Source organism: Flavobacterium sp. U410 (assembly GCF_053570605.1).
The window spans coordinates 1-115,343 of record NZ_JBSEFI010000011.1 but is presented as its reverse complement, the minus strand read 5'-3'; the positions used below and the strand labels follow the sequence as shown (position 1 = coordinate 115,343).

Sequence of the window (115,343 nt, the reverse complement as noted above, 5' to 3'; positions counted from 1 at the left end):
ATAATCCTATTGGGTTAGTTTATAACGGATATCCTAGGTATTGTCAATATAATGGGAATAATTATCTAACATCACCTAATGGAATTGTTGATACATACACATATAATGAATCTGTTGATATTTTAGCCCCTGCAAATAAGGTTTATAATCATGCAAAATTTGCGGAAGAAGGTGTAGTAGATTATCATCAATATGGAGGAACTTCAAGTTCAGCGCCTTATGTTTCAGGTACAGCAGCATTAATGATTGGTGTTTATGATTGTATTACTCCACAGGAAGTTGAGAATATATTAAAATTGACAGCAAAAGATGTAGTAAATATGACTATAAATCAGGAATATAAAAACTATATAGGTACAGGGAAATTAGAAACAGGGGATGCTGTTGAGTTTGTTAATGAAATGAAGAAGAGTAATGGGGATGCATATGTAAAAGATCATATTTTCAACCGTTTTACATTTAATCTTGAAAAGATAAATAACAATCTTACAATTGAAAATGTTACTTTCAAAGATGATTGTGTAGTTGATTTTACCGCTAGAAATGAAATACAATTATTGCCAAATACTCATTTATTGCCTAATATTAATGGACACACTCATTTGAGCATAAATCAAGATATAGATATAACTTGTCAATCGTTTCAAAAAAGTATTTTCAAAAAAGAAATAAGAGAGAAGAAAAAAGAAGAATTATTAGTATATCCAAACCCAGTTTCTTCAGGGATGATTTTAAATATTATTTCGTCTAATAATAGTGAGAAAAAAATTCAAATTTTTGATTTATTAGGAAAGCAAGTATTAAATGCTAATATTGTAAATGAGTTAAAAATGAATATACCCCAAGGAATTTATATTATAAAAATAGTAGAAGCAGGTTTAATTATCACAAAAAAATTAGTGGTAAAATAAATTTCATAAAGGATTTAAATAAATTCTAAGTTAAATTACTTGTATTATTTTATGTATTTTTACACAAAATAAATTGATGTATGAGTTCAGATAAAGAAGCCAAATTAAAAGCCCTTCAATTAACGTTAGACAAACTTGACAAAGCTTATGGTAAAGGAACCGTAATGAAAATGGGAGATTCTGCTGTTGAAGAAGTAGAAGCAATATCTTCAGGATCATTAGGACTTGACTTAGCTTTAGGAGTAAATGGTTACCCAAGAGGAAGAATAATAGAAATCTATGGGCCTGAATCTTCTGGGAAAACAACGTTAACATTACACGCCATTGCAGAAGCTCAAAAAGCAGGAGGAATTGCTGCATTTATTGATGCAGAACATGCATTTGATCGTTTTTATGCCGAGAAATTAGGTATAGATATCGATAATTTAATTATTTCTCAGCCTGATAATGGGGAACAAGCTTTGGAAATTGCAGAAAGTTTGATTCGTTCAGGAGCAGTTGATATTGTAGTAATTGACTCGGTTGCTGCCTTAACGCCTAAAAGCGAAATTGAAGGTGATATGGGGGATAGTAAAATGGGGTTGCATGCTCGTTTAATGTCACAAGCATTGCGTAAATTAACAGGAACAATTCACAAAACAAATTGTACCGTTTTCTTCATTAATCAGTTGCGTGATAAAATTGGCGTAATGTTCGGAAATCCGGAAACTACAACGGGAGGTAATGCCTTAAAATTTTATGCATCGGTTCGTGTAGATATTCGTAAATCATCTCAAATTAAAGATGGTGAAAATGTAATTGGTAACCGTGCTAAAGTAAAAATCGTAAAAAACAAAGTAGCGCCACCTTTTAGAACAGCTGAGTTTGATATTATGTACGGAGAAGGTGTTTCTAAAGTTGGAGAAATTTTAGATTTAGCAGTAGATTTTGAAATTGTTAAGAAAAGCGGTTCGTGGTTTAGCTATGGAGATACCAAGTTGGGTCAAGGACGAGATGCGGTAAAATCAATTATAAAAGACAATCCGGAGCTGATGGAAGAACTGGAAGTTAAAATAAAAGAAACGATTAAAAATCAACACTAATATAAATCCCGAATTTTTTCGGGATTTTTTTTTAACTTCATCAACGCAACCTTTTTATAATAAATACATCTATATAAATATAAATTGTTTAGAAGTGAAAAAAATATTTTTATTACTAAGCCTAGTTTTTACAATTGTATCATGTAGTGTAAATGAAGATGAAACTAATTTTCATTATGAGTTATTGCCTATACAAGAAGTAGAAATACCATCAGAATTTGTGATGGGGCAAACGTATCAGATAAAAATGTGGTACTATAGACCGTCTACTTGCCATAGTTTTGGAGGTTTTTATTATGATAAAATTTTGAATGAGAGAACAATTGCTATTCAGAATATTGTACAGGAAGAAAGTACTTGTTCAACTCTTACAGATGAACTGGTTTATGCAACTCTTGATTTTTATGTAACCAATAATGGAAGTTACGTTTTTAAATTCTGGCAAGGAGTTGATGATAATTTAGAAGATATTTTTTATGAAATAGAAGTACCAGTAGTAGATTAATTTAATAATCGAATATTTGATAGTAGAGCAACTCATACATGACTGTAAAAAAGGAAATACTAAAGCACAAGAGCAAATATACAGACTTTTAAGTCCTAAAATGTTTGCCGTTTGTCTTAAGTATTCGAGAAACTATGAAGAAGCTCAAGATAATTTACAGGAAGGATTTTTACTTCTTTTTGAAAAAATAAGTCAGTATCAGTTTAAAGGTTCCTTTGAAGGATGGGCAAAACGAGTAGTTATCAATTATGTTTTGCAACAGTATAGAACAAAAGGGGTTTTTGAAATTATAAATGAGAATATACCCGAACAGGAAGAAATAGAGATTGAAGAGGAACAAATTTCTTTGGATTTTTTGACTCAGATAATTCAAGAGCTTCCGGATAGATATCGTTTAGTGTTTAACTTATACGTTATTGATGGATATTCTCACAAAGAAATTGCTGAAATGCTCGAAATTAATATAGGGACTTCTAAGTCTAATTTAGCAAGAGCTAAAGCAATATTAAAAGAGCGAATTGAAAAACAGAATCAGGCTGTATGGCCCAATGTTAAGTAATGTTTTACAGCAATTGTTAAAACAAATCTAAATGAAAGAAAATAAAAACATAGAACGTTTATTTCAAGAAAAGTTCAAAGATTTTGAGGTTCAACCACCTCAGGATGCTTGGGCAACTATTGAAAAACGACTCAATGAAAAGAAAAAGAAAAGACGTGTTATCCCTATTTGGTTTAAAGTATCAGGAATAGCAGCTTCTTTAGTTTTAGGTTTCTTTCTGTATAATTTTGTTCAAAATTCTTTCTCGCCAGGTGTTGACGTAAACGGGAATGATAATCATTTTGATACTCCGGGCTGGGTGAACGGAAATACTAATGGAGAGAAAAGCAATTCAGTTCAATCTGATGAAAAATCAAATTTAGAACAAGAATATCAAGAAGGAAAAGGGACATTTATTCAGCCAGGTCAAGTGGTAACGGATGCCGGTTCTAGTTCTGTTTCGGGTCAAAATCTTGAAGGAAATCAAAAGAAAGAGAATGTGAGTAATGAAGATGTTAAAGATAATTCTCAAGGAGCAAAAGAAAAACAGAAGGAAAGAATATTTAAAAAAATAAAGTCTAAAGAAGTTTTGGTTCAGACTCCAAATAAGAGTTCAGATTCCAAAAAGGAAGACCCAAGAATTTCAAAATGGGTTGACATAGAATCACAAGAAAATGTAGCTTCTGTAAATCAGCAAAAAACAAAAAACAAAGGCTTAACAGATGTTGATGCTCAAACAGATTTAACAAAACAATTGAATCAGAAACAAGCAGATGAAAAATTGGTAAGCCAGAATCAAAAAGAAGAAAAGGGAAAAATTGCTGTAGAAAAAGAAAAAAATGGTTTAAACCAAACCAATGCTCAGTTGTCTAATTCCAGTAAAGGGTTAGATTCCGAAAGCGAATCAGAGAAGCTGTTCACGCAACAATCTTCTTTGATTCCTAAAGGAGCAGTTGACTTTAATGCTGCAAATAATATAACTCAAATTAATACAAAAGCTTCTGATAGTCTTTTGATAGCATCAGAAAAAGGAATTTTAGCTGAAATCGAAAAAAATAAAGATAGTTCTCAAGTTGCAGAAGTACTTCAGGAAGAAAATGCACTTGAAAAATTGCTCAAAGAAAAAGAAGAGGGAAAAAATGCTGATGAAAAAGAAAAAGAAGAGAAAAGAAATAAATGGGCTGTCAGCACAAATGCGGCGCCTGTTTATTTCAATTCATTAACCGAAGGTTCTCCTTTAGATGATCAGTTTGCTTCAAATGCAAAAACATATCAAACATCTTTGAGTTATGGAGCCGGTGTACAATATCAAGTAACATCAAAATTAGCACTTAGAGCAGGAGTAAACAGTTTAGCATTTAGTTATGATACGCAAAACGTATATTATTCAACCACTCTACAAGCAAGATTATCACCACAGCAGAATCTACAAAATGATTTACATGTAAATAAGGAAGGATCGGCTCAGAATGTGATTTTATACAATAAAAAAGTTGATGCCTATGGTGATGTGGAAAATTTTTCACAGGAAGAAAAAGGAAGTTTAAATCAACAAATAGGTTATATAGAAATCCCTTTAGAAATGTCATATAAGCTTTTAAATAAGAAATTTGGGATCGAGATAATAGGAGGGATGAGTACACTATTTCTACAGCAAAATGAAGTAAAACTTCAGACTGAAGGAATGGAAATGAACATAGGAAAAGCAAATAATTTAAACAATATACATTTTAGTAGTAATGTCGGTTTGGGTTTTAAATATGATTTTCTGAAAGCTTTCCAAGCAAATTTTCAGCCCATGTTTAAATACCAGGTCAATACGTTTAGTGAAAATTCCGGAAGTTTTAAACCTTATGTCATAGGTTTATACACCGGTATAAGTTACCATTTTTAATAAGCTTTTTTTAAAGCTTAAAAATTTTAGTTAGTATTTCATTTGATAAAAAGTGAAACGTAGAAGCCCTATTTACATAGGGCTTTTTCGTTGGTTTTAAAAAAGATTCTTAAAAATTAAAGTACATTTGCAAGCATGGCCGGGATCTATATTCATATTCCTTTTTGTAAACAGGCATGTCATTACTGCGATTTCCATTTTTCTACAAGTCTTAAGAAAAAAGGCGAAATGATTTTGGCTTTAGTGAAAGAAATTAAGCTACGAAAAGAAGAGTTCTTAAACGAAAAAGTAGAAACTATTTATTTTGGAGGAGGAACTCCAAGTCTTTTGTCTGTTGAAGATATTATGTTTCTTCTTGATGAGGTGTATAGAAGCTTTGAGGTTGTAGATCAGCCGGAAATCACTTTAGAAGCTAACCCTGATGATTTATCAAATGACCGAATCATAAAACTATCAAAAACACCAATAAATAGACTTTCTATTGGAATTCAATCGTTTTTTGAAGAAGATTTAAAAATGATGAATCGGGCACATAATGCAGAAGAAGCGGCAAAGTGTTTAGAAATTGCTACACAGTATTTCAATAATATTACTATTGATCTGATCTACGGAATTCCGGGGATGACCAATGAACGCTGGCTGCAAAATGTTGATAAGGCACTATCTTTTAGAATTCCTCACATATCCAGCTATGCTTTGACTGTTGAAACCAAAACAGCTTTAGATAGTCTTGTCAGAAAAGGAGTGATTCAAAAGCCAAATGATGGAGTTGCTAATGAACATTTTCATCTTTTGGTAGAACGTTTGCAGGAAAACGGATTTATACATTATGAATTGTCAAATTTTGGAAAGCCGGACTATTTTTCAAAAAATAATTCGGCATATTGGTTAGGTAAAAAGTATATGGGAATTGGTCCGTCAGCGCATAGTTTTAATGGAACTCAGCGAAGTTGGAACATGGCAAATAATACTTTATATATCAAATCCATCCAAGAAAACAAGTTGCCTTCTGATATTGAAAACTTAACAATAGAAGATCGTTATAATGAATATATAATGACAGGATTGCGAACTATTTGGGGAATCTCTTTAAAAAAGATCGAGCAGGAATTTGGAATTAAATATCTAGATTATTTCAACAAACAGAGTGAAAAATTTATAAACGAAGGTCTTTTAGAAATCACTTCCGATGAATTTGAAAAAATTTTAAAGACAACCACCAAAGGTAAGTTCTTGAGTGATGGAATAGCTTCTGATTTATTTTATGTGGATTAGTTCGAAACTCAAACGAATGTTTATTTCTTTTTGAAGAAAAAGTATGCCTTTTAGACTTAAAAGTGTCCATAGTATATTTTGAGGAAACCAAACAAAATAATATTTGTCTTTTTTTATCTAAAAAATAATTTGGAATTAGAGTTGTTGCTTATGCAGAATCTTTTTAAGAAAAAAGATGCGAAAAATATAACATAAAGTTTTCAGAAAACAAAAAAGCCCTTCCGTAAACGGAACAGCTTTTCATTGGTCTAACTACTAAACCTTTGGCACTTTCGTGCCTAAACAACACAACTATCTTTGTAACTATTAGAGGGCGAAAAAAGCTCCGTTGTTCACGGAGCTTATCTTCTTCTCTTTTACTGGCGGTCTGGACGGGACTCGAACCCGCGACCCCATGCGTGACAGGCATGTATTCTAACCAACTGAACTACCAAACCAGTGCTTCATCATTGCGAGTGCAAATATACAACGGTTTTTGAATCCTGCAAATGTTTTTGAAAAAAAAATTAAAGTTTTTTTTGGTATTTTAAACAAACTTCTGTTTTTCAATCAAATAAGAGATTAATATTTTTTCAAAATTTTCACCTATTGCGGCAGGGATGTACTGAATTTTATATTGTAGGCATGCTTCTTTTATTTTTTTAAAATAGTCTTCCACTGATTTTTGATAGATTTCTTTAACATTTTCCGCAAATAATTGAATCGTTTCTCCTGTTTCTACATCAATAAATTTCTTTGGAGCCTCAGAAAAGTTAAATAAAAACTCTTTTGATTTATCAAAAACATGAAAAACTACAATTTTATGCTTGTTGTGTTTTAAATGTTGAAGCGCTTTGAATATTTTTTCTTCGTCTTCATTTTGGAACATATCCGTAAATAGAATAATCATAGAACGACGATGAATCTTTTCGGCAATTTGGTGTAAGAAAGAAACTGTATCCGTTTTTTTCTCTTTAGGAGGTTTTACTAAAAGCTGTTCTAATTGATGCAACAACATGCGATGATGACGCTCGCTTCCCTTTTCCGGAGCATAATATTCATATTCGTCAGCATAGACGCTTAAACCAACGGCATCACGTTGTTTTTTAAGCAAATTCATCAAACTCGCTGCAGCAAGAACAGAAAAACCTATTTTGCTTTGATAAAACGGCTGTGAGCGCTCTAAAGCCGGATAATGCATGGAAGAGGAATTGTCGATGATAATATGGCATCGCAAGTTTGTTTCTTCTTCAAATCGCTTGGTAAATAGTTTATCGGTTTTGGCAAACAATTTCCAATCGATAAATTTTGTGCTTTCTCCCGGATTGTAAATCTTATGTTCGGCAAATTCAGCAGAAAATCCATGAAAAGGCGATTTATGCATTCCGGAGATAAAACCTTCGACCACTTGATTGGCTAAAAGTTCCAGATTTTGTACCGAAGCAATTTTTTCTAATTCTGATTCTATCTTCATATTCTCAAAGATACTGTTTTCTCCTTTATATTTTTGAAGTTCCTCTAAATCCTGAAAAGCAAAAAAGGCAAACATTACGTTTGCCTTTTTATTTCTTTTTCATATTATATTTTTACAATAATGCATCAATTGCATCTGTATATGTTTTTTTAGGCGCAACACCTACTTGGCGACCTACTACTTCTCCGTTTTGGAAAACTAAAACCGTTGGAATATTACGAACTCCATATTTTGCAGCGAATTCTTGGTTTGCATCCACATCAACTTTACCTACAACAGCTTTTCCGTCATATTCTGTTGAGATTTCGTCAATAACCGGACCAACCATTCTACAAGGACCACACCATGCTGCCCAAAAATCTACCACAACTGGTTTTTCTGATTTTAATACTACTTCCTCAAAAGTAGCATCAGTTATTGCTAATGCCATATTTTTAATTTTTTAGTTTTACTTTATGTTACAAATGTAGTAAATATTTTTTTTAGCCTTGTGTAACCAAAATTACTTTTAGCTATCTACGGATAGTTTTTATTGATACAGACTAGTTTAGTTTAAAATTGATCTGATATTCTTCTAGCTCTCTCAAAAGTTCTGTAGAAATTTTCACTTTCATTTTTCGACTAGGCATACTCAATTTTGTTACTACTCTAATCTCTTCTAATTCTGTTTGCGCCGGTTCTAAAGTTGCCTCAAAATCTTCTGTGTCTAAATTATCATCCATTGTTTCATCTGCTTCAGGAAGTGCTGCAGTCGTAACTTGCGAAATGACCTGTCTTGTAACCTTTTCTAGTTCCATGACTTCTATAGTGACTTGATGATCTCCTTTTTCTCTTTGGAACAAAGCATGCAGTGCCTGAATCAAATTTTCGCTTAATTCTGTAATGTTGAACTGTAAGATCAGTTTTTTAGCAAATGTTGTCAATACATCTTGTAAATATTGAACCGCTAAAAACTGAATTTTAGGATCACTCTTTCTTCCGTCGGCATTTACCCAACCATCCTTCACTAGGAATCGCATAAATGTGAAGTTATTTTGAATAAGGAAATGACGGAATTTTAGATATTCTTCGCCAAAAATCTTAAACTCATAATTTTCTTCATAGCCTTCCAGAACAAAAGAAGCCCAACCTTTTCCGTTTTTAGATACCCGGTGCTCCACACTTGTAATAATTCCACCCACGGAGATGTTTTTACCCACATGATTTTGCAATTCTCTCAATTCTTCCAATTTAGAATTACAGAAATATCGCATTTCGTATTTAAAATCATCCAAAGGATGTCCGGAAATAAAGATTCCGACTACTTCTTTTTCTTTGGCCAATTTTTCCATAGTACTCCACTCTTCACAAGGTGGAACTACCGGCTCTGGAATTTGCACCTCTGAAGCATCACCAAACAAACTCACTTGCGCCGAATTTTCATTTTCCTGGAATTTTGCGCCATACTTCATAGCTTTTTCTAAAAAAGAAATTCCGTCGCCTTCACTATGGAAATATTGTGCTCGATGTGTGTCTCCAAAACCATCAAAACCTCCGGCTAACGCCAAGTTTTCAAACGCCTTTTTATTGGCTGCACGCAAATCAATTCGCTTAGCCAAGTCGAAAATAGATTTGTATTTTCCGTCTTTTCTGTTTTCGACAATGGTATTTACAGCACCTTCACCCACACCTTTAATTGCTCCCATACCAAAACGAACTGCATTTTGTTCGTTTACCGTAAACTTATAATACGATTCATTTACATCTGGACCTAAAACCTCTAAGCCCATTCGCTTACTTTCTTCCATAAAGAACGAAACTTGTTTGATATCGTTCATGTTATTTGAAAGTACCGCCGCCATATATTCTGCCGGATAATGTGCTTTTAAATAAGCCGTTTGATACGCCACCCAAGCATAACAAGTTGAGTGCGATTTATTGAAGGCATATTGCGCAAAAGCAGTCCAGTCTTTCCAAATTTTCTCTAATTTATCTTCGGCATGTCCGTTTTTAACTGCTCCTTCAATGAATTTGGATTTCATCTTTTCCAGAACGTCAATCAACTTTTTACCCATCGCTTTACGCAACACGTCGGCATCACCTTTAGAGAAACCGGCTAATTTTTGCGAAAGCAACATTACCTGCTCTTGATATACGGTAATTCCATAGGTTTCAGCCAAATATTCTTCACAAGCATCTAAATCGTAAACAATAGGTTCTTCCCCATTTTTTCTACGAATGAAAGAAGGAATATATTCCAACGGCCCAGGACGATATAAAGCATTCATCGCAATTAAATCGGCAAAAACCGTAGGTTTCAGTTCTTTCATGTATTTCTGCATTCCGGCAGACTCGTATTGGAAAATACCGACCGTTTCACCTCGTTGGAACAACTCATACGTCTTTTGATCGTCAATTGGAAACTGTTCCGGATCCAATTCTATTCCGTGACGGTATTTCACTAATTTGACGGTGTCTTTAATTAGAGTTAAAGTTTTCAACCCCAAGAAGTCCATTTTTAACAATCCGGCCGATTCTGCTACCGAGTTATCGAACTGCGTTACATACAAATCGGAATCTTTAGCCGTTGCCACCGGGACGAAATTCGTAATATCATCTGGCGTAATAATCACCCCACAGGCATGAATTCCGGTGTTACGCATAGAACCTTCAATAACTTTGGCTTGCTGAATGGTTTCTGCTTGTAAATCGGTTTCTTGAGCAATGGCAATTAATTCTTTCACCCGCTCAAATTCGTCTGCCGATTTTAGTGCTTTCTTTACATCATCTTCATTTTCGGAAAGAAATCGCGCCAAATTCCATTTGCTTGGCATCATTCCCGGAATCAGTTTTGCAATTCTATCGGCTTCATATAACGGCAAATCCAAAACACGAGCGGTATCACGAATAGCCGATTTAGTTGCCATTTTACCATAGGTGATAATTTGGGCTACCTGATTGGCTCCGTATTTTTGAATTACATAATCCATCACGCGGCTTCGTCCTTCGTCATCAAAATCGATATCAATATCGGGCATCGACACACGATCCGGATTTAGGAAACGCTCAAAAAGCAAATCGTACTTAATAGGATCAATATTGGTAATTCCCAAACAGTAAGCCACCGCTGATCCCGCTGCTGATCCACGTCCCGGACCTACCGAAACACCCATGTTTCTTGCTGCGGCGATGAAATCTTGAACAATTAAGAAATAACCGGGATATCCCGTTTTCTCAATAGTAGCCAATTCGAAGTCTAAACGTTCTGTAATTTCATCATCAATTACTTTGTAACGTTTTTTAGCTCCTTCGTATGTCAGATGTTTTAAATATTTATTTTCGCCTCGTTTTCCACCGTCTTCATCATCTTCAGCTACTTGAAATTCTTCAGGAATATCAAATTTGGGAAGCAATACATCGCGGTACAACGAATATTCTTCGACTTTACCAATTATTTCTTCAATATTGATGATAGCTTCAGGTAGATCTTTGAAGAGTGTTTTCATCTCCTCAACCGATTTGAAATAATATTCCTGATTAGGTAACCCAAAACGATACCCACGACCACGACCAATAGGCGTCGATTGCTTTTCGCCATCTTTTACACATAATAAAATATCGTGCGCATTAGCATCTTCTTTTTTAACGTAATAGGTATTGTTGGTTGCTACCAATTTGACATCATGCTTTTTGGCTAATGCAATCAAAGTTTCGTTTACACGATTTTCATCTTCTTGATTGTGTCGCATGACTTCTACGTAGAAATCTTCACCAAATTGTTCTTTCCACCAAATCAAAGCTTCTTCTGCCTGATTTTCCCCAATATTTAAAATTTTATTCGGAATTTCCCCATTTAGGTTTCCGGATAAAACAATGATGTCGTCTTTGTATTTTTTTACAATTTCTTTGTCGATCCTTGGTACATAATAAAAACCGTCAATATGCGCAATGGAAGACATTTTGGCTAAATTGTGGTAGCCTTTTTTATTTTTCGCCAAAAAAACGACTTGGTAACCCAAATCTTTTTTGGTTTTATCTAAATGATTTTCACAGATATTGAATTCACAACCTACAATTGGTTTTACCGGAATCTCAGAGCATTCTTCTCCTTTTTCTTCAGCCTCTTTTATTTTAGCCAAAACGCCTTTATTGTAATTCAACACAGCACTTACAAATTGAAAAGCGCCCATCATGTTTCCGTGATCGGTCATGGCAACGGCCGGCATGTTGAATTTAGAAGCAGCTTTTACCAAATCTTGAATCCCGATAGTGGATTGTAAAACCGAAAACTGCGAATGGTTGTGTAAATGCGCAAATTGAGCTTGTTCAAATTGCTCTTTAACTTCGTCTGAAATAGTTACCTTACCGGCATCGCCTTGCAATTTTTGCAAACGAGCTCTTACTTCATCTGATGCTTTTTTTAAGTTGATGTGTTTTAAACCAATCAACTGAATTTGCATCGGATTTTGTTCACGGAATCGGGTGTAATAATCTGCCGGAACGTCTAATTCTTCCTTTGGAAAAATTTCTCTTTTTAACAATTCCAAGAAACAACGGGTTGTTGCTTCCACATCGGCAGTAGCGTTGTGCGCTTCCGCAAAAGGTTCACCAAACAAATATTGGTGTAACTCCGTTAAAGTTGGCAACTTAAATCGACCACCTCTACCTCCGGGTAGTCTCAATAATTCAGCTGTCGTTTCGGTACACGTGTCTAAAACCGGTAATTCGGCTAGATCAGTTCCAACCCCCATTCTATGGAATTCACATCCCATGACATTAACGTCGAAACCCACGTTTTGTCCCACAACATATTTAGCTTTCGACAGCGCAATATTGAACTTCTCCAAAGCTTCTGCTAAAGAAATTCCTTGTTCTTGCGCTAATTCGGTAGAAATACCGTGAATCCTTTCGGCATCATACGGAATGTTGAAGCCATCAGGTCGAACCAAGTAGTCCTGATGTTCTATCAAACGTCCCATTTCGTCGTGTAACTGCCAAGCGATTTGAATACATCGAGGCCAGTTATCCGTATCGGTAATAGGAGCCGTATAGCTTTTAGGTAATCCGGTAGTTTCGGTATCGAAAATTAAATACATAATTGAGAATGAATATTTTAATCTTTACAAATTGGAATAAAATGCAATTCTCAAAAGTACTATTTTTTTAGCAGAACTTGAATTTAAGTTGTTAACAACCTAACTTCCCCAAACTCTGTTTTTGAAAATATCGAACGTCTGTTTTAAGTGTTTATTGAATAATAGAAGAATTGCTAAAAACAATAAAATATAGCCCAAAGTGGTAAAAATTTCCATGTTGCCTAGCAACACCGATTGTTTAGAAAGCGAACCTAAAACTTGTTTAACAGCTAATTTTCCGGCATCGTCTATTGCATAACCTTTAGCCATAAAACTATTGGTATATTGTGAAATTCGCTCTTGTGTTTCAGGGCTTTCCCAGAGAACACTTTGTCTTAGTTTTGTATAGTGTTTGTTTTGCAGAAACACCTGTGCATTTTGCATGATACAGAATCCAATTGTACTTCCCCAAAATCTTCCGGTTACCCCAACAGTTCCAGAAAAAGGTGCATATTCTATTGGAACGGAAGAAACAGTAAATAGCACAAGTGGCACAAAAAGTACTCCAACTGCAATTCCTTGTATGATATAAGGCAAAGCAATATCACTCAGTGCAGCATCAGGGACAAACAAGAAGGTAAACCACAAATGGTACACAGCCAAAAGGAAAAAACCGAGAATAAAAGCATATCGTGATGCTAGACCTTTTGCTAAAATAAATCCGGCAGTTATTAATCCTATTAAATTTCCTATTACATTCAAATATTGTACGTGTGCGACTCTTGTGGGTTCCCAATTCCATACCGAAAACATCGTACTATGACAAATATTAAGCGTTGCTCTTGAAATATAAAAGATAAGGAATAGTAAAAATCCAACTCTAAGATTATAAAACTGAAAGACACCCATATCGAAACACGGTCTTTTGATAACCATTTGTCGGATTACAAACAAACCTCCGGTAATAAAAGCTATAACAATTGCCATTTTAATAGATATGGAGTCGAACCAATACAATTTTTCGCCATAAATAAAAACGAAGGCGCCTGAGAGAATAGCTGTTAAAACCAAAATATAGCTAGACCAATCGACCTGATATAGCGGCATTTTTTTATGAAAACGATTTTCGTTAAATGTCAACATTACTAAACCCACACAGATGATTTGAAACATTGCCGAACCATACGCCATGTATTTCCAATCGTAATTTTCCAATAGCCAAACCGCAATATTCATAATAAAGGGCGAAGCCAAAAGCAATGTTCCGTAGTTAAAGGTAAATCCAAGAATAACCGCATTTTTGGATTGAAAACGTGTGATTAGCAATTGGCGTAACGGAATCCAAGGCAACGCCATAAGTACTCCTTCTGCCATTCGCAGCACAATGAACAAAGAAAAATTATCGGTGTAAGCCGATAAGATAAAAGTAATAGCTGCTAATCCATAAATGGTAACAAAATACTTTTTGGTGGGGAAGAATTTAAACAATCGGCTTTCGATAAGAATGGTTGCCAAAAAAGTTCCGTAGGTTACACAAAGTGAAAACTGTAAATCTTCTACTTCCACATCTAAAAAACTAGCAGAATAGGTAATATTTGAGGTGTACACTCCCAATAAAACCATGGAATGCAACATACAAAATATTAAAACCAAGATGATAAGCCAATTGGGAACCCAAGACTTAAATACGCTTCCTTGTATCATTTTTAGTTGTGCTTAGCCACTACAATGACATTCATACCTGCTTTGAGCAGTTTCGATTTCGGATCGGTCTCATCAATTTGAATTCGCACCGGAATACGTTGTTCAATTTTCACAAAGTTTCCTGTAGCATTATCCGGCGGAAGCAACGAAAAACGAGCACCACTAGCCGGCGAAAGCGATTCTACGGTTCCTTTAAATTTATGACTGCTGATTGCATCGGCCTCTAAAGTTACTTTTTGACCAATCGCTAAATATTCGATTTGAGTTTCTTTGAAATTTGCAGTTACCCATTTTTCCTGACTCACCATAGAAACTAAAGCTTGTCCTTCTTTTACCAATTGTCCGGGTTGCAGCAATTTTCGTCCGACCCAACCGTCATAAGGAGCCGTAATTACTGTATAAGATAAAATAAGATTAGCATTATCTGCAACTGCTTTTTTAGCTTTAATCACGGCTTCGGCAGTTGGAATTTTAGCTTTAGCTTCGCCCGTATTAGAGTGTGCTACGCTAATACTGCTTAAAATTTCGTTGTAATGCGATTTGGCTGCATCATAGTCGGTTTTCACTTTTTCTACTTGTTGCATAGTTGCAGCTTCTTCCTTGTATAATTCAGAATAACGATCGTATTCTTGTTTGGTTTTCCACATTTCGGCTTTAGCCGCATCTAATTGTGATTTTCGTACCGAAACATTATTAGAGGTCATTTCGACTGTTTTTTGCAGCACATCGATATTTTTTTCGGCATTTTCAATTTCGGCTTGTGCCAAATCTACTTTCGCTTTAAATTCTCTATCATCGATAATGATAAGTGTGTCACCTTTATGAACAAATTGATTCTCTTCGTATCGAATATTTTCAATATAACCCGTAACGCGCGCAATAATTGGCGTAACATATTGTTCGACTTGAGCATCATTGGTTTCTTCATGATTCTTATAAAAAATGTAAAACCAAATAGCCAATAGTACTCCGCTCGCCACCAATAAAGAAGCAGAAATAGTTACTAACAAATGGAACGCACGATGCGAAAACAAAAATCTTGTAATTTTCATTTGGAAAAAAATTAGGAAATGAGCAATTATTTTGTGAGTTGACCTGCTGTGTGTAAGATTTCGTAATGTTTCATTACAGCGTCAATTCGTGTAGCAATTTGATTGAACTTGGCTTGTATTAAAGAATTATCGGCGTCAACCATTTCGGTAACCAGCGCTAATTGGTTCAAATATTTCAATTTGACAATTCGGTAGTTTTCCGTTGCCAAAAGCACCGCTTTATCAGTCACTTTGAACTTGTCGGTAATTTCTTTGTACTCGGTATATTGCTTAAAGACTTTGTCTGACATTTCGTCTTTAACCATGTTTCGTTCGTTTTCCTGTGCTTCCATTTTGGCTTTAGCCAATTGTACTCGAGATTTATTTTTGTACAAACCCGAAATGTTAAAAGTCGCTTCAACTCCCACTTGACCTAAACTATACAAATACGGATCGGGCGGAAAAAACATATAATTGGGATATCTTAAGTTGTAATTGCCAAAGAAACTGATATTGGGGTAAAATCCGGATTTGGCTAATTGTACTTCGGTCTTTTTAATTTCAACTTCTTGATCGGCAATTCGAACCTCTTCGTTTTTCAAAGCCAATTTATGATAGTATTCCAAATCTAAAAAAGCTTCTTGTTCTAACAAATCCGTTGTGTCAATGGAAAATTCGGTTGTTTCCGGAAGTTGTAAAATCGTTTTTAAATCATGCAATACAATATCAATATTCTTCTCATTGTTCATGGAATCCAATTGACGTTCGGAAAGTTGTAATTCGGCACGCAATACTTCGTCTTTGGTTACTGTTCCGTGTTTTTTAAAGGAAGAAACTTCTTTTAAACGTTCGCGTTCTTCTTCAATACTTTCGTTGATGATTTTTTGAAGTTCCATCATTTTGTAGATTCCTAAATAAGAAGCCACTACTTGTAACTGCACATCATTTTCAGCTTTTTCCAAAAAGATGTTACTGATTTCGTTTTCTTGTTCCGCTTTTTTAATCAGGTTATTGATTTTATTCCCTGAGTAAACCGGCATTCTAAAAGAACTACTGATGTCATAAATTTCAGGAATAGTTCGTGTAACAGCTTTGTCTTTTAAAAAACCTCCTTTAAATTCGGTTAAATTGGTAATTCTGGAATACAGCGAATGAAAATCTATTTCCGGAAGCCTTAACTCTTCCTTTTCGATAATTTCTTCCTCGGTTACAGCTTGCAACAATTTCCCTTTTTTAATAAGGAGGTTGTTTTCTTTTGCAATTTCCAAAGCATTATGAAGTGAAATTTTTTGCTTTTCTTGTGCGCTTAAAGCGCTGTCTACAAATACAATAAAAAATATAGACGTTAAAGTGTTTAATGAAAAACTTTTAATAGAGTGTGAATACTCTTGCCTCTCTGACCACATTTGGATGTTACTAAATTCTGGACAAAGTTCTATGTTTTTTCAATCCGATATAAAGTAAAAAAAGTCAAAATTTTATTCAATTCAGACAAAATATTACAATAAAAAAGCCGTTATAAAAACGGCTCTTGATATGATTTAATTTTAATGAACTATTGAATAGGAATTTGATAGAAGTTACCTTCAGAAAAAGTTATCATTTCTCCATTTTCATCAGCTGCATTCAATTTAAAAGAACCCGTTACCTTATTGTTTTCTATCGATTCAATAACAATTTCTCCATTGCTTTGTTGTACATTTAAAATTTGAATACGTGCATTATTACTACCTCCTATAAGTGTTACTTGATCTCCGGCTTTATACCCATCTCCTCTGGAAACTATAGTTGCACTAGTAACTCCTCCTGAAGCATTAGTTTCTATCGAAACTTTTAAACCGGAACCAGTAGTTGATCCGTAGGGTTCTGTTAAAACATTGGTTGAGTTACTATAATCAGAACCGGCACTTACAATTGCAGCAATTTTATAAGCTGGTCCAAAATAGATATCTGTATCATAAAATAATTCTACTCCTTCATTTGCATAATAATATGAAGCATAATTATTTTGATTTGTTGTTCCTAGAACATAAGTTCCCGGATTTGCTGATGAAGTTTCTAATACTAACTCTTCATAAGCTGTATAAGCGGAAATAACAAGTCCTTCACTCTCACTTCTTGTAATGTTTGCATCTACTGCTCTCCAGTTTACATCGTTCAATTTGGCTTGAAAAGCAGGGTCATTTTCTTTGATGTCTTGGTTACATGAAGCAAGTACTGCTGCAAATAACGCTAAAGATAAAATTCTTTTCATTATCAATCTTTTGTATAAGTTTATGGTAGTAATAGTTAGCTATAGGAATAGATTCCATTCCGACAAAAGTAATTTTTTTTCGTTAACTTTACAATTAATCAAAAAAATATTTATGCAGCTTTATTTTGTTGTAAAACAAAGTTTTGTATATTTGCGCCCTCAATAACCGAGGTCGGGAACCTCACAATTAATCAAAAGATTATGCCTGTAAAAATTAGATTACAAAGACACGGTAAAAAAGGAAAACCTTTTTTCTGGATTGTAGCTGCGGATTCACGCGCTAAAAGAGATGGTAAATTCCTAGAAAAATTAGGAACTTATAACCCAAACACTAACCCTGCAACTATCGATTTAAATTTAGATGGAGCTGTGCAATGGTTACACAATGGGGCTCAGCCAACGGATACTGCAAGAGCTATTTTGTCTTACAAAGGAGCTTTATTGAAACATCACTTAGACGGAGGTGTTCGTAAAGGAGCTTTAACTCAAGAACAAGCTGACGCTAAATTAGCTGCTTGGTTAGAAGAAAAAGCTGGTAAAGTAGGAGCAAAACAAGATGGTTTAGCAAAAGCTAAAGATGATGCAAAAGCAAAAGCTTTACAAGCTGAAAAAGAAGTAAATGAAAAACGTGTTGCTGCTAGAGTAGAAGCTGAAAAAGCTGCTGAAGTAGAAGCTGCTGCAACTGAAGAGGCTGTTGAAGAAGCACCTGCAGTTGAAGAGAACAACGAAGAAACAGAAGCTTAATTTAAAACCGTAACTGATGCGTAAAAAAGATTGCTTCTATTTAGGCAAAGTTGCGAAAAAATTTAGTTTCAAAGGGGAAGTTCTGATCTATTTAGATACAGACGAACCCGAAAATTATGAAAATATGGAATCAGTTTTTGTTGAACTAAACAAAAGTCTGGTTCCATTTTTTATTGAAAGAAGTCAAATTCATAAAGGAGATTTCTTACGCGTCAAATTTGAAGATATTGACGCTGAAGAAGATACTGATGAAATTCTTGGATGTGAAGTTTATCTTCCACTTTCGATGTTGCCTAAACTTGAAGGTAATAAATTCTACTACCACGAAATTGAAGGATTTACTGTAGAAGATGTTCGTTTAGGAAATATAGGATCTCTTATTCGTGTTAACGATAGTAATGCACAAGCATTATTTGAAATAGACAACAATGGAATCACTATTTTAGTTCCATTGATTGACGATTTTATTGTTGAAGTAAACCGAAAAGAAAAGAAACTTGTGCTAAATACTCCTAAAGGACTTGTTGATTTATATTTAGGATAAGTTCAATACTCCTATCTAATAGATTATTTCCTCAATGTTAAATAGGATTAAAAAATATTTTCACTTTATAATCTAACAAAACAAATTATATTTTTTTAATATGTAAAACTTTATATATTTTCGCAAAAGATAATATATATTTTTATGAAAAAAATCAAGAATTTGTTTTATGTTTTACCTTTTGTAGTATTGTCATGTTCTTCTGATGATGGAGGTAGTACTTCGGATCCCCAACCTCAATATGCTATGACTGCTAAATTGAACGGGGTAACTTTTGAAGCTAATAATCCTTTTGGTAACAATATGGTTTCTTCTACAAACATTTGGGATTATTTTCCACAAGAAGACTTTATTATGCTACAGGGTAGACAAGGGGGACTTTTGGGGAATCCAGAAATCAATCTTTGGTTAAAAAAAACAGACATGGTTGTAGGAACTTATACTGTTGGTACAGAAACCTTTAGCACACCTCCTTCGCACTTTATTGATTTAATAGATAATAGTAATGATGAATCAGAAAGCACAGTTGCAGGAACGATTATTATTACAGAAGTGAATACTACTACAAAAGTTGTAAAAGGGACTTTTCAATTTACAACTTCTGACAACGTACAAGAATCAAATCCTGTAATCAATTATAATGTTACTGAAGGAACATTTTATTATCAGTACGAAGAATAATAGATAAGTAACTCTCATTTATTCTTTTAAAAAATGTAAATAAAAATTAAAAGCCATCTAATATTAGACGGCTTTTAATTTTTCTAAGATACCCTATCTTCATTCTGTTTTACAAAAGCGTCCCAACCCGAATAGCTTTTTCCAATCTCCACTTTTCCGGAATTAAAAAAATGACAAACTGCAGCTGCCAATCCATCGGTTGAATCGAGGTTTTTGGGTAAGGTTTTTAATCCTAATAATTGTTGGAGCATTTTAGCAACTTGCTCTTTACTGGCGTTTCCGTTACCTGTAATCGCCATTTTTATTTTCTTAGGTTCGTATTCGGTAATCGGAATTTGGCGCGATAAACCTGCCGCCATAGCAACGCCTTGGGCTCTTCCTAACTTTAACATGGATTGCACATTTTTACCAAAAAAAGGAGCTTCAATCGCAATTTCATCAGGATGATAGGTTTCAATTAGTTCAATAGTGCGTTCAAAAATACGTTTTAACTTTACATAATGATCGTCTAGTTTACCCAATTGCAATTCGTTCAACTGAATAAACTCCATTTTTTTATTCACCACCTTAATCAATCCAAATCCCATGATGGTGGTTCCCGGGTCAATTCCTAATATAATGCGTTCGTTTGCCAAATTTTCTTTTCTTTGTAGTAATGATTGCAATTCCTCACAAAGCTAAACAATTCTTATTAGTTCTCGTCAAAGTTTTGATTGTGAGCTTGGCTTTTTTTTACATTTATAACCGACTACAAGCCGAAAAGGAAATCACCATAAAACAATTAGTTCATTTTTTAAATGTTCCTGTAATTGCTATACTTTTTCTTTTTTCATTGACCAATTGGCTTTTGGAAATTTTAAAATGGAAAACTGTAGTAGGTAGTTTCCAAACGATTTCTTTTAGAGAATCGGCACACCAAAGTTTAGGTTCGCTCACGGCTTCAATTTTTACTCCCAACAGAATTGGCGAATATGGAGCTAAAATGTTTTATTTTAAAAAAGAAAATGCAAAGCGAATTGTATTACTGAATTTTATTCATAACAGCAGTCAAATGTTGGTTACAATATTATTTGGCATTGTCGGATTTTCACTTCTGACTTTTTCTTCAATAGAAACTATGTCGATCAGATTTAAAGCCGATTTTATTTCAATCTTATTAATTTTAATTGGCTTTGCTATCATTATTTTAATTGCTATTTTCTTTAGAAAGATTGAAATTTATGGTTTTTCCTTTCAAAAAATAATTACCAAAATACGCCAACTCAACCGAAAAATAGTTTCGAAAGTATTTGTATTATCTACGCTTCGTTATCTTATTTTTTCTACCCAATTTTTATTTCTGTTATTCACTTTTGATCCTAACATTAATCTTGTAGTAGCGCTGGAAACTATATTTTTAATGTATTTCCTATCTTCGGTCATTCCGAGTATTCATTTGATGGATGTTGCGGTGAAAAGTAGCGTTGCTATTTATCTTTTTCAGACAATAAATATAGAAAGTGAGAAAATTATTTCCGTAACTTTGTTGATGTGGATTTTTAATTTAGTTTTTCCTGTTATTATAGGAAGCTATTTTGTTTTACGGTACAAACCGAAACCGATATGATGATATTGTTTATCGTTTTAGGCATTTATGTAGTAAGTATAGGTGTCTTAATTTTAGGTTTTACAAAGATGAAACCTATTCATTTTCACAACGCTATTCCTCAAACTCGTTTTAGCATTGTGGTTCCTTTCAGAAATGAAGCTCAAAATTTACCTCGTCTTTTAGCGTCGCTTGAAGCTTTAGATTATCCCAAAAACCAATTTGAAGTTATTTTAGTGGACGATGCTTCGGAAGATGATTTTGTGTTGCCCAAAACAAAAAGTAACATGCGAATTATTGTAAGTCAACGAAAAACCAATTCGCCCAAAAAAGACGCCATCAATACAGCTATTACACTTGCTAAATATGAATGGATTATTACCACGGATGCCGATTGTGTGGTGCATTTCAATTGGTTAAAAGTGTATGACAATTACATTCAGCAAACCGATAGAAAAATGGTCGCTGCCGGGGTGTGTTATGCGCCTAAAAAAGGCTTTTTACACGCGTTTCAAAATCTGGATTTGTTGAGTTTACAAGGTGCAACTATCGGAAGTTTTGGTGTTTTTGGTCAGTTCATGTGTAATGGTGCCAATTTTGCGTACCAAAAAGAGTTTTTCTTTGCGTTAAATGGTTTTGAAGGCAACGAAAATATAGCCAGTGGTGACGATGTTTTTTTACTCCAAAAAGCCGTTAAAAAAGACAAAAAGAAAGTTGGTTTTTGTATGCACGAAAATAGCATTGTAGTAACTCAGAGTCTCGATTCTTGGAAAGATTTATTCTTCCAAAGAGTGCGTTGGGCTGCAAAAAGTCCGGGATATTCTTCAAGATTTGGAAAGTTTTTAGCTTTAGTTGTTTTTGGAACCAATGTAGCTTTGCTCGCGGCTTTACTTCTTTGGCTTTTTAAACGATTAGATGCTAATTATTTTATGCTCTTTTTTGGCATTAAATTCTTTGTCGATTTTGTGTTGATTTCACTTTCGGCACGTCATTTTCATGCGAGATTAAATGGTTTGCTAGCTGCTTCACTACTTCATCCGTTTTTTAATTTTACTGTTGGTCTTTACAGTTTATTGGGTTCATACCAATGGAAAGGTAGAACGTTCCGGAAATAGCCCAGATGGAAGTGGCATCTTTTTTGCCTCTCGACTCCGCTCGAGGTGACAAAAAATATAGCGGACAGTTGGAAAAAGCTCCTAAAAATTAATCGGTAACTTTTAAAATTACAGGTAAAACGAATTGTGATTTTACTTTTATGCCTTGTTTGATTGCGGGTTCAACGGCCGGAAAATCGGAAAGGCGGTTTTGTAAAATGCTGTCGATAACCTTGATGTCGTAAGTGATAGAATCTTTCGGGATTTCGGTTTGGAACTGCAAACTTGCATCGGGATTGATAGTTACTTTAACCGAAATGGTGTCTAATTCCGGATACAAAATGTGAATAGTATCGATTCCGATTCGGCTTTGAATAGTGGCGATTAAGAAATCGAACAAACACTGTTTTTGCTCGGCCTTATTCAAAATAGTGTCGCACGAAGCTACTGATGGATATTGATCGACTTGGTTCCAATTGATCTTTTGTAATTCTTGTTGCAATAGTTCTTTTTCATCCGGAACTTTTTTATCGAAAAGTTGGCAGGATGTGAAACACAACATCATTAGTGATATTCTCCAAAAGTTTTTCAAAAGCGTAGAATTTAACGCAAAAATAAAAGGTTTTTTTATTCCATGTGCTGTTTTTGCTTTAATTGTTTGATTCTGTTCTCAATTGAAGCCTTTCTTTTGACGGAAACCGCTGGAAAATTTATCAAAAAAGTTTCGTATTCCTGAATGGTTTTTGCGAAAGATTGTCCTTGATAATCTTTTATAGCAATGATTTGATAAGCAGATTCTTGATGGTTTTTATTTTCTTTTTGTGCTTTTTGATAATAGTGCAATGCCTTTTTTAAATTGTTTTCTTTTTGATAGAAATAGCCCAAGTAGAAATTTTCATTTTCAAAAGTGAATGTTCGTAGAGCCATTGATTTTTGAATATCCGTTTCGGCTTCGGTATTGTTTCCTAAAAATCCTTGACATTTACCGCGATTGTAATAATACTCCGGATTTTCATCGTTGATCGTTTCAATTAACGTATCATACAACGTACGTGCTTTGGTATATTCTTCGTTTGCCAAATAAGACAGCGCTAATTTTTCATAAATAAATGTGTCTATTTGCTCTAAGTGTAACAGTTGCTCAAAATCGGTTATTGCTTTATCATAATGCTGTGACGAAAAATGTACTTGACCTCTCAATTTTAGCATTTGAATATCTTCGGCATCTTTTTCCAAAAACCGATTGCAAATTTCAAAGGCTTTGCTGTATTCTTTAGCATTGGCATAGAAAACGGCGATTTTATAATTGCTTTTGTAAAAATCGGGTTCTAATTGTATCGACTTATTGTAACTAGCTAAGGCTTTTAAGGATTCTTCTTGTTTTTCGAAAATTTCGCCCAAATAATACCAATGTACTGCACTGGGTTTTTCTTTATTGAGTTTTGTAAATACTTTTTCGGCAGGTTTCCATTGCGTTGTTTCGATAAGCAATAATCCGTAATTGTAATTTACTCGGGTATTTGTTGAATCGATTTGAATGTATTTTTCATACTTTTCTAATGCTACACTTTTATTTCCTGAGGCTTCATACACTTTAGCCATTTGGAAATATTTTTCCGGAATTTTTCCTTGCTCTTCATACCACTGAACGGCTTTTGAGTATTGACCGACAGCTACCAAACTATCGGCAATTGCTGTGTTTTGAGCCTGAGCAACAACCGTTAATAGCATAAGTAAAAACAAAACACTTTTTTTCATTTACTGTAATTCAAAAGTAATGGGTAATCCATATTTTATTTTTACTGATTTTCCGCCAAGTCGGGCAGGTTTAAATTGTGGTAAAAGTGAGATAATTCTAACGGCTTCATTTTCTAATGATTCGTTGTTATTTCTACTTTTTGCTTCAATATCGGATACATTCCCATTTTCGTCAATGACAAACTGAATGCTTACTCGATCTTCTATATTATTTGCCAAGGCTTCTTCCGGATATACAAAATGAGTTTTAATGTGTTGATTCATTTGCTGGTTAAAACATTGCATAGCCTCTTCTCTACTAGCCAATTCACAATCTTTGAATTTAGGTATTTCATCTACAATTGCAATGGGTTTGATATCATCGGTACTTTTGGTTGTATTTTTTTGCTGTTCTTTCGCATTAATAGCATCTTGATTTTGACTTGTTTCGTTAGAACAATTAGCAAAGAGTAAAACACTTGCTATAACCATTGGAACAGTTACTCCGTATTTCAGTAAATTCCATTTTCTAGATTTTGTTTTTTGTAACATAACGATTCGTTTTTTGATTAATGATTGATTGAAAAAATTACTCACTAAAGCCAAATCTTCAACTTGAAAAACTTGGTTTATTATTTGTTTAAAATAGGAAATTCGATTGTTTTGTATAGCAATTGCGTCAGCTTCAAATTCGTGATTTTCTACTATCTTTTTTTGGAAATAATATAATACCGGATTGAACCAAAAGATGATTTTTACGCTCTCTAAAAGCAAAATATCTACCGAATGCAATTTCTTTTGATGTGTTTTTTCATGTGCTAACAAAACCTGAATGTCTTGTTGTTTGTCGCCAATGAAAATATAGTTTAAAAAGGAAAAAGCATCGTTAGAATCGGATAACCTGTAAATTGTAGTTCCTTGGTGACTTTCGGTTTTTGCCAAAGAAATTGTTCTATAAATAGCTCGTGTTTTTTTTATAAAGAGGACCAAAGAGAAAAGCACTCCCAAAAAATATGTACTTTTGAGAATAACAAGAATTTCTGTTAGCGAATAATGACTTTCTGTACTTTGGATTGATTCCTGACTCGTATTTAAAATCGATATATTGTTTAACTGCACCCATTGAGTTGTTTGTATTTCGCTAGAACTAATTGTTAACAACGGAATGATTAAAGACAATAGCAGACTTCCTAACAAATACAGCCGATTGATCGTAAAAAAGGTTTCTTTACTCAAGAAAAATCGATATGCGGTCAAAAATAAAGCTTGTATCGCAATGGTTTTTATACTGTAAAACAAAAAATCGGTCATTTTTTATCTTTTTTAAGTTCGTTTAAAAGAGCTTCTACATCATTTACATCGACATCATTTTGTTTCACAAAAAAGGAAACCAAATTGTGAAATGAACCTTGAAAATAATTTTCCATCAATCGGTTTAATGAAGTGTTGCTGTAATCTGCTTTTTTTATTACCGGAAAATAGACATAGCCTTTGCCTTCTTGTCTGTGATTTACAAAATCTTTTGTTTCTAAAATTCGAATAATCGTTGAAACCGTGTTATACGCGGGTTTAGGTTCTGAAAACTCCGAAACTATCTCTTTCACATTGGCTTCTTTTAATTGCCAAAGAATTTGCATGATTTCTTCTTCCGCTTTGGTTAATTGTTTCATTGTGTCTTTCAACTAAAAAGTTAGTTTGACAAATGTACAAACTAAATCTTTAGTTTGAACTAATTTTTTAGTTTATTTTATTATCACTTCTATTTTTAGTACTTTTAACAAAAGTTTTTAACCATGGAATATGTTCTCCTAATTATCGGATTTTGTTGCATGTTACTAGGAATTGCGGGTAGTTTATTACCTGCTTTACCCGGTCCGCCTATTAGTTGGATTGGAATTTTAGTATTGTATTTGAGCTCCAAAATAGCAACTAACTATTGGATGTTAGGTATTACTTTTTTAGTAGCGCTGTTGATTCTTGTTCTTGATTATGTGATTCCTGCTCAAGGTACCAAACGATTTGGCGGAAGCAAATACGGTATTTGGGGAACCAATATCGGTTTGATATTAGGGCTGATTTTACCCATTCCGTTTGGATTTATTATTGGTCCTTTTGTAGGAGCTTTGGTTGGTGAATTATTGTTTGACAAACAAAATGTAAATCGTGCTTTTAAAGCCGCCACAGGTTCGTTTTTAGGTTTCTTAGCCGGAACTTTTATGAAATTTGTGGTCAGTATTATTTATTTTGGAATTTTCATCGCTTTGGTCTGGAATAACAGAAATGTTTGGTTTTAATCGTTTGATACAACTCTATGGAAGCAGTAATTGATAAAAAGTATATAATTGATCTATCAAAACCTCTTGATATTTCTATTCCGTTAACGAATAATAGTCAAAATCCCATTGCGTGGTATCAGGATGCACCTAAAATGGAACCGGTAACGATGGGCGATTGGATTGGAAAAGTTTCTGAAGGGAAATCATCAACCAATTTCAATAATATCTTTTTTAATCCGCATGCGCACGGCACACACACCGAATGTTTGGGTCATATTACCAAAGATTTTTATAGTGTGAATCAGCATTTGAAAACATTTTTCTTTTTGGCAGAGCTAATTTCAGTTGAACCGATTGCTGTCGGAGATGATCTCATTATTACCAAAGAACAAATAGAATCTTCTCTTATCACTTCGAGATTATCACTTCGAGAGGAGTCGAGAAGTGAGAAGTCACACAATCAGATTGAGGCTTTAATCATCAGAACGTTACCTAACTTAGAAGAGAAAAAACATAAAAACTACTCTCATTCAAACCCTCCTTATTTATCAGATAAATCCGCGACTTACATTAGAGAAATAGGAATTAAACATTTGTTGATTGATTTGCCGAGTGTGGATAAAGAACACGATGAAGGAAAATTATTGGCGCACAAAGCGTTTTGGAACGTAAAAGATATTCAACATTTGAATAAAAATGCTCGTTTGGATTGTACCATTACTGAAATGATTTTTGTTAAAAATGCAATTAAAGACGGAAGTTATCTGCTGAACTTACAAATCGCTTCGTTTGAAAATGATGCAAGTCCAAGTAAACCCGTTTTGTATAACATAAACCAATAGGAAATGATTTCAGCAGTAATTCCAAAGTTGCCTTTTATCAATAAAAACGAAACAATTGATTTCTATGCTAAAATAGGATTTCAATTAGAAGCTGATTATGGTGAATATCTGATTTTTTCATTGGAACAAACGGAGCTTCATTTTTTCTCTTTTAAAGATTTGGATCCAAAAAAGTCAGACTTCATGATTTATTTGAGAGTAAATGCAGAAATTGAGACTTTCTATCATAAATTAATCGAAAAAGGAATTGCTATTCATCCTAACGGCAGTTTAGAACAAAAACCTTGGCACCAAATGGAATTTTCAATTGTTGATCCCAATGGAACATTATTAACTTTTGGTCAGTTTATTTAAAATATTTGTCAAATGAACATCCAGCAATTATACGAACTTTGTTTGTCCAAAAAAGGAGTAACCGAACATTTTCCTTTTGATGAAGATACTTTAGTGTTTAAAGTTGGCGGAAAAATGTTCTGCTTAACGTCATTATCGGGTTGGGAAAAAGGCGAACCTTCCCTAAATCTAAAATGTGATCCCGAAGAAGCTTTAGAGTTAAGAGCTCGATATGAAGGTGTGCAACCCGGATACCACATGAGTAAAAAACATTGGAATACTGTCTTGGTTAATCAAGATGTTGAAGATAAAGACGTTGTGAAAATGTTGTGGCAGTCCTATGATTTGGTGTTTTCAAGTCTTCCTAAAAAACTACAAACCGAAATTTTGCAGTAAAAAGGCTATTTCTCGTGTAACAAAAGTTGCAGTAGGAGTTGGTGTAAAGTGCTAATTTTAAGTACTAAAACTAAAAACATTGACATCATGACAACTACTGTAGTAATAGGAGGTAACTTTGCCGGAATGACAGCCGCCCTCGAGATTAAACGAAAAGGAAAAGAAGCGCATAAAGTCATTTTAATAGATAAATCTCCACTTTTTTTATTTATTCCTTCTCTTATTTGGGTACCGTTTGGCAGAAGAGAGATCAAAGATATTTCATTTCGAAAAGATGGGATTCTTCAAAAAAAAGGAGTTGATTTTGTTAATGCAGAAGCTTTAAAAGTTGATCCTAAAACGCAAGTGGTATATACTGATAAAGGGGAATTCAAATACGATCATCTGGTTATTGCAACCGGACCAAAAGTAAAATATGATGTAGCTCCGGGAGTTGCAGAACATGCGTTTTATGTAGGAACTCCAAACGGCGCCATGAAGATTCGTAAAGCTTTAGAGGAATTCAAAAAAAATCCGGGTCCGATTGTTGTCGGAGCGACTCAAAATGCCGGATGTATGGGAGCTGCCTATGAATTTTTATTTAATATTGAAAAATGGCTTCGCGACCAAAAAATTCGTAAAAAAGTAGATTTATACTGGATTACTCCGGAAGATTATTTAGGTCACTTTGGAATTGACGGTATGCCGTTGGCCGAATCGATGCTAACAGGTTTTATGAAAATGTTCAACATTCATTTCAGAACGCAAGTGGGTGTAAAAGAGATGGATGAAGAGAAAGTGATTTTGACCGATGGAGAAGTACTGCCTAGCAAATTTACCATGTTAATGCCTCCTTTTATCGGAGTGGATTTTGTAACCAATTCTCCGGAGCTTCATGCAACTGCAGCCGGATATATTCCTGCGGGTGACGATTACAGACATCCCGATTATCCTAATATTTGGACTGCCGGAATTGCCGTAAATGTGCCGTTGCCTTTTACTCCTAAAACAGTTCCGTTTGCTGCACCAAAAACCGGTTTTCCATCAGATGAAACAGGAAAAGTAGTGGCTGAAAATATTATCAGAGTAGCTAAAGGGGAAACCAAATTAAAAGAAAAACCTTGGGGTAAAATTCCGGGCTTATGTATCATGGATGCCGGAAAAAAAGAGGTCATCATAGTATCTGATAAACTTTTTAAACCAAGAAGTTTTGCTATTATGATTCCAAATGTAATTTATGATTTCAGTAAAGTATTGTTTGAAAAATACTTTTTATGGAAAACTAGAAATGGGTATTCGTTTTTACCATAATACTATTAGAAATGGGTTTAAAAAAAGTGCTATTCTATGAATAGCACTTTTTATATAGATTTTTTTCTTGGATTAGAAAGGTAAATCGTCGTGTTCTTCTTCGTTAAAGTTAGTCGCCGGTTCAAATGCATCAGCAGGCGGCATAGTTGGCATACCTTGAGACTGAGCAGCAGGAGCTTCTGTAGCCACTCGTTCAATTCTCCATCCTTGAATAGAGTTAAAATATTTAGTTTCTCCTTGAGGATTCACCCATTCTCTACCTCTTAAATTGATAGAAACACGTACTAATTCACCCAAGTTAAATTGGTTTAAGGTATCCGTTTTATCTTGAGTAAATTCAATCATAATATGTTGCGGATACTGCTCATCAGTAGTTACAACTAATTCTCTTTTCTTAAAAGTGGCACTAATCTGTTGTACCGGACTAATCGCTTTAATTCTCCCTGTTACTTCCATGTTCTAAATAATTTATTTTTTTGCTAAAAGGACTTTCCAAGCCGTTAAAGCTTCATTTTTATCTAAATAATCTTTAGCCAATTGAAAACGTTTCAATTCGTCATCCGAACTTAAAACAGCTTTTACTGAAAAATTCTCTTTGACAAAGATAGCAATTTCTTCTTCATTAGGAATCACTTCAATGTTACCTAATTTTCCCAAATCATTTCCGTTAAAGATACTATTTTCTTTAATAAAATCAGGGATAGTATCCACGCCAATTCCTAAAGTTGTCAACGGTTTTTCAACTTCAAACATTCCCATATTGGCTCTGGTGTACCAATTGCCTCCCATTCGGGCTACTAAATCAATTTTATGTTGATCAATATTTCCTTTTTCGTCTAAAATAGCTTCATCAATATGAATTTTTACAACTTCACAAATCACTAAATTTCCGGCACCACCTTCAGTTCCTAGTGCTACAATGTCATTGACCTTGCATTCCAATTGGACTGGACTTTCTGCTACGCGAAATGGTTTTACTATATCAGAAGCTAACATTGTTAATCCTGATTTTTCAAATTCATTCACACCATCCGGATATTCTGTGCTCGATAATGACACTTGTTGTACAATATCATAATTTACAATGTTAATCACCACTTCTTTAGTAGCTTCACAGTTGATTAACGTATGTTTTGTGGTATTATTTCTCACGCGTCTTGCAGGTGAAAAAACTAAAATAGGCGGATTAGAACTGAAAAGGTTAAAAAAGCTAAACGGAGATAAATTCGGAGTTCCGTTAGCGTCAACAGTACTGGCAAAAGCAATAGGTCTTGGTCCTATAGCACCTTGTAAATAACCTTGTAGTTGAACAGGAGTAAATTCCTTAGGATTTATAGTTAGCATGTTTATTTAGTTTTGACAAAGATACAATTTTGAAGCGAATCTTTAGGAATATCAGCTCTCCATATTCCCGTCGTCCGCTACTACGCGCTACTAAAGTGTCGGGTAATCGCTTCCACCGGGGCTAGCTAGGTTACTGTGTTTTTTATTTGGTTATCGATTTGTTTTTTTACATGTCTTGCACTTGTTTTTGAAATTAGTATTTTTATAGCAAATAAGCAATATGCAAATCACCGATAAACGAAACATAACCCGTTGGTTCATAATAGTAATATCCTTTGTTATCGTAGTACTCATTCTATGGAATACCTATAACTTTTTCCAAATTTTTAAGAATGAAGAACGGGTACGAATGGAACTTTGGACAACGGCTCAAAAAACATTAGCTAATGCTAATGAATATACCGATGTAGAACTTCCGTTTCAGGTCATTAGTAACAATTCGACTATTCCCATGATTGTTACTGATTCTATTGACCATATTCTTAGTTTTGATAATGTGGAATTATCAAACGAACAGGATACGATTGCACTAAAAAAGGTTTTGCAACAATTGAAAACGGAGAATCAACCGATTAAAATGGAAATTGCAGCAGATAATTATCAGTTGGTGTATTATGGCAATTCGCCTTTATTGAATAAATTAAAATATTATCCTATTGCATTGTTATTGATTATTTTTCTCTTTGCTGCTGTGGTGTATGTGTTTTATCGGGCAACAAAAATGGCCGGACAAAATAAACTTTGGGCAGGAATGGCAAAAGAAACGGCACACCAAATTGGAACACCGCTTTCGTCCTTGATTGGCTGGGTTGAAATTTTAAAAACTGAAAATGTAGATGAAGATATTGTAAATGAAGTCGAAAAAGATGTGAGCCGCTTACAGACCATAACCGATCGCTTTTCAAAAATAGGAAGTGAGCCTGTTTTAGAGAAATTGGATATTGTTAGAGAAACTCAAACATCATTTGAATATTTAAAAACAAGAGCGTCTAAACAGGTAGAATTTCATTTTCATGCGCCCGACTATTCGGTTTATGCCAATATCAATCCGGCATTGCACAGTTGGACAATAGAAAATTTGGTAAAAAATGCCATAGATGCCATGCGAGGAAAAGGAAAGTTAAGTGTGGAAATTGAAGATCTGACACAAACCATTCAAATTAGAGTGAGTGATACCGGGAAAGGAATTCCTAAAAATCAGTTCCAAAAGATTTTTGAACCAGGATTTACAACCAAGAAACGAGGTTGGGGATTAGGCTTGTCGTTAACCAAACGAATCGTCGAAGATTACCATAAAGGAAGAATAAAAGTAGTATATTCCGAGATCGGTAAAGGAACAACAATCCAAATTAGTCTTAAAAAGAGTGTTTAAAAAAAGCGGTTTCAAAATCAGAATTTTGAAACCGCTTGTAATATTTATTTTTCTCTTAGTATTTTGTCTTCTAAAGGAGATTTAATCTTTACTACTTCTTCAACATTTTCATTAGGAATAGTCATAGAAAGAACATAGTGCTGGATTTTCCATTTTCCATTTTCTTTACTTATAATGCCGCTTCCACGACAAATTTTCATTTGAGTATCCAAAAGTTCGTCAAACCAAACTATTTTTTTATCAGGAGAAAGATAAATGTTTCTTTCAATAGCTTTGAAATTCCATCCCTTTTTTTTAGCAAAATAAGGTTTAGCAAAAGCCATAAATTCTCCTTTAGTCCAGTTTTCATTAGCGTCTGTGCCAATGTAAATAGATGATTCTGAAAGCACGTCGAAATAAGCATTAAAATTAGATTCTCCGGCAGCCATGTGCCAATTATCTAATAGTTGATTAATTTCTTTTTTAATTTTTTGTTCATCTGAAGACGTTTTTTGGAATGCCAATAAACTACAGATGGTTAGGAAGAAAATACTTTTTTTTAGCATAATTTAGAATCTTTCATCGTGTTGTGATAAATCTAAACCAATTCGTTCAGCTTCATCAGATACACGTAAAGGTATAAATAAATTGGTTACTTTATATAAAATCAAAGCGCCAAAAAAAGTAAATGCTGAAACTAAAACAAGTGCTAACATGTGGTGTCCAAAAATATCCCAGCCTCCATGTAGTAAACTTGCATTTTCGCCTTCCGCAAAAATAGCCGTTAGGATCATCCCCATAATTCCACCCACACCATGACAAGCAAAAACATCTAAAGTGTCGTCAAAAGCTTTTAATTTTTTCCAGTTAACCATTACATTAGAAACGATAGCAGCAATAAATCCGAAGAAAATACTTTTTGGAATAGAAATAAATCCTGCAGCAGGAGTAATAACAACTAAACCGACAACAGCGCCAATACAAGCGTTCATAGCCGATACTTTTCTGCCATTGATTCGGTCAAAGAAGATCCAAGTCATCATTGCCGAAGCGGAAGCGATTGTTGTAGTAGCAAAAGCCATTGCAGCAGTTCCATTTGATCCAAGTGCTGAACCTGCGTTAAAACCAAACCAACCAAACCATAACATTCCGGTACCTAATAATACAAAAGGGATATTGGTAGGAATATGTTCGCTATTTTTTCTTTTTCCTAAAACCAAAACACCGGCTAAAGCAGCAAATCCGGCACTCATGTGTACTACGGTTCCTCCGGCAAAATCTTTTACGCCAAAGAAACTTCCTAATAATCCGTTAGGATGCCAAACCATGTGACATAGTGGGGCATATATGAAAATAATGAATAAACAGATGAATAATAAATACGAAATAAAACGAACTCTCTCCGCAAACGATCCGGTAATGATGGCAGGAGTAATCACGGCAAATTTCATTTGGAACAGCGCAAATAGTACAAAAGGAATAGTACTTGCTAAAGTATTATGAGGTAATGAAGAAACGTTGTTGAAAAACAAAAAATCCGTTGGGTTACCAATAATTCCATAGGTTGTTCCGTCGATTTCAAAACCTATTGGTGAGCCAAATGATAAACTAAAACCAACGATTACCCATAGCAAACTTACTACTCCTAGAGAAATGAAACTTTGCAGCATAGTCGAAATGACATTCTTTTTTCCCACCATTCCACCATAGAAAAAAGAAAGTCCAGGTGTCATTAATAAGACAAAAGATGATGAGGTTAACAACCAAGCCACATCAGAAGTGTTGATATTTTCTTCGGAAAGGAACTGGTCTTTCAAATCATTTGAACTTGTCCAAAATAAACTTACGATGGCTACAATCGTAATAAGTGCAAAGGAAATAATCCATCTTTTTTCTATTTTCATAATCTCGTGGTTTTGCACAAAACTAAAAAATATTTTTAAACACCCCTATAAAATAATGGGTGTTATTTTTGAAAAAAGATATTTTTATGGAACAGCCTTTAAAAAAATAGGGTTATCCGAATAATTCAGAAACTACATCTTCTATTTTTGAAACCAATACAATTTTAATTTTACTGCTTTTTAGTGAGATTTTATTGTGTTTGGAAACCAAAATAGTAGTGAAGCCTAATTTTTCGGCTTCTTGAATTCGTTGGTCAATTCTGTTTACCGGACGAATTTCTCCCGAAAGCCCTACTTCTCCTGCAAAACAAAAGCCTTCTTCGATGGCAATGTCTTCATTAGAAGATAAAATAGCGGCAACGACAGCCAAATCAATAGCGGTATCATCTACTGAAATTCCTCCGGTTACATTGAGGAAAACATCTTTGGTCCCCAATCGGAATCCGGCACGTTTTTCCAAAACAGCCAAGATCATATTTAAACGCTTGGCATTATAACCAGTAGTGCTGCGCTGAGGTGTTCCGTAAACTGCAGAGCTGACTAAGGCTTGAATTTCAATCATCAACGGACGCATGCCTTCTAAAGTACAGGCAATGGCTGTTCCTGAAAGTTGTTCTTCTTTGTGCGAAATTAAAATCTCGGATGGATTGTCGACTTCTCGTAAACCGTTGCCCAGCATTTCGTAAATTCCTAATTCGGCAGTAGAACCAAATCGGTTTTTAAGCGAACGCAAGATTCGGTATACGTGATTTCTATCGCCTTCAAATTGTAAAACGGTGTCTACCATGTGTTCCAAAATTTTGGGCCCGGCTATGGTTCCGTCTTTGGTAATGTGACCAATTAAGATAACCGGCGTGTTGGTCTCTTTGGCAAACTTGATAAGTTCGGCAGTACATTCTCTGATTTGAGAAATGCTTCCTGCAGAAGATTCAATGTAATCGGTTTGCAGGGTTTGAATAGAATCAATGATGACAATTTCGGGTTCAATTTCCTGAATTTGCCTAAAGATATTTTGTGTTTTGGTTTCGGTTAAAATGTAGCAATTGTCGTTTGAAGGCAAAATACGTTCGGCACGCATTTTAATCTGCTTTTGACTTTCTTCGCCTGAAACATAAAGTGTTTTATAGGGAAGTTTTAATGAAATTTGGAGTAAAAGTGTACTCTTTCCAATTCCGGGTTCGCCACCTAATAAGGTTAATGAACCAGGAACTAAACCACCACCCAAAACCCGGTTCAACTCTTGGTCGTTAGTGTTTAACCGGATTTCTTCTGCGGTATCTATTTCTTTAATAAGTAAAGGTTTGCTGCTCTTTGTTTTTTCGGTTGAAGCAGTTCGCCAAGCTGTTTTTTCTTCTTTTTGGATAACTTCTTCAACAATAGTGTTCCATTCTTTGCAAGCATAACATTGACCTTGCCATTTAGAATAGGAAGTGCCACATTTTTGGCAATAAAAAGCAGTTTTAACTTTACTCATTTATATTATTCTCCTTCTTTTTTCTCAGTACCTTCTTCAGTTGTGCCTTCCTCCGGAATTGGATCCGCATATTCTTCAACTTTAGATTCGTCCTCTTTATTTTTCAAACTGTCTGCTCTGGAAAGCATAAAATCTTTGGTTAACTCTCTGATAGGCTCTCTTGAAAAAGCTTTTTTATATTCTTTAACTGCTTTTTTGAATTCCCCCATTTTTTCATAATACAAGGCTTGGTGGTAAACGCTTAAAGTAGTTTTTGGATATTGTTTTTCAGCATATTTTGAAAGTTCTTGTAATTCAGGATAGGCTTTGTTCTTAATAATAGCCGCTTCAATCGCTTTGAAATCAGTTAAACGAGGTTGTAATTTGATGCCTAATTTTTCTTCTAAATTTTTGTATTTGTCAATCAAATATTGGGTGTAACCAGAATCTAATTTTAAGATTTTTTCTTGGAATTCAACCATAGAAATAGGTTGGTAACCGTCAAAAATAAAGTATAAGGCTTGTGGAATAGCTTGCGGAACTAAGGAATAATGCGAAGCTCCTTTTATAAGATCTGAACGATATTTGAAGTTTTTGTTAGTAATAGCGTTAACATTTTGATCTAAAGTAGCAGCACGCTCCAGTAAATCTTTTAAATCACTTTCTCCGGAAGCTTGATAGTAAAAAATAGGTTTTGTGATTACTGCTAAACGCTCGGCAACTCTTTTTTCCATTTCCGGAGCAAATTCCGGAGCCAATGAAATATAACCGTTGAATATAGGATTGTCTTTATATAAATAGAAATTTAAAAATCCCGCAGTAGTGTCATGCCCGGCAATAATTCTAAATGGTTGGGTTCTGTATTTTTCTTCTACATAAGGTAATAATTCAAAGCCAATAAATTCGAAGAAGTTAGCGCCGGTACCTGATGGTAAACCAGTTTCGTCATATTCACTGTCTTGAAAGCGTTTATCTCCGTTTTGCATAACAGAAACCACAATCATTTCCGGTAAATCATCCCAATAAGAGCTGTATTTTAAAGTTCCTGTGAAAGGGCTTGCTAAATAATCACCATCTAAAACAACTAAAATAGGATATTTTTTATCTACATTTTGTTCATATCCGGAAGGTAGAACTACGTTGAATTCGCGTTCTTCGCCTAGCTTTTTAGAATTTAAAGTCTCTCTAAATGTTTGTGAAAAACCGACAGATGTGATAAATGATAATAAAAACAAAAGGACTGTTCTCATAGGAATTATTTTTACAGAAATTAAAAAGCCAAGATACTAATTAATTTCTTTTTTTGTAAAAGTTGACAAAATTAAAAAGGCAATTCCTCCTAATAATATAGTAATGATGATTTGAGAAGTCCAAGATACCCAACCAAAAGCTTGTCCTGCAACTTCAGGCACTTGATAAAGCAATAAAATTTTAGCGATCAGAACAGGAAAAAAGCCAAAACCGCCATTGGTAAAAGCTACAGTTAAACTTCCTATTACAAAAGCTACAATAACAGCATTAAAGGATATCATTCGAGTTTCTTCTAAGGCAAAAACTACAGAATAGAACATTAATATGTAGGTTAACCAAATTAGAGCAGTTTGAAAAAGAAACATCCATTTGTGAGGCATTTTAAAAACACTTAACATGCCTTCGGTTAATCCGGAAATTTTTTCTTTAATAGCAAGAATTACTTTCCATTTAGAATAAATAAGTAAGTAGATGCCCAATATTCCTAGCGATATCCCTATGGTTGCAAGAATGATTAAAGATTGCAAAGGAATATATTCTAAAAGAAAGTCTTTTAAAGTGTTGAATTCAATTAAAACGGCTGTAGCAATAAATAAAAGTAAAACAATGAAATCAATTATTCGTTCAGATATGATAGTGCCAAAGCCTTTGTCAAAAGGAACTCCTTTATATTTTGTTAATAATGCGGCTCTTGAAATCTCTCCTGAACGCGGAATAGTTAAATTCAGAAAATAAGCGATGCTTACTGCGGTTAAATTAAATTTAAAGTCTGCCTTGTAACCAATGTATTCCAAGGTGTACTTCCAGCGATAAGCTCTTAAAATGTAACCTAATAAAGATAAAATACCTGAGATAAAAATAAAATAATAATTGACACCATATATAGAGCTTTTCATTTGCTCAATTTGGCTGTCAGTAAATTTGTTGAATTCGTATATAACTAAAATTACTCCCAAGAATATTGGGAGTAATATACTAGCTATTTTTTTGAATTGCTTCAAACTTTAAGTTAAAGAATTGTCTTTCTCATTAGGGAAAACAATAGTAGGTTTGAAAGATTTTGCCTCTTCAAAATCCATTAATCCATAAGAAATGATGATAACAATATCACCACGATGAACCTTACGAGCAGCCGGACCATTCAACGTGATTTCACCTGAATTTCTCGGGCCTTTAATAGCGTAAGTTTCTAAGCGCTCACCATTGTTAATGTTAACAATTTGAACTTTTTCACCTTCAATAATATTAGAAGCCTCTAATAAAGCTTCATCAATAGTAATACTACCGATGTAATTTAAATCAGCGCCGGTAACAGTTACTCTGTGAATTTTCGATTTTACTACTTGAATTTGCATGGTGCAAAGGTAATTATCTTGTGATAAATTAGGCAATTTTTTAACTAAAATGCAAAAAGAAACCTTTTTTTGATTTTTTCTTAATACAAAGCGATGTTATCAATCAATCTTACATTTTCAATAAAGACCGTAATAAAGCCCCTGTATTTTTTATGGGTCTCTTTTTCTGTACAAGAAAGTAGCGTTTCTTCATCGGCTATTTCAAAGTATTCTAATTCAAAATCAGGGTTATTTTTAAATGTAGTGTAAACAAAATCAATTACATCTTTTGCCGGTTCTGTCTGGAATTTATTTTTAGCGTCTTGTAAGGTTTTGTAAATAAACGCGGCTTTGTTTTTGGCTTCATCCGAAAGTCTCTCGTTTCTGGAACTCATGGCAAGCCCGCTCTCGGCTCTAAAAATAGGACAACCAATAATGTTTACAGGAAGACTGTTTTTATCGACTAACTTTTTAATGATTTGTAGTTGTTGAAAATCTTTCTCTCCGAAATAAGCATTTGTTGGCTTGACAATAGCAAATAATTTAGTGATTATTGTGCCAACGCCGTCAAAATGACCTGGGCGCTGTTTGCCTTCCATTTGTTGTTCCAGTCCGTCAAAGTCGTATTGTTTAGCAACAGGATTGTTGCCATAAATATCTTCAACAGTTGGTGCGTAAACAAGAATCAAATCACTTATTTCTTTGATTTTAGTAACATCACGTTCTAAAGTTCGAGGATATTTTTCTAGATCTTCAGCGTTGTTAAACTGTGTGGGATTGACAAAAATACTAACAATTGTTATTTGGTTTTCATTAACGGATTGCTGTATTAAGGATTGATGGCCTTCATGAAGTGCTCCCATCGTAGGAACAAGTCCAATGGTCTTTTTTTGATTGATTAAAGGACTCAGAAAAGCTTCTAAAGAATCCTTATCGTTAAAAATAAACATTGCGTAAATATTGTGTTTGCAGTGCAAACTTACTATTTTAATAGATAAGTCCATAAAATTTTGTAATTTTGCATGTTTTTTGAGAGCAATTTGATAAACAAAATATTATGAAAGATAAGAGGATATTATATGTATCATCTGAAGTAGTGCCTTATTTGGCGGAAAATGAAGTTTCAATACAATCGTATGAGTTTCCTAAAATGATTAATGATTTAGGAGGGCAAATACGAATTTTCATGCCGAGATATGGAAATATTAACGAAAGGAGACATCAATTACATGAGGTAATCAGACTTTCAGGAATGAATTTAGTGGTGAATGACATGGATATGCCTTTGATTATAAAAGTTGCTTCAATTCCTAAAGAAAGAATTCAAGTCTATTTTATTGATAATGATGAATATTTCAAAAGAAAAGCAACATTTTCTGATGAGGAAGGTAATTTTTATCCGGATAATGACGAAAGAGCTATCTTTTTTGCAAAAGGTGTCGTGGAGACAGTAAAAAAACTGAATTGGGTGCCTGATGTAATCCATGTTCAAGGATGGTTGGCCGGATTGTTGCCGGTTTATTTGAAGCACTATTACAAAAATGAAGGTATTTTTGCAGATACTAAAATTATAACATCTGTATACAATACTGGATTTGAAGGAATATTAGATAGTAATTTTAAAAATAAATTGGCTTTTGATACTATAGCTGATGATGCTTTACATACGGTAGAAACACCTTCTTATGAAAATCTGATGAAGTTGACGATCGATCATTCAGATGCGGTTATTATAGGCTCCGAAGGCTTAGATTTAAATTTAACAAAATATATAGAAACTTCGGGTAAACCTTTTTTACCTTTCGCTCCTAAAGATAAAATTAGTGATTTGTATGTTGATTTTGTCAGAAAGAATTTATTTTAAATTATTTGAAAATCAAGAATGAAGAAAAAGAAAATATTTGGACTTTTAGGTTTTGGACTATTGTCGTTGGTTTCATGTGATAAAGACTTTAGTACTGTTGGGGCAGATTTAATTGGTGACGGGAATTACCAGTTTGATAAAGAGGAATGGAATAAAATTACAGCTTTCACAAGAGCTACAGGTCCTGTGCAGTCAAATAATATGCCATTGAATGCTCTAGGTGTTTTTCAAGATCCGGTTTTTGGTACCACTACAGCACATTTTGTAACTCAGTTAGAATTAGAAAATACTAACCCTAATTTTTTTGAAGAAGCTGAAATTCAAGCAACAGATTCTGTGTACTTATACATCCCTTATTTTAGTACTTTAGAAGACACGGATACTGATGGTAATAATACCTATTCTTTGGATTCAATTCATGGAAATTTAAGCGAAAGTTTTGATTTAAAAATTTATGAAAGTAAATATCTTTTACAAAGTTATGATCCTTTAGATCCGACACAAGCGCAAAAGTATTATTCAAGTGAAAAGGCATTGATAGAGAATCATTTAAATTTAGATTCAGGGCCTCTAAATGTTTTTTCAGGTGCGTCTTCTAACCAAAATACTCAGTTTAAGTTTTCTAGGAGTGAAATTATAATCTATGAAACAGATGATGACGGAAATTATCTTGATTCTGGTGGTAATATTACAACAGACCCTGATACTAGAGTAGTTAAAGAAAGACTAGAGCCTGGTATGTGGATTAACTTAAATAAAGAATTTTTTGAGGAGAAAATTCTTCAAAATGCTACGTCAGAGAACTTGTTTAATAACAATAATTTTAAAGAATATTTTAGAGGGTTGTATTTTCAAGTAACACAAAATTCTGGAGGAGCATTGGCAATGCTTGATTTTTCAAGTGGATATATCGTAATGCAATTCCATACTAAGTACGATTCAAGTTCAGAATTTATAAAAAGTGAAATTCAGATTAATTTAGCAGGAAATACGGTTAATTTCTTTGATAATAATACATCCACAGCAACAAGTGGAAACTATCAGTCAGCATTAACGTCTCAAAATGCGAATGATGATTTGTTATATTTAAAAGGAGGTGATGGTTCGGTTGCTTATATTGATCTTTTTGGTAATGATGATGATGCTAATAATAATGAAATTCCTGATAAACTAGAAGAACTTAGAAATAGTGGCTGGCTTATCAATGACGTAATTCTTACATTGACGATTGCTAATAAAAATAATAAAATTAATACAGAAGGCACTACATTAAATGATGGTTATGATTTAGGAGAAGAGCCTCTACGACTTTATTTATTCGATGCAAATGCGAATACTGTTTTATTGGATTATACCTATGATTCTACTACGGCTACAGATGCTAAATTTAATAAATATCTTTTAGGGGGGATTATAGAGCAAGATGAAATTAGTGAGACAACAAAAGAAGGTAGAGTTTATAGATTTAGACTTTTGCATTATTTCAATAATTTAATGCAAACCGAAGACGAAGATGCTCTAAAAAATATTCGTTTAGGTTTAGTAGTAACAGAAACAATAAATAATGTGTCTAATTATAGTCTAATGAATGCTATAGGTAATCTTCCATCAACATTACCTTTGGCAAGTTCAGTAAATACTATCGATAAAGTCCCGTTAGCTAATATAATGAATCCATTAGGAACTGTTATATATGGTGTAAATCATACGGATGATTCTAAAAGAATGAAGCTCGAAATTTATTATACAAAACCTAACTCTAACTAATTTTTTATTGCTATGTGTGGAATCGTTGGATATATTGGTCATAGAGATGCCTATCCTATATTAATAAAAGGACTAAAACGTCTTGAATATAGAGGGTACGATAGTGCTGGAATTGTGCTTTATGATGGTCAAGATTTAAAACTTTCTAAAACAAAAGGAAAAGTTTCTGATCTTGAAGCTAAAGCAGAAAAAGAAGGCACACAACAAGGGCAGATCGGTTTAGGTCATACGCGTTGGGCAACTCATGGTGTACCAAACGATGTGAATTCCCATCCTCATTTTTCTAATTCCGGAGATTTGGTTATTATCCATAATGGAATTATTGAAAATTATGAACCTATAAAAAAAGAGTTAATCAAAAGAGGCTATACTTTCAAATCAGATACTGATACAGAAGTTTTAGTAAATCTTATTGAAGACGTAAAGAAAAAGGAAAATGTTAAGTTAGGGAAAGCAGTTCAAATAGCGTTGACACAAGTCGTTGGAGCTTATGCAATTGCTGTAATGGATAGGCAAAAGCCTAATGAAATTGTTGTGGCTCGTCTGGGTTCTCCTTTAGCGATTGGTATTGGAGAAGACGAATTTTTCATTGCTTCAGATGCTTCTCCTTTTATTGAATATACGGCTAATGCTATTTATTTAGAAGATGAAGAAATGGCCATTGTTCGTTTAAATAAACCACTTAAAGTTCATAAAATTAAAGATGATTCAGAAGTAGATCCCTATGTTCAGGAACTTCAGATGAATTTAGAGCAAATCGAAAAAGGGGGATATGAGCATTTTATGCTTAAAGAAATCTATGAGCAGCCAAGTGTAATCAAAGATACCTATCGTGGTCGTTTGTTGTCTAATAAAGGAATAGTACAAATGGCTGGTGTTGAAGATAATTTGGAAAAATTCCTTAATGCAAACAGAATTATTATTGTAGCTTGTGGAACTTCTTGGCATGCCGGGTTAGTAGCAGAATATGTAATAGAAGAGTTTGCCAGAATTCCGGTTGAAGTAGAGTATGCTTCGGAATTCCGTTATCGTAATCCCATCATTACAAAGGACGACGTTGTAATTGCTATTTCGCAGTCTGGTGAAACAGCAGATACTTTGGCAGCAATTAAATTGGCTAAAGAAAAAGGAGCATTTGTTTTCGGAGTTTGTAATGTGGTTGGTTCTTCAATTTCTAGAGAAACACATGCCGGAGCTTACACGCATGCCGGGCCGGAAATTGGAGTAGCGTCAACAAAAGCGTTTACAACTCAAATCACAGTATTGACTTTAATTGCGTTGCGTCTGGCAAAAGCTAATGGAAGTATGGCTAATTCTGATTACCAAAGATATTTGTTAGAATTAGAATTGATTCCTCAAAAAGTGGAAGAAGCGTTGAAGAGTAATGACGTAGCTAAAGAAGTAGCGTCTATTTATAAAGATGCCACAAATTGTTTGTATTTAGGTAGAGGATATAATTTCCCTGTGGCTTTAGAAGGAGCATTAAAGTTAAAAGAGATTTCATATATTCATGCGGAAGGTTATCCGGCTGCGGAAATGAAACACGGACCAATTGCCTTGATTGACGAATCGATGCCGGTTATTGTAATTGCACCTAACAAAGGACATTATGATAAAGTGGTAAGTAACATTCAAGAAATTAAGTCAAGAAGTGGTAAAATTATAGCTGTTGTAACAAAAGGAGATGTTCAGGTAAAGGAATTAGCCGATCACGTAATTGAAATTCCAGAAACAAATGAAGCTTTAACACCATTGTTAACAACAATTCCGCTTCAGTTGCTTTCTTACCATATTGCAGTAATGAGAGGTTGTAATGTAGATCAACCTAGAAATTTAGCAAAATCAGTAACAGTAGAATAAAAAAAGCGAAACTTTAGGTTTCGCTTTTTTATGCTTGAAAATCAAAATACAAAACCGAAGAATTGGTAGTTTTGACTATAACGTTATCGTTTATTTTAAAGCCTTGAAAATACGAACTATACCAAATTTGCTTATTTTTCTATTTTTATCTTAAAAAACACAAAAAATAAATTGTATAATTGTTTTTAAAAAAACTATCTTTGCACTCTGAAAAACAGAAGTGTTTTTCGTTAGGTAAATAGCTATTAAATAAATACATAAGCAATGTCTAAATTCACAGGAAAAGTTGCAAAAATTATTGGGCCAGTTGTAGATGTAGTGTTCGACACTGAAAATGCTGAGCTTCCTAAAATTTATGATTCATTAGAAATCGCTAAAGCTGATGGTTCTAAATTAGTTTTAGAAGTACAATCACATATTGGTGAAGATACTGTTCGTACAATTTCAATGGACTCTACTGACGGTTTGTCAAGAGGGACTGAAGTTGTAGCTACTGGTGCTGCAATTCAAATGCCGGTTGGTCAAGAAGTTTTCGGACGTTTATTTAATGTAATTGGTGATGCTATCGATGGTTTAGGTAATTTACCTAAAGAAGGTGCTAATGGTTTGCCAATTCACAGACCAGCGCCAAAATTTGATGAATTATCAACTTCAACAGAAGTTTTATTTACAGGGATTAAAGTAATCGACTTAATTGAGCCTTATGCAAAAGGAGGTAAAATTGGTTTATTCGGTGGTGCCGGAGTAGGTAAAACAGTATTAATTCAGGAGTTGATTAACAATATTGCAAAAGGTCACGGAGGTTTATCAGTTTTCGCCGGAGTAGGTGAAAGAACTCGTGAAGGAAATGACCTTTTAAGAGAGATGTTAGAGTCTGGTATTATTAAATATGGTGAAGATTTCATGCACTCTATGGAAAATGGAGGATGGGATTTAACTAAAGTTGACAAAAACGGAATGAAAGATTCTAAAGCTACTTTCGTTTTCGGTCAGATGAATGAACCACCAGGAGCTCGTGCTCGTGTTGCTTTATCAGGTTTAACTATTGCTGAATATTTCCGTGATGGTGCCGGTGAAGATCAAGGTAAAGACGTATTATTCTTCGTTGATAATATCTTCCGTTTTACACAAGCAGGTTCTGAGGTATCAGCGTTATTAGGACGTATGCCATCAGCGGTAGGTTACCAACCAACATTGGCTACTGAGATGGGGGCGATGCAAGAGCGTATTACTTCAACAAAAAGAGGATCAATTACTTCAGTACAAGCGGTATATGTGCCTGCGGATGACTTAACTGACCCGGCGCCAGCTACAACTTTCGCTCACTTAGATGCTACAACAGTATTGTCTCGTAAAATTGCTGAGTTAGGTATTTATCCTGCGGTAGATCCATTAGATTCTACTTCTCGTATCTTAACTCCGGAAATTTTAGGTAAAGAGCACTATGCTTGTGCACAAAGAGTAAAAGAGATTTTACAACGTTACAAAGAATTACAAGATATTATCGCGATTTTAGGTATGGAAGAATTATCAGAAGATGATAAATTAGCTGTAGCTAGAGCACGTCGTGTACAACGTTTCTTATCTCAACCTTTCCACGTTGCAGAACAATTTACGGGTATCCCTGGGGTATTAGTAGATATTAAAGATACTATCAAAGGTTTCAACATGATTATGGATGGTGAATTAGATCACTTACCGGAAGCAGCTTTCAACCTTAAAGGTACTATCGAAGAAGCTATCGAAGCTGGAGAGAAAATGTTAGCAGAAGCGTAATCAATGTACAATTAACAATTGATAGTTGACAATTAATTATCCATTGTCAATTATTAATTATCAATTAGAAAAGTATGATTTTAGAAATAGTATCACCAGAAGCAACATTATTTAAAGGAGAAGTTACTGCGGTAGCGGTTCCTGGAGTAAATGGTGAATTCCAAATGTTAAATAATCACGCCCCTATTGTGTCGTTATTAACAAAAGGAAACGTAAAAATCAACGCTCAAAACTTTAAAATTCAAAAAGAGTTTGTTTCTAAATTCACTAAAGTTAATGAGCAAAACTACTGGTTACCTATTAATTCCGGAACCATTGAGTTACAAGACAATAAAATTATTGTTTTAGCGGACTAAGCTTCAACATAAGTCAATAAAAAAATCCTATCTGAACTTCAGATAGGATTTTTTATTTCTAGTTAGTTTATTTTTTAAATCGTTCTCTCATTGCTTTCTTAATGGTCAGTACTAAAAAGACAATTTCACAGCCCACTCCGGCTAAAATAATACTATCTGCATAAGCAACAAATTTTAATTTTAGCGCAATTCCGACTAAAACTAAGACTAAACCTATGAGTATAAGAACAAATTGTTTTTTCATGATAAATGATTAAATTCCGTTTTCTTTACCAAAGTTACTAATAATTTATCCCAAAGTTATTTTGTCATAAGCCTTTTTTAAAGCTGAAACAACAGTTTTTATCTCTTCTTTATTCAAATGACCAAAACCCAAGCGAATAGCGCAAGTCTCTTTGTCTTGATATAAAATAGTTTTCGGTAGCAATACATCTTCTTTTTTAGCTTGTTCTGCCAATTGTATCAACGAAAGTTTGGGTTCAAATTGTATCCAAATGGCCAATCCTCCTTTGGGTTTTTCCCAATAAATATTTTTCCCAAAATAAGTATTCAAACAGTCGCAAAGAAAATCCCTTCGTTGTTTATAGATGAGAATATTCTTCTTGAGCAAACGATGAATTTCGCCTTCAGCAATCAATTCCGAGAGCATTTGTTCCTGAATCAAATCGCCTTGTTTGTCTAGCAGTTGCAGATAGTTTTTGGCTTCCAAAATTAAGTTTTCAGGCGCTACAACAAATCCGGTTTGAAAACTTGGAAATAAAGATTGTCCCAATTTTCCCAAATAGATCACCATGCCTTCGGTATCAGAACTCGCCAAAGGAAGTTTAGCGATGCCTTCGTATTGGAAATCATAATCATAATCATCTTCAATAATGGCAAACTGATAGTTTTTAGCTAATTCCAATAATTGCAAACGACGTTCGGCATTCAGCGTGTTTGTCGTTGGATAATGTCGGTTTGAAGATACGTAAACACAACGAATCGAATTCTTCATAAAATTTTTGGCGATATAATCAATATCCAATCCATTTTCATCAACCGGAATGGTTTTTATCGTTGCACCTGCTTGTTGAAACGTCATATTTGCGGCGTAATGACTCAAATTTCCAACGAGAACGACATCTTTTGGGCGAATCAGCAGTTGAGAAACGATATATAAACTCATTTCTGTGCTGCGCGTATTCATGACATTGTGAGGTTGAATGTGAAAACCTCTCGTTGCATTTAAGTAATTACAGAGTTGGATTTCAAAAGCGGAATGAAAGGTAGCATTTTGGTTCCATTTGGTGACCAAATTTTTCCGTTTCATAGAAGCGCTATACCATTTAGAAAAATGGTGAGTAGGATGCAATCTCAAGTCGGGCTGTCCGTCATTTAAATTATATTTAGTTGTCGAATTTTCGTTTGTCGAAGCCAAGTGAAAAGAAGGTTGAAACGGAAATCCTGTTTTTGATGCATAATCATTAACTTGTTGCAAACTGTTGTGCTTGGCTTTAATTGAACTTGTTTTTTGTTCGGGAACCAATACAAAGCTTCCTTTATTCGGAAGAATTTCAATCCAACCTTGCGATGCTAATTCGTCATAAACGGCAACGGCGGTATTTCTATGAATGTGTAACAACTGACTAAAAACACGGGTTCCGGGTAAAGCCGTTCCTTTCGTAAGATAGCCTCGTTGAATGGCATTGCTCATTTGCTGCGCAATTTGAATGTAAACCGCTGTTTCACTATTCTTTTCGAAAGAAATAGCTTCTTTTAAAAAAGCATTAACCGGACTATCTTTCATTTTTAAACTGGACTACTTTAATAGTCCGGAAAGTTACGAATTTTGAAACGTTAAAAAATGAAAATACAACAAGAGATATATGAAACAGAAATATATTTTACTGCCATTAGCTTTATGCTCGCTATTAACCACAGCACAAGAGCAACCTAAAATGGATACTTTAAAAGAAGTGGTCGTGAGTTCTTCGCGAATTGATTTGCCTTTCAAAGAGAATTCACGAACCATTCAAATTGTAACAGCCGAAGACATTCAAAAATTAGGAGTGACCAATGTTGCTGATGCTTTGCAACAAGTTGCCGGAATTGATGTGCGTCGTCAAGGTGTAAGCGGAATGCAATCGGATTTATACATTAGAGGCGGAAGTTTCGATCAAACTTTATTGTTGATTGACGGAATAAAGGTAGATGACGCACAAACCGGACATCACACGATGAATTTGGCTTTGCCTGTTGAAGTAATTAAACGAATTGAAGTAATCAAAGGACCGGCAGCTCGTATTTTTGGACAGAATGCTTTCAACGGTGCCATTAATATTGTGACCAAAGATGCTCCCGAAAATTCATTGGTAACCAAAATCCAAGGCGGTTCGTTCCATCAGTTTTTAGGTGAAGTTACCGGAACCATCAATCAGGAAAACTCAAGTCATTTGATTCACGTTAGCAAAAACTTTTCGGAAGGCTATCGTGACAATACAGATTTTGACAACACGAATGTTTTTGTAAAAAGTCAGTTCAACAAGAACAAATTACCAATAGATTTCATCACTTCGTTTAGCGAAAGAAAATTTGGTGCCAATGGTTTTTACGGAATAGCTTCGGCAACAGAACAATATGAAGAAACACAAGCGAGTTTAATTGGTTTTTCAACAACAATTAAAAGTGGAAATTGGACTTGGAAACCAAGAGTGTATTGGAAAAGAAATCAAGACGAATATTTATATGTTAGAAACAATCCGTCAGCGTATCGAAATTTGCATATTACCAATAAAATGGCTGCAGAAGTTAACGGTTCGTACCAATCTAAATTAGGAATTACCGGTTTTGGTGTGGAATTTTCTAAATATTATATTTCCAGTAATCGTTTGGGCGACAACCAAAGAGAAATTGGAACCCTATTTTTAGAACATCGTTTTCAGTTTTTCAATAATTTATTAGATGTTACTCCAGGAATTGCTGCTTCGTATTTTTCAGATTTTGATAATCAGGTGTTTCCGGGAATTGATTTGGGCGTAAAAATCACAGAGAATATTAGAGCGTACGCCAATGCAGGTTACACGTATCGAGTGCCAACGTATACTAATTTGTACTATACTTCGCCAACAACGATTAGCAATCCTAATTTACAAGCCGAAAAAGCTGTGGCGGAAGAAGTAGGTATCAAATGGTTGCACAATAGATTCAATTGGACTTTTGCGGTATTTAATCGTGAAGCCGATAATTTGATTGATTATGTTAGAGCAGCAGAAACAGATGCTTGGCAAGCACAAAATATTCAGAGTGTAACGACTCAAGGTTTTGAATCGCAATTAGATTATCAATTTAAGATTAAAGAATTGAAACAAAAATTGCATTTGGGCTATTCGTATTTGGATAATGATATTAAGCAAAGCGATGCCAATTTTTCACAATATGCTATTAATTCCATGAAACATCAATTTACCGGAAGTATAATGCTCAATTGGTTAAAAGGATTGAATACTACTTTTGCGTATCGTTATGTGGAACGCACAGCCGGAATGAGTTATAATGTGTATGATGCCAATGTAAGTTATAGACTTAAAGCGATGGAATGGTCTATGTATGCTAATAATATTTTTAATGCCGAATATATTGAGGCCGGAATGATTCCGATGCCCAAAGGAAATGTATTGTTTGGCTTGAAATATTTTTTCAACTAAGATTGAAAAAGACTACATTTGAAAAGAGATTACAATTTTGTAATCTCTTTTTTATTATCTCTAAACTGTTGAAAGCAAATGAATTTCTTTACTTTAAAGAATTTTAATACCTTTTTAAAAAGCTCCATTTGCTTACTGATTCTTTTTTTGCTTTCATTTAATTTTTGCTTTGCCCAAAAAGATACTCTTGCAATCAATAAAGAAATTCGTTTTTATGAAACGGAGATAAAGACATTAATGCCTCAAGGAAAAAGTTTCGAAATCATTGAAGCTTATAAAAAAATTATTCAAAAATATAAAACTTATTTAGAGCAGTTTTATCCTGAAAAATTAGCGAATATTTATTTAGAACTTTCTTTTTATTATTCAGACATTCACAATCAAAAATATGAAATAGCGTATACTGAAAAGGCAATTGCCTTAATGGACAAGACACAAAAATACAGTTTGCAAAATTATCTGACTGCTTATAACGACTGGTATTATTATGTTTCTAATTATGGTGATCATAAAGAATCGTATCGCATCTATTCTAAGTTCGATGTTTTTTATAAAAAGCTACTTGCTAATCCTTCTAAAATTGAATCTGAAAATCTAAATTATGCCCGTAGAATTTATGATAAAATGCAGATTTTGGAAAAATTAAAGAGTAATTTATTCGAAGATGCTCATCAGAAATTAGAAGCATTTTATAAAAAAATTTCTAAAACCGTTGGAACTGAACAACAGGAAGATATTGCTTACTATATGTCGTGTTACGATGCATTCACTTATAAATATTATGAAAACAAAGAGTATACAAATGCTATCAAATACTTAAAAGAACTTCAAAAACAAGGAAAACAATTTAAACTTCCGTTTTATGAAATGAAAGCCAATGCATTATTAGGTTCCATTTTTTATTATTTACAAGAGTTTGAAAAAGGTAAAAAACATTGTGATTTGGCTTTACAAAATTTTGAATTTCCACCATTTAATTCCAGTAAATATTCTATTGAAACCATTAAAGCACTTAACCTTTCAGGTTTGCATCAACATGTAGAAGCTGCAAAAATTGTAGAACAAATTGTATCGGAAATTTCTACTCAATTTTTGAAAAAAGAAGCCTCTATTTTAACACTTGATGTAGCGAAAGTAAAAGAATTGAATTCGCACCATTATATCAACATTTTTGCTTCGTCTTCCTTAATTTTTAAAAAGAAATATCAAGCGACACAACAATTAAAAGATTTGCAAAAAGCAGAAAAACTAGCCACAATTGCTTCGTTAATGTTCCAAGAGTACTATAAAAATGGCGAGTATAATGCAACGTTGAGTCGTCTTCAAGATAAAATTACAGAAACCTTACTTTTTGTTTGCAGCCAAAAAGAAACTACTTTAAGTAAAAAAGTTACGCTGCTGAATTTAATCGAACGTAATGTATCACAACATCTGTTTAAAGAAGTCCAAAAGAAAATTTTACTAGAAAACACAAAACTAGCGGAACTTTACAGCGAATTAGAACAATTACAAAACGAAAAAATTTATTACGAAGGTTTAATTCAAGAAACGGATAAAAATACTAGAAAAAAGGTTGAGAATTTAGCTTTAGAAATTGATGCCATTAAAAAAGAGTTAAAGCTAAAATATCCTAATTTCATGCAAGTTGATGCCGATTTTGATATGGTAACTATTCAAAAAAAGCTTAAGGAAAAGGAACATGTTTGGAAATTCTATGTTGCTGATGAACAAGTTTATGGTTTATGTGTAACATCAGGACAATTAGAAGTTTATTCACTTGGTTTAGTTACGGAAATTAAACCATTAGTTTTGAGTTGGGTAAAAGAAATAAAACGACCAAATTCGCTAGTTAAAGAACAAACTACGCAATTAAAAAGTATCCTTTTCCCAAAGGAATTACAAACAGAGAAACTTGCTATTATTCCTGATAATTTCTTGAATTATATTCCATTTGAAGCAGTTTTAAATACGTCTCCAAAAGATTCATTCAAAGCCATTTCTTATTATTATTCGTTTCCAATGTGGTTGCTGAGTAAAAAACAAGGAACTAATAAAACGAAATTAGCATTGGCAAGTTTTGCTCCAAATTATGATGAAAACACTTGGTTTAACAATCAAAAAGTACAAAATTTACCATTTGCCCAACAAGAATCGGAAGCAATTTGTACATTATTTAACGGAACTTCTTTTCAGAATGAAAAGGCTACAAAGGAGAATTTTCTGAATACTAACCAATCGTTTAATGTCTATCATTTTGCCATGCATTCGTTTTTATATGAAGACGATTTTTCACAATCATACTTGTTGTTTTCCAATAATCAACCGCTTTATTTTTCGGAATTATATAACTATTACATTCCAGCAGATTTATTAGTATTAAGTGCTTGTGATACCGGAAATGGCGAATTGGTAAAAGGAGAAGGCATCATGAGTTTAGCTAGAGCATTTACGTATGCCGGAGTTAAAAGTTCGGTGGTAAGTTTATGGCAAGTTCCTGACAAAGAAACTTCGGAAATCATGATTTTGTTTTATGAAAATCTGAAGAATGGTATGCCCAAAGATGAAGCTTTAGCATTGGCAAAACAAGAGTTTATACAACAAAATCCGTTAAAAAATCATCCTTATTTTTGGGCCGGATTTATCATTAACGGCGATGTTGCTCCTATTTGCGAACCCAATTTTTCTTATTGGTATTGGATTTTAGGCGGACTTGCGGTTTTAATTCTTACCTCTGTTTTGTATCTAAAATATTATTCTAAATCGCGTAACAATTCTTTTGCTTGATTTTGGAACGGATTTTCACTTTTTGCGAGTTCTTGTATTAAAACTTTGCTCTTAACTGTTTCATTTTTTTTAAGATAACTCAAGGCTAAATACCATTTTACATAACTATTAAACGCACTATTTGGTTTAGTTTGGTATCCTTCAAAAACCGTAACGGCTTCTGGAAATCGTTCTAATTCCATTAAGGATAAACCTTTGTAAAATAAAGCATAATCATCTTTATCCTGTTCAAAAATTTCTGAGAATAAACGCAAAGCTTCGTCATACTGCTTGCTGTCATACGCATAAAAAGCTTCTGATTTAATATCATTAGAAACCGAACCACGAACCACAGGAGCCTCTACATTCGGAAATGTTTCGTAATAATTTTTATACAAGGAATCATTTGAGTTTTGGCTCATAAATAACCAATAACCAATAGAAATAAAAACGATAAAACTTGCTGCAATTGAAAGCCAACGAACAGAATATTTTTTGGTTTTTTTAGGTGTTCTTTGGTTTTCTAATACTTTTAATTTAGCTTTTAATTTTTTGCGCTCTTCTAATTGTATAGCAGCTTTTACATTTTTCTGAAACTCAAATTCAGCTTTAAATTCAGCATCACTTTCTAGTTTTTCGGCAAACAAAGCTCTTTCAGCATCAGTTAAAGTTCCTTCAAAATACTGCACTAATAGCGTTTCTTTATCCATCTTTTGAAGTTGTTAAATCTTTAAGTTGTTTTAAACATCTCGACTTCTGACTTTTTAAAACATCTTTGTTTGTATAAGCCAAAATCTCCATAATTTCATCTAATTTTTTTTCTTCATAGTAAAAAAGCTGTAGTACTTTTTTACATTGTTCTCCCAGTTTGCTCCAAGCGTTTTGTAAAAGCTGAACTTCTACATTTTCTTGTTCTTCTTCATAAAAGTCCCAATCAATAGCATCCGGTATTAATTCTTCTTTTATACTATTTTTTCCATCCTTTTTGAGTTTATGAAAAATCATGTATTTCCCAATGCTGTACAAATACGTACTGATGTTACTCTGTAAATTATCGAGCAATCCTTTCTTGGCATTTTCGCATAAAACAATAATGGCATCTTGATAAATATCGATAATATCTTCTTTGCTAATCTCGTAACGAGAAGCAAATAATACGAAACCATTTCGGTTATCATTATAAATAGAGGCAATTGTTCGTTCGTCGCCTTTCTTTAGAGAATTTACCAATTGATGCGATTTATGCATTAGTGTTTTGAATTAGTAAAAAGTAAACATAGCCAATTTAAAATTTTTTTTTCAACTGATGTTTACCTTTTTCATTTTTTGGCACTAACCAACAAATCAAACAATAAAAAGGAACAATTATGAAAAAAGTATTGATAGCAGGAATTCTGTTTTGTACATCTTTAAATCTGTCAGCACAAGAGACCGTAGGAGGACGAGTATTGAAAACGGCTAAGGATAAAACGTATGACAGAGGCGAACAAAAAGGAGGAGACACCGTTGACAAGACACTCGATAAAGTAGAAGAAAAGATTTCTAATATTTTTAAAAAGAAAGACAAAAAGAAGAAAGATAAAAATAACGATACGAGTGCTTCAAATTCTCAAAGTTATGATCCACCAATAACTAAAACAGATGAAGGGGGTAATACAGATTACTCTGCTTATAAAGATTTTGAATTTGTGCCTGCAGAGAAAATTATTTTCTTCGAAGATTTTGCTGATGGTTCTAAAAGTAGATGGAAAGCTTATGATAATGAACGATTAAATGTTAGAAATCTAGAAGGTAAAAACTGGCTTGAATTGAATGATGGTGGGACATTTTTTCCTGTAGCTTTAAAAACTTTACCAAACGATTTTACCTTAGAATTTGATGTTTATACGCCTAATAAAGAAACAGGTACTTTAAGTGTACGTTTTGTTGAAAAAAAACAAGCAGGAAGATTAGAAGATCCCAATTTTGATATAAGTAGTGGGTTAGATTTAAGTCCAGTTAGTCAAATACCTAAAACAGGTTTGGCACAATATTCAGTAAAATCGGATGGAGTAGTTGTAAAAACGAAAGAAGGTATCAACTTTTATACTTGGCAACCCGAATTAGATAATAATTATGCTAGAATTAGTCTAAAAAGAACTGGAAATAAGTTATCAGCTTGGGTAAATAAGGAAAAAATAATGGACAATGAAGAATTCTTTTTAAGTAATAAAGAATATTATTTAACCTTCCAACATGATATTTATTTTGTAGATGCATTTAAAATGAATTTTTCCAACATTCGCTTAGCTACTGGTAATGCAAATCCTAAAAGCGATATAATGGCTAAAAAGAAGTTTGTTACTCAAAACATCTTCTTTGATGTTAATTCTGATGTTATTCGTCCAAATTCTTACGCAATCTTAAAACAAATTGCAGAAAGCATTCAATCTATCGAAGGCAACATTAAAATTGTAGGGCATACTGATAGTGATGGAAAAGATACCGATAATTTAATCTTATCTCAAAAAAGAGCAGAATCGGTAAAGAGAGCTTTGGTAAATGAATTTGGAATAGATACAAATCGATTAACTACAGATGGGAAAGGAGAAAGCGTGCCTTTAAATAAAAATGCAAATGCTTCAGAAAAAGCCCAAAACAGACGTGTTGAATTTGTGCAACAGTAAGCGCAGAGCCAAATTTAAAATTTGAGCTATGCCGAACGAAGCACAAATCAGCGAAGCTAATTTATTAAACTATAAAAAAATGATTATGAAAAAAATACTCTTCTTATGTATTGCCATGATATCGTTATCGTGTTCAAAAAATGATGATAATCAACCACAAAAAATTAAGGTTATTGATACAATTAAGTTGGAAATAACAGATAATAATGGGACCGAACTGTATGAGTTAAAGTATGAATATGATGATCAAAAGCTAATTTCTAAAATAGATTTTTTAGATAATGGAGAAATAGATAATGCTATAGATCTTGAGTATGACAATGGTGTACCAAAATCATGTAATGATGGATTTAAAAAATTTGTATTTGAAGGTGAAATTTTAAAAAAGCTAGAAATAGTTGATACTGATATAACGTGTACATTTACTTTTGACCAACCTACCAATATCTACACATCAACTTGTGAACATTATTTTGCAATCAATACTCTTTGGGATATAACTTCTAAACAGTATAATACCAATATTTTAGATTATAGTTACGATGATACAGGGAAAAAAGGGCCTTTTTATAATTTACCTAACAAGAACTTCATGTCTGCCACCATTCAGGCTTTAAGATTTGTAAATAATAAAATGTTCTTTCAATCCATTTACCCAGTTAATGGTTATTTTGATAATAATAATGCTGTTTTTATTCCATTTACGAATCAGTACGATACAGATGGTTTTGTAATTCAAAGTGATTTTATGGATAATAATAATTCTACAAACTATACAATTTCATATACCTATAAAAACATCTAACAATGAAAAAAATATTCTTATTATGCTTAGCTATATTATCATTCTCTTGTTCCAATGATGATGACCAACCACAACCACAAATTATTCAGGTTAAAGTTATAGATAAAATAAAAGTCGAAGAATCAGGATCTAATAGTCTTAGTAGTAATACATTAATGTATGAATATGATAGTGACAAGAGAATTTCTAAAATAACCCATTCAACTTTAATCAATCCAAACCTTAAGAACATCACTTTTACTTATGAAAATGGTATTCCAAAAAGTTCGGTTCGAACGAATGGTGATGTTTCTACAATAACATATTCTTACAATGGAAATGTTTTAAGAAAATATCACGATGCATTTTATGATGAAATTATAGTATTCAATCACGATGCAAACTACAATTCCTATTCTTCAAGTGACATAGGTTTAAATTTTTACGTTAATAATTTAAATGATGTTTCAAGAAGAACATATTATAGTAATGTTTTTGACTATAGCTTCGATACTAATAAAAAAGGTCCGCTTTACAACGTTGCAAGTAAAGAATACATGCCAACGCTAATTAATGCAATGCAATTTACACATACAGAAATGTTTTTTCAATCTATTTATCCTGTAAATGCAATTTTTGATGATAATACGCAAACTTTATATCCATTTACAAATCAGTATGATACAGAAGGTTTTGTTATTCAAAGTGATTTTGTAAATACTTCTAACAATGTAAGTTACAAAGTGACATACACCTATAAAAATATTTAATAATTAAGAAAATGAAAAAAATTATTCTACTTTTTACACTTTTTATAGCAACTTTTAGTTTTGCTCAAACTGCAAATAAAGCAATTGCTTGGTCTGGAATTATTACAGATAATTCTGGAAATGTGCTGGTCAATACTAATGTTACGCTTAAATTTAGTATCACACAAAACGGAACGCCCATTTTTAGTGAACAGCATAATGTAACTACTGATGCTAATGGATTTATTAATGCGAATATTGGTGAAGGAACTCCATTGATTAATAATTTATCGATTGTTTATTTTGATACCATTAATTTAAAACTAAAAATCGAAGCCGATTCCGGAAGCGGTTTTGTAACCTTATCAGACGAGTTTTTTAAAGCGGTTCCTTATGCAAAAGGAGCTGAAACAGCAAGAGAAGTAGCTGATGATGTGCAATATATTACCTTAAATAATAACATAAAATTTTATGTGGATGGTTATCAAGGCGAAATAAACCAAAACGGATTAAAACTAGCTGATTTAGCAGGAACAGGTTCTAGAGAAGTAATTGCTGATGCTAATGGTCAATTACAAAGAAAACCAGTACAGACTAAGTATTTGAGTATTAGTGGTGCAGAATTTACAAGTCCAGAATTTGGCTTTTATCCACCTAATTATGATGGTCTTTTTAGATATTTAATGGATTCTGGAAACTCAGTTAAAGTTAATGCTCCAATTAATTTACCTCACAATTCAAAAATTATAGCTGTACAATTTATGTATTTTGATATGAGTATTTCAACAGGCTTTAAAGCAGGTATATATTCAACTAATTCAACACTAAATAATGTCCCAATTTTAGAGTTTGACACAGATAACACAGATCCTTCGTATTCACTTCAGATGTTAAATGCAACCAATTTAAGTTATACTATAGATAACTTAAATAATTACTATTATTTACATCTTACTTCAGATAATTGGCAAGATAATGTTGATTTAATATTTCATAAAATAGTAATCACTTACGAAGAATAACATGAAATCGCAATTAACAAAAAGTTTGCGTATGCAAACACCAATGATTAAAAAAGCGATTCCATTTGTTGCCAATAACAAAAAAAAATCTAAACAAATGAAAACAATTCTACTATTCCTTTTCTTATCGGTCAATTGTTTCTCGCAACAATTATACCGTCAAACCTTTAGTGGTGGTTATACTGCTTCCACTAATGGAAAATCGTTAGTAGGAGAAGCTTTTAATAGAACCTATTCTGATGGAAACCTTACCGTAGGAGAATCTGTTTTATACCAAATAAGTTTGCTTAACACCTTAACTATTGATGAGGTAAATAATCAAAATATAGCATTAGTAATATATCCTAATCCGGTTGAAAACGAATTGTTTATTCAACATAAAGACATAACCCATTGGCAAGTTCAAATTTATGATGTAACTGGAAAACAAATTACCTCAACATTCGTAAATCAAGATTCTATGAATTTAAACTTTTTAAGCAGCGGAACCTATTATTTGGTTTTTACAAACGAAGAAAAATTGGTTACTGTAACAAAGAAAATCATTAAAAAATGAGAAAGCTACTATTTATTTTTCTATTGTTTCCAATACTTGGAATAGCTCAAAATTGGGAACAAATTATTATAGCTTCAGGAACAAATAGTTCAAATCCAATGTTTTTTACAGAATTTAATGGCGAATTGTATTTTTCTGCTACAGGTACAAATGTTAGCGGAATTGGAACTGAATTATATAAAACTAATGGAACTCAAGCTGGAACAAGTTTGGTTATGAATTTGAATCCAAATTTTTCTGGAAGTAGTAATCCTAGCAATTTTACAGTTTTTAATGGAGAATTGTATTTTACTGCAGATGATGGTGTTCATGGCAGAGAACTTTTTAAAACTGACGGAACAACTATAACTTTAGTAAAAGACATTAATGTAGGTTCTGGATCTTCTTCAAATCATTCAGATAACATGATGGCAATGTTAGAAGGAAATGGGTTTCTATATTTTTTTGCGGAAGACATTTCAGGAACTGGATACGATTTGTGGAAAACAGACGGAACCGAAATAGGAACCGTAAAAGTTTCGGAACTTAACACAAACGAAAGTTCAGGTTTAAACTTGAATTTTAAGAAGTTAGGGAATAATTTATTCTTTGTTTATACAGATAATAACACGGGTCATAGAGAGATTTATAAATACGAGCCCATATTTAATAATCAGACATCTGTTTTAAATGTTTATCCATCTAATAATACAAGTGGCTATCTTTATTTAATCATTTTCGATAACAAGTTATTTACAGTTGCTGATGGAAAATTATATTATACCAATGGAGCAACTAATAATTTTGTAATTCTGGGAACAACAGGAATAACATCATTTGATAAATTAACGGTTTTAAATGATGAGTTGTTTTTCTTTGGTAACACAGCAACTTATGGAAATCAAGACGTTTATAAATGTTATTACAGTGTTGCAGATAACGATTACAAAGTAGAAATAGTTTATAACTTCAATGCTACTGGAAATAATTTTCTAACACCAGTTGCGGGCTATTTGGCTGATGATGGTAATCCATATTTCACAGTTCTAAACGATAAACTCTATTTCGCTGCTAAAGAGCAATCGTCTCCAAATGGTGGATTAGTGTATCAAATTTATGAAACTGACGGAACTACAACCCAAGTTTCAATCCCTGTTACACACAGTGGTTCGCCAAGTTCAAGACCTATTTATTGGATTACGGCTAATGATAATAAATTATATTTTTTAATGAGTGGTGATAATAGTCCGTCTCAATTATGGGAAGGTAATCCTGCAGATGGAACTTTTATACAACTTTCGTTTTACTCTGGATCAACTACGCAACCAAGCCAAGTTTTTGAGCGACCAATGAAAGTTTGGAATAACAATTTATATGTTGAAGCTACAACTACTGCAGAAGGTTATGAATTATGGAGATTTGGAACGGGAACTTTAGGAATTGATGAGGTTACTTTAGATGATAAAATTCAAATCTATCCGAATCCAACTCAAGATTACGTGAAGTTTAACATTGAAAATATAGAAGCTTATCAAATTGATATTTTCAATGCTGTTGGTCAAGAAATAAAGTTAAGAATCAATAATGAAACCATCGATTTTACTTCAGTACCAGTAGGAATTTACTACATCACAATTTCAAATTCAACAACTGATAAAAAAATCACTCAAAAAATTATAAAGAAATGAGAAAATTAATTTTCATTATAACGTTACTAATTGGTTCATTTAGTAATTCACAAGAAATAAAATGCGATTCTATTATGAAACAAATGGATGTTGAAATAGAAAATGCAAAGAAAAATGGTGCAGATGCTACAATGATAAATTATCTGGAGCAAACCAAAGTAACATTGCGCGAACAATTCTGTAAAGACAATGTTTTTTATAATAATGGTTCAAACAATGGGAGTAATACGAATGCAAATGAAGATTCTGATGGTTTTGGAACTGAGATTAATAATCAATATGTAAAAACAAGACCTTATACCGGAACACCTTTTTACGGGAAACAGAAAATTTCAATATCAGTTAAAAACTATGGTGCTGATGGAAGTGCTTTTGCAAATTATGATTATTACGTAAACCAAGAAGGCACACTTATTCTGTTAGACAAACAAAGTTTACAAGGAAATTTGAGCTTAGTTCCTGCTACAGATATGGCTGATGGCGGAGGCAAATTTCAATATTGGGCTATTAGAAATGATGGATTGAGTACAGTTTTCGGACTTTCTGATAAGAACAAAAAAATAGCGGTTACTACTTATACAAAGAATTTTTTATTTTCTCCAAATAGCAGTAAACCAACAATGAAAAAGTTAAATCAAACTAAGAGTATTGCAGGTCATTTATGTAACGCTTATCAAATAACGGCACAAGATGAAAAAGGGAGAATGACAATGACTTGGTGGATTACAGTAAAACCTTTGCCTTTTTATCATAATGTAATGCCTTTTACCACCATGTTTATGGCAGATAAAGTAGGTTTTCCAAATTTAAAAAATCACGGCGTTTTAGAAATTGATGGTAAACACGGAACCGAATCCATCAACTTAAAAGTAACCAAAATTGAACCGGTAACAAAGTCAGTTCAATTCAACGGATATAAAGAGTATTACTTTGAATATTAACAAAATAAAGAATTTAAACTTATGAAAGCAACAATATTAGCACTAACCAGTATTTTTCTCTTTGCCTTTTCTTGCAAAAAAGAAGGAAGTTCAACTGTAATGGAACAAGAAGTTAATGATGCTGTCGAACAAGCCATTGGCAAAACTTCTGACGAATACAACGGTAAATTAGACGAATTATTAACCTTAGAAATTGCCAGCGAAGCAACAGGTTATGCGTCTAACGAAGCAAGAAAAGATTATAGTAAGATTTTAAAAGATCCGGCAACACATAGTGTTTCTTACAATTGGGATAAAGGAAGAATGAAAAAAGTAAACAACCCGATTACTAATAAAGAAATGAATGTTCCTATAAATGATTTTGTAAAAATTGCTTGGGTAAGAAATACCACATTAGATAAATTCAAATTCGATTATCATACGCCAACAGCCGAAGAGATTAAGAAAGCAAATGAAGTGATGGATAAAAAGTTGAACGAAATGGTAGGCGAAGGAAAAGCGACTAAAGAACAAGCCGATTTATCAAAAGAAATGGGTAACGGTTTAATGAACGGTCAATCGTATACTGAGGTTTCTAATGTAGGAGATTATGCTACTTGGAACAACAAGTACAAACAGCTTAAAGTATTTTATAAAGGATTAGAGTTTGAAATAACGGTTGAGGTAAGTGACGACGAATCGGTTAACAAACAAAAATCAATTGAAGTAGCGAAACAGATTATTAAACAAAAATTATAAGCGCATGAAAAATATAGTATTCCTGTTTTTTATACTAATTGGATTTTCAACTTCAGCTCAAGTTTTTATAAACAGAGATGCAAATTCTAACTTGCCAAAATTCGTAATCCAAAATGGAAAAACATACATCTATCATAAAGTAGGAGGCAAAACCGAACTAGGGTTTACATTCAATGAAGTGCCATTTATTTATGATTCTGCTGATGGAAGATATCGTGCAAAAATGACGGTCACAACCTCAGATAAAGTAGCAAAAAGAACATTTGTGATAAGCTATACCTTATACCGACAAACCCAAAAATATGGTGCGGGAATAGAATATACAATAGATTTTCACGATAAGCGACCAACAAAAGTGCTAAACGAATATTACAACGCAAATTAAAATAAATAAAATGAAAAAAATAATATTAATCACAATCATAACTTTATGCAGTTTTGTTTCTAAAGCACAATTGGTACAAGGAGAAATGCTTTTAGGTGAACAATCTAAAACCGAAATAAAATTGAAAAACAACAAAGCTGTCAATTTGTATGCTGCTTTTAGAGATGGAAATTATCCTATACATTTCATCTTTTCCACTGATGCCATTCCGTTAAACTCAGATAAAAAAGAAGTAGTTCAATTCGTTTTTACAACAACGGTAAAACGTGATGGAAAAATCATAGGAAGCATCAAACGAAATCCAATTCCATTCTTTCCTGGTGATATGCTTATGCCGGTAGAAACATTTGATTTTATTTCGATTTTATCAAATCTTCAAACGAATTCCAACGATCGAATATCTGAAATTCCTTCAGGAAAATATGAAGTAGTTTTAGAAACAAAACCTATTGGTGTAAAAGGAGAAATTAAACCTGTTCGCTTTTTAATAATAGTAAACTAATGAAGAAAACAGTTGTTTGCATGTTCTTTTTTATTCTTCTAAGTTGTCAAAAACAACAAGAGAAAACTGTGCTCAATCATGAAAAACAATCTTTGGTTTTAGAACATAAAGAGGAACCAGACAGCATTCAATATTTCCCAAATGCGTTAACGTATCAATATGAAATGGACGATTTAAAAGAAGAACTTTGGTTTTATGTAAATGAAGAAACGCAACAAATTTTATATGTTCCAAACGACGATATGATACAAGCAGTAATTTCATATCCAAACGGAGATTATGAAATCTACGGAACAAGTGAAAATGGTCTAAAAATGGTATTGAAACAAAACATTTCAGCCGTTACAGTTGATGAGGTCTATGATAATTTATTAAAACCATTAGCTATTACCAAAACAATCGACCAGTCCAACATTCAACAAAAGAATATAATTTGTAAAGGATATCAATTCGATTATTTAAAAATGCAAGGAAGTGAGTTGCTCTTTGCAACAGCACAAATTCCGATAAACAGTTATCAAATTTATGGATTTTCAAGACTCAATGGAGATGTGCGAATAACCATTGGTCTGGATTATATCAATATTTTTGGTAAAGCAGATTTGGTAACGCATATTCAACGTCCCGATTTTAAGTTGGAACTACTTAATTATGGTCCAAATCCTTATGAGTTTAAAACTTCTGATTATCAGTACAAAAAGTAATTTTTTACATTTTAAAGTTTGGTTAAGTAAAAATCGTCAGCCATTATAGTTGGCGATTTTTTTATGAATGATGTTTACTTTTTTAAAAAAGAAACACTAAAGAATAACTATAAAATATTTAAAAAATGGAAAATAAAGAAGTTCAAGGAAAAGACATTGCACTCATAGCTTATTTAACACTTGTCGGATTGATCATTGCCTTTGTAATGAATAGTGACAAAAAGTATGAATTCTCAAACTTTCATATCAAACAGAGTTTAGGAATAGCTGTTACAGGATTTGCACTTGGTTTAATAGGAATTATTCCTGTTTTAGGTTGGTTAGTAAGTATTTTAGGTGTCTTTTTATTGTTTTATATGTGGATTATAGGATTGATAAATGCAATAAATGGGAAACAAGTAGCCGTTCCTGTTTTAGGTCAAAAATACAACGAATGGTTTAAAAATTTATAATACAAATTAACTATCAATTTAAACAAAAAAATCCCGAGCATTGCTCGGGATTTTTGTACTCTAGGTAATCAAAAAATAATAATCGTAATCTATATTAGTCTTCGATAACTACTACTTGAGCAGCTATTTTACCTTTTTTTCCGTCTTCTTCTTCGTAACTAACAGCTTCTCCTTGCTCTAATTTCTCTACCTTCAAACCTGTAACGTGTACGAAAATGTCTTTTCCAGTTGCATCATCAGTAATGAAACCGTAACCTTTTTCTTCATTGAAGAATTTTACTTTGCCTGTTCGCATTAAATAAAAAATAAATAATTAATAATGTTCAAAGATAGTCTTATTAATTACATTTCAAAGTTTTTTGACAAGAAATTTATTGATTCTCAGAATTTTCTTTTCCTTTCTCGCTCATTTGAGAATCCAAAAACTCTTTCAATTTACTTCGTTTATATCGATGAATGATGAACAAAGGCATTAACCCAAATGCTAAAATGAGGACTCCTAAACCAATCCATTTATCGCCCGATTTTGGCAAAACTGAATTTAGGTAAAATCCGTATCCGACAAGACCGAAAAATCCAACTAATAATATTTGTACAACGTATTTCATTTGAAAAAAATGAATTTTTTTAAAATTTCTAATTTGTCATTTCGCCCAGCTGGAGAAATATCATCATATAAATTATGAGACTCCTCCTTTCGTCGGAGTGACAAAGATATTATTTCAATTGAATATGTAATTCGTCTAATTGCTTGTTGTCGATAACTGAAGGTGCATCAATCATAACGTCTCTACCACTATTGTTTTTAGGGAAAGCAATAAAGTCACGAATCGTTTCTTGACCACCTAAAATAGATACCAATCGGTCTAAACCAAAAGCTAAACCTCCGTGTGGCGGTGCACCGAATTGGAATGCATTCATTAAGAACCCAAATTGGTTTTCAGCTTCTTCTTTGCTAAATCCTAATAATTCAAACATTTTAGCTTGTAGTCCTTTATCGTGAATACGAATAGAACCACCGCCAATTTCATTTCCGTTTAACACCATATCGTAAGCATTAGCTCTGATTGCTCCCGGATTAGAATCTATTAAATGAATATCTTCCGGTTTTGGTGAAGTAAACGGATGGTGCATCGCGTGATAACGCTCGCTTTCTTCATCCCATTCTAATAGCGGGAAATCCACTACCCAAAGTGGTGCAAATTCATCCGGTTTACGCAATCCTAAACGGTTACCTAATTCCATACGTAAAGCACTTAATTGCGCACGTGTTTTATTTGCCGGACCTGAAAGAACTAAAATTAAATCGCCTGGTTGAGCACCGGTAACTTCAGCCCATTTTTTCAAATCTTCTTGATCGTAAAATTTATCTACAGAAGATTTAAGACTTCCATCCGCTTCGTATTTGCAATATACCATTCCCGAAGCACCTACTTGAGGACGTTTTACCCAATCAATTAATTCGTCAATTTGTTTACGGGTGTAAGAAGCACAATCCGGAACAGCAATACCCACAACTAATTCAGCGCTGTTGAAAACACCAAAATCTTTGTGTTGAGCCACTTCGTTTAATTCGCCAAATTTCATTCCGAAACGAATATCCGGTTTGTCATTACCATAGGTTTTCATGGCATAATCATACGTGATTCTTGGGAACTTGTCTACTTCAAGACCTTTTATTTCTTTCAGTAAATGACGTGTTAACCCTTCAAACATGTTCAAAATGTCTTCTTGTTCAACGAATGCCATTTCGCAGTCAATTTGAGTAAACTCCGGTTGACGGTCGGCACGTAAATCTTCATCACGGAAACATTTCACGATTTGGAAATATTTATCCATTCCACCTACCATTAACAACTGTTTGAAGGTTTGTGGCGATTGTGGAAGGGCATAAAACTGACCTTCGTTCATGCGGCTTGGTACCACAAAATCGCGAGCTCCTTCCGGAGTTGATTTAATTAAATAAGGCGTTTCTACTTCGCAAAACCCTTGGTTAGAAAGATATTTACGGACTTCCATAGCCACATTGTGACGGAACAATAAATTATTTTTAACCGGATTTCTACGAATATCCAAATAGCGGTATTTCATACGAATATCTTCACCACCATCCGTTTCGTCTTCAATAGTGAATGGAGGAAGAACCGCTTGGTTTAATATGTTTAACTCAGATACCAAAATTTCGATATCTCCTGTTGCAATATTTTTATTTTTGGATTCGCGCTCAATGACAGTTCCTTTTACTTGAATTACAAATTCTCTTCCTAATGTTTTTGCTTTTTCAAATACATCAGCAGCAGTTCTTTGTTCGTCAAAAATCAATTGGGTAATTCCATAACGGTCACGTAAATCGACCCAAATCATAAAACCTTTATCACGTGTTTTTTGAACCCAGCCGGCAAGAGTAACTTCATTATTTACATTAGCGACATTAAGTTCGCCGCAAGTATGACTTCTGTACATTTTTATTATTTTTCTGCAAAAATAACACAAAAAATAGTATGGCTGTACTATAGATAAACTATTGTGCTACTTTTTTGCTTTTCTAAAAGTTTAAAAAGAGTAACTTTACAAAAATTAAACATAACTTATGAAAAAACTATTTGCTTTATTATTTGTATTTGTGCTGTTGTCATTTGCTGTTATAGATAATGATACAGTAACTTTTACTGCTAAGATCGAAAACCGAAATGGAGATTCTTTAATTATCAGAGGAGCCAACCGATTTACTAAAATTATTGTGGCAGATAAGAACGGTGTTTTTAAAGATAAATTTGAAGTAACAGAAGGGTTTTATCAACTTTCAGACGGTAATGAATACACCCAACTGTATTTGAAAAACGGTTTTGATTTAACCTTGACAATGGATGCTAAAGAATTTGATGAATCTATTAAATACAAAGGAAAAGGTGCTGAAGAAAACAATTTTTTAGCTCAAATGGCTTTAGATGATGAAAATATGGATTTTGATTCCTTATTAAATGCTGATGAAGAAAAGTTTAAAGCAACTATTGAAAAAAAGAAAAAAGAGGTAGCTGCTAAGTTAGAAGGAAACAAAAAATTGAGTGAGACCTTTGTGAGTAGCTATAAAGCCACTTTAGAGCAAAACATGAAAGGGTTAGAAAACTACTATGCCGAAAGTCAAAAAGTAAAGAAAATGAATGGAAAGGCCTCGCCTGATTTTGATTACGAAAATCATAAAGGAGGAAAAACAAAATTAGAAGATTTAAAAGGGAAATTAGTATATATTGATGTTTGGGCTACTTGGTGTGGACCTTGTAGAGCTGAAATTCCTCATTTAAAAGAATTGGAGAAAAAATACCACGGAAAAAATATTGCTTTTGTGAGTATTTCGGTAGATGCATTGAAAGATCATGACAAATGGCAAAAATTTGTTACCGATAAAGAATTAGGAGGAATTCAACTTTTTGCTGATAACAGTTGGTCTTCAGAATTTGTTAAGAATTACCAAATCAATGGTATTCCTCGTTTTATCTTAATTGGTAAACAAGGAGAAATTATTAATGCAGATGCTCCTAGACCATCTTCTACAGATATTCATAACTTACTTGATGAGCATTTAAAATAAAAAACATCAAATAATTAGAATTAAGCGACATAAAACTATGTCGCTTTTTTTATGTTCTCAATGTTAAATTTCACCTCAATGTTACCAAATTGTTAAGACAAAGTTTTTTTATTGTAAAACAATTTATATATTTGTTATATAATTGTTAACTAATTAATACTATTGCGTTATGAAAAATTTAGTGATTGCAGGATTTATGATGGTTTCAACTTTGATGTTTGCGCAAGAAGTTAAGCCTAAATTTGAAGTGGAAAACCAAATGGTTAAAGCTACTTATTATTATGATAATGGACAGATCAAACAAGAAGGATATTATTTGAACGGAAAATTACATGGCAAATGGGTTGCATTTAATGAAGACGGAACCAAACAAGCGATTGGTGAATACAAAGAAGGAGCAAAAACAGGCAAATGGTTTTTTTGGAGTGGCAATACATTGAGCGAAGTAGATTTTAACAATAGTAGAATTGCTGAAGTGAAAAAATGGTCAAGCGATGCATTAGTAAAAAACTAACTCAACCAAATAAATTTCAAATTTTAAGGCTACCCTTTGGTAGCCTTTTTTAGTTTTGCTTTTTGATCTCTGCTTTTAAAGGAAAGGATCATTTTTTCCATACTATCTATCATTTCGGCTTTTTTATTGAAAAGAGTCCATGTTAATATCTGATAAAAATGGGTGTCAGTTTCAATAAAAGTTACATAATAAAAAACATTGAGACCATTTTTAGATTCTACGGCGTTAAATGTCATTTCAATGGCGCTTGACCCATTTATTTCTTTAGGGATATACCCGGAATAATTTTCCAGATCAAAATTAGCTTCATAATTTTCTGAGAGAACATCTGCATATAATTCAATTCTTTTTTCAGGATCGTTCTCCTCAATGATTTCCGGAAAATATTGGGCAACATCTGTTTTTGTTTCTTCCAGAACAATAAGGTATAGTTCCTCAAATTCATTTTTAAACTGTAAAACAGCATCATCATTCAAATCGTTAGTTTCATTTAAATCACTACGGATTTCAATACTGAAATTTTTGGTCTTATGTTCTGTAAAAGTGGAAGTGTTTTGACAGGAATTAAGAACAATCAAAAAGAGAGAAAAAAAAGGAATTTTATTCATTAGTCTACAAACATTTTAATTTCATAATTTTTTTGAGAAGGAATATAGTAGCCAAAATAGTATTTGTCTTCTATTTTAAAGATAGTTTGAGAAGTAACCCCACGCAAATTTTCATTATATCCTTGTATCTTATCAAAGGCATTTTTTGAAGATGATTTTGTAAGATGATTTCCATCTTGGTCTAAAATACTGTTAATATAAACTACTTTCCTATTGGCATACGAATTAAAATTATCGTATATCGGGTTTGTTAACATATAACTAATAAGTACGCCGGAAACACCAAATAATCCACCATAAATTCCAGTGTTAGTATTTCTAAGTTCTGAAACACTACCTATTGTCAACCAAAATTCGCTTTCATTTCCATAACATGAAACTCCAACATTAGAGTTGTTTACTTTTCTAAGATATTGAGAAGTTTTATATAAAATACGAGTTTCATTTCCCATATCAGTTCCTAATTGGATAATCTCAGAATTTTTAAAATTAATTTCTTCATCTTTTGTTACCCGATATTCTTTCAAAAGAGAATCATTAAGTGTTTTCATGGAGAGAACCAGTTCGTCAGAAGTTAATTTTAATTGAAAGATATAATCCCTATAAAGGAAAGAATTAGAATTAATAGCAAATGCATTTTCAGAAAAAATATAGGGTTTCTTTATTTTCTTCTCACTAAATTTTAATGTTTTTAGATTGATTGTTAGTACTTGGGTGAAATCAAAATTGGTGTCAAAAGTAATATTCAAAATTCCTTTTTCAACATAATACTTCCTCTTTTTTGATGCAAATGTTAGTGAAACTGGACTTTCAGAGGATATTTTTTGTAAGGCAAAACGTGATTCAAAAGGAAGAAGATTTTCATCAAAAATAGCATAAAGAGAAGCTTTTTTATACTTTGAATCAAAAAAAGAAATGCCACTCAGATCTAATTCCTGAGTAGACAATGAACCTGTGTTATCTATTATATAAAATTTTAAAATATTACTATTTACAGGAATTGTAACGTAATAAAAAGAGTTGTTTTCTGAGATCTCTAATACTTTTTTTTCTGTTTTTGGATCAAACGAATAGCTATTTATTTTTTGAGTTTTGTTAAGTAAGTCAATATCTTGTCTTAAAATTTCTTTTTCATTGGATTTGCTCCAAAAAAGCTGTTTTGAATTTTCTTGTTTGGTAAAGCCAACTATTGTTTCAAATTTTTTATCAGGTCGCTCTACAGATAAAGAATCCGTTAGATTGAATTTGTTGTCAAGGTTTAAAATATTCACACGTTCTTTATCACTCAAAAATAAGGACACAGAATGAGAAGTACTATCAATAAATTGAAAAACATCCTGATTCTTTTTTAAATTTACAGATAATCTTTTAACGAAGCTTTGGGAATGAGAGGAGCAAAACGAAAGGCATATAAGTATACTCGGCAGTAATTTATTCATGATAAAATTTTTACAAAAATAAAAAAAGCTGTTCAATTTGAACAGCTTTTTTAGTCAGGTTTATTTTTATGCGTTATATAGAATGTTTTGATGTAAAACCGTCATCACTTAATTCTGTATGAGTATAATCTGCTTCCATTAGTTCAGCATAATTTATTTTTTCTTCTTTACCGAACTTTCTTTTCAGACTATCAAAAATTGCATACACAACCGGAACAACAACTAAGGTCAGGAATAACGATGAAATTAAACCACCTATGATTACCCAAGCTAATCCGTTGTTCATCTCAGCTGCAGCTCCTTTTGCTAATGCAATAGGAATCATACCGATTACCATGGCAATGGTAGTCATTAAGATTGGACGCAGACGCGCGTGGTTTGCCTGAACAAGAGCATCAAATGTAGATTCTCCTTCAGATTTCCTATGATTAGCAAAGTCAACAAGTAAGATCGCATTTTTTGTTACCAAACCAATCAACATGATAATCCCTAAGATTGTAAAAATATTCAAGGAGTTATTTGTTAAAGCTAGGGCAAACAACGCTCCTATAAAGGAAAGCGGTATTGAAAATAATACTACGAATGGTGTGATAAAGTCATCATATAGTGCGACCATTACCAGGTAAACTAATATAATTGCGGCTAATAATGCAACTCCTAATGTACCGAAACCTTCTGTTTGATTTTCCATATCACCACCCCAAACATAATTAACACCTGTAGGACGTTCCATTTTAGAGAAAACAGTTTCCCATTCTGTAGCAATGGTACCGGAAGGTCTTCCTACAGATTGAGCTTCGATAGTTACAGCGGTACTTTTATCTCTTCTTTCCAACATACTTGGTCCAGAGCTTTCGATAACTTCTGCAAACTGAAATAATTTCACTTGTTGTCCTAAGTTATTTAAGAATATCAAGTTTCTTACATCTTCTACTGTAGAACGGTCTTTTTCATTAAAACGGATATTAATATCATATTCATATTCTCCGGCTCTGAACTTTCCGTCAGTATTTCCGTTAAATGCCGTTTGCATGGTTAAACCAACTGTTTGCAAGTCTAATCCCAATAGTGCCATTTTATCACGATCAACTTGGACTTTAATTTCAGGGTTTCCGGCTTCAGAAGTTAATTTTACTTCAGATGCTCCCGGTACTTTTTTCAATTCTATAGCAGCTTTTTGGGCGAAAGCCATTACATCTTCAAAATTAGGTCCGGTCACTGTTAAAGATATTGGTGCTTGATCTGCTCCTAATAATCCCATCGGAACAGTTTTTACTTTGGCTCCTACTAATACTTTTTCTAATTGACGTTTGATTTTTGCAGCGTAAATAAATGAGTTGTCATCACGTTTTGATTTTTCGACCAATGAAATCAAAATTTCTGCTTTGTAAGCTGTAGATTGTGTAGCTCCCATCCCTTCACTGGTTTGTCCTACTGTAGTAATCATGTCTACAATATTTTTGTCTTTTCTCAAATACTCTTCTGCTTTTTGTGTCATGAAATTGGTTTGCTCGATGGAAACATCTTTTGGCATTTCAATTTGCACCAAAAACTCACCTTTATCCGTTTTCGCAAAGAATTCACCACCTATAAATCCGCCGCCTAGTAGTCCAAAAACGGAACCGAAAAAGGCAATGACCATAATCAATAATGTTGTTTTTTTATGATTTAAAGACCATTTTAAAACATCAGTAACAGCATGAGTAAATCGTTCCAAATAGTTCTCGAATCCTAAAATTACTTGTCCGAATAGTGACTCTTTATTTAAGTGTTCTAATTTCCCGTAACGAGAGAACAACCAAGGCACAATTGTAAATGAGGCCAATAAAGACAACATAGTTGCAATAATTACTGTAACACAAAATTGAGTAATGATATTTGAAACCAAGCCTGTACTCATTGCAATAGGTAAAAATACAACTACAATTACTAGTGTAATTGCGGTTACCGTAAATCCAATCTCTGCGGCACCGTCATAGGCAGCACGCACTTTGTTTTTCCCCATTTCCATGTGGCGGTGAATATTTTCCAGAACCACAATGGCGTCATCCACCAGGATACCAACTACTAGTGACAAACCTAGTAAACTCATTAGGTTCAATGTATATCCCATTAATGATATTCCGATAAAAGTAGCAATCAAAGAGGCAGGAATAGAGATCATTACAATTACCGCATTACGTAAACTGTGTAAAAAGAATAGCATTACAAATGCTACTAAAATTACAGCCAAGAATAAGTCATGCATTACTGAATCTGCTGCTGTTAAAGTAAACTCACTACTATCGTTAGCCACTTTCAACTTTACGTTTGATTTGCTATAATCGTTTTCTATTTTAGCAATAACTTCTTTTACTTTTTGACTTACCTCAACAGCATTAGCATCAGACTGTTTGATTACTTGTAAGATGATTGATCCTTTTTGGTTGATGCGAGAAATTTTAGTTACATCTTCTTGCGCATCTTGAACATCTGCTACATCGCTTAAACGAATTTGTATTCCGTTATTTGAGGAAATAACCAGATTACGCAATTCATCAACTGATTTGTATTTCCCGGATAAACGAATGGTTGTACTATTTTCTCTAGTTTTTATATTCCCTGTAGGGAAATCTAAATTTGAGGATAAAACAGCTTGTTGCACTTGTGGTATAGACAGTCCGAAACCTTGTAATTTTGTTGCGTCTAAACTTACTTTAATTTCCCTTTCTTCACCACCTACTAAGTTAACTTGTGCCACACCGGGAACACGAGAAACAATAGGCTGTATTTTTTTATCCAATAGATCGTAAAATTCAATTTCATCCATGTTTGCCGTTGCTCCGATAGTCATAATAGGCAAATCACTTAAGGAAAATTTACTCAATGAAGGCGGATCTACATCATCCGGTAAGTCTTTTAATACTGCATTTATTTTACGTTGAGCGTCATTCAATGCATAATCGGCATCGGCATCAGCAGTTAATGTAATCATTACTACAGATAAACTTTCGTACGATTTTGATTCCAGCTTCTTAATGTTTTCCATCGTTGAAACAGCATCTTCAATTTTTTTGGTTACTGTATTTTCAACTTCACTTGGAGAAGCCCCGGGATATACCGTTGAAACAGTAACAACATTAATTTCAAACTTAGGAATCAACTCATAACTTAACTGCTTATAGCTGTATAAACCTCCTAATAAGAGAATCGTAAATAATACGATTACCATTGAAGGCCTTTTAATTGATATATCTACAATTTTCATATATTTTAACTTTAAAACTTATTTTACAATAGAAACTTTAGTATTGTCATTTAAGTTAATTTGACCGCTTGTTACCACAACATCTCCGTTTTTCAAACCATCTAAAATTTCTACTTTATCACCAAATATTCTTCCTGACACTATCTTTTTTAATTTGGCTGTTTCATTTTCTACAATAAAGACTTGATTGCTGCTTACGCTTCCAACGAAAGCACTTCTTGGAATTGTCATAAGTTCAGACTGTTTTTCTTTTACAGATTCAAATATAACTGAACCATACATTCCTGCTTTAATTTCGCCATTTGGATTATTTGTTATTGCAACTTCAACAGGGAAATTCAATGATTCATCTGCTTTAGCAGCAATAAAAGTAATTGTTCCTGAAAATTCTTTGTCGGGATAAACACTTGCTTTAACCTTTACAGTAGCGCCTACTTTTAATTGCGTAATTTGACTTTCGCTGACTGCAACTTTTAATTTTAAAGAATTTGTGTTTACTATTTCAAACATTTGTGTTGGAGGCATTGCGCTTAAGATTGTTCCGACTTCAATGTATTTCTTGTTGATGATTCCTGTGAAGGGCGCTTTAACTCTAGTATCTCCCAAGCTGATGTTTGCTTGGTCTAATTGAGCTTTGGCATTAACCATATTAATTCTTGCCTGATCTAATTGTTGTTTGGTTACACCTCCTGTTTTAAAAGCACTTTCATATCGGTTATAATCGTTTAAAGCATTTTGATAAACAGCATTTGCATTTTGTGCCTGAACACTTGCTACATCACCTCTGATAACAGCTAATGTTTGACCTTTAACAACTTTATCGCCCTCTTTTACTAAAACACTTATTACTTTTCCAGATTGTTCCGCAGAAAATTCAACCTCTTGAGATGGTGCAAAATTTCCGTTAGCAATAAATCCGTCTTCAACGAATCCTGTGGTTACTGTAGCTACACGAACTGCTACGCTACTATTTTCCTGAGCAACAATGGCAGTATCTGCTTCGTTTTGCTTTTTATTATTGATTAAAGTAACAATAGTGCCTCCAACCAACACTACACCAATTACTATGTAAATTATTTTTTTCATCTTTTAGTTAGTTTAATAAATTTTTTAATTCCCCTTTTGATTTTATAATTTGAATCTCAGCTAATTTGTATTCTAATTGAGCTGAAGTAAAGTTGTTTTGAGCTTCTGTTAGTGCATTTTCAGCATCTAACAATTCTGTTAGATTTGCTAATCCATTCATGTAATTGTTTTTTGTATCTTCTAATACTTCTTTCGCTAATTTCATGTTCTTTTCTTGTGCATTTACATTAATGATGCTATTGTTTATTTGAGTTTTTGCATTTTCAAATTCGAAATTCAAAGCTAATTCAGTATCTTTTATGTCTTCTTTAACTTGTTCTAGGCTTACATCAGCTTGACGTACTTTTGATCTGGTTGAAAAACCATTAAAAACCGGGATGCTTAAATTCAAACCTATAGAAGAAAAGTCGGTCCAATACACACCGTCTGCAGGTCTTTTAAACCAAGGCATTTCATTTCCTAAACCTTGATAGGCATAATTAGCAGTAAGCGAAAGCTTTGGGTAATATTCTGCTAAAAATGATTTTTTCTGATAATTGTACAGTTCTTCTTGTTTTCTTAACAATTCCAACTCTGTTCTTTTTGAAACTTCTACATTTTGTTCAAACGCTTCAGCTGTGATGTTCATAGAATTTTCAGGTAATTTTATGGGCTGGTTTATTGGCATTCCCATAAAAAATTTCAACGAGTTTTCCTGAAGCTTTACTGCATTGATAAGCTGTATTTTGGAGGCTTCTAAATTATTGATTCTTACTGTTATACGATCTAAGTCGATTTTTCTGGCTAATCCATTTTGATACTGACCTTCAATAATTTCCTTTACTTTTTTTGTTGAAGCCAAGTTGCTTTCTGCAATGTTTAATTTCTGTTGGTAAACATAAACCTGGTAATAGTTTGATGATACTTTCTCTATTAGTTGTTCTTCTGTTAACTCTTGATTGATTTGGTAAAATTCTCGAGTCGTTTTAGCAGCTTTCAATCCGGTAAAAACCGATTGGTTAAATAAACTTTGTGAAAAAGAAGCCATTGCAGTACTATTCCATTTTTGTCCAAAAGGAACCAATACTATTTGCCCGGGTAGTCCAAAGAAATCTCCGGGTAATGCACTTTCTTGTAAAATGGGATTATAGGTTAGACTACCCGTAAGATTTATTTGAGGTAAAGCTTGCGCTCTCACTTCAGCAATCTGGTGATTACTATTTTCTACTTGAAGTTTTGCTTTCTTGGCATCGGCCTTATTTTCCAATGCAAATTGCAAAGCATCTTTCAATGTCAACTCTTTTACTTGTGCTTGTAAAACACTTGCAAGAAGGGTAAAGACGAGTATGAATTTATTTTTCATTTTCGGTTATTGATTTATAAAGTTTAAATTTTTTTCTAATTCTTGAACGCCTTTTTCTGTTGCTATTGCTCTTGTGTGGTATTCCAATGCTTTAAGCTCTAAAGCAGAGGCTTCCTTCTCAAAGGCAGTATTTTCATTAATGGAAAAAAGAATTGTATAGTAAAATTGAACTACAGATTCAACGTCTAAGTTTTTACGATATAAGCCTTCTTTAATCCCTTTAATAACGTTTTGAGAGAATATGGTTTGACACTCTTTGATCTCCGTTTCCATCATTTTATTGTAAATTTCAGGGTAATGTTTTTTCAATTGAAATGCAGGGGAATGATCCACGGTTTGAAACATTTCTTTAAACATTTTGCGCATCTCGAAATTTTCCTTGATGGCATTATGGTTATTTGAAACTATATTATTCATTAAGTCATTTATTTTCTTTTTTATGACATTCGTCCCTTCCTCAATTAAAGTTTCTTTGTTGCTGAAATATTTGTAAATCGTTTTTTTAGAAATACCCATTTCTCCGGCAATATCATCCATGGTAACACTCTTGAATCCTAATGATAGGAACATTTCGGTTGCTTTTGAAATTATCCGATCTTTCATTTCACACATAATCTTATTCTTTTAAAAATTCAAAAAATCCTTCAACTTTAATATTCTTACCCAAAATTTTACCATTTATACGTATTCTATTGTCAATGCTAATTCCAAATTCGTTTTTGTTTATTTCGCCTACTACATCAAAATATACTTTTGATTTTCCATTTTTATTAGGAATAATTTTGTAGTAGGCTTCCAATTCAATCATCTTTGTGACTTTATTGATTGTTAAAAGCCCTGTAACAAAACTAATTTCATCATTGATTTTTTCGAAAGAAATTGATTTAAAATGTATTACAGGTTGTTTTCTCTCCACCTCGAAAGAATGAGCAGATATATATTTAATGATATTATTTTCGCTTAATTCTAAATCAAATTCTAAATAGAGATTTTCTACTTTGTTGTTTTTCATGGTAATAAAACCATTAGAATTGTAAATATTGTTTTTCAGATAAAAACTAATATTTTTTCTTGCCCTTATAAAAAAGCTAAACTGTTCTTGGTTTAAACTTAGATCATTCATTATAAGTTTTTTTTAACACTGCAAATATATAATGGAAACTTTTACACGCAAATAGTTTCCATAGTTTTTTAACAAAAATTTAAAACCGAGATAAAGGTTCGGTTTTTCGTAAAAAAATAGCGTACTTTGCTTCGGCTAATTTTTTCACGAAATACATGCAAACAATAACCGATTATCAAAACATTATTTCAAATCACTTTAAAGCGTTAAGTATCGTTAAAGAACCTAAGAATCTATATGATCCTATTCAATATATTTTAGGGTTAGGAGGGAAGCGAATTCGTCCCATGCTTACCTTAATGATTGCTGATATTTTAGGAAGTGATGTGAATAAAGCTTTGCCGGCAGCAACTGCTGTTGAGGTTTTTCATAATTTTTCTTTGATTCATGACGACATTATGGATGAGGCTCCTTTAAGAAGAGGGAATCAAACCGTTCATGAAAAATGGGATTTGAATACAGGAATTTTATCGGGAGATGCAATGTTGATCTTAGCCTATCAGTTCTTTGAACACTATGAACCTAAAATATTCCAGCAGCTTGCCAAGTTGTTTAGTAAAACAGCTTTAGAAGTGTGTGAAGGGCAACAATATGATGTAGATTTCGAAACACGCGATGATGTTACAATTCCGGAATATTTGAAAATGATTGAATACAAAACAGCTGTTTTGGTTGGTGCTGCTATGAAAATGGGAGCTATAGTGGCAGAAGCTAATGAAGAGCAGGCCAATTTAGTCTATGATTTTGGTTTAAATTTAGGAATCGCTTTTCAGTTGCAAGATGATTATTTAGATGCTTTTGGGGATCCAATGACTTTTGGAAAACAAGTTGGAGGCGATATTATAGAAAATAAAAAAACCTATTTGTACTTAATGGCGATGCAGTATGCCGATGAAGAAGTTAAAAATCAATTGTTTCATCTGTTTTCTTTAAAGCCAAACGACCCTACTGAAAAGATAGAATTAGTAAAAAATATTTTCAGAAATTCTTCGGCTGATGAAATGACTAAAAAAGCTATTCAAAACTATACACAAAAAGCTATGGATACATTGGAAGCTATGCAAATAGCCGAAAACAAAAAGCAGATTTTAAAAGCTTTTGGTGAAAATTTAATGAATAGAACTGTTTAATCAATGTCAAATTCAAAATTCAAACTTTTAGAATTGAGCTTGTCATTGCTTTTTGAATTTATTATTGTTATCGAAAATGTATAATCCACCGGCAAATATTGATGTTTTAATCAGTCAGGCAGAAGAAGAAAATCTGTATGAGAAATTGATTTTGCAACTGCAAAAAGACTTCCATTTAGCAAACGAAGAATTAGATGTAGAAGTTACAACTCAACCTGCGGAATTAAAACAAATTGTTCACGAAAAAATTTATCGGTTAATTCAGGTCAAATTTGCGGAGTATCTGAATTTACTTTACATTATTGACGTTCCCGAGAATGAAATCAAAAAATTAGACGGATCTGATTTAGTAGAACTTTCAGAACAGGTTACATTTTTGTTGCTTAAACGCGAATGGCAAAAAGTTTGGTTTAGAAATAAATTCTAACAAAAGGCATCAAAGCATCAGCATACACACCTTTGTTATCTTTGAAAAGAACATTATAACGAAGTCCGAAAGTTACATTATCTGCTCGATATCCGGCTCCTAAAAATAAAGCTGTGTTCCAAAAATCATTTTCATAATGACTGTAAAAGTCTTCAAAAACAGCATTAACACGCAACTGTTCAACTTCTACTGAAAGCTGAACTTCTTCAATAGGGTTAAAAAGCCCTAAAATACTTGCTCCGTAAATATTGGATTTAAAATAATCTTTTTGTTGTGAGTATGAATATTGCAATCCCACTCCGGCAGCTACATATCGATTAAAATTATAAATAGCATTAGGTGCTACCATAATATCTGTATATCCGTTGCCAAATCCAAGTCCTAAACCACCTCCAAATTGAACTTTTTCCCAAAAAATAGATTTTGTTTTGAATTCCGATGGATTTTGAGCAGAAATAGACAAGCAAAAATTAAATAAAAACACAGAATGCAACAAAACTGTTAAATTTTTTGAGAATTTCATTTTCATAAAACCTTTTCTGAAAAATTAATGATATAAAAATACAATTTTCTTTAAAAGATTATCACAAATGTTTTACTTTTGCATAAAATTTTTTTAATTAAAAGGTCATTTAGACACGATTATGGATAGGTTTTCCTTTTTAAACGCTGCTCACACGGCTTTCTTTGCCGATTTATACGAACAATATTTGCAAAGTCCGGATAGCGTAGAGCCAAGCTGGAGAAGTTTTTTCCAGGGTTTTGATTTCGCGCTAACGAACTATGGTCCAGAAGAAGTAGGTCAACAGATTGCTTACGTTGCTTCAGGAGAAGCCCCAGACTCAGGAAAAGTTTCTGAGAAAATGCAAAAAGAATTTAATGTACTTAAACTGATTGAAGGTTACAGAACCAGAGGTCACCTGTTTACCAAAACAAATCCCGTTAGAGACAGAAGAGCCTATTCGCCAACATTGGCTTTAGAGAACTTCGGTCTTTCTGCTGCCGACTTAAATACGGTTTTTGATGCTGCTAAAATGGTAAACTTACAACCAACGACTTTAGCAGAAATTATTAAACACTTAGAACGTGTTTATTGTCAGTCTATTGGTATTGAATTTATGTACATAAGAGATCCTGAAATTCAGGATTGGATTAAAAACAGATTGGATATCAATGATAATCAACCGAGTTTTTCACCGGATCAAAAGAAAAATATCTTACGCAAACTTAACGAAGCGGTTTCTTTCGAAACATTTTTACATACTAAATATGTAGGGCAAAAACGTTTCTCTTTGGAAGGTTGTGAGGCTGCAATTCCTGCTTTAGACGCATTAATTGAAGCTGCTGCTGATAAAGGTGTGGAACAATTTGTAATGGGTATGGCTCACAGAGGTAGATTGAATGTGTTGGCTAATATCTTCGGAAAAAACACACAAAATATCTTTTCAGAGTTTGACGGTAAAGATTATGATGACGATATGTATTTTGATGGTGATGTAAAATATCACTTAGGATTAACATCAGATCGTTTAACCGATTCTGGTAAAAAAATTAACTTGAATTTAGCACCAAATCCTTCGCACTTAGAAACTGTAGGTGCTGTAATTGAAGGTATTGCTCGTGCAAAACAAGATCATCATTATTCAGCAGATATTTCTAAAGTATTGCCAATTGCTGTTCACGGTGATGCTGCTGTAGCAGGTCAGGGAATTGTATACGAAATTGTACAGATGGCAAAACTAGACGGTTATAAAACAGGTGGAACCATTCACTTAGTAATTAATAACCAGGTTGGATTTACAACTAACTACTTAGACGCTCGTACATCAACGTATTGTACTGACGTGGCTAAAGTAACATTATCTCCGGTATTACATGTAAATGCAGACGATGCAGAAGCTGTTGTACATGCAATGTTATTTGCTTTAGAGTACAGAATGAAATTTGGTGGTGACGTATTCATCGATTTATTAGGATATAGAAAATATGGTCATAACGAAGGTGATGAACCCCGTTTTACACAACCCAAATTATATAAACTGATTTCTAAACATAAAAATCCTCGTGACATCTATGCTGAAAAATTAAAAACAGAAGGTGTTATTGACGCTAATTATGTAAAAGGTTTAGAAGAAGCTTATAAAGCAAAATTAGACGAAAACTTAGAAGAATCTCGTAAAAAAGATTTAACAGTAATCACGCCTTTCATGCAAAATGAATGGGATGGTTTCCAACAAGTTTCTGACGATGTAATGCTTCAAAAATTTGACACTTCTTTTGATAAGGAGCGTCTAACAGAAATTGCAAAAAGAATTACTAATCTTCCTTCAGATAAAAAATTCATTAACAAAATTACTAAGCTTATTGGCGACAGAAATGCTATGTTCTTCGAAAAAGATCAGCTAGACTGGGCAATGGGGGAGTTATTAGCTTACGGATCTTTATTGACTGAAGGATATGATGTCCGTATTTCAGGTCAGGATGTGGAAAGAGGAACATTCTCTCACCGTCATGCTGTAGTGAAAGTGGAAGATTCAGAAGAAGAAGTAATCTTATTAAATGAAATCCCTCATAAAAAAGGAAATTTCTATATCTATAACTCTTTACTTTCTGAGTATGGTGTTTTAGGTTTTGAATATGGTTATGCTTTAGCATCGCCAAAAACATTGACTATTTGGGAAGCACAATTTGGAGATTTCTCTAACGGAGCCCAAATTATGATTGACCAGTATATTTCGGCTGGTGAAGACAAATGGAACAACCAAAACGGTATTGTTTTATTGTTGCCTCACGGATACGAAAACCAAGGTGCTGAACACTCTTCAGCTCGTATGGAGCGTTACTTACAGTTATGTGCAAAACACAATATGTATATTGCTGACTGTACTACGCCTGCTAACTTCTTCCACTTGATGAGAAGACAAATGAAAACGAATTTCCGTAAACCATTGGTAGTATTCTCTCCAAAAAGTTTATTGCGTCATCCGTTAGCAGTTTCAACGATTGATGAGTTAGCAAACGGTCAATTCCAAGAAGTAATTAACGACCCTTCAGTAACTGATAAAAAAGCGATCAAAACTTTAGTATTCTGTACAGGTAAGGTGTATTATGATATCATTGCAAAACGTGAAGAATTAGGAAGAAATGATGTGGCAGTCGTTCGTTTAGAGCAATTGTTCCCATTACCGGTAGAACAATTAAAAGAAATTATTGCCAGTTATCCTAATGTAGACGATTATGTTTGGGCACAAGAAGAGCCTAAAAACATGGGCGCTTATGGCTTTATGTTAATGAACTTCCATCTAGTGAAATTCAGATTGGCATCACCAAAAGCTTACAGTGCTCCGGCAGCGGGTAGTTATGAGCGTTCTAAAAAACGTCAAGCTAATGCTATCGCGATGATTTTTGATAAAGATTTATTTAATTAATTTTACACAACAATAATAAAATATCTCCCTATTTTGATAATTTAAGCCAAAAAGGGAAAACTTTAAACAACATAGAGTTATGATTTTAGAAATGAAAGTCCCTTCTCCGGGAGAATCTATCACCGAAGTTGAAATTGCAACATGGTTAGTACAAGATGGTGATTACGTAGAAAAAGATCAAGCTATTGCTGAAGTAGATTCAGATAAAGCTACTTTAGAATTGCCTGCTGAAGCTAGTGGTATTATTACTTTAAAAGCAGAAGAAGGTGATGCAGTTGCTGTGGGGCAAGTTGTTTGTTTAATCGATACAAGTGCAGCTAAACCAGAAGGTGGAGCAGCTCCTGCACCTGCTGCAGAAGCACCTAAAGCTGAAGCTAAAAAAGAAGAAGCTAAACCCGCTCCTGCACCAGTACCTACGCCTGTACCAACATATGCTGCTAGTGCTCCGTCACCGGCTGCTAAAAAAATATTAGCTGAGAAAAATATTGATCCGGCAACTGTTTCAGGAACTGGAAAAGGAGGAAGAATTACTAAAGATGATGCTGTAAATGCAGTGCCTTCAATGGGAACTCCTACAGGTGGACCACGTGGTACTGAACGTAAAAAATTATCAATGTTACGTCGTAAAGTAGCAGAACGTTTAGTAGCGGCTAAAAATGAAACGGCAATGTTAACTACGTTCAACGAAGTTGATATGAGTGCTATCTATGCTTTACGTGACGAATATAAAGAAGCTTTCAAAGCAAAACATGGTTTAGGTTTAGGGTTTATGTCATTCTTTACAAAAGCTGTTACAAGAGCATTACAATTATATCCGGATGTAAATTCAATGATCGATGGTCAAGAACAAATCGCTTACGATTTTTGTGATATTTCAGTGGCAGTATCAGGACCAAAAGGATTAATGGTTCCTGTAGTTCGCAATGCTGAATTATTATCTTTCCGCGGTGTTGAGGCTGAAATCAAACGTTTGGCTTTACGTGCTCGTGACGGACAAATTACGGTTGATGAGATGACAGGCGGTACATTCACAATTTCTAATGGAGGTGTATTTGGAAGTATGTTGTCTACACCTATCATTAACCCTCCGCAATCAGGTATTTTAGGAATGCACAACGTAGTGGAAAGAGCTGTTGTTAAAAATGGTCAAATTGTTATCGCTCCGGTTATGTTTGTAGCGTTATCATACGATCATAGAATTATCGACGGACGTGAGTCAGTAGGATTCTTAGTAGCAGTTAAAGAGGCTCTTGAAAATCCGGTAGAATTGTTAATGGATAACAATCCTAAGAAAGCTTTAGAATTATAAGCATATTTTGCCTTGAAAAAGAGAGAGGTCTGTATAAATAAAAAATCCCGTTTAAATATTTAAACGGGATTTTTTTTAAGAATCAGTTTTATAATTGAAAATAAAAGCCTAGTAAAAATCACAAATACTAAAAAAATATTTAAGATTTTTTAATTTTTCAAAAAGTATTCTTTATTTACTTATTTTAGACCTCGTTTTATAAACCTATTAAATTTCATAAATGCAATCGATTGTTAAACGAGCTTCACTCTTTTTTTTTTTACTTGTTATCCTGAATTCCTTTGCACAGGATAAAGCCATAGATTCATTAAAAATGGCACTTCGGAATCCAAAGCTTCATGATACTACGAGATTGCAAATGATTCATAATTTCGCCAGAACTAAATTTACCAATGACTTTGATCCAAAGTTTCATCAAGTGGTTGATATGTTGGGCGAACTTGCATTAAAAAACTACAACAAAAAAAACAATCCTAAACTACAAAAAAGTTATACTACATGGTTAGCTACTTATTATTCTAGTCTAGGAACCAGATATTTGCAGAAAGAAGAATATGGAAAATCTGCATTATATTATGATAAAGCTATTGTACTCTATAGATCAATGAAGGCTTATGATGATTTGTACACAGTATATCTTAAAAAATCCGGACTTTACAAAGCAACAAACGAGATTGATAAGCAAATAGCTTTAATATTTGAAGCCTTGAAATTTTATGAAAAGAACAAGAAAACCTATGTGCACTCTTTGTATTATGTCTATACTACATTGGCATATGCTTACAGACATCAGAATGAATATGAGAAGGCCGTTCAATATAGCCAAGAAGCAATAAAATATTGCGACTTGTCATATGCTGAATATCCAAGTCCTCATACTTTAAACTGGAAAGCATCCAATTACCAAAATATGGCTTATTGCAACAACAAGCTAAAAAAATATAAGGAGGCTTTGGAGAGTAGTTATAAATCTCTTGAAATAACCAAAAAAATAGGGGCAGACGTTCAAACAAGTCTTACTTTATCTGGTGCTGCCGATATGCAAATGAAGCTTGGCAATTTTGCAGAAGCCGAAAAATTGTTCCAGGAAATGTTAGAAATGAAGTCTAATTCCACAGATGATATGAGTAAGGCTGCTGCTTATTATGGTCTTGGAAGTATAAGTTTTAATCAAGGAGATCTTAAAAATGCAGAGGATTATCAAGAAAAGGCATTTGAACTGAGTAAAAAAACGACTAATAAGACGCTTCAGAAAGATATTGCCGAGATGCTATATAAGATAAACTTATCTAATAAGAATTATGAAAAAGCACTTCAATATTATGAGTTTAATAAAAAAATAACCGATTCTACTCAAGTCGAATCCTCAAAAAAACAAATTACTGAACAACAGCTTAAATATGAGTTTGAGAAAAAAGAACTTCAACAAAAAATAATTCAGGAGAAGAAACTATCGGAAATGAAGTTAGATGCTGAAAAGAAAAGTGCGCTCCAAAAATCCAGAAATGAGCTGGCACAACAGCAATTAAAATATGATTTTGAAAAAGAACAACTTGAACAAAAATTAGCACAAGGGAAGAAACTATCTGCTTTGAAATTAGAAAATGAGCGAAAAACAACAATTAAAAACAACTGGCTCTTTGCTCTTTCAGGAACACTTTTGTTACTACTACTTTTAGGTTATTTTTATTATAGAAACAATAAACAAAAGCAAGCAATTACTATTCTTGAGAAAGATCAAATCAAACAAAAGCTTTTAGTTACTCAAATGAATCCTCATTTTATTTTTAATTCTATCGATAATATTCAAGGGCTTATTCATAGCCATAAAGATGATGAAGCCGTAAACTATCTGACAAAATTCTCCAAATTGACTAGACAAATCCTTGAAAATTCAAATGAGAACTATATATCATTAGCGGAAGAAATAGAGATGACAACAAATTATTTATCCATTCAACAGCTTTTGTATGACAATAAATTCACTTTTAATATACAAATTGATCATGATGTAGATCAGGAATTCATTTTTTTACCTCCTATGTTAACGCAACCTTTTATAGAAAATGCTATAAAACACGGCTTAAGTAATACTTCTGAAAACGGAAAAATTGATATTCATTTCTTTCTAAAAGAGAATAAATTGTTTTTTGAAGTTACCGACAATGGAAAAGGATTTGATTCAACTCAAAAATCAACCAACCATAAATCATTGGCTATGACAATTACAAAAGAAAGATTGGTCAGCTATACCAAAAACCAAAACTTTGTGGTTCAAACAGACAATATAAAAGATAATCAGGAGAATATAGTAGGAGCCAAAGTAAGTTTTGAAATTCCTTATATTTACGAAAATTAAATTGTATATGTTAAGAGCCGTTGTTATAGATGATGTTGAAAACATCAGAAAGAAAAACATTTCTGTTATCAAAGAATTTTGCCCAAACATTACTATAATCGGGCAAGCAGATTCTGTTGAATCAGGAATAAAAGCCATAAAAAAATTATCCCCTGATCTCGTTTTTCTGGATGTTGAAATGCCGGACGGAACAGGATTTGAAATGCTTCAAAAATTAAAACCATTTGATTTTAAGGTGATTTTTATAACAGGCTATGAAGACTTTGCAATTAAGGCATTCCGTTTTTCTGCTATTGATTATCTTTTAAAACCATTAGATCCTACTGATTTAGCAGAAGCAGTAAAAAAAGTGGAAGATTCCTTGAGTAAAGAAGTCTTTGAAATGAAACTCAATAATTTATTCACTAATTTAGAAAGACCCAAAAATCTTCAGAAATTAATTTTAAAAACAGCTGAAAGAATCTATTCCGTAAATGTTCAGGATATCGTCAATTGTGAATCGGATAAAAATTATACCACTTTTTATTTTATTAACGCCCCTAAACTTATTGTTTCAACGAATCTTAAAGAGTATGAAACCATATTAACACCACACAATTTTTTCAGAACACACCAGTCTCATCTTATCAACATGACTTACTTTGATCATTTTATAAAGTCAGAAGGAGGCAATACAATTGTCATGAAAAACAAAACAATAATACCACTTTCAGTTCGTAAAAAAGAAGAATTTTTGGTATTGTTGGAAAATTTTCAAGTATAATGTAAAGAAAAATGTTGTTTAGAACCCAACGAATATAGTTCATTTTACTTCGTATATTCATCGGATAAATTTTATTTATTCATTAAAAAACGTATTATATCTAAATATAAAAGCTCCAAATTCTAAAAAGAATTTGGAGCTTTTAATTTTTCTAATTTTTTAAATCCTCTAAAATTACATTTCGAGCCATATTTTTAACCTCTGTTTTGGAATCTAAAGTTAAACCTTCCGTTGCAATGGGTTTATGCACAACAACTCTCATTCGCCCGGGTTTCCCACTAAAAAAACGAAAAGGAAAACGTTTCTTATTATCAATAAAGCTAATTGGAACAATCGGAATTTGATGTTCAATCGCTAAACGAAAAGCACCATCTTTAAATTCGTCTAAAACAACACTTTCATCGTCTGGCACACCGCCTTCCGGAAAAATACAAATGCTCAAACCTTGCTGTAATCGTTTTTGAGCCCTTTCAAAAACCTGATATCGACTTTTACTGCTGCTTCGATCCACCATGATACAAACTCTTTTGTAGAAAAAACCAAAAATAGGCAGTTTTGATAATTCCTTTTTCCCTACAAACACAAACGGATTCTTCCTCACTACAATCAACATCAACATAATGTCGGTCATCGAAGTGTGATTGGCCACAAGCATATAACTTTTACCTTTTTCAAGTGGAGCTTCCCAATTTATTTTATAATAAAAGCCCATACCCCAAAAGACAAATTTCGCCCAAAAACGAGCCACTCTAAAAAATTGCGGATAGGTTTTCTCAGAACTTACTAAAATCAGTAAAACCGGAGAAAGCACAAGAATGGGAATCATCACTAAGATGTAAAACCAAATGCGCCACAAAAACCAAAAAATATAGTGTAGTATTTTCATCAGGAACAAAACTTTAGGCCTTTTTTAATCCATTTTCCTGCTGTTCGCTATATTCCTTCGGGGATGTCGCTGCCATCAGGGTTAGAAAAACAATCAAAAGGACTTTTTCACTGCCAAAAATAAGAATATTTACTAAAATCAGTCTTTTTGTTTTATAAAGAAGTAAGAACAATGCTTTCTTTTCTTTTTCCATCCGTTGAAATGTTCTAATTTTGCAAAAAATTATATCAAATGGCAAAAATACTTACCGGAGTTCAAAGTACAGGAACGCCACACTTAGGAAATTTGTTAGGAGCGATTCTTCCGGCCATTGAAATGACAAAAAAACCGGAAAACGAATCCTTCCTATTCATTGCAGACTTGCATTCTATCACACAAATTAAAGACGGCGAATTATTACGCGCTAATACCTACAGTGTTGCGGCTACATGGCTGGCATGCGGATTAGATACTGAAAAAGTGGTCTTCTACCGTCAAAGCGATGTTCCGCAGGTAACAGAACTTTCATGGTATTTGAGTTGTTTTTTTCCATATCAACGTTTAACATTAGCACACTCTTTTAAAGATAAAGCCGATCGTTTAGACGATGTTAATGCCGGATTATTTACCTATCCGATGTTAATGGCTGCTGATATCTTATTATATGACGCCGAATTTGTTCCGGTAGGAAAAGACCAATTGCAGCACTTAGAAATTACACGTGATGTTGCTTCTCGATTCAATCATCAAATGGGAGAAACCTTTGTGCTTCCTGAAGCGAAGATCGATGAAACGATTATGATCATTCCGGGAACCGATGGCGAAAAAATGAGTAAATCGCGCAATAATTTTATCAACATTTTTGAAGATGATAAGAAGTTACGCAAGCAAATCATGGCTATTCAAACGGATAGTACACCATTAGAAGATCCGAAAAATCCGGATACGTGTAACTGCTTTGCAATCTACAAATTGTTAGCAACTCCTGAGCAAACCGAAGAAATGCGCAAGAATTATTTAGCCGGCGGTTATGGTTACGGACATGCTAAACAAGCATTGTTTGAGCTAATTGTAGAAAAATTTGCAACTGAAAGAGAAAAATACCACTACTACATCAACAATTTAGAAGAAATAGATCGATTGTTATTGGCTGGTGCTCAAAAAGCAAGTGCAATAGGTAGTACAGTATTGAAACGCGTTAGAGAAAAATTGGGGTACTAAATGTTTGGTTAATTAAAAAGAAAGCCCAATTAGTATTGGGCTTTTCTGAATACTTGATACACTTAAATACTATTTTCTACAATTCAATTTTAGTAATTTGTTTATCTCTTCCTTTATTTCCTTCTAGGAAAATAGCAGAAGAATTACTTAAAAAAAGACCTCCGTTTGTTCTATAAGCAACATTTGAATCTTTATCATCAATTAAAATTTTATAATTGAAATCACCATTTGGTTCAATTTCGATAACATACAAATTCGGTTTCTTTCTGCTTTGGGCAAAAGCAATACGATTGTCTTTTAATTTTTTCACGTCATCTGCACCATTTAAAAACAGATACATTTTATCATTTTTAATACCAGATGTAAATGAAAGATAATCAATCAAACCTGAAGTAGATTGTCCTTTATTTATTGTACGCATCCAAATCAAATCACCGTCTAAGTTAAGTTTACAAGAATAAATGTCGTTATAATGATAAATAGTTCTTGTTTTTGTTGTCCCATTAGTACCAAATGTGGTAGATGTTGAAATATAGAATTCTTCTGCATTGAAATAGATTTCATTATTCTCAGAAATAAAGAAGCCTCGGTATACGATATTACTTAATTCTTTTTCTTTATCTAATTTCTTTTTTCCTTTTTTTTCACCATATTTGTCAATCATAAATTGTTCTGTAAAAGGATTCATTTTTGTTTTTTCAACAGTCAAATTGTTTTTGTCGAGTTTATAATAAGCAAATCCTCTGAAATTATTTGAATTTTTTTCCGAATACATTCCAATACAGAAAATCCCTTTTGGATTCAATAAAATTTCTAGGGAACTAATGTAAGTATTATTAGTGTCAAAAGTCGTTGAGTTAATAGACTCTGCATTAATGCGATATAATATGTATGAATAATTTATTTCATCATTGACTCTTTCTTTAAAACTTTCATTTTTATAAGCTTTTCCTAAAAAATAAGTAGTCCCATCTTCATCGCTTACTTCAAAAGAATTGTATTGAAAATACTTATCTTTTATATTTTCAGAAAACTCTTGCTCATATACTTTATTAAGAGTATTGTTGTAAACTAAAACCCTGTGTGTTTCTTGATCTTTGTTTTTGATGTCAAAATTAAATGCAATAAAATTACCTGATGCAGAAATTCTTACTTCTCCTGTTGGATCATGATCAATTTGATTAAAGTTTGAAAAAAAGAATAATCCAATACCTATAGCAAAAGGGTTTTTAATATTATCTCTTCCAATAGAAAAAATATTATTTTTAGTAAAATTAAAATCGGCTAAGTTTCCTTTAATTACATTGTAATCAATAGTTTTTTCACTTTTATTAATGATACACTCAATTAAATTTATAGTGTTGTCTTTGACAAACATTCCTTTGATTCCTGATTTTTTATCTTCAAACTCTTTTTGATTTATAAGTTTTAGATTTTCATCATAGTATTCTAAAATGTATCCTCGAGAATTCATTCCAAGTCTACTATACAAATGTCTAAGAAGAATTAGCCCCCCTTTGTCATCACTTGCAGAAAAAGCTAAATCAGAGTTTGTGTTTTTGTCTTTGAAGACATCACTCTTTGTTACTTTTAAGTCTATAGATTGGGCGCTAACAAAGTTTGCAGTCAGAGCTGTAAATAGAACGAAAAAAAAAAGGTATTTAAATTTCATGTATTATTTAAGATTAAATTATTTCCCAGGAAAATTAGCTTTGCGTTTTTCTAAGAAAGCAGTTGTTCCTTCCTTAAAATCTTCTGTACCAAAGCAAGCACCAAAGTTTTTGATTTCTACTTCGTAACCATTAACACCATCTTCATACCCGGCATTAATAGATTCGATAGCTTTAGCAATGGCAACACTTGAGTTTTTAGTAATTTTTTCTGCAATTCCTTTGGCTAAATTCAATAGTTCGGATTGTGCTACAACATGATTCACCAATCCGTAAGCTAATGCGGTATTGGCGTCAATCATACCGGCAGTCATGATCATTTCCATAGCTCTTCCTTTTCCGACTAATTGCGCTAAACGCTGTGTTCCTCCATAACCGGGAATGACACCCAAAGTTACTTCCGGTAAGCCCATTTTTGCATTGTCAGAAGCGACACGAAAATGACAAGACATAGCCAATTCTAATCCGCCACCAAGAGCAAAACCATTAACCGCAGCAATAATCGGTTTGTTAAAGTTTTGAACGTAATCAAATAGTATTTCCTGACCTTTAGCCGCTAATTTTCCGCCTTCGTCTACGCTAAAGTTGGCAAATTCCGAAATATCAGCTCCGGCAACAAACGCTTTTTCACCACTTCCGGTTACAATAACCACTTTTACATCATGGTTAGTAGATAAGTCACTAAAAGCCTGGTGTAATTCTTCAATAGTACTTTTGTTAAGCGCATTAAGTTTGGTTGGGCGATTGATAGTAACAACAGCTACTTGATCTTGAATGTCAATTAAAATATTTTCCATTTGTTCTAAAAATTTTATTCAGTTATAGGTAAACGAACAAAAAATGTCGTTCCCTTGTTTGATTCAGTTTCAAAGGTAATAGTTCCGTTATAATTTTCAATGATGTTTTTGATAATGGCTAAACCAAGTCCCATTCCACTGGATTTTGTGGTGAATTTTGGTTCGAAAATATGAGATTTATTTTCTTCGGAAATTCCCTTTCCATTATCTTGAACAGCTATAATAACTTCTTTATTTTCTTGTGTAACAGTAACTTTAACTTGTTTGTCTTCTTGCTCATCAGGAATGGCTTGAATTCCGTTTTTAACCAAATTAGTGATGATGCGAATGAGTTGCGTTCGGTCTAAATTAGTGATGATTTCTTTTTGCGAACTTTCAAATACAATACAATCTTCGTTAAAAATTTCTAACGCCAATTGGATGACTTTTACCACATTTAAAGTTTCATTTTGTTGTGCAGGCATCGAAGCAAAATTGGAAAACGCATTGGCAACAGCACTCATGGTGTCAATTTGTTGAATCAACGTATGGGTGTAATCGTCTAATTTTTGTTTGATATTAGGGTCATTCGGATCAAATTTTCGTTGGAAACTTTGTACTGTTAATCGCATGGGTGTCAACGGATTTTTGATTTCGTGAGCGACTTGTTTTGCCATTTCTCGCCAAGCCTGTTCTCTTTGACTTTGTGCTAATTGCGATGCGCTGGCTTCTAATTGGTCCACCATGTTGTTATACGATTGAATCAATAAATTGATTTCTTTGCTTCCGGCTTCCAATTCAATTTTTTGGTTGAGCTGATTGAAACTGGTTTCTCTGATTTTATCACTAATAATTTTTAAAGATTGGGTAATGTAACTCGATAAAAAATACGATAAAATAACAGCAATAAGCAACATTAAAATGTAAACCTGCCCAAAGCGAATTAAGAAGTTTTTAATCTCATTGTCATAAAAAGCAGTATCTTCTTCGTAAGGAAGATTCAAAATGGCTAAAGGCTTAAATTTGGTATCCTTAATATAGGAATAGGAAGAACGAAATTGCTGTCCGTCTCGTGATGTAAATTCGATGTATCTTTTTTCTAACGAATTCCGGAGAATTTGAAGTGTAGCTCTGTTGATTTTCGGTTGAATGCTATCCAATTTAAAAACCGCTTTAGAAGATATCAGTAAATTTCCATCTAAATCATAAAAATTGATTTCTGTACTGTGGATATCTGATAATTCATGAACTCTATCTTTAAAAATAAGCGGAATATTTTCAGATGTTAAAGGATAAGTTGTGGTTTGAAGAACGTAGTTGATATGTTCTAAAATAGCATTTTCCTTTCGTTCTAACCGATCTTGGTGGTAAACTTTAGCTTCTTTTTTAAATTGATAAATGGAAACTCCTGCGATTAAAACAGAAGCGATTAGAGTCAACAAAATCATGGAGAAAAAAATTCTCGTACGAAGAGATAATCTTTTTATGTCTAACCAATCCGTCATTGTTTTTCGTTGTGCTCTCTAATTTTTTTGTAGAACTTAAATCCGATCATCAGTAAAACAGAAAACAAAATGATTCCTATTACTCCATAAATCCAATTGATGGCATTCTTTAAAATTACTAAAAAAACGACAGCAAATAAAATTAACGTAGCGCCTTCATTCCATAAACGAAAAAAAGTAGAAGATTGTTTGACTTCATTCTTTTGTAGATGAAGAAAAATTTGGTGACACTTTAAATGATATAAATACAGTAAAAAAACAAAAAATAATTTGACGTGCATCCATGGCATTTGAAGCCAAGCTTTTCCTGTTGGTGTGAAAAACAACATCCAAAAAGCAAAAATACTGGCTAAAACAGCACTGGGCCAAGTAATGATGTACCACAAACGGTATTCCATTAATTGATATTGTTTCGTTAAAATATCTTGTTCGGGTTGCGGTTTGTTTTTGGCTTCGGCATGGTACACAAAAAGACGTACAATGTAAAATAATCCTGCAAACCAAGTGACTACAAAAATTAAATGTAGTGCTTTAATATAGTTATATTCCATTTTTTTACTCTTTTAAAGTAGCCTTAATTTCTTTTCGTAGAAAATATCCGGTGACTAGTGTTGCCAAAACATCTGAAATGGGAAAAGAAAGCCATACTCCAAATGTACCGAAATATTTTGGTAAAATAATGACTAAAGGAATCAAGAAGAAACCTTGTTTGGTTAACGTTAAAAGCAAAGCGGGAATTGCTTTTCCAATGGCTTGAAAATAGGCAGCGCCAATTAACTGAATAGCAATTATAGGAGTGACCGCAAAAACCCAACGTAACGCATCTGAGGAATCGTGAATAATAGTTTCGTCATTGGTGAAAACGCGAATCAATGATTCAGAGAAAATGAAGATTCCTAAAAAGATAATGGTGGCTAAAACCGAAGCGGAAATAATAGAGTAATAAATAGATTGTCGAACTCTATGATATTGTTGAGCTCCAAAATTATAACCGGCAACAGGTAAAAAACCTTGCGTGATTCCTAAAATAGGAAATAAAGCAAACATCAGCATTCGGTTAATGATGCCATAAATAGTAACACCTGCTTCGCCTGAATGTACAAATAAAGTAGTGTTGACAATTATAGCTAAAAGACTAACTACGCCTTGACGGGCAAAAGTGACAAATCCTAACGATGAAATTTCACGAACTATTTTTCCTTTAAGTACCAGATGAGTGGTTGAAATCCTTATTTCAGATTTGGCAATGAAAAACCAAAGAATAAATAAGAAGCACAAAAAGTAAGAGATTGAAGTGGCTAAAGCTGCTCCAAAAATACCATAATCTAAAACCTTGATGAAAACAATATCAAGAATTAAGTTTCCAAAAGCGGGAATTAACATGGCATACATAGCGAACTTCGGTTTTCCTTCCGCTCGAATTACGGTATTTCCTGTCATGCAAAGTGCTAAAAAAGGAACACCTAATAAAACAGGAAAGTAGAATTCTTTAGCAGGTTGCAAAATAGCACCATTAGCCCCGAATAAAACTAAAACTTCATCAGAAAAGAAATAACCAATACCTACAGAACCTAATGCTAGAATAAGTGTCATAGTAATTTGGTTTCCAAAAGTTATTTCAGCTTTCTCAGGTTCTTTAGCGCCTAACGCTATTGAAATAATGGAACTTCCGCCTACGCCAATAGCCATTCCTAAAGAAGAAATGAGGAAAGTAAAGGGCAAAACTACGGAAACAGCAGCTATCGCCAAAGAACCAATCCATTGTCCTACAAAGATGGTGTCTACTAATATATTTAAGGACATGAATAGAATACCTATTGATGCCGGAATGGATTGTTTCAGCAACAATTTTTTGATGTCTAATTCGCCTAATTCACTTGAAGTAATTGCCATTTAATAGAAGTTGTTATGCTAAAGCCCATTGGTCAACCCAACGGCTTAAGGTTTTTACCCAATCCTCATTATCATTAAGACATGGAATGGCTAAGAAATTTTTGCCACCATGTTCTTTAAAACTATGAGCAGCTTCCATGCCAATTTCCTCTAAAGTTTCTAAACAATCTGATACGAAAGCAGGAGTAACTACGGCTAAGTTTTGGATTCCTTTTTCTGCTAAGCCATCAATGGTAGCATCAGTATAAGGTTGTAACCAAGGATCTTTCCCTAAACGGGATTGAAAAGACGTACTGTAAGTTCCTTCGGGTAAATCTAAAAATTCAGCCACTTGCTTGGTCGTTTCATAACATTGATGTCTGTAACAAAATTCATGGGCTTTAGAAGGAGTATTACAACAACTGCCGTCAATTTGACAATGCGATTTTGTAATGTCGCTCTTTTTAATATGTCGCTCCGGAACACCATGATAGGAAAATAAAAGATAATCATGATTGAATTCTTCTAAAGAACGTTTAATGGAATTTGACAAATCTCTAATGTAATCTTTTTGATTGTAGAATGCCGGTAAAATCGTGAATTCCATTTTTGGGAATTTCTTTTTGCGGATTTCTTCGGCTAAGACCAAAATAGTTTCAGTAGTTGCCATAGCAAATTGCGGATAAAGCGGAAGTAATAACACTTCATCTACTCCTTGTGCATGTAATTTTTGTAAGCCGGTTTCAATACTTGGATTGCCATAACGCATAGCTAACTCAACCGGAACGCTTACGTTTTGCTGGACTTTGTCTTGTAATCTTTTAGACAAGACAATTAACGGAGAACCTTCCGGCCACCAGATTTTTTGATAAGCAGCCGCCGATTTTTTAGGTCTGGTATTAAGAATAATTCCTTTAACAAGAAAGGCTCTTAACAGATAAGGAACATCAATTACTCTTTCATCCATTAAGAATTCATCGAGATATTTTTTTACGTCTTTTACAGAAGTGCTGTCAGGAGAACCTAAATTGACTAATAAAACGCCCTTTTTCATTTTTTTTCTTCAAAAGTACTATTTAATTTTTTAGTAATAAAATTATATACGAAGGTTGAATTCTAAATAAATGAAATATTTGAAAGGAAAATAAAGTGGAAAATATAAAAAGACAAAAGCTGGATTTTGATCAAAATCCAGCTTTTTGAAATATGTTATATACAATATTCTTTTAAGACACTTTTTTTAGTAAATCAAACATAGGACAACGCTTACAACGTTTGTTTTCTCCCTTTTTGTATTTTTCACAACATTTTGATTTACAGTTTTCAACAGCTTTAATGTGGAGAATTTTACTTTCTTTAAGTTTTTTATTTTTTTTCTTCTCCTTTTTTTCTTTGCCCATTAGGATAACTTCTTAAGATAAGCAAAGATACAATTATTTTTAAATATTCTAAATAAAAATTATTAAGGATTAATAGTTATAGAACTGGTTACAGAAAGTTGTTGAATATCTCGGTCAAATAAATATAAACCACCACGGTCTTCACCAATTAACTTTATTTTATCTAATATAGTTTTCGCTTGTGCTTCTTCTTCTATTTGCTCTGCAACATACCATTGTAAGAAATTATGTGTGGCATAATCTCTTTCTCCTAAAGTGATGTGAACTAATTCATTGATTGAGTTAGAAACAAACAATTCATGTTGGTATAGTTCCTCAAACATTTCTTTAAATGTTCCAAACTTAGTTTTTGGAGCTTTTAAATCTGTAATTTGAGCATGACCACCTCTTTCGTTTACATATTTTATCAATTTAAGCATGTGGATACGCTCTTCATCTGATTGATTATACATAAACTGAGCAACTCCTTCTAAACCTTGAATTTCGGCCCAACAAGCCATTGACAAGTAAATCTGAGAAGATTCTGCTTCAATTTTGATTTGCTTATTTAATGCTTCTTCAATGTTTTTAGATAACATAATTTCTTTTTCTTTAAAGTTACAAAATTTAATTTATCGTGGCACCGTTTAAAATGCCTTCACCATCTGGATTTACAAAAACTAATTTTCCTTCGGCATTGTTAGTCATTAAGATCATACCTTGACTTTCCACACCGCGAAGAGCTCTTGGTGCCAAGTTGACTAAAACCGTTACTCGTTTTCCAACAACTTCTTCTGGTGAAAAATGTTCTGCAATTCCAGAAACTATGGTACGCACGTCAATTCCGGTATCTACTTTTAATACTAAAAGTTTATTGGCTTTTGGCATTTTTTCAGCTTCTATAATAGTGCCAACACGCAAATCCATTTTTAAGAAATCGTCAAAAGTTGCGGTTTCTTTTTGTGGTTCTGCTTTAGCATTAGCTATTTGGTTTGCTTTTTTAGAAGCCTCTAGTTTATCCAATTGCTTTTGAATATCAGCATCTTCAATTTGAGCAAACAAGATTTCGGCTTTGCCAATTTCGTGTTCCGGTTTTACTAAATTCCATTGTTTGAAATCTAAATCCCAAGCATTGGACTCAATGTTTAAAATGTTTTTCAATTTAGTAGAAGTGAACGGTAAAAACGGCTCGGCTAAAATAGCCAAAGCAGAAGCAATTTGCAACGCAATATACATTTGGGTTTTAACACGCTCCGGATTTTCCTTAACCATCTTCCATGGTTCTTCATCTGCTAAATATTTATTTCCTAAACGGGCAACATTCATCATTTCGCCTAGCGCTTCTCTAAAACGATAACGCTCAATAGAAGAAGTAATCACCGCCGGATAGGCTTTCAATTCGGCTAAAGTTTGTTCGTCAACTTCTGTTAATTCGTTAGGTTGCGGAACAATTCCGTTGTAATATTTGTGTGTTAACACCACCACACGATTAATGAAATTTCCAAAAATCGCTGCTAATTCATTATTGTTTCTCGCTTGAAAATCTTTCCAAGTGAAATCATTGTCTTTGGTCTCCGGAGCATTTGCAGTTAAAGCGTAACGCAAAGCATCTTGTTTTTCCGGGAAATCTTCTAAATATTCGTGTAGCCAAACCGCCCAATTTTTAGAAGTAGATAATTTGTTGCCCTCTAAATTTAAGAATTCGTTCGCCGGAACATTATCTGGCAAAATATAACTTCCTTCAGCTTTTAACATGACCGGGAAAATGATACAGTGGAATACAATATTATCTTTCCCAATGAAGTGAACCAATTTGGTGTCTTGATCTTTCCAATACGGTTCCCAATCTTTTCCCTCTCTGGTAGCCCATTCTTTGGTAGACGAAATGTAACCAATAGGAGCATCAAACCAAACGTATAGTTTTTTGCCTTCGGCACCTTCTACCGGCACATCAATCCCCCAGTCCAGGTCACGAGTTACGGCACGAGGTTCTAAACCGCCATCAACCCAAGATTTTACTTGTCCATATACATTGGGTTTCCAATCGCTTTTATGACCTTCTAAAATCCATTCGCGTAAAAATGCATCATATTCGTTTAAAGGTAAAAACCAATGTTTTGTTGATTTTAAAACGGGTTTAGTTCCTGTAATAGTCGATTTCGGATTAATTAAATCGGTTGCATTTAAAGACGTTCCGCATTTTTCACACTGGTCACCATACGCTTCTTCGTTACCGCATTTCGGACATGTTCCAATCACAAAACGATCCGCTAAAAACTGATCTGCTTTTTCGTCGTATAACTGTTCGGTAGTTTCTTCAATAAATTTTCCGTCATCATACAATTTTCTGAAAAACTCAGAAGCGGTGTCATGATGAATTTTTGCCGAAGTTCTCGAATAATTATCAAAAGCAATTCCGAAATCTTCAAATGATTTGCGAATGATTCCGTCGTATTTGTCAATTACTTCTTGTGGTGTAATGCCTTCTTTTTTGGCTTTCATAGAAATAGCAACACCATGTTCATCGCTTCCGCAAACAAAAGCAACATCTTTTCCTTGCAAGCGAAGGTAACGGGCATAAATATCAGCTGGAACATAAACACCCGCTAAATGCCCAATATGAATAGGACCATTAGTGTAAGGCAACGCTGCCGTAATGGTATATCTTTTCGGATTTTCTAACATAAAAAATAAATTTAGCTTTCGAAACGAATCGAAATGACTGCAAAAATAATTCATTAGTCATGAATTAGCGAATTTTTGATTTGATTTTATGTATTTTTGATAAAGTTAATTACAGAATTCGATGTGGAGATATTTTGTAATCCTATATTTTTTATCAATTCATTCTTATTCACAAAAGAAAATGATCATTCCTCCTTATTTAAAAAAAGGCGACACAGTTGCTATTGTTTGTACCGCACGAAAATTTTTTCCTGAAGACGCTAAGCCTGCTATGGAACTTTTGGAATCTTGGGGCTTAAAAGTAAGATTAGGAAATACCATAGGATTAGACAGTTGCCAATTAGGAGGAACCGATGCAGAGCGTGCAGCCGATTTTCAACAGCAAATGGATGACGAAAACATTAAAGCGATTTGGTGTGCTCGTGGCGGATATGGAACCGTTCGAATTATTGATCAACTCAATTTTAAAAAATTCAAAAAACATCCAAAGTGGATTATGGGTTTTAGTGATGTAACGGTTTTGCACAGTCAGTTGAATCAAGAAAGAGTAGCGTCTTTGCATTCTATTATGCCTTTTACAGTTCCCAAAGCGCCCGAGGAAGTAAAAGAAACGTTGCGAAAAGCATTATTTGGAGAAGCAATTGAATACAAAGTCTCTTCAGTTTCGTATAATATTTTAGGAAAAGCCAAAGGAGAATTGGTCGGTGGAAATTTGTCTATTTTATACAGTCTATTAGGTTCTAAATCGTCGATTGATACCAAAGGTAAAATATTGTTTATTGAAGATTTAGACGAATATTTATATCATGTAGACCGAATGATGTATAATCTAAAACGCAACGGTTATTTTGAAGAATTGCGCGGTTTAATTGTGGGCGGAATGACCGATATGCACGATAACGAAATCCCTTTTGGGCAAAATGCTGTCCAAATCATTACAGCGATAGCTCAAGAATACAATATTCCGGTGGCGTTTGATTTTCCTGCTGGCCACCAAAAAGACAACAGAACGTTAATTTTTGGTAGTCAAGTAGAATTTGTAGTAAATGATAAAGAAGTGATTTTGTTATTCAAATAAAAAAGATTGCTTCGTAAACTCGCAATGACATGGCAGAACATAACGAATTAGGGAAATTAGGAGAAGAATTAGCCGTTGATTTTTTACAACAAGAAGGTTATGCCATCCTAGAAACCAATTGGTTTTTCGACAAAGCCGAAGTTGATGTTATTGCTCAAAAAGATAATTTGTTGATAGTTGTAGAAGTTAAAACGCGTTCGTCTAACGATTTTGGATTGCCACAAGATTTTGTGAAACCAAAGAAGATTCAGCTTCTGGTTAAGGCGGTAAATCAATATGTAGAGAAAAATGATTTAGATGTTGAAGTTCGCTTCGATATTATTGCCGTAACTAAGCAAGGAAATGAATTTAACATAGAGCATATTAAAGAAGCTTTTTATTATTTTTAAGTTATAATTATAACAATTTGTTTTCTTTTTATATATTTGTGGAGACAACACGACAAATCTAACAAAATGAAAACGATTTCTTCAGTAGTAGAAAACTACATTAAAGCCAAGCCCTTTCTGCTAAATTCCTTATCGCAAGGGATTATTAATCTTACCTCATTAGCTAGAGTGATGATGCCTGAGCTAGAAAAAGAATTGGGAAAAGATGTGAAACAAGGTGCTGTTGTTATGGCACTTAAGAGGCTTTCTGAAGAGTTAGATTTTAAAATCAACTTAAAGATTTCCAAGGTTTTAAAAAATTTAGGAGAAATCACGGTTCGTTCATCATTGGTAGATTACGCTTTTGCTATTTCTGAAACTTTATTAGAGAATCAAGTGAAATTAATTTCAGAAGTGAACAAAAATCAAGATATTTTCTATACTTCTTCTCGTGGAGTTAATGAAACTAATATTATCATCAGTAAGACAGTGGCTGACTTAGTAGATGATATTTTTAAGAATGAAAAGAGAACTCATAAAATAGAGAATCTTTCCTCTATTTCTGTAAAATTACCACAAGAGAATGTATCAGTTCCCGGAGTTTATTACTATATTTTTCAACGTTTAGCTTGGGAAGGTGTTATTATTCACGAAGTTATTTCAACTACAAATGAATTTACCATTATTGTTCGTGACGAACAAATTGATGTTGCTTTTAAAGTAATTAAAGGATTAAAAGTCGTTGAAGAATAACAAAAAAAAAGGATTTTTTTTTACATATCAAAAAGAAACGTATTTTTACCAATCTTTATACTAAAAACTATACAATTGAGTTAAAGGTTTAAAAAACGTTTTATTTTGAAAAACAACAAACTATCTACATATTTTTTTGCGTTTGGAACATTATTTTTAATAATTGCCTGTTCAGTTAAAAAAGATAAGTTCATCAATCGTAATTTCCACGCAGTTACTACCGAATATAATGTTTTGTATAACGGGAATTTAGCATTAGATGTTGGTCTGGAAGAGCTAAAAGTAACCTATCAAGACAATTATTGGGAAGTTTTACCTATTGAGAGAACCGTTAATAAAGAACAAAATACTTTACCGGGGCAATCTAAAAATACCAATTTTGATCGTGCCGAAGAAAAAGCAACAAAAGCTATTCAAAAGCATTCTATGAATATTGGCGGAACAGAGAAAAATCCGCAAATGGACGAAGCTTATATTTTATTAGGTAAAGCCCGCTATTATGAAAACCGATATCTTCCGGCTTTAGAAGCATTTAATTATATTCTTTATAAGTATCCTAAAAGTGATCGTATTTATCATGCTAAAGTTTGGCGTGAAAAAGTCAATATTCGTTTAAATAGTGAAGAATTAGCTATTAAAAATCTTAAAAAATTATTGGGAGACCAAAAAATTGAAGGACAAGATTTGGCAGATGCCAATGCGATGCTTTCACAAGCTTATATTAATTTGGAAGCTCTTGACAGTGCCGTTACGACTTTAAGAGTAGCCAAACTAGAAACGAAAAATAAAGAAGAAAAAGCACGTTATACTTTTATTCTGGGACAGCTCTATGACAAAGTAGGTTATCCTGATAGTGCTTTTGCAGCTTATCAGGAGGTGATCGACATGAAACGAAAATCGCCTCGTCGATACGTGATTCATGCACATGCGGAGCAAGCAAAACAGTTTGATTATAAAAACGGAGATACTATAGCCTTTTTAGAAAAATATAAAAAGCTTTTAGAAGATAGAGAAAATAGACCCTATTTAGATGTTTTAAATCATCAAATGGGTATTTTCTATGATAACTTTCAAAAAGATTCTTTGGCAAAAGTATATTACAACAGGTCATTGAAAACACTTTCTCAAGATCGTTATCTAAGTGCGTCTAATTATAGAAATATTGCTGAAATCTATTTCAGAAGCGCAAAATATAAAACTGCTGGAATGTATTATGATAGTACATTAACCCGTTTAGATGAAAGAACCAGGGAATTTCGCAAAATCAAGAAGAAAAGAGATAACCTTTCAGATGTAATTCACTACGAAGAGATTGCCGTTAAAAATGATAGTATTTTACACATCGTTGCAATGTCTGAAAGCGCTAGAACAACCTATTTTCAAAATTATATTGATAAATTAAAGATTCAAGACGAACTAAAGGCTAAGTTAGCTAAAGAGCAGGCAAAAAAAGAAGAAAATATTAGAGCTAACGGAGGCCAGCTTCCGGAGAATCAAAGCAAATCAGGTTTAAACGGAAAGCAAGGCTCTGTTTCGATGTCGCCACCGGGAGGAGCAAGTATGGGAGGTCAACAAAGTACATTCTATTTTTACAACCAATCGACAGTTGCTTATGGTAGAACTGAATTCCAAAAAAAGTGGGGGAAAATAGCCCTAAAAGATAATTGGAGACTTTCTGCTTCGAAAGATAAAGGAAATATTAAACAAGGAGAAGAGGAAGAAGAAGTTGTAGAAAATGAAAGTAATAAAGAAGAAGTTGTAGAAAATCCGTTGTATAAGGTAGAATATTACTTAGAACAAGTTCCTGCGGATACTAAACTAATAGACAGTTTATCCAAGGAAAGAAATGCAGCGTATTATCAGTTAGGAATTATATATAAAGAGAAGTTTAAAGAATATGAATTAGCTGCTAATCGTTTAGAAACACTTTTGAAAAACAACCCTGAAGAGCGATTGATTCTTCCTGCAAAATACAATTTGTATAAAATTTATGAAATTATAGATCCTAAAAAAGCTTTGGTGTATAAAAACGATATTCTCAATGAATATCCAGAAAGCAGATATGCAGAGATTATACGCAATCCAACAGAAGCTATAACAGATAATGATAATCCGGATGCGGTTTATAAAGGGCTTTACAAACAAGTAGAAGAAGGGAAATTACGAGAGGTCTATCCTGTTCTGCTTCAGAAAGTGGACGATTATATAGGAGATGAAGCTCTGCCTAAATTTGAAATGTTAAAAGCCATAGTTTCGGGAAGACTTTTGGGCTTGGAAGAATACAAAAAAGGATTGAACTATGTGGCTTTGACTTATCCTAATACTGAGGAAGGAAAAGAAGCTGAATTGTTAATGCAGAAAAATATTCCAAGATTAGAACAGCTTGATTTTTCACAAAAAGAATCGTCAAGTTGGAAAATTGTATTTCCTAAAAAATATCCGGCAGAAGCATCACAGGAGAAGTTATTGGCAACATTGAAAAAATATCTTGATAATACAAAAAATAGTGATTTGAAATTGTCAGTAGATATTTATGATATGGAAAATGATTTTGTTATCTTGCACGGGCTAAAATCTAAAGATATAGCAAAATCCGTATTGAGTTTATTGAAAGATTACAAAGATTATAAGTTGAAAGATGAAATGTATTGCATCTCTTCAGACGATTATACGGTAATTCAAGTGAAGAAGAATTTTCCGCTTTGGTTACAAAGTAATAAAGAGTAGGCAACCCCAAAAAAACTATAAAACCATGTTTGATAAATCAAAAAACAACAACGACAATGTTCTGGGTAAAACCAATAGAATTGTAGAAGGGACCCTTATTAAAGGAGACATTGATTCTAAAGCAGATTTTAGACTTGATGGAGTTTTAATCGGAAATTATACATCAACAGGTAAATTGGTTATTGGTCCTTCAGGAGAAGTTCAAGGAGACGTAAATTGTAAAAATGTTGATATTGAAGGTAAATTTTCCGGGAAGCTTATTGTTGCTGAGCTTTTGAGTATTAAATCAAAAGCAATTATAAAAGGAGAAGTTGCAGTAGGAAAATTAGCTGTAGAGCCTGGAGCAGTCTTTGAAGCAACTTGTACCATGAAAAACCAACTTAAACCGGTGTCTAGTGAAACCAAAGAAAAATCGGCCTAGTAAGTGGCTGTATTTTGCAACAATTCCTACTCAAATGGGGGCTGTTATTTTTTTGTTTTCCTATTTAGGAACTAAAGCAGATGCTTATTATCAAAAAACATATTTTAAACCCGCATTAACACTCTTCGGAGTGTTTTTGGCTTTATATCAAGTTATTCAAAAAGTTCAGCAAATTAATAAAGAAGATGAAGATTAAATTTGAAAAGAGTATTTTTCAGAAAATAGTATATCCTTGTATTGCAATATTAATTTTGAATATGTTGCTTCAATTTTCATTTTTTTTCACAGATGTGACCTCATTTGTAAAGAGTATATTTTTGGCAGAGTCTATACTGTCGTTTTTACTCCTGTTAATTTCGGGTTTTTATCAAAAAAAGTCAGAGCAGATGGGATTTTTTTTCTTAATCACCTTTACGGTGAAGAACATTCTTGTATACGTATTTTACAGTAGTCTTGTTTCGGGAATTACGCAAACGTTTTCAGACAAGCTTGTTTTTATCCTTATTTTTTTATCCTTTATAGGGCTAGATGTCTATTTTACAGTAGTTTTGCTTAAAAAAAACGAGTTGAAATAAATTTGTATAATAAATCAGCAAAAAAAACATGTATTCTAATTTGGAATTTTAATTAAAGTTGTACTTTTGCAAAAATTTTTAAGAACCATAAAAATTATATAAATAAAAGAATATGGTGATTCTGAGAAAACCACTTTCAATTTTAGCAGCATTAATGCTGGTTTTTACAACTTCAAATGTATTGGCTTCTGATACTGTTGATAGTGTAAAAGTTGAAACAAATGAAATTCATGCTGAAGAACATGCAAGTCATGCTGAGGCACACGGAGAAGAGAACTTATCTCCAAAAGAAGTGATTGACGAACATATCGCACATCACTTAAAAGATGATTATTATTTCACATTCTTTTCAGATGAGGAAGAAGGAAAGCATTATGGTTTTGCTTTACCTGTAATCTTATTGGATAACGGATTAAAAATATTTTCTGCTTCTGAATTTCATTACGGAGAAAAAGTTGTTGAAAAAGATGGTCAATACTACAAATTGTATCATAGTAAAATCTATAAAACAGATGCTGAAGGTACAATTCATTACAATGCAGAACATCATCCTGAAAATGAAAAACCGTTAGATTTTTCAATTACTAAAAATGTGTTTTCATTATTCTTAACAGCTTTGTTGTTGTTTGTGATGTTTACATCGTTAGCTAAAACATACAAAACAAGTCACAATAATTTACCAAAAGGATTCAATAGAGTATTAGAACCATTGGTAATTTATGTTAGAGATGAAATTGCGCGTCCCAATATCGGAGAGAAAAAATATAAAAAATTCATGCCTTACTTGTTGACGGTTTTCTTTTTGATATGGTTGTTAAACTTAATTGGATTAACTCCTCTTGGAATTAACGTTACAGGTAATATTGCTGTTACATTGTGTTTGGCATTGTTTACTTTCTTTATAACGCAATTCAGTGCTAATAAAGATTATTGGGGGCACATTTTCTGGATGCCGGGTGTTCCGGTGCCAATGAAAATTATTTTGGCTCCTATTGAGGTTTTAGGTATGTTTACAAAACCTTTTTCATTGATGATTCGTCTTTTTGCTAATATTACAGCAGGTCACACAGTGGTAATGGGGCTGATTGCAATCGTTTTCTTGATGAAGCAGCAGTTGTCAACAGGTGGAGCTATAGGGGCATCAATGGCATTAACGTTGTTTATTTCTATCATTGAGTTGTTAGTAGCGTTTTTACAGGCATTTATTTTTACAATGTTATCTTCATTGTTTATTGGTATGGCAGTTCAAGATCATCATCATGACGAACATCATTCAGAAGATGAGTTAGGAGATCACGACAATGCAATCGTTTAATTATTAGAATTTTTGTTTAATTATATATAAATCAATTATTATGACAATTCCAAATTTAGTAGGTGCTGGTTTAATCGTAATCGGAGCTGGTTTAGGTTTAGGTAAAATTGGTGGTTCAGCAATGGACGCTATTGCTCGTCAGCCAGAAGCTGCTGGTAAAATCCAAACAGCGATGATTATCATCGGTGCATTATTGGAAGGTTTAGCATTCGGTGCTTTAATCTTAGGAAAGTAATTAAAAGAAAACAAAGAACCTGCAACGGTTGGTTGCAGGTCTTGTTTTGTTAAACAAATTTTAGAAGACACTTAAATATTATAGATATACAATGGATAAGTTAATTAATGATTTTTCATACGGTTTGTTTTTCTGGCAAGCAATTATTTTAGTAATCTTAATTGTATTATTAGCAAAATTTGCTTGGAAACCAATTTTAGCAGCTTTAGCTGCTCGTGAAGAAGGGATTGAAAATGCTTTAATGGCAGCAGAAAACGCTAAAAAAGATTTAGCAAACCTAAAGGCAGATAATGAGAAATTGTTAGCTGAAGCTCGCGTGGAAAGAGATGCTATGTTAAAAGATGCTCGTGAAATCAAAGAGAAAATGATTGCTGAGGCTAAAGACGAAGCACAAGTACAAGGAGAAAAAATGATTGCTCAGGCTAAAGCTACTATTGAAAGCGAGAAAAATGCTGCAATGGCTGAAATTAAATCTCAAGTTTCAACATTATCTATCGAAATTGCAGAGAAATTATTGAAAGAAGAATTATCTAACAAAGAAACACAATCAAAATTGGTTGAAAAAATGTTAGATGACGCTAAATTGAACTAATTATGGCAGAAAGTAGAGCCGCAATTCGCTATGCAAAAGCAATAATCGATATTGCTCAAGGAAACAATAACTCGGATAAAGTTTTAGCAGATATGAATACTATTGTAGCTGCAGCAAAAGAATCTAAGGAGTTGAAATTGTTTTTAGAGAGTCCTATTGTAAATGGTCAAACTAAAGAAAGTGCTTTAGTTGAAATTTTTGCAAGTGCGCAACCAGAAACAAAAGCTTTATTTCAATTATTGAAAGACAATAAAAGATTTGGAATTCTAGTTTCTATTGCAAATCAATATGAAGTGTTGTACAACGAAGTAAACGGTATTGAAAATGCTGTTGTAACTACTGCTGTACCATTAGATGCTGTCTTAGAAAGCAAAGTATTAGCTAAAGTAGCAACTTTTTCATCTAAGAAAGTAAATATCACTAATGTTGTAGATCCTGCTATTATCGGAGGGTTTGTATTACGTATTGGTGATAAACAATACAATGCATCTGTTGCAAACAGATTGCAACAATTAAAAAGAGAGTTTAGTAATTAATAATATAGAACGCACTTAATTGTGTTAAAATTATAAATTAAGATGGCTGAAATTAAACCTGCTGAAATATCAGCAATATTAAAAAAGCAATTATCAGGTTTTCAATCTGGTGCTAGTTTAGAAGAAGTTGGAACAGTACTTCAGGTGGGTGACGGTATTGCTCGTGTTTACGGATTGTCTAACGCTCAATATGGTGAGTTAGTTCAATTTGAAAATGGATTAGAAGCAATCGTTTTGAACTTAGAAGAAGATAATGTTGGGGTAGTATTGTTAGGTCCTTCAACAGGTATTAAAGAAGGTTCAACTGTAAAAAGAACACAGCGTATCGCATCTCTTAAAGTAGGAGAGCAAATGGTAGGTCGTGTAGTAGATACTTTAGGTTTCCCTATTGATGGTAAAGGGCCTATCGGTGGTGATTTATATGAGATGCCATTAGAGCGTAAAGCTCCGGGAGTTATCTTCCGTCAACCGGTGAATGAGCCATTACAAACAGGTATTAAAGCAGTTGATGCTATGATTCCTGTAGGTAGAGGGCAACGTGAGTTGGTAATTGGTGACCGTCAAACAGGTAAAACTACAGTTTGTATCGATACCATCTTAAATCAAAAAGAATTTTACGATGCTGGAAAACCAGTATTCTGTATATATGTTGCAGTAGGACAAAAAGCTTCAACAGTTGCTTCTATCGCTAAAACTTTAGAAGACAAAGGAGCAATGGCTTATACAGTTATTGTTGCTGCCAATGCTTCTGACCCTGCTCCAATGCAAGTTTATGCTCCAATGGCAGGTGCTGCTATCGGAGAGTATTTCCGTGACTCAGGTCGTCCGGCTTTAATTATCTATGATGATTTATCAAAACAAGCAGTAGCTTACCGTGAGGTGTCTTTGTTATTAAGAAGACCACCAGGACGTGAGGCTTACCCAGGAGACGTTTTCTACTTACATTCTCGTTTATTAGAGCGTGCTTGTAAAGTGATTGCTGATGATGAAATCGCTAAAAACATGAACGATTTACCGGAATCTTTAAAACCAATTGTTAAAGGTGGTGGTTCATTAACAGCTTTACCAATCATTGAAACACAAGCGGGTGACGTTTCTGCATATATCCCAACAAACGTAATTTCGATTACTGACGGTCAGATTTTCTTAGAGTCAGATTTGTTCAACTCTGGTGTTCGTCCTGCAATTAACGTAGGTATCTCTGTATCTCGTGTTGGAGGTTCTGCTCAAATTAAATCAATGAAAAAAGTAGCAGGTACTTTAAAATTAGACCAAGCACAATACCGTGAGCTTGAAGCTTTCGCTAAATTTGGTTCTGATTTGGATGCTGCAACTATGAACGTAATTGAGAAAGGTAAACGTAACGTTGAAATCTTGAAACAATCAGTAAACGATCCATATACTGTAGAAGATCAGGTTGCAATTATCTATGCAGGTTCCAAAAACTTGTTAAGAAACGTTCCTGTTGATAAAGTAAAAGAATTCGAAAAAGATTTCTTAGCTTTCTTAGGTGCTAAACATCGCGATACATTAGATGCCTTAAAAGCAGGTAAATTTGATGACAACATCACTGATGTGTTAGAGAAAGTAGCAAAAGAAATTTCAGCAAAATATTAATAGAGAATAGGTAAATGGTATAAGGTAAAGGGTAATAGTTCCTTTTACCTTTTGCCAATAACCAAATACCTAAAGAAAATGGCAAACTTAAAGGAAATTAGAAATAGAATTAGTTCCGTTCAGTCAACGATGCAAATTACATCGGCGATGAAAATGGTTTCTGCAGCTAAATTGAAAAAAGCGCAAGATGCTATCACAGCAATGCGTCCTTATGCTGAGAAATTAACGGAATTATTACAAAATTTAAGTGCTACACTAGACGGAAATACTGGTGGAGCTTTTGCTGAACAAAGAGAAGTAAACAAAGTTTTAATTGTTGCTGTAACTTCTAACAGAGGTCTTTGTGGAGCTTTTAATGCCAATGTAATCAAAGAAGTAAAAAATAGAACCAAGTTTTATCAAGGAAAACAAGTAGACGTGGTTTCTATTGGTAAAAAAGGAAACGATATTTTAAGTAAAACCAATACTGTAATTGCTAATTATAGTTCAGTTTTTGATGATTTAACATTTGATAGAGTTGCAGAAGTAGCTCAAATATTGATGGATAAATTCGTAGCAGCTGAATACGACAAAATTGAAATTGTATACAATAATTTCAAAAATGCCGCTACTCAAGTTGTGAAAACAGAACAGTTTTTACCATTAGCACCAATTGCAGAAGGAGAAGTTATTGCTTCAGATTATATTTTTGAACCTTCTAAAGAAGAAATTGTGTTAACGTTGATCCCTAAATCACTAAAAACACAATTATATAAATCAGTTCGCGATTCATTTGCATCAGAGCATGGAGCTCGTATGACAGCAATGCACAAAGCAACTGATAATGCAACGGCATTACGTAACCAATTGAAATTAACGTACAATAAAGCGCGTCAAGCAGCAATTACCGGAGAAATCTTAGAAATTGTCGGAGGTGCGGAAGCATTGAACGGATAATTGGACCAAACGTTGAGAGAGGTCAAATTAATTAAAGCGAAGCATTGAACGGATAATTGGACCGAACGTTGAGAGAGGTCAAATTAATTAAAGCGAAGCATTGAGATAATTTCAAAGATATATTTACAAAAAAGAGCCAAACTTTATGTTTGGCTTTATTTTTTATTTTTATATAGATACACCAAAATCCTTACTTTTGTAGAAGCAAAAACAAACAAAACTTGAGCCTTTACAAAAATCTTTTTAAGCAAACCGCTATTTACGGCTTGGCTACTGTGGTGCCAAGGATAATGAGCGTGATTTTAAATCCGCTGTATGTCTATTACTTGACAGATAAAAGCAAGATGGGAGAAGTAACCATTATCTTTTCCTGGTTGGTTTTGTTTAACGTGATTCTATCTTATGGAATGGAAACTTCTTTCTTCAGGTTTTACAATTCCGATGCTAAAAAAGAGAATGTTGTGTCTACTTCCATGATTTCTTTGTTAGTATCGACAGTCGTTTTCACAATTTTAGGTTTGGTTTTTCAGCAAGGAATTTCCGATTTAACCGGAATTAGAGCAGAATATATTATTTACACTATTGGGATTTTAGCCTTAGATGCTTTAGTAATTATCCCTTTTTCTAAATTAAGAGCAGAGAGTAGACCCATAAAATATGCTATTATTAAAATTGGAAATGTTAGTGTAAATTTAGGATTGAATATCTTTTTTCTGGTTTTATTGCCTAAATGGTCTCATACGAATAACTTTTTAAATGCTATTTATTCTACTGATTTTCAAGTGGGTTATATTTTTATTTCAGGATTAATTGCAAGTTTATTAACATTATTGGTTCTTTTGCCCGATTATTTCAAGGCTAAATGGAATTTTGACAAACAATTGTGGAAACAGATGATTACGTATGGTTTCCCTATTTTAATTGCCGGAATTGCGTTTGCTATCAACGAACATTTTGATAAAATTTTGTTGGAATGGATGAATGTGAGCCTTTCTGAAATTGGAGCGTATTCAGCATGTTACAAAATAGGGGTATTTATGGTTTTGTTTAGAACGGCTTATACTTTAGGAATAGAACCTTTTTTCTTTAGTCATGCTAAAAGTGAAAATGCACCTAAAACTTATGCAGAGATTACAAAATACTTTGTCATTTTCGGTTCCTTCATGTCGTTGGGAGTTATTGTTTTTGCAGATGTTTTAAAATACTTTTTAGTGCCAAAAAGCAGTTATTGGTCAGCTATGGATATTGTTCCTTTGATTATCATGGCCAATTTCTTTTTAGGAATTTATACTAACCTTTCGGTTTGGTACAAATTGATCGATAAAACAAAAATCGGAGCCTATATTTCTATTGTCGGAGCTATAGTAACTTTAATTTTCAATGTACTATTGATTCCAAAATGGAGCTATATGGGTTCGGCTATTGCTACCATTTTGGCCTACGGAACCATGATGTTGATTTCTTATATTTTAGGACAAAAAGCTTACCCAATCCCTTATGATAAAAAGAAAATAGCAATGTACATTGGATTAGCAATAGTATTGAGTGGACTTTCATTTTATATTCCTGTTTTGAGAAGAACTTATGTTTTTGGAATCGTCAGTTTGTTCTTTTTTGCTTACTTTGTATATCGAAATGAGAAAGAATTAGTATTGAAATTAATCAGAAGAAAATAGCATGCAAATTAAAATCATCAATAGATCAGAACACGCTTTACCTAATTACGAAACGTTGGCTTCTGCCGGAATGGACTTAAGAGCCAATATTGCAGAACCAATAGTTTTAAAACCTTTAGATAGAGCCATCGTTAAAACCGGATTGTTCATAGAATTACCCGTTGGATACGAAGCACAAGTAAGACCAAGAAGTGGTTTGGCAGCTAAAAAAGGAATCACAGTATTAAATTCGCCAGGAACAGTAGATGCTGATTATCGCGGAGAAATTGGTGTAATTTTAGTAAATTTATCTCACGAAGAATTCATTGTAGAAAATGGTGAAAGAATAGCACAATTAGTTATTGCTAAACACGAACGCGCCGAATGGATTGAAGTAGAAGAATTGTCTGAAACGTCACGCGGTGCCGGCGGTTTTGGTAGTACTGGTGTGAAGTAAGACAAGTGTTCAGTCACAGTAATCAGTAAGTTTGTTACTTCGTGCAGAGTTGCGAAGCCTAAATAAGAAAAGTTTAACTTAAACAAGATACCCGTTTTTCGGGCATACAAAACATGAAAATAATAGTCCCAATGGCAGGGCGTGGTTCACGTCTTCGTCCACATACATTAACAGTTCCAAAACCATTAATTCCAATTGCCGGTAAGCCTATCGTGCATCGTTTAGTGGAAGATATTGCCAAAGTAATCAACCAACCTATAGACGAAATTGCTTTTATCATTCACGAAAGTTTTGGGAAACAAGTAGAAGAAGATTTGATTGCGATTGCTGAAAAATTAGGAGCTAAAGGAATCATCAATTATCAAAATGAAGCTTTAGGAACAGCTCACGCTATTATGTGTGCCAAAGAATCGCTTTCGGGACCAGTGGTTATCGCTTATGCCGATACCTTATTTAGAGCCGAATTTTCATTAGATACAGCTGCCGATAGCGTAATTTGGGTAAAACAAGTTGACGATCCAAGTGCTTTTGGCGTAGTGCAACTGAATGATAAAAACGAAATTGTTGATTTCGTAGAAAAACCAAAAGAATTTGTGTCTGATTTGGCTATTATCGGAATTTATTATTTCAAATCGGGAGAAACTTTACATGCTGAACTGCAATACTTGTTAGATAATAACGTTGTAAAAGGAGGAGAATATCAATTGACAGATGCTTTGGAAAACATGAAGCAAAAAGGATTGAAATTCGTTCCGGGTAAAGTGGAAGAGTGGATGGACTGTGGCAATAAAAATGTTACGGTTGAAACCAATTCTCGTATGTTGAATTTCTTAGAAAAAGATGGAGAAAATATGGTTTCTTCTTCGGTAAAAACGATTAACTCTACAATTATTCCGCCGTGTTATATAGGTGATGATGTTGAATTGGAAAATGCCATCATCGGACCTTATGTTTCTTTAGGAAACGGAACAAAAGTGATTAATTCGGAAGTGAAAAATAGTTTGGTTCAAAACAATGCAGTAATTGTTAATGCTAAATTAGACAATGCCATGATTGGAAATCATGCTAAATTTGATGGCGATTTTACTTCGGTAAGTATTGGTGATTATTCAGTGTTAGAATAGTGAAAAGAATAGAAAAAATAGCGTTACTCTTTGGAATTATCGGTTTGGCTTTGCCTGTTTCGGCACAAGAAAATCCCGATGATATTCTTATGGTGAATAATGAAATTGAAAATAATTTCTATGACGCTGTTAAACAAAGAGCTATTGAAAACTATGATAAAGCTATTGTTTCTATTGACAAATGTATAGATGCGGAACCCAATAATGCCGCTTTTTATTATGAGTTAGGGAAAAATAATCTCGATCTGAAAAAATATACAGAAGCCGAACAAGCTTTTCAAAAAGCAGTTGATCTCAATCCTAAAGAACGTTGGTATTGGAACGGACTTTACGACGTCTATTATGTTACTAAGGATTATCAGAAGTCAATAACTATAGTTAAAAAGCTTATTGAATTTGATGAGAACATGCAAGAAGATTTGGTTTCGCTCTACATGTATACCGGACAAAAAGAAGAAGCCTTAAAGCTTTTGGATGACATGAAAAAAACGATGGTTTTAAGTCAAACCATGGAGTTTTACAAACAAAGGTTAACAGCAGAAACGGCTCAAAAAGACGGATCTTTAGAATCAAAATTAAAAGCAGCGATACTAAGTAATCCTAAAGATCAACAAGCTTATGTTGATTTGATGATGTATTATTCGCAAATCAATCAGGAAGACAAAGCAATCGAAGTTGCAAAACAATTGGCTAAAGAAATTCCAAATTCGGAATGGGCACAAATCAGTTTGTTTAAGCTTTATCTCAATGAAAACAATGGCGATAAAGCAGCAGAATCACTTTTAAAAGTGCTAAAGAATCCACAAGCCGATTTAAAACTGAAACATAAGTTGCTGAACGAATTTCTGATTTTTTCGGCTAATTCAACGCAATACGACGTTCCGTTAGAACAGGCAGTCGATTTGTTAGCCGAAGATAAAACGATTAATGTGGCTAAAGAAGTCGCTAAGTTTTATTTTAATAAAAAGAACTATGAAAAAACGACTTTATTTCTGGAAAAAGCACTAATGAATGATCCAAACGATTGGGAAAGTATTTCTTTATTGTTAGATAATTTAGCAAATGCTAAAAATTTTGAAGCATTAGCTTTAAAGACAGAAATTTTCATAGATACATTTCCAGCTCAGCCTAAGCTGTACTATTATGCCGGTTTGGCAAAATATAACTTAGGAAAGTATAAAGAAGCTATTGAAGATCTGAAAAATGGCTTGGAATTTGTAGTAGACGATATGGAATTGGAATTTTACTTTAACAATTTGCTAGGGGAATCGTATTTAGCTTTAGGCAACGAAAACCAAAGCAAATCGTATTTTTCTAAAGCCGAAAGTCTGAAAAAAGCAAAAAAATAACGATGAAAAAGATAATTTGGGTATTTACCCTTGTAAGTGTTTTGGTTTCTTGCAAAGCTAAAAAATCAGTGGTAGAAGAATCGGCAGCAGCAGAAGATTTGGCAGCTACTAAAGTAATTCAGCAACATTATGCTTTACCTTCTGATTTTAAAACAGTTGGAATCAGAGCTAATGCCAAGTATCAAGACGCTAAAAATTCGCAAAGTGTTACAGCAGATATCCGTATTAAGAAAGATGAAATTATTTGGATAAACGTCAAATTTATTGGGATTCCAATGGCAAAAGCTCTAATTACGCCAACGGAAGTTCAGTATTTTGAAAAAATAAACGGAACCTATTTTAAAGGTGATTTTCAACTGTTGAGCAATTGGTTAGGAACCGATTTGGATTTTGCAAAACTTCAAAATTTGTTTTTAGGAAAAGCCATTGACGACTTGACCAAAGTAAAATACATTGCTCAAATTCAAGATAATTTGTACAAGCTTTCCGAAAAGAAAAGAGAAGATGTAGAAAAAGAATTTTACTTTGAAGCCGCTAACTTTTTAGTAAAAAAAGAAACGATCACTCAAAAAAGTCAAAACCGAGCGTTAACGGTAGAGTATCCTTCGCATAGCAAACAAGGAAAATTATTTATACCAAATGAAGTAGCCATTGTTGCACAACAAGAAGACAAAGTAAATATTGATTTAACCTACAAGAATGTTACCTTTGACGAAGATTTCAATTATCCGTTCTCTATTCCTGATGGATACGAAAGGATAACTATAGAAAATTAATAATCGAATTAACGAAGTTAAATGAATCGTATTTTAGCGTTTTTAGTATTTTTCTTTTCTCTAATGACAGTTGCTCAAACCAAAGAACAGCAAAAGTTAGAACAACAAAAAATACAAATTCAAAAAGAGATTGCAGCGTTTAAAGAATTGTTGCAAACCGAAAAGAAGAAAGAAAAATCAGTTCTTAGTTTAATCCAAGAGCAAAAAGCGCGTATTGCTTTAAGTGAAAAATTAATCAGTACTACTGCTAAACAAAAACGCTTGTTGGAAGACGATATTTATTTAACCCAACTCGAAATCAACAAACTCAACCGCGAATTGAATGTTTTGAAAGAGGATTATGCAAAAATGATTGTAAAATCTTATAAAAGCCGAAACGAGAAAAGTCGCATTATGTTTATTTTGTCTTCCGACAGTTTTTTACAAGCCTATAAACGCATTCAGTACATGAAACAATATGCAAGTTTCAGGAAAATGCAAGGTGACGAAATTCAGGAAAAACAAAAAGACTTGGCAACAGCTAAAGTAAAGTTGGAGAGCAGAAAAAAAGAGAAAGAAAAAGTTTTAGCAGAAAGTGAGGCAGAGAAAACGGAACTGGAAAAACAGAAGAAAGAGCAAGAAATATTAGCAAAAGATCTAGAAAAGAATAAAAAGAAATATGCAGCCGAAATTTCAAAAAAAGAAAAAGAGAAAAAAGAAATTGACGCAAAAATCAAGAAGCTAATTGCAGAAGCTATTGCGGCAGCCAATAAAAAAACAGCGGCAAAGACAGGAGTGAAAAATACAGGAGGAAGCAGCAAGTTCATCCTAACGCCGGAAGGCAAAATAGTTTCTGATAATTTTAAAGCAAACAAAGGAAGATTACCTTGGCCGGTTGAAAAAGGATACATCCAATTGCGTTATGGAAATTATCAAGATCCGGTACACAAAGGAGTAACACACCTAAATAGCGGAATTGAAATTGCAGCTATGCCGGGTTCAACAGCCAGAGCTATTTTTGATGGAGAAGTATTACAGGTTCAAGTCATACAAGGAACCAAAAAAGCCGTATTTATTCGCCATGGAGACTTTATCACCATTTATCAAAACTTAGATAATGTAAGCGTTTCTGTTGGAGATAAAGTGACAATTAAGCAAACCATAGGAAATATTGTTACTGACGGATCAGGGAAAGCCGTAATTAAATTTTTAGTATTACAAAACACAACCACATTAAACCCTGAACAATGGTTGTCTAATTTGTAATAACATCTAATAGATTGAAATACAAAACAACTATATAAAAAGAGCTCAGATTTTTTCGGGCTCTTTTTTATTCAGCAATATCGGATAAAACTTTAACAAAATATACAGAAAAACTGTACCGATATTAACATTTGAAGCATTAAGTTTGTCTC

110 protein-coding genes and 1 tRNA gene (1 of these 111 running past the window's edge) are annotated in these 115,343 nt (G+C 33.3%); 63 read left to right on the top strand and 48 right to left on the bottom strand.

Annotated elements, in window-relative coordinates; genetic code table 11:
* The 6 genes from ACUSJC_RS09135 to hemW form a co-directional block, all read left to right on the top strand.
* A protein-coding gene (locus tag ACUSJC_RS09135; protein ID WP_449269264.1) for a S8 family serine peptidase crosses the window boundary here: on the top strand, nt 1–911 show its end. Its footprint begins 1,126 nt before the window's first position; 911 of the gene's 2,037 nt are visible here — the last part of the coding sequence; its start codon lies beyond the left edge, outside the window; its stop codon occupies nt 909–911.
* 80 nt (nt 912–991) lie between these two features.
* A complete protein-coding gene (recA, locus tag ACUSJC_RS09130) occupies nt 992–1,993 on the top strand; it encodes a recombinase RecA (protein WP_449269263.1) in 1,002 nt (333 codons plus the stop codon).
* A gap of 94 nt (nt 1,994–2,087) precedes the next feature.
* Nucleotides 2,088–2,498 (top strand): hypothetical protein, encoded by a 411-nt coding sequence (locus ACUSJC_RS09125; RefSeq protein WP_449269262.1) that lies wholly within the window; start codon nt 2,088–2,090, stop codon nt 2,496–2,498.
* Between the two features lie 16 nt (nt 2,499–2,514).
* A complete protein-coding gene (locus ACUSJC_RS09120) occupies nt 2,515–3,057 on the top strand; it encodes an RNA polymerase sigma factor (protein WP_449269261.1) in 543 nt (180 codons plus the stop codon).
* A gap of 31 nt (nt 3,058–3,088) precedes the next feature.
* Entirely contained in the window at nt 3,089–4,930 is a 1,842-nt protein-coding gene (locus ACUSJC_RS09115; RefSeq protein WP_449269260.1) for a hypothetical protein, read from the top strand.
* 135 nt (nt 4,931–5,065) lie between these two features.
* The gene (gene hemW / locus ACUSJC_RS09110; protein WP_449269259.1) at nt 5,066–6,205 is read left to right on the top strand and encodes a radical SAM family heme chaperone HemW; all 1,140 of its coding nucleotides are present in this window, start codon (nt 5,066–5,068) and stop codon (nt 6,203–6,205) included.
* 360 nt (nt 6,206–6,565) lie between these two features.
* On the opposite strand, the gene ACUSJC_RS09105 is transcribed toward hemW, so the two are convergent.
* The 8 genes from ACUSJC_RS09105 to ACUSJC_RS09070 all read right to left on the bottom strand — a co-directional run bounded on the left by ACUSJC_RS09105 (nt 6,566) and on the right by ACUSJC_RS09070 (nt 17,701).
* Nucleotides 6,566–6,642: transfer RNA gene (locus ACUSJC_RS09105), tRNA-Asp, on the bottom strand.
* A gap of 89 nt (nt 6,643–6,731) precedes the next feature.
* Complete coding sequence (locus tag ACUSJC_RS09100; protein ID WP_449269267.1) at nt 6,732–7,658, bottom strand: DUF58 domain-containing protein; 927 nt, start codon at nt 7,656–7,658, stop codon at nt 6,732–6,734.
* Nucleotides 7,659–7,770: 112 nt separating this feature from the next.
* On the bottom strand, nt 7,771–8,088 hold the full coding sequence (gene trxA, locus ACUSJC_RS09095) for a thioredoxin (protein WP_449269258.1): 318 nt from the start codon (nt 8,086–8,088) through the stop codon (nt 7,771–7,773).
* Nucleotides 8,089–8,200: 112 nt separating this feature from the next.
* Nucleotides 8,201–12,733 carry a DNA polymerase III subunit alpha gene (gene dnaE / locus ACUSJC_RS09090; RefSeq protein WP_449269257.1) on the bottom strand — a complete coding sequence of 1,511 codons (4,533 nt, stop codon included), beginning with the start codon at nt 12,731–12,733 and terminating at the stop codon, nt 8,201–8,203.
* Nucleotides 12,734–12,832: 99 nt separating this feature from the next.
* Nucleotides 12,833–14,416, bottom strand: coding sequence for an MFS transporter (locus ACUSJC_RS09085; protein ID WP_449269256.1), 1,584 nt, complete (start codon nt 14,414–14,416; stop codon nt 12,833–12,835).
* A gap of 2 nt (nt 14,417–14,418) precedes the next feature.
* The gene (locus tag ACUSJC_RS09080) at nt 14,419–15,468 is read right to left on the bottom strand and encodes an HlyD family secretion protein (RefSeq protein ID WP_449269255.1); all 1,050 of its coding nucleotides are present in this window, start codon (nt 15,466–15,468) and stop codon (nt 14,419–14,421) included.
* 26 nt (nt 15,469–15,494) lie between these two features.
* A complete protein-coding gene (locus tag ACUSJC_RS09075) occupies nt 15,495–16,853 on the bottom strand; it encodes a TolC family protein (RefSeq protein ID WP_449269254.1) in 1,359 nt (452 codons plus the stop codon).
* Nucleotides 16,854–17,002: 149 nt separating this feature from the next.
* A complete protein-coding gene (locus ACUSJC_RS09070; RefSeq protein ID WP_449269253.1) occupies nt 17,003–17,701 on the bottom strand; it encodes a DUF6252 family protein in 699 nt (232 codons plus the stop codon).
* Nucleotides 17,702–17,902: 201 nt separating this feature from the next.
* Here ACUSJC_RS09070 and ACUSJC_RS09065 point away from each other — a divergent pair, with 201 nt between their 5' ends.
* The 3 genes from ACUSJC_RS09065 (at nt 17,903) to ACUSJC_RS09055 (ending at nt 19,670) form a co-directional block, all read left to right on the top strand.
* Nucleotides 17,903–18,445 carry a 30S ribosomal protein S16 gene (locus ACUSJC_RS09065; protein WP_449269252.1) on the top strand — a complete coding sequence of 181 codons (543 nt, stop codon included), beginning with the start codon at nt 17,903–17,905 and terminating at the stop codon, nt 18,443–18,445.
* 16 nt (nt 18,446–18,461) lie between these two features.
* Complete coding sequence (gene rimM, locus ACUSJC_RS09060) at nt 18,462–18,989, top strand: ribosome maturation factor RimM (RefSeq protein WP_449269251.1); 528 nt, start codon at nt 18,462–18,464, stop codon at nt 18,987–18,989.
* A 144-nt stretch (nt 18,990–19,133) separates the two neighbouring features.
* Nucleotides 19,134–19,670: a DUF6252 family protein gene (locus ACUSJC_RS09055; protein ID WP_449269250.1), complete on the top strand. Its 537-nt coding sequence runs from the start codon at nt 19,134–19,136 to the stop codon at nt 19,668–19,670.
* An 83-nt stretch (nt 19,671–19,753) separates the two neighbouring features.
* Here the strand turns inward: ACUSJC_RS09055 and ruvC are convergent, their stop codons facing one another.
* A complete protein-coding gene (gene ruvC / locus ACUSJC_RS09050; protein ID WP_449269249.1) occupies nt 19,754–20,305 on the bottom strand; it encodes a crossover junction endodeoxyribonuclease RuvC in 552 nt (183 codons plus the stop codon).
* On the opposite strand from ruvC, the gene ACUSJC_RS09045 reads away from it, so the two are divergent.
* Together ACUSJC_RS09045 and ACUSJC_RS09040 are read left to right on the top strand one after the other, a co-directional pair.
* Complete coding sequence (locus ACUSJC_RS09045) at nt 20,299–21,276, top strand: lysylphosphatidylglycerol synthase domain-containing protein (protein ID WP_449269248.1); 978 nt, start codon at nt 20,299–20,301, stop codon at nt 21,274–21,276. The two genes, ruvC and ACUSJC_RS09045, sit on opposite strands and share 7 nt — an antisense overlap.
* Nucleotides 21,273–22,370 (top strand): glycosyltransferase family 2 protein, encoded by a 1,098-nt coding sequence (locus ACUSJC_RS09040; protein ID WP_449269247.1) that lies wholly within the window; start codon nt 21,273–21,275, stop codon nt 22,368–22,370. The genes ACUSJC_RS09045 and ACUSJC_RS09040 overlap by 4 nt, the downstream gene beginning before the upstream one ends.
* Before the next feature lie 88 nt (nt 22,371–22,458).
* On the opposite strand, the gene ACUSJC_RS09035 is transcribed toward ACUSJC_RS09040, so the two are convergent.
* From ACUSJC_RS09035 to ACUSJC_RS09020, 4 genes are read right to left on the bottom strand one after another with little or no spacing between them, the layout of a single operon-like run.
* Nucleotides 22,459–22,941: a hypothetical protein gene (locus ACUSJC_RS09035; protein WP_449269246.1), complete on the bottom strand. Its 483-nt coding sequence runs from the start codon at nt 22,939–22,941 to the stop codon at nt 22,459–22,461.
* A gap of 35 nt (nt 22,942–22,976) precedes the next feature.
* Nucleotides 22,977–24,107, bottom strand: coding sequence for a tetratricopeptide repeat protein (locus ACUSJC_RS09030; RefSeq protein ID WP_449269245.1), 1,131 nt, complete (start codon nt 24,105–24,107; stop codon nt 22,977–22,979).
* On the bottom strand, nt 24,108–25,397 hold the full coding sequence (locus tag ACUSJC_RS09025) for a TonB family protein (RefSeq protein ID WP_449269244.1): 1,290 nt from the start codon (nt 25,395–25,397) through the stop codon (nt 24,108–24,110).
* Nucleotides 25,394–25,756, bottom strand: coding sequence for a BlaI/MecI/CopY family transcriptional regulator (locus ACUSJC_RS09020; RefSeq protein WP_449269243.1), 363 nt, complete (start codon nt 25,754–25,756; stop codon nt 25,394–25,396). The genes ACUSJC_RS09025 and ACUSJC_RS09020 overlap by 4 nt, the downstream gene beginning before the upstream one ends.
* Nucleotides 25,757–25,879: 123 nt before the next feature.
* Here ACUSJC_RS09020 and ACUSJC_RS09015 point away from each other — a divergent pair, with 123 nt between their 5' ends.
* From ACUSJC_RS09015 to ACUSJC_RS08995, 5 genes are all read left to right on the top strand, one after another.
* A complete protein-coding gene (locus tag ACUSJC_RS09015; RefSeq protein WP_449269242.1) occupies nt 25,880–26,380 on the top strand; it encodes a DUF456 domain-containing protein in 501 nt (166 codons plus the stop codon).
* Nucleotides 26,381–26,397: 17 nt separating this feature from the next.
* Nucleotides 26,398–27,204, top strand: coding sequence for a cyclase family protein (locus ACUSJC_RS09010; RefSeq protein ID WP_449269241.1), 807 nt, complete (start codon nt 26,398–26,400; stop codon nt 27,202–27,204).
* A 3-nt stretch (nt 27,205–27,207) separates the two neighbouring features.
* Complete coding sequence (locus ACUSJC_RS09005; RefSeq protein ID WP_449269240.1) at nt 27,208–27,558, top strand: bleomycin resistance protein; 351 nt, start codon at nt 27,208–27,210, stop codon at nt 27,556–27,558.
* Nucleotides 27,559–27,570: 12 nt separating this feature from the next.
* Complete coding sequence (locus tag ACUSJC_RS09000; protein ID WP_449269239.1) at nt 27,571–27,933, top strand: MmcQ/YjbR family DNA-binding protein; 363 nt, start codon at nt 27,571–27,573, stop codon at nt 27,931–27,933.
* 87 nt (nt 27,934–28,020) lie between these two features.
* Nucleotides 28,021–29,223: an NAD(P)/FAD-dependent oxidoreductase gene (locus ACUSJC_RS08995; protein ID WP_449269238.1), complete on the top strand. Its 1,203-nt coding sequence runs from the start codon at nt 28,021–28,023 to the stop codon at nt 29,221–29,223.
* Nucleotides 29,224–29,295: 72 nt separating this feature from the next.
* On the opposite strand, the gene ACUSJC_RS08990 is transcribed toward ACUSJC_RS08995, so the two are convergent.
* Together ACUSJC_RS08990 and ACUSJC_RS08985 are read right to left on the bottom strand one after the other, a co-directional pair.
* Nucleotides 29,296–29,679 (bottom strand): DUF3127 domain-containing protein, encoded by a 384-nt coding sequence (locus ACUSJC_RS08990; protein WP_449269237.1) that lies wholly within the window; start codon nt 29,677–29,679, stop codon nt 29,296–29,298.
* Between the two features lie 12 nt (nt 29,680–29,691).
* Nucleotides 29,692–30,567, bottom strand: coding sequence for a flavin reductase family protein (locus tag ACUSJC_RS08985; protein WP_449269236.1), 876 nt, complete (start codon nt 30,565–30,567; stop codon nt 29,692–29,694).
* Nucleotides 30,568–30,787: 220 nt separating this feature from the next.
* Between ACUSJC_RS08985 and ACUSJC_RS08980 the strand changes: the two genes are divergently transcribed.
* Nucleotides 30,788–31,939 carry a sensor histidine kinase gene (locus tag ACUSJC_RS08980; protein WP_449269235.1) on the top strand — a complete coding sequence of 384 codons (1,152 nt, stop codon included), beginning with the start codon at nt 30,788–30,790 and terminating at the stop codon, nt 31,937–31,939.
* Nucleotides 31,940–31,983: 44 nt separating this feature from the next.
* Here ACUSJC_RS08980 and ACUSJC_RS08975 read toward each other — a convergent pair whose 3' ends face one another.
* The 7 genes from ACUSJC_RS08975 to panC form a co-directional block, all read right to left on the bottom strand.
* Complete coding sequence (locus ACUSJC_RS08975) at nt 31,984–32,484, bottom strand: nuclear transport factor 2 family protein (RefSeq protein ID WP_449269234.1); 501 nt, start codon at nt 32,482–32,484, stop codon at nt 31,984–31,986.
* Nucleotides 32,485–32,487: 3 nt separating this feature from the next.
* Nucleotides 32,488–33,822, bottom strand: coding sequence for an ammonium transporter (locus tag ACUSJC_RS08970; protein ID WP_449269233.1), 1,335 nt, complete (start codon nt 33,820–33,822; stop codon nt 32,488–32,490).
* Nucleotides 33,823–33,934: 112 nt separating this feature from the next.
* Complete coding sequence (radA, locus tag ACUSJC_RS08965) at nt 33,935–35,296, bottom strand: DNA repair protein RadA (RefSeq protein ID WP_449269232.1); 1,362 nt, start codon at nt 35,294–35,296, stop codon at nt 33,935–33,937.
* A gap of 5 nt (nt 35,297–35,301) precedes the next feature.
* The gene (locus tag ACUSJC_RS08960; protein ID WP_449269231.1) at nt 35,302–36,525 is read right to left on the bottom strand and encodes an alpha/beta hydrolase; all 1,224 of its coding nucleotides are present in this window, start codon (nt 36,523–36,525) and stop codon (nt 35,302–35,304) included.
* 36 nt (nt 36,526–36,561) lie between these two features.
* Nucleotides 36,562–37,482, bottom strand: a complete 921-nt coding sequence (locus ACUSJC_RS08955; RefSeq protein ID WP_449269230.1) for a lysylphosphatidylglycerol synthase transmembrane domain-containing protein — start codon at nt 37,480–37,482, stop codon at nt 36,562–36,564.
* 48 nt (nt 37,483–37,530) lie between these two features.
* Nucleotides 37,531–37,881 (bottom strand): aspartate 1-decarboxylase, encoded by a 351-nt coding sequence (panD, locus tag ACUSJC_RS08950; protein ID WP_449269266.1) that lies wholly within the window; start codon nt 37,879–37,881, stop codon nt 37,531–37,533.
* An 80-nt stretch (nt 37,882–37,961) separates the two neighbouring features.
* Entirely contained in the window at nt 37,962–38,810 is an 849-nt protein-coding gene (panC, locus tag ACUSJC_RS08945; protein ID WP_449269229.1) for a pantoate--beta-alanine ligase, read from the bottom strand.
* A 107-nt stretch (nt 38,811–38,917) separates the two neighbouring features.
* On the opposite strand from panC, the gene ACUSJC_RS08940 reads away from it, so the two are divergent.
* The 5 genes from ACUSJC_RS08940 (at nt 38,918) to ACUSJC_RS08920 (ending at nt 45,483) form a co-directional block, all read left to right on the top strand.
* Nucleotides 38,918–39,724, top strand: coding sequence for a glycogen/starch synthase (locus tag ACUSJC_RS08940; protein WP_449269228.1), 807 nt, complete (start codon nt 38,918–38,920; stop codon nt 39,722–39,724).
* 18 nt (nt 39,725–39,742) lie between these two features.
* Nucleotides 39,743–41,491 carry a DUF4270 domain-containing protein gene (locus ACUSJC_RS08935; protein WP_449269227.1) on the top strand — a complete coding sequence of 583 codons (1,749 nt, stop codon included), beginning with the start codon at nt 39,743–39,745 and terminating at the stop codon, nt 41,489–41,491.
* A 12-nt stretch (nt 41,492–41,503) separates the two neighbouring features.
* Nucleotides 41,504–43,351: a glutamine--fructose-6-phosphate transaminase (isomerizing) gene (glmS, locus tag ACUSJC_RS08930; protein ID WP_449269226.1), complete on the top strand. Its 1,848-nt coding sequence runs from the start codon at nt 41,504–41,506 to the stop codon at nt 43,349–43,351.
* Between the two features lie 264 nt (nt 43,352–43,615).
* Nucleotides 43,616–45,127, top strand: a complete 1,512-nt coding sequence (atpD, locus tag ACUSJC_RS08925; RefSeq protein ID WP_449269225.1) for a F0F1 ATP synthase subunit beta — start codon at nt 43,616–43,618, stop codon at nt 45,125–45,127.
* A 74-nt stretch (nt 45,128–45,201) separates the two neighbouring features.
* Nucleotides 45,202–45,483: a F0F1 ATP synthase subunit epsilon gene (locus ACUSJC_RS08920; RefSeq protein WP_449269224.1), complete on the top strand. Its 282-nt coding sequence runs from the start codon at nt 45,202–45,204 to the stop codon at nt 45,481–45,483.
* A 67-nt stretch (nt 45,484–45,550) separates the two neighbouring features.
* On the opposite strand, the gene ACUSJC_RS08915 is transcribed toward ACUSJC_RS08920, so the two are convergent.
* Entirely contained in the window at nt 45,551–45,727 is a 177-nt protein-coding gene (locus ACUSJC_RS08915; protein WP_449269223.1) for a hypothetical protein, read from the bottom strand.
* Nucleotides 45,728–45,772: 45 nt separating this feature from the next.
* Nucleotides 45,773–47,269, bottom strand: a complete 1,497-nt coding sequence (locus tag ACUSJC_RS08910; protein ID WP_449269222.1) for an aminotransferase-like domain-containing protein — start codon at nt 47,267–47,269, stop codon at nt 45,773–45,775.
* 79 nt (nt 47,270–47,348) lie between these two features.
* Here ACUSJC_RS08910 and ACUSJC_RS08905 point away from each other — a divergent pair, with 79 nt between their 5' ends.
* A complete protein-coding gene (locus tag ACUSJC_RS08905) occupies nt 47,349–49,166 on the top strand; it encodes a TonB-dependent receptor plug domain-containing protein (protein WP_449269221.1) in 1,818 nt (605 codons plus the stop codon).
* 237 nt (nt 49,167–49,403) lie between these two features.
* A complete protein-coding gene (locus tag ACUSJC_RS08900; protein WP_449269220.1) occupies nt 49,404–51,950 on the top strand; it encodes a CHAT domain-containing protein in 2,547 nt (848 codons plus the stop codon).
* Here ACUSJC_RS08900 and ACUSJC_RS08895 read toward each other — a convergent pair.
* A complete protein-coding gene (locus ACUSJC_RS08895) occupies nt 51,917–52,639 on the bottom strand; it encodes a hypothetical protein (RefSeq protein WP_449269219.1) in 723 nt (240 codons plus the stop codon). The genes ACUSJC_RS08900 and ACUSJC_RS08895 overlap by 34 nt on opposite strands.
* Nucleotides 52,632–53,177, bottom strand: coding sequence for an RNA polymerase sigma factor (locus tag ACUSJC_RS08890; RefSeq protein ID WP_449269218.1), 546 nt, complete (start codon nt 53,175–53,177; stop codon nt 52,632–52,634). The genes ACUSJC_RS08895 and ACUSJC_RS08890 overlap by 8 nt, the downstream gene beginning before the upstream one ends.
* A gap of 119 nt (nt 53,178–53,296) precedes the next feature.
* Here ACUSJC_RS08890 and ACUSJC_RS08885 point away from each other — a divergent pair, with 119 nt between their 5' ends.
* From ACUSJC_RS08885 to ACUSJC_RS08830, 12 genes are all read left to right on the top strand, one after another.
* A complete protein-coding gene (locus ACUSJC_RS08885) occupies nt 53,297–54,595 on the top strand; it encodes an OmpA family protein (RefSeq protein ID WP_449269217.1) in 1,299 nt (432 codons plus the stop codon).
* A 28-nt stretch (nt 54,596–54,623) separates the two neighbouring features.
* Nucleotides 54,624–55,400 carry a hypothetical protein gene (locus ACUSJC_RS08880; RefSeq protein WP_449269216.1) on the top strand — a complete coding sequence of 259 codons (777 nt, stop codon included), beginning with the start codon at nt 54,624–54,626 and terminating at the stop codon, nt 55,398–55,400.
* A gap of 2 nt (nt 55,401–55,402) precedes the next feature.
* Complete coding sequence (locus tag ACUSJC_RS08875) at nt 55,403–56,149, top strand: hypothetical protein (RefSeq protein WP_449269215.1); 747 nt, start codon at nt 55,403–55,405, stop codon at nt 56,147–56,149.
* A gap of 11 nt (nt 56,150–56,160) precedes the next feature.
* Nucleotides 56,161–57,150 (top strand): hypothetical protein, encoded by a 990-nt coding sequence (locus tag ACUSJC_RS08870; protein WP_449269214.1) that lies wholly within the window; start codon nt 56,161–56,163, stop codon nt 57,148–57,150.
* Nucleotides 57,151–57,247: 97 nt separating this feature from the next.
* Entirely contained in the window at nt 57,248–57,706 is a 459-nt protein-coding gene (locus ACUSJC_RS08865) for a T9SS type A sorting domain-containing protein (RefSeq protein ID WP_449269213.1), read from the top strand.
* Complete coding sequence (locus ACUSJC_RS08860) at nt 57,703–59,373, top strand: T9SS type A sorting domain-containing protein (protein ID WP_449269212.1); 1,671 nt, start codon at nt 57,703–57,705, stop codon at nt 59,371–59,373. Before ACUSJC_RS08865 ends, ACUSJC_RS08860 begins: the two co-directional genes overlap by 4 nt.
* Entirely contained in the window at nt 59,370–60,314 is a 945-nt protein-coding gene (locus ACUSJC_RS08855; protein ID WP_449269211.1) for a hypothetical protein, read from the top strand. The genes ACUSJC_RS08860 and ACUSJC_RS08855 overlap by 4 nt, the downstream gene beginning before the upstream one ends.
* A 21-nt stretch (nt 60,315–60,335) precedes the next feature.
* Complete coding sequence (locus ACUSJC_RS08850) at nt 60,336–61,052, top strand: hypothetical protein (protein ID WP_449269210.1); 717 nt, start codon at nt 60,336–60,338, stop codon at nt 61,050–61,052.
* 4 nt (nt 61,053–61,056) lie between these two features.
* Nucleotides 61,057–61,437 (top strand): hypothetical protein, encoded by a 381-nt coding sequence (locus tag ACUSJC_RS08845; RefSeq protein ID WP_449269209.1) that lies wholly within the window; start codon nt 61,057–61,059, stop codon nt 61,435–61,437.
* Nucleotides 61,438–61,447: 10 nt separating this feature from the next.
* Nucleotides 61,448–61,939 carry a hypothetical protein gene (locus ACUSJC_RS08840; protein ID WP_449269208.1) on the top strand — a complete coding sequence of 164 codons (492 nt, stop codon included), beginning with the start codon at nt 61,448–61,450 and terminating at the stop codon, nt 61,937–61,939.
* On the top strand, nt 61,939–62,643 hold the full coding sequence (locus tag ACUSJC_RS08835; protein ID WP_449269207.1) for a hypothetical protein: 705 nt from the start codon (nt 61,939–61,941) through the stop codon (nt 62,641–62,643). The genes ACUSJC_RS08840 and ACUSJC_RS08835 overlap by 1 nt, the downstream gene beginning before the upstream one ends.
* A 125-nt stretch (nt 62,644–62,768) precedes the next feature.
* Nucleotides 62,769–63,095: a DUF4870 domain-containing protein gene (locus tag ACUSJC_RS08830; RefSeq protein WP_449269206.1), complete on the top strand. Its 327-nt coding sequence runs from the start codon at nt 62,769–62,771 to the stop codon at nt 63,093–63,095.
* Between the two features lie 94 nt (nt 63,096–63,189).
* Here the strand turns inward: ACUSJC_RS08830 and ACUSJC_RS08825 are convergent, their stop codons facing one another.
* The 3 genes from ACUSJC_RS08825 to aspS form a co-directional block, all read right to left on the bottom strand.
* The gene (locus ACUSJC_RS08825; protein ID WP_449269205.1) at nt 63,190–63,390 is read right to left on the bottom strand and encodes a cold-shock protein; all 201 of its coding nucleotides are present in this window, start codon (nt 63,388–63,390) and stop codon (nt 63,190–63,192) included.
* A 76-nt stretch (nt 63,391–63,466) separates the two neighbouring features.
* Entirely contained in the window at nt 63,467–63,703 is a 237-nt protein-coding gene (locus ACUSJC_RS08820) for a hypothetical protein (protein ID WP_449269204.1), read from the bottom strand.
* A 109-nt stretch (nt 63,704–63,812) separates the two neighbouring features.
* Nucleotides 63,813–65,558: an aspartate--tRNA ligase gene (gene aspS, locus ACUSJC_RS08815; RefSeq protein ID WP_449269203.1), complete on the bottom strand. Its 1,746-nt coding sequence runs from the start codon at nt 65,556–65,558 to the stop codon at nt 63,813–63,815.
* A gap of 127 nt (nt 65,559–65,685) precedes the next feature.
* Here aspS and ACUSJC_RS08810 point away from each other — a divergent pair, with 127 nt between their 5' ends.
* Together ACUSJC_RS08810 and ACUSJC_RS08805 are read left to right on the top strand one after the other, a co-directional pair.
* The gene (locus tag ACUSJC_RS08810) at nt 65,686–66,684 is read left to right on the top strand and encodes a TlpA family protein disulfide reductase (RefSeq protein WP_449269202.1); all 999 of its coding nucleotides are present in this window, start codon (nt 65,686–65,688) and stop codon (nt 66,682–66,684) included.
* A 169-nt stretch (nt 66,685–66,853) separates the two neighbouring features.
* Nucleotides 66,854–67,198, top strand: a complete 345-nt coding sequence (locus tag ACUSJC_RS08805; RefSeq protein ID WP_449269201.1) for a toxin-antitoxin system YwqK family antitoxin — start codon at nt 66,854–66,856, stop codon at nt 67,196–67,198.
* 29 nt (nt 67,199–67,227) lie between these two features.
* Here the strand turns inward: ACUSJC_RS08805 and ACUSJC_RS08800 are convergent, their stop codons facing one another.
* The 7 genes from ACUSJC_RS08800 to ACUSJC_RS08770 form a co-directional block, all read right to left on the bottom strand.
* A complete protein-coding gene (locus tag ACUSJC_RS08800; RefSeq protein WP_449269200.1) occupies nt 67,228–67,806 on the bottom strand; it encodes a hypothetical protein in 579 nt (192 codons plus the stop codon).
* On the bottom strand, nt 67,806–69,245 hold the full coding sequence (locus tag ACUSJC_RS08795; RefSeq protein WP_449269199.1) for a hypothetical protein: 1,440 nt from the start codon (nt 69,243–69,245) through the stop codon (nt 67,806–67,808). The genes ACUSJC_RS08800 and ACUSJC_RS08795 overlap by 1 nt, the downstream gene beginning before the upstream one ends.
* Nucleotides 69,246–69,318: 73 nt before the next feature.
* Complete coding sequence (locus ACUSJC_RS08790) at nt 69,319–72,492, bottom strand: efflux RND transporter permease subunit (protein WP_449269198.1); 3,174 nt, start codon at nt 72,490–72,492, stop codon at nt 69,319–69,321.
* Nucleotides 72,493–72,510: 18 nt separating this feature from the next.
* Nucleotides 72,511–73,578, bottom strand: a complete 1,068-nt coding sequence (locus ACUSJC_RS08785; protein WP_449269197.1) for an efflux RND transporter periplasmic adaptor subunit — start codon at nt 73,576–73,578, stop codon at nt 72,511–72,513.
* A 7-nt stretch (nt 73,579–73,585) separates the two neighbouring features.
* Nucleotides 73,586–74,920 carry a TolC family protein gene (locus ACUSJC_RS08780; RefSeq protein ID WP_449269196.1) on the bottom strand — a complete coding sequence of 445 codons (1,335 nt, stop codon included), beginning with the start codon at nt 74,918–74,920 and terminating at the stop codon, nt 73,586–73,588.
* Between the two features lie 6 nt (nt 74,921–74,926).
* The gene (locus ACUSJC_RS08775; RefSeq protein WP_449269195.1) at nt 74,927–75,523 is read right to left on the bottom strand and encodes a TetR/AcrR family transcriptional regulator; all 597 of its coding nucleotides are present in this window, start codon (nt 75,521–75,523) and stop codon (nt 74,927–74,929) included.
* A gap of 13 nt (nt 75,524–75,536) precedes the next feature.
* A complete protein-coding gene (locus ACUSJC_RS08770; RefSeq protein ID WP_449269194.1) occupies nt 75,537–75,932 on the bottom strand; it encodes a YceI family protein in 396 nt (131 codons plus the stop codon).
* A gap of 266 nt (nt 75,933–76,198) precedes the next feature.
* Between ACUSJC_RS08770 and ACUSJC_RS08765 the strand changes: the two genes are divergently transcribed.
* Both ACUSJC_RS08765 and ACUSJC_RS08760 read left to right on the top strand, forming a co-directional pair.
* A complete protein-coding gene (locus tag ACUSJC_RS08765) occupies nt 76,199–77,173 on the top strand; it encodes a polyprenyl synthetase family protein (RefSeq protein WP_449269193.1) in 975 nt (324 codons plus the stop codon).
* Between the two features lie 76 nt (nt 77,174–77,249).
* Nucleotides 77,250–77,600: a hypothetical protein gene (locus tag ACUSJC_RS08760; protein WP_449269192.1), complete on the top strand. Its 351-nt coding sequence runs from the start codon at nt 77,250–77,252 to the stop codon at nt 77,598–77,600.
* Here the strand turns inward: ACUSJC_RS08760 and ACUSJC_RS08755 are convergent.
* On the bottom strand, nt 77,584–78,123 hold the full coding sequence (locus tag ACUSJC_RS08755) for a hypothetical protein (protein WP_449269191.1): 540 nt from the start codon (nt 78,121–78,123) through the stop codon (nt 77,584–77,586). The genes ACUSJC_RS08760 and ACUSJC_RS08755 overlap by 17 nt on opposite strands.
* 121 nt (nt 78,124–78,244) lie before the next feature.
* On the opposite strand from ACUSJC_RS08755, the gene ACUSJC_RS08750 reads away from it, so the two are divergent.
* The 4 genes from ACUSJC_RS08750 to ACUSJC_RS08735 all read left to right on the top strand — a co-directional run bounded on the left by ACUSJC_RS08750 (nt 78,245) and on the right by ACUSJC_RS08735 (nt 85,459).
* Complete coding sequence (locus ACUSJC_RS08750) at nt 78,245–81,028, top strand: 2-oxoglutarate dehydrogenase E1 component (protein ID WP_449269190.1); 2,784 nt, start codon at nt 78,245–78,247, stop codon at nt 81,026–81,028.
* Between the two features lie 79 nt (nt 81,029–81,107).
* Nucleotides 81,108–82,337 carry a 2-oxoglutarate dehydrogenase complex dihydrolipoyllysine-residue succinyltransferase gene (gene odhB / locus ACUSJC_RS08745; protein ID WP_449269189.1) on the top strand — a complete coding sequence of 410 codons (1,230 nt, stop codon included), beginning with the start codon at nt 81,108–81,110 and terminating at the stop codon, nt 82,335–82,337.
* Between the two features lie 313 nt (nt 82,338–82,650).
* Complete coding sequence (locus ACUSJC_RS08740; protein WP_449269188.1) at nt 82,651–84,696, top strand: tetratricopeptide repeat protein; 2,046 nt, start codon at nt 82,651–82,653, stop codon at nt 84,694–84,696.
* A 7-nt stretch (nt 84,697–84,703) separates the two neighbouring features.
* Nucleotides 84,704–85,459: a LytR/AlgR family response regulator transcription factor gene (locus ACUSJC_RS08735; RefSeq protein WP_449269187.1), complete on the top strand. Its 756-nt coding sequence runs from the start codon at nt 84,704–84,706 to the stop codon at nt 85,457–85,459.
* 151 nt (nt 85,460–85,610) lie between these two features.
* Here ACUSJC_RS08735 and ACUSJC_RS08730 read toward each other — a convergent pair whose 3' ends face one another.
* Entirely contained in the window at nt 85,611–86,345 is a 735-nt protein-coding gene (locus ACUSJC_RS08730) for a lysophospholipid acyltransferase family protein (protein ID WP_449269186.1), read from the bottom strand.
* A gap of 13 nt (nt 86,346–86,358) precedes the next feature.
* Nucleotides 86,359–86,538 carry a hypothetical protein gene (locus tag ACUSJC_RS08725; protein WP_449269185.1) on the bottom strand — a complete coding sequence of 60 codons (180 nt, stop codon included), beginning with the start codon at nt 86,536–86,538 and terminating at the stop codon, nt 86,359–86,361.
* 38 nt (nt 86,539–86,576) lie between these two features.
* Here ACUSJC_RS08725 and trpS point away from each other — a divergent pair, with 38 nt between their 5' ends.
* Nucleotides 86,577–87,545 (top strand): tryptophan--tRNA ligase, encoded by a 969-nt coding sequence (gene trpS / locus ACUSJC_RS08720; protein ID WP_449269184.1) that lies wholly within the window; start codon nt 86,577–86,579, stop codon nt 87,543–87,545.
* Between the two features lie 76 nt (nt 87,546–87,621).
* Here trpS and ACUSJC_RS08715 read toward each other — a convergent pair whose 3' ends face one another.
* The 9 genes from ACUSJC_RS08715 to metG form a co-directional block, all read right to left on the bottom strand.
* Nucleotides 87,622–89,217 carry a hypothetical protein gene (locus ACUSJC_RS08715; RefSeq protein WP_449269183.1) on the bottom strand — a complete coding sequence of 532 codons (1,596 nt, stop codon included), beginning with the start codon at nt 89,215–89,217 and terminating at the stop codon, nt 87,622–87,624.
* An 18-nt stretch (nt 89,218–89,235) separates the two neighbouring features.
* Nucleotides 89,236–90,012: an enoyl-CoA hydratase/isomerase family protein gene (locus ACUSJC_RS08710; RefSeq protein WP_449269182.1), complete on the bottom strand. Its 777-nt coding sequence runs from the start codon at nt 90,010–90,012 to the stop codon at nt 89,236–89,238.
* Nucleotides 90,013–90,026: 14 nt separating this feature from the next.
* Nucleotides 90,027–91,496, bottom strand: a complete 1,470-nt coding sequence (locus tag ACUSJC_RS08705; RefSeq protein WP_449269181.1) for an ATP-binding protein — start codon at nt 91,494–91,496, stop codon at nt 90,027–90,029.
* The gene (locus tag ACUSJC_RS08700) at nt 91,493–92,047 is read right to left on the bottom strand and encodes a CopD family protein (protein WP_449269180.1); all 555 of its coding nucleotides are present in this window, start codon (nt 92,045–92,047) and stop codon (nt 91,493–91,495) included. The genes ACUSJC_RS08705 and ACUSJC_RS08700 overlap by 4 nt, the downstream gene beginning before the upstream one ends.
* 4 nt (nt 92,048–92,051) lie before the next feature.
* Nucleotides 92,052–93,389 (bottom strand): MATE family efflux transporter, encoded by a 1,338-nt coding sequence (locus tag ACUSJC_RS08695; protein ID WP_449269179.1) that lies wholly within the window; start codon nt 93,387–93,389, stop codon nt 92,052–92,054.
* 13 nt (nt 93,390–93,402) lie between these two features.
* Nucleotides 93,403–94,422 (bottom strand): ferrochelatase, encoded by a 1,020-nt coding sequence (gene hemH / locus ACUSJC_RS08690; protein WP_449269178.1) that lies wholly within the window; start codon nt 94,420–94,422, stop codon nt 93,403–93,405.
* A 172-nt stretch (nt 94,423–94,594) separates the two neighbouring features.
* Nucleotides 94,595–94,768, bottom strand: coding sequence for a hypothetical protein (locus ACUSJC_RS08685; protein WP_449269177.1), 174 nt, complete (start codon nt 94,766–94,768; stop codon nt 94,595–94,597).
* 62 nt (nt 94,769–94,830) lie between these two features.
* On the bottom strand, nt 94,831–95,346 hold the full coding sequence (locus ACUSJC_RS08680; protein WP_449269176.1) for a ferritin: 516 nt from the start codon (nt 95,344–95,346) through the stop codon (nt 94,831–94,833).
* Between the two features lie 28 nt (nt 95,347–95,374).
* The gene (gene metG, locus ACUSJC_RS08675) at nt 95,375–97,432 is read right to left on the bottom strand and encodes a methionine--tRNA ligase (RefSeq protein WP_449269175.1); all 2,058 of its coding nucleotides are present in this window, start codon (nt 97,430–97,432) and stop codon (nt 95,375–95,377) included.
* 181 nt (nt 97,433–97,613) lie between these two features.
* On the opposite strand from metG, the gene ACUSJC_RS08670 reads away from it, so the two are divergent.
* The 18 genes from ACUSJC_RS08670 (at nt 97,614) to ACUSJC_RS08585 (ending at nt 115,191) form a co-directional block, all read left to right on the top strand.
* The gene (locus tag ACUSJC_RS08670) at nt 97,614–98,510 is read left to right on the top strand and encodes a S66 peptidase family protein (RefSeq protein WP_449269174.1); all 897 of its coding nucleotides are present in this window, start codon (nt 97,614–97,616) and stop codon (nt 98,508–98,510) included.
* A gap of 29 nt (nt 98,511–98,539) precedes the next feature.
* The gene (locus tag ACUSJC_RS08665) at nt 98,540–98,899 is read left to right on the top strand and encodes a YraN family protein (RefSeq protein WP_449269173.1); all 360 of its coding nucleotides are present in this window, start codon (nt 98,540–98,542) and stop codon (nt 98,897–98,899) included.
* Between the two features lie 66 nt (nt 98,900–98,965).
* On the top strand, nt 98,966–99,631 hold the full coding sequence (locus ACUSJC_RS08660) for an aspartate kinase (RefSeq protein WP_449269172.1): 666 nt from the start codon (nt 98,966–98,968) through the stop codon (nt 99,629–99,631).
* A 105-nt stretch (nt 99,632–99,736) separates the two neighbouring features.
* Complete coding sequence (gene porW, locus ACUSJC_RS08655) at nt 99,737–102,358, top strand: type IX secretion system periplasmic lipoprotein PorW/SprE (RefSeq protein WP_449269171.1); 2,622 nt, start codon at nt 99,737–99,739, stop codon at nt 102,356–102,358.
* A gap of 25 nt (nt 102,359–102,383) precedes the next feature.
* Nucleotides 102,384–102,779, top strand: a complete 396-nt coding sequence (locus ACUSJC_RS08650) for a bactofilin family protein (protein WP_449269170.1) — start codon at nt 102,384–102,386, stop codon at nt 102,777–102,779.
* A complete protein-coding gene (locus ACUSJC_RS08645; protein ID WP_449269169.1) occupies nt 102,754–102,975 on the top strand; it encodes an AtpZ/AtpI family protein in 222 nt (73 codons plus the stop codon). Before ACUSJC_RS08650 ends, ACUSJC_RS08645 begins: the two co-directional genes overlap by 26 nt.
* A gap of 491 nt (nt 102,976–103,466) precedes the next feature.
* Nucleotides 103,467–104,669: a F0F1 ATP synthase subunit A gene (atpB, locus tag ACUSJC_RS08640; protein ID WP_449269168.1), complete on the top strand. Its 1,203-nt coding sequence runs from the start codon at nt 103,467–103,469 to the stop codon at nt 104,667–104,669.
* Between the two features lie 40 nt (nt 104,670–104,709).
* Nucleotides 104,710–104,904, top strand: a complete 195-nt coding sequence (locus ACUSJC_RS08635; protein ID WP_379806511.1) for an ATP synthase F0 subunit C — start codon at nt 104,710–104,712, stop codon at nt 104,902–104,904.
* A gap of 91 nt (nt 104,905–104,995) precedes the next feature.
* Nucleotides 104,996–105,496 carry a F0F1 ATP synthase subunit B gene (locus ACUSJC_RS08630; RefSeq protein WP_449269167.1) on the top strand — a complete coding sequence of 167 codons (501 nt, stop codon included), beginning with the start codon at nt 104,996–104,998 and terminating at the stop codon, nt 105,494–105,496.
* 2 nt (nt 105,497–105,498) lie between these two features.
* Nucleotides 105,499–106,032, top strand: coding sequence for an ATP synthase F1 subunit delta (atpH, locus tag ACUSJC_RS08625; protein WP_449269166.1), 534 nt, complete (start codon nt 105,499–105,501; stop codon nt 106,030–106,032).
* Nucleotides 106,033–106,074: 42 nt separating this feature from the next.
* On the top strand, nt 106,075–107,649 hold the full coding sequence (gene atpA, locus ACUSJC_RS08620) for a F0F1 ATP synthase subunit alpha (RefSeq protein WP_449269165.1): 1,575 nt from the start codon (nt 106,075–106,077) through the stop codon (nt 107,647–107,649).
* A 78-nt stretch (nt 107,650–107,727) separates the two neighbouring features.
* On the top strand, nt 107,728–108,585 hold the full coding sequence (gene atpG, locus ACUSJC_RS08615) for an ATP synthase F1 subunit gamma (protein WP_449269164.1): 858 nt from the start codon (nt 107,728–107,730) through the stop codon (nt 108,583–108,585).
* A 221-nt stretch (nt 108,586–108,806) separates the two neighbouring features.
* Nucleotides 108,807–110,261, top strand: coding sequence for a lipopolysaccharide biosynthesis protein (locus ACUSJC_RS08610; RefSeq protein WP_449269163.1), 1,455 nt, complete (start codon nt 108,807–108,809; stop codon nt 110,259–110,261).
* Between the two features lies 1 nt (nt 110,262).
* Entirely contained in the window at nt 110,263–110,697 is a 435-nt protein-coding gene (gene dut / locus ACUSJC_RS08605) for a dUTP diphosphatase (protein ID WP_449269162.1), read from the top strand.
* A 113-nt stretch (nt 110,698–110,810) separates the two neighbouring features.
* On the top strand, nt 110,811–111,821 hold the full coding sequence (locus tag ACUSJC_RS08600; protein WP_449269161.1) for a sugar phosphate nucleotidyltransferase: 1,011 nt from the start codon (nt 110,811–110,813) through the stop codon (nt 111,819–111,821).
* On the top strand, nt 111,821–113,170 hold the full coding sequence (locus tag ACUSJC_RS08595) for a tetratricopeptide repeat protein (protein ID WP_449269160.1): 1,350 nt from the start codon (nt 111,821–111,823) through the stop codon (nt 113,168–113,170). Before ACUSJC_RS08600 ends, ACUSJC_RS08595 begins: the two co-directional genes overlap by 1 nt.
* 2 nt (nt 113,171–113,172) lie before the next feature.
* Nucleotides 113,173–113,946, top strand: a complete 774-nt coding sequence (locus ACUSJC_RS08590; RefSeq protein WP_449269159.1) for a DUF4292 domain-containing protein — start codon at nt 113,173–113,175, stop codon at nt 113,944–113,946.
* A 21-nt stretch (nt 113,947–113,967) separates the two neighbouring features.
* The gene (locus ACUSJC_RS08585; protein WP_449269158.1) at nt 113,968–115,191 is read left to right on the top strand and encodes a murein hydrolase activator EnvC family protein; all 1,224 of its coding nucleotides are present in this window, start codon (nt 113,968–113,970) and stop codon (nt 115,189–115,191) included.
* Nucleotides 115,192–115,343: the final 152 nt, after the last annotated feature.

What these genes read in the sequence shown, in the direction of transcription:
- recA (WP_449269263.1), top strand. Translation starts at nt 992, where the DNA reads ATGAGTTCAGATAAAGAAGCCAAATTAAAAGCCCTTCAATTAACGTTA.
- ACUSJC_RS09115 (WP_449269260.1), top strand. Translation starts at nt 3,089, where the DNA reads ATGAAAGAAAATAAAAACATAGAACGTTTATTTCAAGAAAAGTTCAAA.
- hemW (WP_449269259.1), top strand. Translation starts at nt 5,066, where the DNA reads ATGGCCGGGATCTATATTCATATTCCTTTTTGTAAACAGGCATGTCAT.
- ACUSJC_RS09100 (WP_449269267.1), bottom strand. Translation starts at nt 7,658, where the DNA reads ATGAAGATAGAATCAGAATTAGAAAAAATTGCTTCGGTACAAAATCTG.
- trxA (WP_449269258.1), bottom strand. Translation starts at nt 8,088, where the DNA reads ATGGCATTAGCAATAACTGATGCTACTTTTGAGGAAGTAGTATTAAAA.
- dnaE (WP_449269257.1), bottom strand. Translation starts at nt 12,733, where the DNA reads ATGTATTTAATTTTCGATACCGAAACTACCGGATTACCTAAAAGCTAT.
- ACUSJC_RS09085 (WP_449269256.1), bottom strand. Translation starts at nt 14,416, where the DNA reads ATGATACAAGGAAGCGTATTTAAGTCTTGGGTTCCCAATTGGCTTATC.
- ACUSJC_RS09080 (WP_449269255.1), bottom strand. Translation starts at nt 15,468, where the DNA reads ATGAAAATTACAAGATTTTTGTTTTCGCATCGTGCGTTCCATTTGTTA.
- ACUSJC_RS09075 (WP_449269254.1), bottom strand. Translation starts at nt 16,853, where the DNA reads ATGTGGTCAGAGAGGCAAGAGTATTCACACTCTATTAAAAGTTTTTCA.
- ACUSJC_RS09070 (WP_449269253.1), bottom strand. Translation starts at nt 17,701, where the DNA reads ATGAAAAGAATTTTATCTTTAGCGTTATTTGCAGCAGTACTTGCTTCA.
- ACUSJC_RS09065 (WP_449269252.1), top strand. Translation starts at nt 17,903, where the DNA reads ATGCCTGTAAAAATTAGATTACAAAGACACGGTAAAAAAGGAAAACCT.
- rimM (WP_449269251.1), top strand. Translation starts at nt 18,462, where the DNA reads ATGCGTAAAAAAGATTGCTTCTATTTAGGCAAAGTTGCGAAAAAATTT.
- ACUSJC_RS09055 (WP_449269250.1), top strand. Translation starts at nt 19,134, where the DNA reads ATGAAAAAAATCAAGAATTTGTTTTATGTTTTACCTTTTGTAGTATTG.
- ACUSJC_RS09040 (WP_449269247.1), top strand. Translation starts at nt 21,273, where the DNA reads ATGATGATATTGTTTATCGTTTTAGGCATTTATGTAGTAAGTATAGGT.
- ACUSJC_RS09030 (WP_449269245.1), bottom strand. Translation starts at nt 24,107, where the DNA reads ATGAAAAAAAGTGTTTTGTTTTTACTTATGCTATTAACGGTTGTTGCT.
- ACUSJC_RS09025 (WP_449269244.1), bottom strand. Translation starts at nt 25,397, where the DNA reads ATGACCGATTTTTTGTTTTACAGTATAAAAACCATTGCGATACAAGCT.
- ACUSJC_RS09020 (WP_449269243.1), bottom strand. Translation starts at nt 25,756, where the DNA reads ATGAAACAATTAACCAAAGCGGAAGAAGAAATCATGCAAATTCTTTGG.
- ACUSJC_RS09015 (WP_449269242.1), top strand. Translation starts at nt 25,880, where the DNA reads ATGGAATATGTTCTCCTAATTATCGGATTTTGTTGCATGTTACTAGGA.
- ACUSJC_RS09010 (WP_449269241.1), top strand. Translation starts at nt 26,398, where the DNA reads ATGGAAGCAGTAATTGATAAAAAGTATATAATTGATCTATCAAAACCT.
- ACUSJC_RS09005 (WP_449269240.1), top strand. Translation starts at nt 27,208, where the DNA reads ATGATTTCAGCAGTAATTCCAAAGTTGCCTTTTATCAATAAAAACGAA.
- ACUSJC_RS09000 (WP_449269239.1), top strand. Translation starts at nt 27,571, where the DNA reads ATGAACATCCAGCAATTATACGAACTTTGTTTGTCCAAAAAAGGAGTA.
- ACUSJC_RS08995 (WP_449269238.1), top strand. Translation starts at nt 28,021, where the DNA reads ATGACAACTACTGTAGTAATAGGAGGTAACTTTGCCGGAATGACAGCC.
- ACUSJC_RS08990 (WP_449269237.1), bottom strand. Translation starts at nt 29,679, where the DNA reads ATGGAAGTAACAGGGAGAATTAAAGCGATTAGTCCGGTACAACAGATT.
- ACUSJC_RS08985 (WP_449269236.1), bottom strand. Translation starts at nt 30,567, where the DNA reads ATGCTAACTATAAATCCTAAGGAATTTACTCCTGTTCAACTACAAGGT.
- ACUSJC_RS08980 (WP_449269235.1), top strand. Translation starts at nt 30,788, where the DNA reads ATGCAAATCACCGATAAACGAAACATAACCCGTTGGTTCATAATAGTA.
- ACUSJC_RS08975 (WP_449269234.1), bottom strand. Translation starts at nt 32,484, where the DNA reads ATGCTAAAAAAAAGTATTTTCTTCCTAACCATCTGTAGTTTATTGGCA.
- ACUSJC_RS08970 (WP_449269233.1), bottom strand. Translation starts at nt 33,822, where the DNA reads ATGAAAATAGAAAAAAGATGGATTATTTCCTTTGCACTTATTACGATT.
- radA (WP_449269232.1), bottom strand. Translation starts at nt 35,296, where the DNA reads ATGAGTAAAGTTAAAACTGCTTTTTATTGCCAAAAATGTGGCACTTCC.
- ACUSJC_RS08960 (WP_449269231.1), bottom strand. Translation starts at nt 36,525, where the DNA reads ATGAGAACAGTCCTTTTGTTTTTATTATCATTTATCACATCTGTCGGT.
- panD (WP_449269266.1), bottom strand. Translation starts at nt 37,881, where the DNA reads ATGCAAATTCAAGTAGTAAAATCGAAAATTCACAGAGTAACTGTTACC.
- panC (WP_449269229.1), bottom strand. Translation starts at nt 38,810, where the DNA reads ATGTTTATTTTTAACGATAAGGATTCTTTAGAAGCTTTTCTGAGTCCT.
- ACUSJC_RS08940 (WP_449269228.1), top strand. Translation starts at nt 38,918, where the DNA reads ATGAAAGATAAGAGGATATTATATGTATCATCTGAAGTAGTGCCTTAT.
- ACUSJC_RS08935 (WP_449269227.1), top strand. Translation starts at nt 39,743, where the DNA reads ATGAAGAAAAAGAAAATATTTGGACTTTTAGGTTTTGGACTATTGTCG.
- glmS (WP_449269226.1), top strand. Translation starts at nt 41,504, where the DNA reads ATGTGTGGAATCGTTGGATATATTGGTCATAGAGATGCCTATCCTATA.
- atpD (WP_449269225.1), top strand. Translation starts at nt 43,616, where the DNA reads ATGTCTAAATTCACAGGAAAAGTTGCAAAAATTATTGGGCCAGTTGTA.
- ACUSJC_RS08920 (WP_449269224.1), top strand. Translation starts at nt 45,202, where the DNA reads ATGATTTTAGAAATAGTATCACCAGAAGCAACATTATTTAAAGGAGAA.
- ACUSJC_RS08915 (WP_449269223.1), bottom strand. Translation starts at nt 45,727, where the DNA reads ATGAAAAAACAATTTGTTCTTATACTCATAGGTTTAGTCTTAGTTTTA.
- ACUSJC_RS08910 (WP_449269222.1), bottom strand. Translation starts at nt 47,269, where the DNA reads ATGAAAGATAGTCCGGTTAATGCTTTTTTAAAAGAAGCTATTTCTTTC.
- ACUSJC_RS08905 (WP_449269221.1), top strand. Translation starts at nt 47,349, where the DNA reads ATGAAACAGAAATATATTTTACTGCCATTAGCTTTATGCTCGCTATTA.
- ACUSJC_RS08900 (WP_449269220.1), top strand. Translation starts at nt 49,404, where the DNA reads ATGCCTCAAGGAAAAAGTTTCGAAATCATTGAAGCTTATAAAAAAATT.
- ACUSJC_RS08895 (WP_449269219.1), bottom strand. Translation starts at nt 52,639, where the DNA reads ATGGATAAAGAAACGCTATTAGTGCAGTATTTTGAAGGAACTTTAACT.
- ACUSJC_RS08890 (WP_449269218.1), bottom strand. Translation starts at nt 53,177, where the DNA reads ATGCATAAATCGCATCAATTGGTAAATTCTCTAAAGAAAGGCGACGAA.
- ACUSJC_RS08885 (WP_449269217.1), top strand. Translation starts at nt 53,297, where the DNA reads ATGAAAAAAGTATTGATAGCAGGAATTCTGTTTTGTACATCTTTAAAT.
- ACUSJC_RS08880 (WP_449269216.1), top strand. Translation starts at nt 54,624, where the DNA reads ATGCCGAACGAAGCACAAATCAGCGAAGCTAATTTATTAAACTATAAA.
- ACUSJC_RS08875 (WP_449269215.1), top strand. Translation starts at nt 55,403, where the DNA reads ATGAAAAAAATATTCTTATTATGCTTAGCTATATTATCATTCTCTTGT.
- ACUSJC_RS08870 (WP_449269214.1), top strand. Translation starts at nt 56,161, where the DNA reads ATGAAAAAAATTATTCTACTTTTTACACTTTTTATAGCAACTTTTAGT.
- ACUSJC_RS08865 (WP_449269213.1), top strand. Translation starts at nt 57,248, where the DNA reads ATGAAAACAATTCTACTATTCCTTTTCTTATCGGTCAATTGTTTCTCG.
- ACUSJC_RS08860 (WP_449269212.1), top strand. Translation starts at nt 57,703, where the DNA reads ATGAGAAAGCTACTATTTATTTTTCTATTGTTTCCAATACTTGGAATA.
- ACUSJC_RS08855 (WP_449269211.1), top strand. Translation starts at nt 59,370, where the DNA reads ATGAGAAAATTAATTTTCATTATAACGTTACTAATTGGTTCATTTAGT.
- ACUSJC_RS08850 (WP_449269210.1), top strand. Translation starts at nt 60,336, where the DNA reads ATGAAAGCAACAATATTAGCACTAACCAGTATTTTTCTCTTTGCCTTT.
- ACUSJC_RS08845 (WP_449269209.1), top strand. Translation starts at nt 61,057, where the DNA reads ATGAAAAATATAGTATTCCTGTTTTTTATACTAATTGGATTTTCAACT.
- ACUSJC_RS08840 (WP_449269208.1), top strand. Translation starts at nt 61,448, where the DNA reads ATGAAAAAAATAATATTAATCACAATCATAACTTTATGCAGTTTTGTT.
- ACUSJC_RS08835 (WP_449269207.1), top strand. Translation starts at nt 61,939, where the DNA reads ATGAAGAAAACAGTTGTTTGCATGTTCTTTTTTATTCTTCTAAGTTGT.
- ACUSJC_RS08830 (WP_449269206.1), top strand. Translation starts at nt 62,769, where the DNA reads ATGGAAAATAAAGAAGTTCAAGGAAAAGACATTGCACTCATAGCTTAT.
- ACUSJC_RS08825 (WP_449269205.1), bottom strand. Translation starts at nt 63,390, where the DNA reads ATGCGAACAGGCAAAGTAAAATTCTTCAATGAAGAAAAAGGTTACGGT.
- ACUSJC_RS08820 (WP_449269204.1), bottom strand. Translation starts at nt 63,703, where the DNA reads ATGAAATACGTTGTACAAATATTATTAGTTGGATTTTTCGGTCTTGTC.
- aspS (WP_449269203.1), bottom strand. Translation starts at nt 65,558, where the DNA reads ATGTACAGAAGTCATACTTGCGGCGAACTTAATGTCGCTAATGTAAAT.
- ACUSJC_RS08810 (WP_449269202.1), top strand. Translation starts at nt 65,686, where the DNA reads ATGAAAAAACTATTTGCTTTATTATTTGTATTTGTGCTGTTGTCATTT.
- ACUSJC_RS08805 (WP_449269201.1), top strand. Translation starts at nt 66,854, where the DNA reads ATGAAAAATTTAGTGATTGCAGGATTTATGATGGTTTCAACTTTGATG.
- ACUSJC_RS08800 (WP_449269200.1), bottom strand. Translation starts at nt 67,806, where the DNA reads ATGAATAAAATTCCTTTTTTTTCTCTCTTTTTGATTGTTCTTAATTCC.
- ACUSJC_RS08795 (WP_449269199.1), bottom strand. Translation starts at nt 69,245, where the DNA reads ATGAATAAATTACTGCCGAGTATACTTATATGCCTTTCGTTTTGCTCC.
- ACUSJC_RS08790 (WP_449269198.1), bottom strand. Translation starts at nt 72,492, where the DNA reads ATGAAAATTGTAGATATATCAATTAAAAGGCCTTCAATGGTAATCGTA.
- ACUSJC_RS08785 (WP_449269197.1), bottom strand. Translation starts at nt 73,578, where the DNA reads ATGAAAAAAATAATTTACATAGTAATTGGTGTAGTGTTGGTTGGAGGC.
- ACUSJC_RS08780 (WP_449269196.1), bottom strand. Translation starts at nt 74,920, where the DNA reads ATGAAAAATAAATTCATACTCGTCTTTACCCTTCTTGCAAGTGTTTTA.
- ACUSJC_RS08775 (WP_449269195.1), bottom strand. Translation starts at nt 75,523, where the DNA reads ATGAAAGATCGGATAATTTCAAAAGCAACCGAAATGTTCCTATCATTA.
- ACUSJC_RS08770 (WP_449269194.1), bottom strand. Translation starts at nt 75,932, where the DNA reads ATGAAAAACAACAAAGTAGAAAATCTCTATTTAGAATTTGATTTAGAA.
- ACUSJC_RS08765 (WP_449269193.1), top strand. Translation starts at nt 76,199, where the DNA reads ATGCAAACAATAACCGATTATCAAAACATTATTTCAAATCACTTTAAA.
- ACUSJC_RS08760 (WP_449269192.1), top strand. Translation starts at nt 77,250, where the DNA reads ATGTATAATCCACCGGCAAATATTGATGTTTTAATCAGTCAGGCAGAA.
- ACUSJC_RS08755 (WP_449269191.1), bottom strand. Translation starts at nt 78,123, where the DNA reads ATGAAATTCTCAAAAAATTTAACAGTTTTGTTGCATTCTGTGTTTTTA.
- ACUSJC_RS08750 (WP_449269190.1), top strand. Translation starts at nt 78,245, where the DNA reads ATGGATAGGTTTTCCTTTTTAAACGCTGCTCACACGGCTTTCTTTGCC.
- odhB (WP_449269189.1), top strand. Translation starts at nt 81,108, where the DNA reads ATGATTTTAGAAATGAAAGTCCCTTCTCCGGGAGAATCTATCACCGAA.
- ACUSJC_RS08740 (WP_449269188.1), top strand. Translation starts at nt 82,651, where the DNA reads ATGGCACTTCGGAATCCAAAGCTTCATGATACTACGAGATTGCAAATG.
- ACUSJC_RS08735 (WP_449269187.1), top strand. Translation starts at nt 84,704, where the DNA reads ATGTTAAGAGCCGTTGTTATAGATGATGTTGAAAACATCAGAAAGAAA.
- ACUSJC_RS08730 (WP_449269186.1), bottom strand. Translation starts at nt 86,345, where the DNA reads ATGAAAATACTACACTATATTTTTTGGTTTTTGTGGCGCATTTGGTTT.
- ACUSJC_RS08725 (WP_449269185.1), bottom strand. Translation starts at nt 86,538, where the DNA reads ATGGAAAAAGAAAAGAAAGCATTGTTCTTACTTCTTTATAAAACAAAA.
- trpS (WP_449269184.1), top strand. Translation starts at nt 86,577, where the DNA reads ATGGCAAAAATACTTACCGGAGTTCAAAGTACAGGAACGCCACACTTA.
- ACUSJC_RS08715 (WP_449269183.1), bottom strand. Translation starts at nt 89,217, where the DNA reads ATGAAATTTAAATACCTTTTTTTTTTCGTTCTATTTACAGCTCTGACT.
- ACUSJC_RS08710 (WP_449269182.1), bottom strand. Translation starts at nt 90,012, where the DNA reads ATGGAAAATATTTTAATTGACATTCAAGATCAAGTAGCTGTTGTTACT.
- ACUSJC_RS08705 (WP_449269181.1), bottom strand. Translation starts at nt 91,496, where the DNA reads ATGACGGATTGGTTAGACATAAAAAGATTATCTCTTCGTACGAGAATT.
- ACUSJC_RS08700 (WP_449269180.1), bottom strand. Translation starts at nt 92,047, where the DNA reads ATGGAATATAACTATATTAAAGCACTACATTTAATTTTTGTAGTCACT.
- ACUSJC_RS08695 (WP_449269179.1), bottom strand. Translation starts at nt 93,389, where the DNA reads ATGGCAATTACTTCAAGTGAATTAGGCGAATTAGACATCAAAAAATTG.
- hemH (WP_449269178.1), bottom strand. Translation starts at nt 94,422, where the DNA reads ATGAAAAAGGGCGTTTTATTAGTCAATTTAGGTTCTCCTGACAGCACT.
- ACUSJC_RS08685 (WP_449269177.1), bottom strand. Translation starts at nt 94,768, where the DNA reads ATGGGCAAAGAAAAAAAGGAGAAGAAAAAAAATAAAAAACTTAAAGAA.
- ACUSJC_RS08680 (WP_449269176.1), bottom strand. Translation starts at nt 95,346, where the DNA reads ATGTTATCTAAAAACATTGAAGAAGCATTAAATAAGCAAATCAAAATT.
- metG (WP_449269175.1), bottom strand. Translation starts at nt 97,432, where the DNA reads ATGTTAGAAAATCCGAAAAGATATACCATTACGGCAGCGTTGCCTTAC.
- ACUSJC_RS08670 (WP_449269174.1), top strand. Translation starts at nt 97,614, where the DNA reads ATGATCATTCCTCCTTATTTAAAAAAAGGCGACACAGTTGCTATTGTT.
- ACUSJC_RS08665 (WP_449269173.1), top strand. Translation starts at nt 98,540, where the DNA reads ATGGCAGAACATAACGAATTAGGGAAATTAGGAGAAGAATTAGCCGTT.
- ACUSJC_RS08660 (WP_449269172.1), top strand. Translation starts at nt 98,966, where the DNA reads ATGAAAACGATTTCTTCAGTAGTAGAAAACTACATTAAAGCCAAGCCC.
- ACUSJC_RS08650 (WP_449269170.1), top strand. Translation starts at nt 102,384, where the DNA reads ATGTTTGATAAATCAAAAAACAACAACGACAATGTTCTGGGTAAAACC.
- atpB (WP_449269168.1), top strand. Translation starts at nt 103,467, where the DNA reads ATGGTGATTCTGAGAAAACCACTTTCAATTTTAGCAGCATTAATGCTG.
- ACUSJC_RS08635 (WP_379806511.1), top strand. Translation starts at nt 104,710, where the DNA reads ATGACAATTCCAAATTTAGTAGGTGCTGGTTTAATCGTAATCGGAGCT.
- ACUSJC_RS08630 (WP_449269167.1), top strand. Translation starts at nt 104,996, where the DNA reads ATGGATAAGTTAATTAATGATTTTTCATACGGTTTGTTTTTCTGGCAA.
- atpH (WP_449269166.1), top strand. Translation starts at nt 105,499, where the DNA reads ATGGCAGAAAGTAGAGCCGCAATTCGCTATGCAAAAGCAATAATCGAT.
- atpA (WP_449269165.1), top strand. Translation starts at nt 106,075, where the DNA reads ATGGCTGAAATTAAACCTGCTGAAATATCAGCAATATTAAAAAAGCAA.
- atpG (WP_449269164.1), top strand. Translation starts at nt 107,728, where the DNA reads ATGGCAAACTTAAAGGAAATTAGAAATAGAATTAGTTCCGTTCAGTCA.
- dut (WP_449269162.1), top strand. Translation starts at nt 110,263, where the DNA reads ATGCAAATTAAAATCATCAATAGATCAGAACACGCTTTACCTAATTAC.
- ACUSJC_RS08600 (WP_449269161.1), top strand. Translation starts at nt 110,811, where the DNA reads ATGAAAATAATAGTCCCAATGGCAGGGCGTGGTTCACGTCTTCGTCCA.
- ACUSJC_RS08590 (WP_449269159.1), top strand. Translation starts at nt 113,173, where the DNA reads ATGAAAAAGATAATTTGGGTATTTACCCTTGTAAGTGTTTTGGTTTCT.
- ACUSJC_RS08585 (WP_449269158.1), top strand. Translation starts at nt 113,968, where the DNA reads ATGAATCGTATTTTAGCGTTTTTAGTATTTTTCTTTTCTCTAATGACA.